General features: G+C 59.9%; 108 protein-coding genes, 1 tRNA gene and 1 pseudogene (1 of these 110 only partly in view). 54 read left to right on the top strand and 56 right to left on the bottom strand.

What is annotated here, in order from left to right; translation table 11 throughout:
• The 5 genes from PH256_RS02205 to PH256_RS02185 form a co-directional block, all read right to left on the bottom strand.
• Positions 1–384 carry the beginning of an NAD(P)/FAD-dependent oxidoreductase gene (locus PH256_RS02205; RefSeq protein WP_270912806.1) on the bottom strand. Its footprint begins 468 nt before the window's first position, so only the first 384 of its 852 coding nucleotides appear in the window; the start codon lies at positions 382–384; the stop codon falls past the left edge of the window.
• Between the two features lie 135 nt (positions 385–519).
• Positions 520–771, bottom strand: coding sequence for a sporulation transcriptional regulator SpoIIID (locus PH256_RS02200; protein WP_087183317.1), 252 nt, complete (start codon positions 769–771; stop codon positions 520–522).
• A gap of 117 nt (positions 772–888) precedes the next feature.
• Positions 889–2,760, bottom strand: a complete 1,872-nt coding sequence (locus tag PH256_RS02195; protein WP_270912805.1) for a heavy metal translocating P-type ATPase — start codon at positions 2,758–2,760, stop codon at positions 889–891.
• Positions 2,761–2,815: 55 nt separating this feature from the next.
• Positions 2,816–3,031 carry a cation transporter gene (locus PH256_RS02190; RefSeq protein ID WP_087183319.1) on the bottom strand — a complete coding sequence of 72 codons (216 nt, stop codon included), beginning with the start codon at positions 3,029–3,031 and terminating at the stop codon, positions 2,816–2,818.
• Between the two features lie 50 nt (positions 3,032–3,081).
• Positions 3,082–3,462 carry an ArsR/SmtB family transcription factor gene (locus tag PH256_RS02185; RefSeq protein WP_270912804.1) on the bottom strand — a complete coding sequence of 127 codons (381 nt, stop codon included), beginning with the start codon at positions 3,460–3,462 and terminating at the stop codon, positions 3,082–3,084.
• A gap of 403 nt (positions 3,463–3,865) precedes the next feature.
• Between PH256_RS02185 and PH256_RS02180 the strand changes: the two genes are divergently transcribed.
• From PH256_RS02180 to phnX, 6 genes and pseudogenes are all read left to right on the top strand, one after another.
• Positions 3,866–4,750 (top strand): MurR/RpiR family transcriptional regulator, encoded by an 885-nt coding sequence (locus tag PH256_RS02180; protein WP_270912803.1) that lies wholly within the window; start codon positions 3,866–3,868, stop codon positions 4,748–4,750.
• 194 nt (positions 4,751–4,944) lie between these two features.
• A pseudogene (locus tag PH256_RS02175) lies at positions 4,945–5,717 on the top strand (ABC transporter ATP-binding protein).
• Between the two features lie 3 nt (positions 5,718–5,720).
• Complete coding sequence (locus tag PH256_RS02170) at positions 5,721–7,382, top strand: ABC transporter permease subunit (RefSeq protein WP_333766218.1); 1,662 nt, start codon at positions 5,721–5,723, stop codon at positions 7,380–7,382.
• Positions 7,379–8,374 (top strand): extracellular solute-binding protein, encoded by a 996-nt coding sequence (locus tag PH256_RS02165; RefSeq protein ID WP_270912801.1) that lies wholly within the window; start codon positions 7,379–7,381, stop codon positions 8,372–8,374. The genes PH256_RS02170 and PH256_RS02165 overlap by 4 nt, the downstream gene beginning before the upstream one ends.
• 19 nt (positions 8,375–8,393) lie before the next feature.
• The gene (locus PH256_RS02160; RefSeq protein ID WP_270912800.1) at positions 8,394–9,500 is read left to right on the top strand and encodes a 2-aminoethylphosphonate--pyruvate transaminase; all 1,107 of its coding nucleotides are present in this window, start codon (positions 8,394–8,396) and stop codon (positions 9,498–9,500) included.
• On the top strand, positions 9,497–10,273 hold the full coding sequence (phnX, locus tag PH256_RS02155) for a phosphonoacetaldehyde hydrolase (protein ID WP_270912799.1): 777 nt from the start codon (positions 9,497–9,499) through the stop codon (positions 10,271–10,273). Before PH256_RS02160 ends, phnX begins: the two co-directional genes overlap by 4 nt.
• A 79-nt stretch (positions 10,274–10,352) precedes the next feature.
• Here phnX and PH256_RS02150 read toward each other — a convergent pair whose 3' ends face one another.
• The 9 genes from PH256_RS02150 to PH256_RS02110 all read right to left on the bottom strand — a co-directional run bounded on the left by PH256_RS02150 (position 10,353) and on the right by PH256_RS02110 (position 18,750).
• The gene (locus PH256_RS02150; protein ID WP_270912798.1) at positions 10,353–10,775 is read right to left on the bottom strand and encodes an arsenate reductase ArsC; all 423 of its coding nucleotides are present in this window, start codon (positions 10,773–10,775) and stop codon (positions 10,353–10,355) included.
• Positions 10,776–10,778: 3 nt separating this feature from the next.
• Positions 10,779–11,117: a thioredoxin family protein gene (locus PH256_RS02145; protein ID WP_270912797.1), complete on the bottom strand. Its 339-nt coding sequence runs from the start codon at positions 11,115–11,117 to the stop codon at positions 10,779–10,781.
• 18 nt (positions 11,118–11,135) lie between these two features.
• Positions 11,136–12,134 (bottom strand): permease, encoded by a 999-nt coding sequence (locus PH256_RS02140; protein WP_442866643.1) that lies wholly within the window; start codon positions 12,132–12,134, stop codon positions 11,136–11,138.
• A complete protein-coding gene (locus PH256_RS02135) occupies positions 12,131–12,430 on the bottom strand; it encodes an ArsR/SmtB family transcription factor (protein WP_087183327.1) in 300 nt (99 codons plus the stop codon). The genes PH256_RS02140 and PH256_RS02135 overlap by 4 nt, the downstream gene beginning before the upstream one ends.
• A gap of 424 nt (positions 12,431–12,854) precedes the next feature.
• Positions 12,855–14,660, bottom strand: a complete 1,806-nt coding sequence (lepA, locus tag PH256_RS02130; RefSeq protein WP_087183328.1) for a translation elongation factor 4 — start codon at positions 14,658–14,660, stop codon at positions 12,855–12,857.
• Positions 14,661–14,679: 19 nt separating this feature from the next.
• Complete coding sequence (locus PH256_RS02125; RefSeq protein ID WP_270912795.1) at positions 14,680–16,224, bottom strand: hypothetical protein; 1,545 nt, start codon at positions 16,222–16,224, stop codon at positions 14,680–14,682.
• Complete coding sequence (locus PH256_RS02120) at positions 16,221–16,772, bottom strand: cysteine hydrolase family protein (protein ID WP_087183330.1); 552 nt, start codon at positions 16,770–16,772, stop codon at positions 16,221–16,223. The genes PH256_RS02125 and PH256_RS02120 overlap by 4 nt, the downstream gene beginning before the upstream one ends.
• 25 nt (positions 16,773–16,797) lie before the next feature.
• The gene (alr, locus tag PH256_RS02115) at positions 16,798–17,976 is read right to left on the bottom strand and encodes an alanine racemase (protein WP_270912794.1); all 1,179 of its coding nucleotides are present in this window, start codon (positions 17,974–17,976) and stop codon (positions 16,798–16,800) included.
• 45 nt (positions 17,977–18,021) lie between these two features.
• Positions 18,022–18,750: a tRNA 2-thiocytidine biosynthesis TtcA family protein gene (locus PH256_RS02110; protein WP_087183332.1), complete on the bottom strand. Its 729-nt coding sequence runs from the start codon at positions 18,748–18,750 to the stop codon at positions 18,022–18,024.
• 452 nt (positions 18,751–19,202) lie between these two features.
• Here PH256_RS02110 and rplM point away from each other — a divergent pair, with 452 nt between their 5' ends.
• Together rplM and rpsI are read left to right on the top strand one after the other, a co-directional pair.
• On the top strand, positions 19,203–19,631 hold the full coding sequence (gene rplM, locus PH256_RS02105; protein ID WP_058967082.1) for a 50S ribosomal protein L13: 429 nt from the start codon (positions 19,203–19,205) through the stop codon (positions 19,629–19,631).
• Between the two features lie 16 nt (positions 19,632–19,647).
• Positions 19,648–20,046, top strand: a complete 399-nt coding sequence (gene rpsI, locus PH256_RS02100) for a 30S ribosomal protein S9 (RefSeq protein WP_058967081.1) — start codon at positions 19,648–19,650, stop codon at positions 20,044–20,046.
• A gap of 455 nt (positions 20,047–20,501) precedes the next feature.
• Here rpsI and PH256_RS02095 read toward each other — a convergent pair whose 3' ends face one another.
• Positions 20,502–20,918, bottom strand: coding sequence for a Crp/Fnr family transcriptional regulator (locus PH256_RS02095; RefSeq protein ID WP_270912793.1), 417 nt, complete (start codon positions 20,916–20,918; stop codon positions 20,502–20,504).
• Positions 20,915–21,142 carry a hypothetical protein gene (locus PH256_RS02090; protein ID WP_270912792.1) on the bottom strand — a complete coding sequence of 76 codons (228 nt, stop codon included), beginning with the start codon at positions 21,140–21,142 and terminating at the stop codon, positions 20,915–20,917. Before PH256_RS02090 ends, PH256_RS02095 begins: the two co-directional genes overlap by 4 nt.
• A 560-nt stretch (positions 21,143–21,702) precedes the next feature.
• Here PH256_RS02090 and PH256_RS02085 point away from each other — a divergent pair.
• The 4 genes from PH256_RS02085 to PH256_RS02070 are packed head-to-tail and all read left to right on the top strand — an operon-like array spanning position 21,703 to position 27,108.
• Positions 21,703–22,293: a TetR/AcrR family transcriptional regulator gene (locus PH256_RS02085; protein WP_270912791.1), complete on the top strand. Its 591-nt coding sequence runs from the start codon at positions 21,703–21,705 to the stop codon at positions 22,291–22,293.
• 17 nt (positions 22,294–22,310) lie between these two features.
• Positions 22,311–23,867: a phytoene desaturase family protein gene (locus PH256_RS02080; RefSeq protein WP_270912790.1), complete on the top strand. Its 1,557-nt coding sequence runs from the start codon at positions 22,311–22,313 to the stop codon at positions 23,865–23,867.
• Entirely contained in the window at positions 23,864–25,030 is a 1,167-nt protein-coding gene (locus tag PH256_RS02075) for an iron-sulfur cluster-binding domain-containing protein (protein WP_270912789.1), read from the top strand. The genes PH256_RS02080 and PH256_RS02075 overlap by 4 nt, the downstream gene beginning before the upstream one ends.
• A 26-nt stretch (positions 25,031–25,056) precedes the next feature.
• On the top strand, positions 25,057–27,108 hold the full coding sequence (locus PH256_RS02070; protein WP_270912788.1) for an oxidoreductase: 2,052 nt from the start codon (positions 25,057–25,059) through the stop codon (positions 27,106–27,108).
• Between the two features lie 85 nt (positions 27,109–27,193).
• Here PH256_RS02070 and PH256_RS02065 read toward each other — a convergent pair whose 3' ends face one another.
• From PH256_RS02065 to PH256_RS02045, 5 genes are read right to left on the bottom strand one after another with little or no spacing between them, the layout of a single operon-like run.
• The gene (locus tag PH256_RS02065; protein ID WP_087183339.1) at positions 27,194–27,886 is read right to left on the bottom strand and encodes a PHP domain-containing protein; all 693 of its coding nucleotides are present in this window, start codon (positions 27,884–27,886) and stop codon (positions 27,194–27,196) included.
• Positions 27,887–27,919: 33 nt separating this feature from the next.
• Positions 27,920–28,249, bottom strand: a complete 330-nt coding sequence (locus tag PH256_RS02060) for a hypothetical protein (RefSeq protein WP_270912787.1) — start codon at positions 28,247–28,249, stop codon at positions 27,920–27,922.
• Complete coding sequence (locus PH256_RS02055) at positions 28,236–29,522, bottom strand: [Fe-Fe] hydrogenase large subunit C-terminal domain-containing protein (RefSeq protein WP_270912786.1); 1,287 nt, start codon at positions 29,520–29,522, stop codon at positions 28,236–28,238. Before PH256_RS02055 ends, PH256_RS02060 begins: the two co-directional genes overlap by 14 nt.
• Before the next feature lie 15 nt (positions 29,523–29,537).
• Positions 29,538–29,960, bottom strand: coding sequence for an ATP-binding protein (locus tag PH256_RS02050; RefSeq protein WP_087183342.1), 423 nt, complete (start codon positions 29,958–29,960; stop codon positions 29,538–29,540).
• Positions 29,953–30,306, bottom strand: a complete 354-nt coding sequence (locus PH256_RS02045) for a DRTGG domain-containing protein (protein ID WP_270912911.1) — start codon at positions 30,304–30,306, stop codon at positions 29,953–29,955. Before PH256_RS02045 ends, PH256_RS02050 begins: the two co-directional genes overlap by 8 nt.
• A 273-nt stretch (positions 30,307–30,579) precedes the next feature.
• Between PH256_RS02045 and PH256_RS02040 the strand changes: the two genes are divergently transcribed.
• From PH256_RS02040 to PH256_RS01990, 11 genes are all read left to right on the top strand, one after another.
• Positions 30,580–31,077 carry an NADH-quinone oxidoreductase subunit NuoE family protein gene (locus PH256_RS02040; RefSeq protein WP_087183344.1) on the top strand — a complete coding sequence of 166 codons (498 nt, stop codon included), beginning with the start codon at positions 30,580–30,582 and terminating at the stop codon, positions 31,075–31,077.
• Between the two features lie 6 nt (positions 31,078–31,083).
• Positions 31,084–31,632, top strand: a complete 549-nt coding sequence (locus PH256_RS02035; RefSeq protein WP_270912784.1) for an ATP-binding protein — start codon at positions 31,084–31,086, stop codon at positions 31,630–31,632.
• A 9-nt stretch (positions 31,633–31,641) separates the two neighbouring features.
• Entirely contained in the window at positions 31,642–32,013 is a 372-nt protein-coding gene (locus PH256_RS02030; protein ID WP_270912783.1) for a (2Fe-2S) ferredoxin domain-containing protein, read from the top strand.
• Between the two features lie 16 nt (positions 32,014–32,029).
• On the top strand, positions 32,030–33,820 hold the full coding sequence (locus tag PH256_RS02025; RefSeq protein ID WP_087295745.1) for an NADH-quinone oxidoreductase subunit NuoF: 1,791 nt from the start codon (positions 32,030–32,032) through the stop codon (positions 33,818–33,820).
• Between the two features lie 18 nt (positions 33,821–33,838).
• Complete coding sequence (locus tag PH256_RS02020; protein WP_087183348.1) at positions 33,839–35,593, top strand: NADH-dependent [FeFe] hydrogenase, group A6; 1,755 nt, start codon at positions 33,839–33,841, stop codon at positions 35,591–35,593.
• A gap of 224 nt (positions 35,594–35,817) precedes the next feature.
• Entirely contained in the window at positions 35,818–36,477 is a 660-nt protein-coding gene (gene rbr, locus PH256_RS02015) for a rubrerythrin (RefSeq protein WP_270912782.1), read from the top strand.
• Between the two features lie 413 nt (positions 36,478–36,890).
• Positions 36,891–40,010: an isoleucine--tRNA ligase gene (gene ileS, locus PH256_RS02010; RefSeq protein ID WP_270912781.1), complete on the top strand. Its 3,120-nt coding sequence runs from the start codon at positions 36,891–36,893 to the stop codon at positions 40,008–40,010.
• A gap of 170 nt (positions 40,011–40,180) precedes the next feature.
• Complete coding sequence (locus tag PH256_RS02005) at positions 40,181–41,299, top strand: anaerobic sulfatase maturase (RefSeq protein WP_270912780.1); 1,119 nt, start codon at positions 40,181–40,183, stop codon at positions 41,297–41,299.
• A gap of 337 nt (positions 41,300–41,636) precedes the next feature.
• A complete protein-coding gene (locus PH256_RS02000; protein ID WP_270912779.1) occupies positions 41,637–47,258 on the top strand; it encodes a fibronectin type III domain-containing protein in 5,622 nt (1,873 codons plus the stop codon).
• A gap of 46 nt (positions 47,259–47,304) precedes the next feature.
• Entirely contained in the window at positions 47,305–48,411 is a 1,107-nt protein-coding gene (locus PH256_RS01995; protein ID WP_270912778.1) for a hypothetical protein, read from the top strand.
• 182 nt (positions 48,412–48,593) lie between these two features.
• Positions 48,594–49,580 carry a nucleoid-associated protein gene (locus PH256_RS01990; protein ID WP_270912777.1) on the top strand — a complete coding sequence of 329 codons (987 nt, stop codon included), beginning with the start codon at positions 48,594–48,596 and terminating at the stop codon, positions 49,578–49,580.
• 65 nt (positions 49,581–49,645) lie between these two features.
• Here PH256_RS01990 and PH256_RS01985 read toward each other — a convergent pair whose 3' ends face one another.
• Both PH256_RS01985 and PH256_RS01980 read right to left on the bottom strand, forming a co-directional pair.
• Entirely contained in the window at positions 49,646–50,260 is a 615-nt protein-coding gene (locus tag PH256_RS01985; protein ID WP_087183354.1) for a thymidine kinase, read from the bottom strand.
• A gap of 111 nt (positions 50,261–50,371) precedes the next feature.
• Positions 50,372–51,010 (bottom strand): redox-sensing transcriptional repressor Rex, encoded by a 639-nt coding sequence (locus tag PH256_RS01980; protein ID WP_087183355.1) that lies wholly within the window; start codon positions 51,008–51,010, stop codon positions 50,372–50,374.
• A gap of 285 nt (positions 51,011–51,295) precedes the next feature.
• On the opposite strand from PH256_RS01980, the gene PH256_RS01975 reads away from it, so the two are divergent.
• From PH256_RS01975 to PH256_RS01955, 5 genes are all read left to right on the top strand, one after another.
• Positions 51,296–52,045 carry a ClpP family protease gene (locus tag PH256_RS01975; RefSeq protein WP_270912776.1) on the top strand — a complete coding sequence of 250 codons (750 nt, stop codon included), beginning with the start codon at positions 51,296–51,298 and terminating at the stop codon, positions 52,043–52,045.
• Between the two features lie 133 nt (positions 52,046–52,178).
• Complete coding sequence (locus PH256_RS01970) at positions 52,179–54,866, top strand: DNA translocase FtsK (protein WP_270912775.1); 2,688 nt, start codon at positions 52,179–52,181, stop codon at positions 54,864–54,866.
• A gap of 163 nt (positions 54,867–55,029) precedes the next feature.
• The gene (locus PH256_RS01965; RefSeq protein ID WP_270912774.1) at positions 55,030–56,985 is read left to right on the top strand and encodes a YgiQ family radical SAM protein; all 1,956 of its coding nucleotides are present in this window, start codon (positions 55,030–55,032) and stop codon (positions 56,983–56,985) included.
• 3 nt (positions 56,986–56,988) lie between these two features.
• Positions 56,989–57,999: a ComEC/Rec2 family competence protein gene (locus PH256_RS01960; RefSeq protein WP_270912773.1), complete on the top strand. Its 1,011-nt coding sequence runs from the start codon at positions 56,989–56,991 to the stop codon at positions 57,997–57,999.
• A gap of 15 nt (positions 58,000–58,014) precedes the next feature.
• Positions 58,015–58,257, top strand: coding sequence for a DUF3006 domain-containing protein (locus PH256_RS01955; RefSeq protein WP_270912772.1), 243 nt, complete (start codon positions 58,015–58,017; stop codon positions 58,255–58,257).
• Between the two features lie 141 nt (positions 58,258–58,398).
• Here the strand turns inward: PH256_RS01955 and pyk are convergent, their stop codons facing one another.
• Entirely contained in the window at positions 58,399–60,141 is a 1,743-nt protein-coding gene (gene pyk / locus PH256_RS01950) for a pyruvate kinase (RefSeq protein ID WP_087183361.1), read from the bottom strand.
• 296 nt (positions 60,142–60,437) lie between these two features.
• Between pyk and PH256_RS01945 the strand changes: the two genes are divergently transcribed.
• The 5 genes from PH256_RS01945 to PH256_RS01925 all read left to right on the top strand — a co-directional run bounded on the left by PH256_RS01945 (position 60,438) and on the right by PH256_RS01925 (position 66,349).
• A complete protein-coding gene (locus PH256_RS01945; RefSeq protein WP_270912771.1) occupies positions 60,438–61,613 on the top strand; it encodes a phosphopentomutase in 1,176 nt (391 codons plus the stop codon).
• Positions 61,614–61,773: 160 nt separating this feature from the next.
• A complete protein-coding gene (locus PH256_RS01940; RefSeq protein ID WP_270912770.1) occupies positions 61,774–62,568 on the top strand; it encodes a YdcF family protein in 795 nt (264 codons plus the stop codon).
• Between the two features lie 38 nt (positions 62,569–62,606).
• Positions 62,607–63,401 carry an ABC transporter ATP-binding protein gene (locus PH256_RS01935; RefSeq protein ID WP_270912769.1) on the top strand — a complete coding sequence of 265 codons (795 nt, stop codon included), beginning with the start codon at positions 62,607–62,609 and terminating at the stop codon, positions 63,399–63,401.
• A gap of 13 nt (positions 63,402–63,414) precedes the next feature.
• Entirely contained in the window at positions 63,415–64,890 is a 1,476-nt protein-coding gene (locus PH256_RS01930) for a COG1361 S-layer family protein (protein ID WP_270912768.1), read from the top strand.
• Positions 64,877–66,349 (top strand): ABC transporter permease, encoded by a 1,473-nt coding sequence (locus tag PH256_RS01925; RefSeq protein ID WP_270912767.1) that lies wholly within the window; start codon positions 64,877–64,879, stop codon positions 66,347–66,349. Before PH256_RS01930 ends, PH256_RS01925 begins: the two co-directional genes overlap by 14 nt.
• 87 nt (positions 66,350–66,436) lie before the next feature.
• Here PH256_RS01925 and PH256_RS01920 read toward each other — a convergent pair whose 3' ends face one another.
• The 3 genes from PH256_RS01920 to tsaA form a co-directional block, all read right to left on the bottom strand.
• Positions 66,437–68,035, bottom strand: a complete 1,599-nt coding sequence (locus PH256_RS01920) for a potassium/proton antiporter (protein ID WP_333766210.1) — start codon at positions 68,033–68,035, stop codon at positions 66,437–66,439.
• Between the two features lie 144 nt (positions 68,036–68,179).
• The gene (locus PH256_RS01915) at positions 68,180–68,737 is read right to left on the bottom strand and encodes a DJ-1 family glyoxalase III (protein WP_270912765.1); all 558 of its coding nucleotides are present in this window, start codon (positions 68,735–68,737) and stop codon (positions 68,180–68,182) included.
• A 56-nt stretch (positions 68,738–68,793) separates the two neighbouring features.
• A complete protein-coding gene (gene tsaA / locus PH256_RS01910) occupies positions 68,794–69,507 on the bottom strand; it encodes a tRNA (N6-threonylcarbamoyladenosine(37)-N6)-methyltransferase TrmO (protein ID WP_270912764.1) in 714 nt (237 codons plus the stop codon).
• A 375-nt stretch (positions 69,508–69,882) separates the two neighbouring features.
• Here tsaA and PH256_RS01905 point away from each other — a divergent pair, with 375 nt between their 5' ends.
• Both PH256_RS01905 and PH256_RS01900 read left to right on the top strand, forming a co-directional pair.
• Positions 69,883–70,176 carry a zinc ribbon domain-containing protein gene (locus PH256_RS01905; protein WP_270912763.1) on the top strand — a complete coding sequence of 98 codons (294 nt, stop codon included), beginning with the start codon at positions 69,883–69,885 and terminating at the stop codon, positions 70,174–70,176.
• A complete protein-coding gene (locus tag PH256_RS01900; RefSeq protein ID WP_270912762.1) occupies positions 70,173–70,541 on the top strand; it encodes a DUF2085 domain-containing protein in 369 nt (122 codons plus the stop codon). The genes PH256_RS01905 and PH256_RS01900 overlap by 4 nt, the downstream gene beginning before the upstream one ends.
• A 626-nt stretch (positions 70,542–71,167) precedes the next feature.
• On the opposite strand, the gene rlmD is transcribed toward PH256_RS01900, so the two are convergent.
• From rlmD to PH256_RS01885, 3 genes are read right to left on the bottom strand one after another with little or no spacing between them, the layout of a single operon-like run.
• Positions 71,168–72,319 carry a 23S rRNA (uracil(1939)-C(5))-methyltransferase RlmD gene (gene rlmD, locus PH256_RS01895; RefSeq protein ID WP_270912761.1) on the bottom strand — a complete coding sequence of 384 codons (1,152 nt, stop codon included), beginning with the start codon at positions 72,317–72,319 and terminating at the stop codon, positions 71,168–71,170.
• Between the two features lie 5 nt (positions 72,320–72,324).
• Positions 72,325–72,798, bottom strand: a complete 474-nt coding sequence (locus PH256_RS01890) for an LURP-one-related/scramblase family protein (RefSeq protein WP_270912760.1) — start codon at positions 72,796–72,798, stop codon at positions 72,325–72,327.
• Positions 72,799–72,828: 30 nt separating this feature from the next.
• Positions 72,829–74,163: a sodium-dependent transporter gene (locus PH256_RS01885; protein WP_270912759.1), complete on the bottom strand. Its 1,335-nt coding sequence runs from the start codon at positions 74,161–74,163 to the stop codon at positions 72,829–72,831.
• A gap of 257 nt (positions 74,164–74,420) precedes the next feature.
• On the opposite strand from PH256_RS01885, the gene PH256_RS01880 reads away from it, so the two are divergent.
• Positions 74,421–74,876: a MarR family winged helix-turn-helix transcriptional regulator gene (locus PH256_RS01880; protein ID WP_087185026.1), complete on the top strand. Its 456-nt coding sequence runs from the start codon at positions 74,421–74,423 to the stop codon at positions 74,874–74,876.
• A 6-nt stretch (positions 74,877–74,882) separates the two neighbouring features.
• The gene (locus PH256_RS01875; protein WP_270912758.1) at positions 74,883–76,268 is read left to right on the top strand and encodes an MATE family efflux transporter; all 1,386 of its coding nucleotides are present in this window, start codon (positions 74,883–74,885) and stop codon (positions 76,266–76,268) included.
• 84 nt (positions 76,269–76,352) lie between these two features.
• On the opposite strand, the gene PH256_RS01870 is transcribed toward PH256_RS01875, so the two are convergent.
• The 4 genes from PH256_RS01870 to PH256_RS01855 form a co-directional block, all read right to left on the bottom strand.
• Complete coding sequence (locus tag PH256_RS01870; protein WP_270912757.1) at positions 76,353–77,885, bottom strand: ATP-binding protein; 1,533 nt, start codon at positions 77,883–77,885, stop codon at positions 76,353–76,355.
• Between the two features lie 4 nt (positions 77,886–77,889).
• Positions 77,890–79,224, bottom strand: a complete 1,335-nt coding sequence (locus PH256_RS01865; RefSeq protein WP_270912756.1) for a vWA domain-containing protein — start codon at positions 79,222–79,224, stop codon at positions 77,890–77,892.
• Positions 79,225–79,232: 8 nt separating this feature from the next.
• Positions 79,233–80,213 carry a leucine-rich repeat protein gene (locus PH256_RS01860; RefSeq protein WP_270912755.1) on the bottom strand — a complete coding sequence of 327 codons (981 nt, stop codon included), beginning with the start codon at positions 80,211–80,213 and terminating at the stop codon, positions 79,233–79,235.
• A gap of 145 nt (positions 80,214–80,358) precedes the next feature.
• Complete coding sequence (locus tag PH256_RS01855) at positions 80,359–81,369, bottom strand: acyltransferase family protein (RefSeq protein WP_270912754.1); 1,011 nt, start codon at positions 81,367–81,369, stop codon at positions 80,359–80,361.
• A 192-nt stretch (positions 81,370–81,561) separates the two neighbouring features.
• On the opposite strand from PH256_RS01855, the gene PH256_RS01850 reads away from it, so the two are divergent.
• Together PH256_RS01850 and PH256_RS01845 are read left to right on the top strand one after the other, a co-directional pair.
• Positions 81,562–81,882, top strand: a complete 321-nt coding sequence (locus tag PH256_RS01850; RefSeq protein ID WP_087185032.1) for a heavy metal-binding domain-containing protein — start codon at positions 81,562–81,564, stop codon at positions 81,880–81,882.
• 211 nt (positions 81,883–82,093) lie between these two features.
• Complete coding sequence (locus tag PH256_RS01845; RefSeq protein ID WP_270912753.1) at positions 82,094–82,300, top strand: hypothetical protein; 207 nt, start codon at positions 82,094–82,096, stop codon at positions 82,298–82,300.
• A 67-nt stretch (positions 82,301–82,367) separates the two neighbouring features.
• Here PH256_RS01845 and PH256_RS01840 read toward each other — a convergent pair whose 3' ends face one another.
• Positions 82,368–83,141 (bottom strand): type III pantothenate kinase, encoded by a 774-nt coding sequence (locus PH256_RS01840; protein WP_087185033.1) that lies wholly within the window; start codon positions 83,139–83,141, stop codon positions 82,368–82,370.
• A gap of 36 nt (positions 83,142–83,177) precedes the next feature.
• Positions 83,178–83,825, bottom strand: coding sequence for an ECF transporter S component (locus PH256_RS01835; protein ID WP_087185034.1), 648 nt, complete (start codon positions 83,823–83,825; stop codon positions 83,178–83,180).
• 231 nt (positions 83,826–84,056) lie between these two features.
• Here PH256_RS01835 and coaBC point away from each other — a divergent pair, with 231 nt between their 5' ends.
• Positions 84,057–85,256 (top strand): bifunctional phosphopantothenoylcysteine decarboxylase/phosphopantothenate--cysteine ligase CoaBC, encoded by a 1,200-nt coding sequence (gene coaBC / locus PH256_RS01830; protein ID WP_270912752.1) that lies wholly within the window; start codon positions 84,057–84,059, stop codon positions 85,254–85,256.
• A gap of 138 nt (positions 85,257–85,394) precedes the next feature.
• Here the strand turns inward: coaBC and PH256_RS01825 are convergent, their stop codons facing one another.
• On the bottom strand, positions 85,395–86,105 hold the full coding sequence (locus PH256_RS01825) for a FadR/GntR family transcriptional regulator (protein ID WP_270912751.1): 711 nt from the start codon (positions 86,103–86,105) through the stop codon (positions 85,395–85,397).
• 232 nt (positions 86,106–86,337) lie between these two features.
• On the opposite strand from PH256_RS01825, the gene hypB reads away from it, so the two are divergent.
• The 10 genes from hypB (at position 86,338) to PH256_RS01775 (ending at position 97,773) form a co-directional block, all read left to right on the top strand.
• Entirely contained in the window at positions 86,338–87,018 is a 681-nt protein-coding gene (gene hypB / locus PH256_RS01820) for a hydrogenase nickel incorporation protein HypB (RefSeq protein ID WP_270912750.1), read from the top strand.
• A 25-nt stretch (positions 87,019–87,043) separates the two neighbouring features.
• The gene (locus PH256_RS01815; RefSeq protein ID WP_270912749.1) at positions 87,044–89,812 is read left to right on the top strand and encodes an FAD-dependent oxidoreductase; all 2,769 of its coding nucleotides are present in this window, start codon (positions 87,044–87,046) and stop codon (positions 89,810–89,812) included.
• A 3-nt stretch (positions 89,813–89,815) separates the two neighbouring features.
• Positions 89,816–90,229: a hydrogenase maturation nickel metallochaperone HypA gene (locus PH256_RS01810; protein WP_087185039.1), complete on the top strand. Its 414-nt coding sequence runs from the start codon at positions 89,816–89,818 to the stop codon at positions 90,227–90,229.
• 57 nt (positions 90,230–90,286) lie between these two features.
• The gene (locus PH256_RS01805; RefSeq protein WP_087185040.1) at positions 90,287–91,333 is read left to right on the top strand and encodes a DUF5692 family protein; all 1,047 of its coding nucleotides are present in this window, start codon (positions 90,287–90,289) and stop codon (positions 91,331–91,333) included.
• A gap of 313 nt (positions 91,334–91,646) precedes the next feature.
• Positions 91,647–92,771 (top strand): ABC transporter ATP-binding protein, encoded by a 1,125-nt coding sequence (locus PH256_RS01800; protein WP_087185041.1) that lies wholly within the window; start codon positions 91,647–91,649, stop codon positions 92,769–92,771.
• Positions 92,768–93,637 (top strand): carbohydrate ABC transporter permease, encoded by an 870-nt coding sequence (locus PH256_RS01795; protein ID WP_270912748.1) that lies wholly within the window; start codon positions 92,768–92,770, stop codon positions 93,635–93,637. Before PH256_RS01800 ends, PH256_RS01795 begins: the two co-directional genes overlap by 4 nt.
• A 171-nt stretch (positions 93,638–93,808) precedes the next feature.
• On the top strand, positions 93,809–94,570 hold the full coding sequence (locus tag PH256_RS01790; protein WP_442866646.1) for a carbohydrate ABC transporter permease: 762 nt from the start codon (positions 93,809–93,811) through the stop codon (positions 94,568–94,570).
• 90 nt (positions 94,571–94,660) lie between these two features.
• Positions 94,661–96,079: an ABC transporter substrate-binding protein gene (locus PH256_RS01785; RefSeq protein ID WP_087185043.1), complete on the top strand. Its 1,419-nt coding sequence runs from the start codon at positions 94,661–94,663 to the stop codon at positions 96,077–96,079.
• Positions 96,080–96,167: 88 nt separating this feature from the next.
• The gene (locus PH256_RS01780) at positions 96,168–96,911 is read left to right on the top strand and encodes a glycerophosphodiester phosphodiesterase (RefSeq protein ID WP_270912747.1); all 744 of its coding nucleotides are present in this window, start codon (positions 96,168–96,170) and stop codon (positions 96,909–96,911) included.
• Between the two features lie 7 nt (positions 96,912–96,918).
• The gene (locus PH256_RS01775) at positions 96,919–97,773 is read left to right on the top strand and encodes an HAD-IIA family hydrolase (RefSeq protein ID WP_270912746.1); all 855 of its coding nucleotides are present in this window, start codon (positions 96,919–96,921) and stop codon (positions 97,771–97,773) included.
• Between the two features lie 69 nt (positions 97,774–97,842).
• Here the strand turns inward: PH256_RS01775 and PH256_RS01770 are convergent, their stop codons facing one another.
• The 4 genes from PH256_RS01770 to PH256_RS01755 form a co-directional block, all read right to left on the bottom strand.
• Positions 97,843–99,108 carry an MFS transporter gene (locus tag PH256_RS01770; protein ID WP_270912745.1) on the bottom strand — a complete coding sequence of 422 codons (1,266 nt, stop codon included), beginning with the start codon at positions 99,106–99,108 and terminating at the stop codon, positions 97,843–97,845.
• 143 nt (positions 99,109–99,251) lie between these two features.
• On the bottom strand, positions 99,252–101,522 hold the full coding sequence (locus PH256_RS01765) for a hydratase (RefSeq protein ID WP_270912744.1): 2,271 nt from the start codon (positions 101,520–101,522) through the stop codon (positions 99,252–99,254).
• Positions 101,523–101,763: 241 nt separating this feature from the next.
• Positions 101,764–102,288 carry a GNAT family N-acetyltransferase gene (locus tag PH256_RS01760; RefSeq protein ID WP_087185047.1) on the bottom strand — a complete coding sequence of 175 codons (525 nt, stop codon included), beginning with the start codon at positions 102,286–102,288 and terminating at the stop codon, positions 101,764–101,766.
• Positions 102,289–102,301: 13 nt separating this feature from the next.
• Positions 102,302–103,675, bottom strand: a complete 1,374-nt coding sequence (locus tag PH256_RS01755; RefSeq protein ID WP_270912743.1) for a CapA family protein — start codon at positions 103,673–103,675, stop codon at positions 102,302–102,304.
• Positions 103,676–103,822: 147 nt separating this feature from the next.
• Between PH256_RS01755 and PH256_RS01750 the strand changes: the two genes are divergently transcribed.
• Positions 103,823–103,896: transfer RNA gene (locus PH256_RS01750), tRNA-Gly, on the top strand.
• A gap of 630 nt (positions 103,897–104,526) precedes the next feature.
• Here the strand turns inward: PH256_RS01750 and PH256_RS01745 are convergent.
• The 15 genes from PH256_RS01745 to PH256_RS01675 all read right to left on the bottom strand — a co-directional run bounded on the left by PH256_RS01745 (position 104,527) and on the right by PH256_RS01675 (position 110,802).
• Entirely contained in the window at positions 104,527–105,114 is a 588-nt protein-coding gene (locus tag PH256_RS01745) for a hypothetical protein (RefSeq protein WP_270912742.1), read from the bottom strand.
• A gap of 152 nt (positions 105,115–105,266) precedes the next feature.
• On the bottom strand, positions 105,267–106,208 hold the full coding sequence (locus tag PH256_RS01740; RefSeq protein ID WP_270912741.1) for a sigma-70 family RNA polymerase sigma factor: 942 nt from the start codon (positions 106,206–106,208) through the stop codon (positions 105,267–105,269).
• A 70-nt stretch (positions 106,209–106,278) separates the two neighbouring features.
• Positions 106,279–106,713, bottom strand: a complete 435-nt coding sequence (locus PH256_RS01735) for a hypothetical protein (protein WP_270912740.1) — start codon at positions 106,711–106,713, stop codon at positions 106,279–106,281.
• 63 nt (positions 106,714–106,776) lie between these two features.
• Entirely contained in the window at positions 106,777–106,929 is a 153-nt protein-coding gene (locus PH256_RS01730) for a hypothetical protein (RefSeq protein WP_270912739.1), read from the bottom strand.
• A gap of 14 nt (positions 106,930–106,943) precedes the next feature.
• Positions 106,944–107,246: a hypothetical protein gene (locus tag PH256_RS01725; RefSeq protein ID WP_270912738.1), complete on the bottom strand. Its 303-nt coding sequence runs from the start codon at positions 107,244–107,246 to the stop codon at positions 106,944–106,946.
• On the bottom strand, positions 107,243–107,470 hold the full coding sequence (locus PH256_RS01720) for a hypothetical protein (protein ID WP_270912736.1): 228 nt from the start codon (positions 107,468–107,470) through the stop codon (positions 107,243–107,245). Before PH256_RS01720 ends, PH256_RS01725 begins: the two co-directional genes overlap by 4 nt.
• On the bottom strand, positions 107,467–107,769 hold the full coding sequence (locus PH256_RS01715) for a hypothetical protein (RefSeq protein ID WP_270912735.1): 303 nt from the start codon (positions 107,767–107,769) through the stop codon (positions 107,467–107,469). The genes PH256_RS01720 and PH256_RS01715 overlap by 4 nt, the downstream gene beginning before the upstream one ends.
• Positions 107,770–107,860: 91 nt before the next feature.
• Positions 107,861–108,088: a helix-turn-helix domain-containing protein gene (locus tag PH256_RS01710; RefSeq protein ID WP_270912734.1), complete on the bottom strand. Its 228-nt coding sequence runs from the start codon at positions 108,086–108,088 to the stop codon at positions 107,861–107,863.
• A gap of 3 nt (positions 108,089–108,091) precedes the next feature.
• Entirely contained in the window at positions 108,092–108,421 is a 330-nt protein-coding gene (locus tag PH256_RS01705) for a hypothetical protein (RefSeq protein ID WP_270912733.1), read from the bottom strand.
• Complete coding sequence (locus PH256_RS01700; protein WP_270912732.1) at positions 108,418–108,639, bottom strand: hypothetical protein; 222 nt, start codon at positions 108,637–108,639, stop codon at positions 108,418–108,420. Before PH256_RS01700 ends, PH256_RS01705 begins: the two co-directional genes overlap by 4 nt.
• A complete protein-coding gene (locus PH256_RS01695; RefSeq protein ID WP_270912731.1) occupies positions 108,636–108,878 on the bottom strand; it encodes a hypothetical protein in 243 nt (80 codons plus the stop codon). The genes PH256_RS01700 and PH256_RS01695 overlap by 4 nt, the downstream gene beginning before the upstream one ends.
• A 152-nt stretch (positions 108,879–109,030) precedes the next feature.
• Positions 109,031–109,819 (bottom strand): ATP-binding protein, encoded by a 789-nt coding sequence (locus tag PH256_RS01690; RefSeq protein ID WP_270912909.1) that lies wholly within the window; start codon positions 109,817–109,819, stop codon positions 109,031–109,033.
• Positions 109,770–110,411 (bottom strand): DUF6291 domain-containing protein, encoded by a 642-nt coding sequence (locus PH256_RS01685; RefSeq protein WP_270912730.1) that lies wholly within the window; start codon positions 110,409–110,411, stop codon positions 109,770–109,772. Before PH256_RS01685 ends, PH256_RS01690 begins: the two co-directional genes overlap by 50 nt.
• Positions 110,412–110,422: 11 nt before the next feature.
• Positions 110,423–110,605, bottom strand: coding sequence for a hypothetical protein (locus tag PH256_RS01680; RefSeq protein ID WP_270912729.1), 183 nt, complete (start codon positions 110,603–110,605; stop codon positions 110,423–110,425).
• The gene (locus PH256_RS01675; RefSeq protein ID WP_270912728.1) at positions 110,602–110,802 is read right to left on the bottom strand and encodes a helix-turn-helix domain-containing protein; all 201 of its coding nucleotides are present in this window, start codon (positions 110,800–110,802) and stop codon (positions 110,602–110,604) included. The genes PH256_RS01680 and PH256_RS01675 overlap by 4 nt, the downstream gene beginning before the upstream one ends.
• Positions 110,803–110,945: 143 nt before the next feature.
• Here PH256_RS01675 and PH256_RS01670 point away from each other — a divergent pair, with 143 nt between their 5' ends.
• From PH256_RS01670 to PH256_RS01660, 3 genes are all read left to right on the top strand, one after another.
• Positions 110,946–111,527 carry a helix-turn-helix domain-containing protein gene (locus PH256_RS01670; RefSeq protein ID WP_270912726.1) on the top strand — a complete coding sequence of 194 codons (582 nt, stop codon included), beginning with the start codon at positions 110,946–110,948 and terminating at the stop codon, positions 111,525–111,527.
• 940 nt (positions 111,528–112,467) lie between these two features.
• Positions 112,468–113,025, top strand: coding sequence for a zeta toxin family protein (locus PH256_RS01665; protein ID WP_270912725.1), 558 nt, complete (start codon positions 112,468–112,470; stop codon positions 113,023–113,025).
• Between the two features lie 190 nt (positions 113,026–113,215).
• The gene (locus PH256_RS01660; protein WP_270912724.1) at positions 113,216–114,295 is read left to right on the top strand and encodes a site-specific integrase; all 1,080 of its coding nucleotides are present in this window, start codon (positions 113,216–113,218) and stop codon (positions 114,293–114,295) included.
• The last annotated feature ends 206 nt before the right edge of the window (positions 114,296–114,501 follow it).

Raw genomic sequence — 114,501 nt, 5'->3', positions numbered from 1 at the left:
GTAAGAGACACCACGGCCCAGGAACTCCGCCTCGCCGGGCACCGGCTTGGCTCGGGCAATGCCACAGGCCAGAATGACGGTGCGGCTTTCCAGAATCTCGCCGTTGAAGTTGATCATAAAGCCGCCCCCCATGGGCAGAATGTTGGCCACCCGGCCGGGCAGCGCCTGAATGCCCATCGCCGCCGCGTGAGCGGAGAACTGGCGCAGCATCTCCTCGCCGGTTACGCCGGGCATGCCCAGATAGTTGTCCACCTGCTCGGCCTTGGCCAGAAAACCGGGCGCTGCGCCCAGAACCTGAACGGTCTTGCCGCGCTGATGCAGATTAATGGCCGCCGAAAGCCCGGCGGGGCCGCCGCCGATCACGGCGCAGTCGAATCGATCCATGAAGATCCTCCCTTGTGTGGAAACCGCAGCGCCCGGCCAGGCCGAAAGCGGCAATGCACTGGGCATGCGGTGGTTGTTTTTTTTATTATACCCGATTTCACACAAAGGGAAAAGGAATCTAGTCACAGACGGTACTCAGGGTGGATGCGCATATTTTTTACGGGTGGCGGCTCCGCCCCGCAGATGGCGCTCGGCCTTGTTCCGTTCCAGCACCGTCTGCGCCCGGCGGAACAGCTCCGGGTCCAGATGACGCAAACGAGAAGTGATGTCCTTATGGACGGTACTTTTGGAGATACCGAAGCGGTCGGCCGCGGCGCGCACCGTGGCGCCGGTGCGGGCAATGTATTCGCCCAGCAGCACAGCTCGCTCCTCCGGGTTGCCTTTCATAACTGCGCATCCCCCCACACATAAGTTTTATTTCATGTGTATGCGGGCGTGAAACGCGCTATGCGGACAAAGAAATCCCCCGGAAGAAGCTTCCTTCCGGGGGAGAGAAAAACGGTTTTATTCCGGCTTTACCGGCCGCAGCATGCGTGTGGCATTCAGCACAGCCAGCACCATCACGCCCACGTCCGCGAACACCGCCCACCACATGTTGGCAATGCCTACCGCGCCCAGGATCAGGCACAGGAACTTTACCGCCAGGGCGAACGCGATGTTCTGATACACGATGCGGCGGCACTTACGGGCGATGCGCAAAGCCAGCGGCAGCTTGGCGGGGTCGTCATCCATCAGCACCACGTCCGCTGCTTCGATTGCCGCGTCGGACCCGAGACTTCCCATGGCGATGCCCACGTCTGCCCGGCGCAGTACCGGCGCGTCGTTGATGCCGTCGCCCACAAAAGCCAGGGTGGAATTGGGGGCTTTGGCGTTCAGCAGCTGTTCCAGCTTTTCCACTTTATCGCCGGGCAGCAGCTGGGCGTGGTAATCGTCCAGGCCAAGGCGCCGGGCTACCTGATGGGCAGCAGCCTCAGCGTCGCCGGTGAGCATTACGGTGCGGATGCCCTGCCGCTTCAGGCTCTGAATGGCCTGGGCGGAGGTGGGCTTTTCCACGTCACTGATCTGCAAAAAGCCTGCGTAGGTACCGTTGATGGCCAGATACACCACGGTGGCTCCCTCGGCGGGCTTGCTGCTCTTGGGAATCTGCACACCTTGCTGAGCCATCAGGCGGGCATTGCCGGCGGCCACCGGTACGCCGTCCACCTGAGCGGTCAGGCCGTGGCCGGCCTCCTCGTGTACCTGCCGTGTGCGGCTGGAATCCAGCGGCTTGCCCCAGGCGGCCCGCAGGCTCTGGGCAATGGGATGATTGGACCAGCTTTCGGCCAGGGCAGCGGTTTCCAGGAGGGTATCCTCGGTGAAGCCCTCGGCAGGGAACACGCCGGTCACCTGGAACACGCCCTGGGTCAGGGTGCCGGTCTTGTCGAACACGATGGTCTTCACCTGGGCCAGGGCTTCCAGATAGTTGCCGCCCTTGATCAGGATACCGCTGCGGGAAGCGCCGCCGATGCCGCCGAAGAAGGTGAGGGGAATGCTGATGACCAGCGCACAGGGGCAGCTGATGACCAGGAAGGTGAGCGCGCGGCTCACCCAGACGCCCCACTGGCCGGTGAACAGGCTGGGCAGGATGGCCAGCGCCGCAGCACCGATGCAGACGGCGGGGGTGTAGTAACGAGCGAACTTGGTGATGAAGTTTTCTGCCTTGGCTTTTTTCAAACTGGAGTTCTCCACCAGCTCCAGGATACGAGCCACGGTGGACTGGCCGAAGGGCTTGGATACCTTCACCCGCAGCACCTCGTCCTGGTTCACGCAGCCGGAGATCACATCGTCGCCGGGGCTTACCCGGCGGGGACGGCTCTCGCCGGTGAGGGCGCTGGTGTTGATGGTGCCGCTGCCCTCCAGCACAACGCCGTCCAGAGGGATTTTCTCGCCGGGGCGGATCAGAATTACGTCGCCCACAGCCACGGTGTCCGGGTCCACCTGCTGCACGCCATCACCGGTCTCCAGGTTGGCGTAATCCGGGCGGATGTCCATGAGAGCGGCGATGTTTTTCCGGCTCTTACCCACCGCGTAGCTCTGGAACAGCTCGCCGATCTGGTAGAACAGCATAACGGCGGCGGCTTCCCGGTACTCCTGCAGGGCCAGCGCGCCCACGGTGGCAATGGCCATGAGGAAGTTTTCGTCGAAGATCTCGCCCTGTACCACGCCCAGGAAGGCTTTGCGCAGCACGTCGTAGCCGATGATCAGGTAGGGGATAAGATACAGCGCCAGCTGTGCGTACCAGGGCAGGGGCACAAAGGCGCAGAGCACCCAAACCACAGCCAGCGTCGCAACGGAAATCAGGATGCGGCGCAGCATGCGGGTCTGTTTTCTTGTCATAGGTAACACCTCAAGCAGGGCCGAAGGCCCATTTTACCGGAGACTTAGCCCCGGGTCAGAAATCGATGGCGAAATCCGGGTCGATGCGGCGGCCTACCTTGGCCACTTCCTTCAGGATGCGGGCAAACTCCGCCTCCTCCGCGTCGATGACCAGCTTCTGGGCCATAAAGCTGACGGCGGCGCTGTTCACGCCGGGGATCTGGGCCACGGCGGCTTCCACCTTGGCGGCGCAGTTGGCACAATCCACTTCGATGCTGAATTTCTTTTGCATGATTTAAAACTCCTTTGTGATGTGTATTATTTCATAATAAGGAAGAAGGGTCATTCCTCCACATGCTCGGCGCCCATGGAAAGTATGGACCGTACGTGATCGTCATCCAGCGAGTAATAAACGGCCTTGCCCTCCCGGCGGAACTTGACCAGCTTGGACTGCTTCAGAATCCGCAGCTGATGGCTTACCGCCGACTGGGAAAGCCCCAGTACCTGGGCGATGTCGCCCACGCACAGCTCGCTTTCAAACAGGGCGAACAGCACCTTGATGCGGGTGGAGTCACCAAAGACCTTGAACAGCTCGGCCAGATCGTAGAGAAACTCGTCGTCCGGCAGGTTGGCGCGCACGTTTTCCACCGCGTCCGGGTGAAGGGGCGCGGATTCCACGGCAGGATTTGCCTTGTGCTCCGCCGGATGCTCGTGGGGAGTCATATAAAATCACCTCACATATGAATAAGTGTTCATGTGTTGACTTTATTATAGCGCGCAGTACGATATCCGTCAATAGAAAATCCAAGAATCCTTGAGGGAAGAGATGGAAATTTGGAAGCAAAGAAACAGCCGGGCCGGGCGTTTTACAAAGTGTTTACACGGCAAAGCTTGGAGATTTTATATCCGCTTGGTACAATTATGAGTCAAACGCGGCAGAGGCCGTTCCGGCAAGGGGAAACCGGGCCGGTTTGGAGGGGAAAACAGGCAGCTGCCCGGCGTGATCAGGGAAAGAAGAGAAAAATTTACGGGCTTTGTTACAAACGGCAGTGTGAAATTCTGTAAGAAAACGTGTGCTGCGCATCCTGGCGCTGTAGTTTTGTTACAAGGCGGAGGGGGAATTTTAATGCGACATGAAATACAGGTTTTGGACCGGGTGAAGAGCGTTTACGCATCTCTGCGGCCCTCGGAGCAGCGGGTGGCGGACCATGTGCTGAATCATCCGGAGGAATGTACCCGCTGCACCATTTCGGAATTGGCCGAGCAGGTGGGGGTGAGCCAGCCCACAGTGGTGCGCTTTGTGCAGGCCATGGGATTTGATGGATACCGAAGCTTCAAATATTGCCTTTTGCGGGATCGCAGCGGCAGCGCGCCCCGGCAGCCCTACTTCAATCATCTGGGAGATTTTGACCTCAAGCCCTGGGACCGGCTGGAGGAGCTTCCCCTCAAGGAAACGCGAATTGCCGGGGGACTGCTGGAAAACGCATTGAAAGCCCTTTCGGTGGAGGATCTGAGCCGGGCGGTGCGGATGCTGGCAACCGCGCGGACCATTGATATCTACGGGGTGGAAAACTCGTTCACGCCCGCCGGGGACCTGCTCACCAAGCTGACCTATCTGGGGCTGAACTGCCGCATGCACACCGACGCTTACCTGCAGCAGATCTCCGCAGCGCATCTGGGTGTGGCGGATGTGGCGGTGGCGGTGTCCCATTCCGGCTGCTCGGCCGATACGGTGAAGGCTCTCCGGCAAGCCCGCAAGGCAGGTGCGGGGACCATTGCCATCACCGGACCCCGGGATTCACTGATTGCAAAGTATGCGGATGTGTGCCTGAGCACCGGGGAGCAGGAGCTGTCGATCTATGGCACCGCAATTTTTTCCCGCATTCCGGATCTGGCTGTGGTGGATCTTTTGTATATGGGAATCATCCAAAGCGATTACGAGCGGTTTTCCCGCAATCTGGACAAAAGCGGCGCGGTCATCGCGGACCGCACCTATCCGGTAAAACCCTAAAGAGGCTGCGCGCCCTTGTAAGAAAATTACAAGGGCGCGCGGCTTTTTTGATGGATTTTAACGTTGCACTTACGGAAACTTAAACTTGCTGTGATTGTGGCTATTCCGGAAAATCTGGTAGGATGACACCGTCGGCAAAAAGAGCACGACAACACTCCGAACCAATCATTTTTCCTGAGAGAGGAGCTTCAATTATGCTGGAACTGGAACATATCCAGAAATCATTTGACGGTGTGCCGGTGCTGAAGGACATCTCTCTGCAGGTGGAGGACGGCGAGATCGTTTCCATCCTGGGGCCCCTTCCGGATGCGGCAAGACCACCCTGCTGAATCTGATCCTGGGCATTGTGGATGTGGATGGAGGTACCATCCGGTACGACGGTCAGGACCTGACCGGAACCCCCATGGAAAAGCGCGGATTCAACATCGTGTTTCAGGACTACGCCCTGTTTCCGAACCTGAATGTCTACCAGAACATCACCTACGGCCTGCGCAACAAGCCGGATATCTCCACCAAAGAGGAGGTAGAGGACCTGATCGACCTGCTGGGTCTGCGGGACCATCTGGCAAAGCGCATTGATCAGCTTTCCGGCGGTCAGAAGCAGCGGGTGGCGCTGGCCCGCACCATGGTGATGAAGCCCCGTATCCTGCTGCTGGATGAGCCTCTGTCGGCACTGGACGGCGTGATCAAGGAGTCCATCAAGGATCGGATCAAGACTATTGCCCGGGAGTACCGGCTTACCACCATCATCGTGACCCACGACCCGGAAGAGGCGCTGACCCTGTCCGACCGGGTGCTGATCATGGAGAGCGGCGTGATTTCCCAGTACGCAAAGCCCGAGGAGATTGTGCATCAGCCCCGGAACGACTTTGTGCGCCGGTTCATCCTGAACCAGCTGGAAATCAAGCGAAACAACATTTACGCGCTGTTCGGCGACCGCCCTACGCCGGCGGTACAGGCGGGGTAAAGGATGCGTATGACACGAAAGAACCGTGAATTAAAGCTCATTTTCGGGCTGATTGTCGTGCTGTTTGCCGCCTTCCTGGCAGGGCCGATCCTGCTTCTGCTGGGCAAATCTGTGTGGAACGGCGGGCTGACCGGGGAGTTTTATGGCTCGGTGCTGGCGCAGGATGGCTTCCTCGCCGCACTGGGCAACAGCTTCGCGGTGGCGGCGGCTTCCGCGCTGGCGGCCACGGTGCTGGCATTCCTGCTGGCCTACGGGGTGCATTACACCCGCCTGCCGGGCCGCTTCAAGGGCTTTTTGCGGGCGGCGGCCACGCTGCCCATGTTTCTGCCCACCATCACCTACGGCTTTGCCATCATCTACTCCTTCGGCAAGCAGGGTCTGATCACCCGTCTGCTGGGGCGGCAGCTGTTCGACATCTACGGCTTCTGGGGGCTGATGGTCGGCTATGTGATCTACACCATTCCGGTGGCGTTCCTGCTCATCCACAACACCATGGGGTTTGTGGACAAAAAGACGCTCACCGTCTCCAAGGTGATGGGTGACGGGCCGTTGGCCACCTTCTGGATTGCGGTGCTGCGCCCGCTGCTGGGCACGCTGGCCGGTGCGTTCATCCAGGCCTTTTTCCTCTGCTTCACCGATTTCGGCATTCCGGCCTCGGTGGGCGGCGGTTACAAGGTTATCGCCACACTGCTGTATAACCAGATGCTGGGTGGCATTCCGGATTTCAACCGGGGCGCAGTGATCGCCATGCTTATGCTGGTGCCCTCCATCGGGAGCATCTGCATCCTGCAGCTTCTGGAGCGCTTCAACATCCGCTACAACCGCATCTCGGATGCGGAGCTGCGGCGCAACCGCCTGCGGGACGCCGGATGGGGAATCTCCGGTGCGGCTGCTTCCCTGGGGATTCTGTCCATCTTTGCGGTCATCTTTGTGGTGCCGATGGTGGAGGAATGGCCTTACAAAACCGGCTTCTCCCTGGAGCATGTGCAGGCCGTATTTTCTGACGGAAGCCTGCTGGCGGCCTATGCACACTCTCTGATCATGGCGCTGCTCACTGCGGCGCTGGGTACGCTGGTGGCCTATGGAGCGGCACTGATCACGGCGCGCAGCACGCTGGCTTCCGGATACAAGCGGGTGATCGAAAGCATTGCTCTGGTGACCAATGCAATCCCCGGTATGGTGCTGGGCGTGGCGTACCTGTTCCTGTTCTCCGGCACCAGCCTGCAGAACACCCTGCTGCTGATGATTCTGTGCAACGTTGTGCACTATTTTTCCACCCCGTATCTGATGATGAAAAACTCGCTGTCCAAAATGAACGCGGGGTGGGAGACCACTGCGATGCTCATGGGCGACAGCTGGCTCAAAACGATTCTGCGGGTGGTCACCCCGAACGCGCGTTTCAGCCTGATCGAGGTATTCAGTTACTACTTCATCAATTCCATGGTCACCATCAGCGCGCTCATCTTTATTGCGGGCGCACGCACCATGGTATTGACCACCATGATCAAGCAACTGCAGTACGTCAACCGCTTCAACGAGGTATTTGTGCTTTCGCTGCTGATCCTCGCGACCAACCTGGCCGCCAAGGCATTGTTTGCCTGGCTGGCCGGCCGCGGGAACAGCCGGATTTTCAATAAGAGAAAAAGGGAAGGAATCAAACAATGAATGGGAAAAAAGTAATTGCTCTGGGCCTGTCGGCCGCTCTGTGTCTGTCTACGTTGGCTGCCTGCGGTGCGGGCAGCGGAGCCAGCGGCAGCGAGCAGGTGGTCATCTACTCCAACGCGGACGAGGAAGCGGTTGCCGCCATACAGAACGCACTGGACAACAACGGCTATAAAGGTCAGTACATCTTCCAGACCTATGGCACCTCGGAGCTGGGTGGCAAGCTGATGGCCGAGGGTACCAACCTGGAGGCCGATCTGGTGACCATGAGCACCTTCTATCTGCAGAGCGCTCAGGACCAGAACCAGATGTTCCTGCCGCTGACCTTTGAGGTCAACACGCTGACCGAGGTTCCGGATTACACCGCGCCCATCACCTCCCAGGAGGGGGCGATCATCCTGAACACCGAGCTGATGCAGTCCGAGGGTCTGCCCACGCCCACCAGTCTGAAGGACCTGACCGATCCGGTCTATGCCGGTCAGGTGGCGGTCACCGATATTCAGTCCTCCTCCACTGCCTGGCTGCTGATTCAGGCGCTGGTGAACGCCTACGGGGAGGACGGCGCGCAGGAGGTCCTCTCCGGTATCTACGACAACTGCGGCGCCCACATCGAGACCTCCGGCTCCGGCCCTCTGAAGCTGTGCCGCGCCGGTGAGGTAGCCATCGGCTTCGGCCTGCGCCATCAGGCGGTCGCCGACAAGGCGGAGGGAATGCCCATCGACTATGTGGACCCCGAGGAGGGCAACTTCTCGCTCACCGAGTCCATCGCTGTGCTGGACAAGGGCGACAAGACCAACCCCCTGGCTATGGAGATGGCCCAGTGCATCATCGAGAACGGGCGGGAAGAGCTGCTCAAGACCTACCCCAACCCGCTCTATGAAGGCGAGACCGCAGACCCGGCCAACCAGTCGGCCCATCCCTCTGTGTTCAGCGAGCCCCTGACCCTCGATCTGTTCCAGGCCCACCAGCAGCTTTCCGAAGCGGCAAAGGGCTGAGCGAAAGGAGAAAATGATTATGAATCCGTATAAACTGTTGACCCCCGGCCCCCTCACCACCACCGATACCGTGAAGCAGGAAATGCTGGTGGACCGCTGCACCTGGGATGACGACCACAAGGTCGTTACCCAGAAGATCCGCCGCCAGCTGCTGGAGCTGGCTCATGCTTCGGAGGATGATTACACCGCCGTGCTGATGCAGGGCAGCGGCACCTTCGGCGTGGAGAGTGTGTTCTCCAGCGTGGTGGGCGCAAACGATAAGGTGCTCATCTGCTCCAACGGCGCCTACGGTGAGCGGATGGTGGACATCTGCACCCATGCACAGATCCCCTATCTACATTACGCCCAGAGCTATGACCAGGTACCGGACGCGGCACAGGTGGCGCAGCTGCTGGCTGAGGACCCCGCCATCACCCATGTGGCCATGGTCCACAGCGAAACCACCACCGGTATCCTGAACGACATCCAGTCGGTGGGCAAGGTGGTCCGCGACGCAGGCAGGAGCTTTATTGTGGACGCCATGTCCTCCTTCGGCGGGGTGGACATCCCCGTGGCCGAGTGGGGAATCGACTTCCTGGTGTCCAGTGCCAACAAGTGCATCCAGGGCGTGCCCGGCTTCTCCTTCATCATCTGCCGCCGCGACAAGCTGCTGGCCAGCGAGGGCAAGGCCCGCTCGCTGTCGCTGGATCTGCTGGACCAGTGGAAGGGCATGGAGAAGGACGGCAAATGGCGCTTCACCTCTCCCACACATGTGGTGCTGGCGTTCTCCAAGGCGCTGGATGAGCTGATGGAGGAGGGCGGCATCCCTGCCCGCAGCCGCCGCTACCAGGAGAACAACCGCATGCTGATTGAGAAGATGAAGGCCATGGGCTTCGCACCTTACATTGAAGGCAGTCATCAGGGACCGATCATCACCACCTTCTTCTACCCGGCGGGCGTGTCCTTCCAGTTCTCCCAGTTCTACAACTACATCAAGGAGCGGGGCTATGCCATCTATCCGGGTAAGCTGACCGAGATGGACACCTTTCGTATCGGCAACATCGGCGAGATCTATCCCGAGGATATTGAGAAGCTGACCGGTATTATTGCAGCGTTTTTGAAGGAGCGAAAGGAGCAGGCGGCATGATTGAAGCGGTTATTTTTGACTGGGCGGGCACCACGGTGGACTACGGCTGCTTCGCCCCGGTGCAGGTCTTTGTGGAGGCCTTTGCCCACCACGGAGTTGCGGTGACCATGGAGGAGACCCGCAAGCCGATGGGAATGCTCAAGCGGGACCACATCCGTACCATGCTGGGCATGGAGCGCATCGCCAAGGAATGGGAGCGAGTCCACGGCCGCAAGCCCTGCGATACGGATGTGGATGCGGTGTATGCGCAGTTTGAGCCCAAGCTGTTCAGCATTCTGGACCAGTACGCCACGCCCAAGCCCTTTGCGGTGGAGACCGCGGCCCGGCTTCGCGAGATGGGGCTGAAGATCGGCTCCACCACCGGCTACACCGACGCCATGATGAACATCGTGGTGCCGCAGGCGGAAAAGCAGGGCTACGCACCCGATTTCTGGATCAGCCCCGATGGGGTGGACGGAAAGGGCCGCCCGTATCCGTACATGATCTTTGCCAACATGAAAGCGCTGGGCGTAAGCTCGGTAAAGAATGTGGTGAAGGTGGGCGACACCATTTCGGACATCAAGGAAGGCGTCAATGCAGGCGTCTGGACGGTGGGCGTTGTGGAAGGCAGTTCCGAGCTGGGGCTCAGTCAGAGCGAGTATGAGGCACTGACCGAGGCCGAGCAGGAGGAAGTCTGCCGCCAGGTGAGCGAGCGTTTCCGTGCGGCAGGTGCTCAGTTTGTGATCCGCGATCTGAAGGAGCTGCCCGCATTGATCCGTGCGCTCGGCGAGTGATGACAAAAGACTGAAAAAACGCAACAAAAAGCCGGAGGTCTTCCAGCGGTGTAACGCTGGAAGACCTCCGGCTTTTCATTTAAAAAGTACCGGGAATGGAGCGATTCTGAATCCGGCTGCGCAGGTCCAGCACCTTTTGCTCGATGGCCCGGATGGTGGCCTCAAAGGCTTCGTCCGGCTGGCCTGTGGGGTCCTCCAGGCCCCAGTCCTCCCGGTGGCGGCAGGGCAGGGTGGGGCAGCTCACGTTGCAGCCCATGGTCACCACAATGTCCACCGGGGGCAGCTCGGCCAGAAGCTTGCTGCGCTGGGTCTGTTCCATATCGATGCCATGCAGCTGCTTCATCAGGCGCACGGCATCCTGGTTGATGCGGGGCTTGGTTTCGGTGCCCGCGGAATAGCTCTCGAAGGTGTCGGCGGCAAGGGCTTTGCCCAGAGCCTCGGCGATCTGGCTGCGGCAGGAGTTGTGCACGCAGACGAAGGCCACGCGAATCATCTGGTCCATGGTTTATTCCATTCCTTTCCGGATCAAGTCCTTGACTTCATCCTTGCCGGGCACCCGGCCGTAGCACACCACCTTGCCGTTGACCACCAGGGCGGGGGTGGTTATCACGCCGTAGGCGGCAATCTGGGAAAAATCGGTGATGTGGTCCACCTCGGGGGTGAGGCCCAGCTCGGTCATGGCAGCCTTGGCAGCTTCCTCCAGCTGGTTGCACTTGGCGCAGCCGCCGCCCAGTACCTTGACCATCCGGCCGGTGTCACCGCTTTCCACCGGAACAGCACAGCCGGTGCCACAGCCGCAGGAAGCCTGCGGTGCGTCATTTTTCTTCTTAAAAAACAAACCCATTGTAATAACCTCCTGCAATTAAACAAAAAGGAATTGAATTGCGTTGAAAAAGTAGCCCACCAGAATGATACCGATGGTGCAGATGGCCACGAACATAGCCAGCAGGCGGGGCTTGATGGCCTTGCGCAGCATGATCATGGAGGGCAGCGACAGGGTGGTCACCGCCATCATGAAGCTGAGAATGGTACCCAGCTGCGCGCCCTTGGAGAGCAGGGCCTCGGCCACCGGGATGGTGCCGAAGATGTCTGCGTACATGGGAACACCCACCAGAACCGCCAGGACTACGCCAAAGGGATTGCTGCTGCCCAGAATAGTTTCCACCCAGGCTTCGGGAATCCAGTTGTGAATGATGGCTCCGATGCCCACGCCCACCAGAATGTAGGGAAAGACCTTTTGGAAGGTGCCAACCATCTGCTCTTTGGCATAGGTCAGGCGGTCCCTGCGGGTCAGGGTGGGGGCCTGAATGTCCACGCTGCCCGCGTTGAGGATGAAGTCCTCCACATGGCGCTCCATGTGCAGCGCCTCGATCAGGCTGCCGCCCGCCACCGCGATGACCAGCCCCACGATCACATAGGTCACGGCCACCTTGGCACCGAAGATGCTGGCAAGGAGAATCAGGCTGCCCAGGTCCACCATGGGGGAGGAGATGAGGAAGGAGAAGGTGACACCCAAAGGCAGGCCCGCACTGGTGAAGCCCATGAACAGGGGGATGGAGGAGCAGGAGCAGAAGGGGGTGACGGTGCCCAGCAGAGCGGCGATGCAGTTGGCCCCCAGGCCGTGAAACCGGCCGATGATCTTTTTGCTGTGTTCGGGCGGGAAGTAACTTTGAATGTAGGAGATGAGGAAGATCAGCGCACACAGCAGGATGGTGATCTTGATCACGTCGTACACAAAGAACTGCAGGCTGCCACCCAACCGGGATGTGATATCCAATCCAAGAGCGCTGAGCAGGGAGCCGATGGCGCTGTTCAGCCATTTCATGCCCAGGACCTGGTCCTGGAGAAAGGTCCAGATCATTGGCAGCACCCCGCTTTGCATTCACAGTTTTTGCCCAGACCGGCCAGAAAGGCCTGAAGGGCCTCCAGGGTTTCCCGGTTCAGGGAATAGTGAGACCATTTGCCCTCCTTGCGGGCGTTGACCAGACCGCACTCACACAGGATCTTCATGTGATGGGAGAGGGTGGGCTGGGTAAACTGGAACTGTTCCAGCAGCTTGCAGCCGCATTTTTCCCCATCGGAAAGCATCTGAACGATCTGCAGGCGGTTGGTATCGCCAAGGGCCTTGCAGAGCAGAGCAACGTCGGCAGCGACCATGTAAATCACCTCACATAGAACTTTGTCTATGTGAGAGTATACCGCATAGATAGATGAATGTCAATATGAGAAATGCAAAAGGAGCATAAAAAAGCCCGGCGGCAGGGGAAGCCTGCCACCGGGGGGATTTGAGTGAATAGTGAAGAGTGAATAGTGAAGAAGTAAGGTGTGCCGCAAAGCGGCACGGATTTTAAGGGACCGGGTATACCGGCTTGTGTATCGCGTCCCGATGTCCGGTCGAGTCCGCCAAAAAGGCAGCTAGAGGTTCTTGCTGAGGAAAACCCGGTGCGTACCGGCTTACATATCGCGCTCCAATGGCCGGTCGAGTCCGATAAAAAAGGCAGCTGGCGGATCTTGCTGAGGAAAACCCGGTGCGTACCGGCTTGCGTACCGCGCCCCAATGGTTGGTCGAGTCCGCTAAAAATCAATCTTCGTCCAGCTTGAGGACGGCGGTGAAGGCCTCGCTGGGCAGTTCTACGCTGCCGAGCTGACGCATCTTCTTTTTGCCTTCCTTCTGCTTCTCCAGCAGCTTTTTCTTACGGGTGATGTCGCCGCCGTAGCACTTGGCCAGCACGTCCTTGCGCATGGCCTTCACGGTTTCGCGGGCGATGACCTTGCCGCCAATGGCCGCCTGAATGGGAATCTCGAACATCTGGCGGGGAATGTTCTCTTTCAGACGCTCTGCCAGACGGCGGCCCTTGGCGTAGGCCTTGTCCGCATGTACGATCATGGACAGGGCGTCCACCATGTCGCCATTGAGCAGCATGTCCAGCTTTACCAGCTTGGATTCTTTAAAGCCCTTCATCTCGTAATCGTAGCTGGCGTAACCGCGGCTGCGGCTCTTGATGGCGTCGAAGAAATCGTATACGATCTCGCCCAGGGGCAGCTCGTAGTGCAGGTCCACGCGGGTTGCGTCCAGATACTTCATGTCGATCATGGTACCGCGCCGGTCCTGGCACAGATCCATCAGGCTGCCCACATACTCGCTGGGAGTGTAGATGTGCGCGTCCACAACGGGCTCCTCCTGCTTGGCGATCCGGCCCGGATCAGGGTAGTCGGAGGGGTTCTCGATCACCTTCACCTCGCCGTCGGTCATGGTGATGCGGTATTCTACGCTGGGGGCCGTGGTGATCAGGTCCAGATCAAACTCGCGCTCCAGACGCTGGGTGATGATGTCCAGATGCAGAAGACCCAGGAAGCCGCAGCGGAAACCAAAGCCCAGCGCCACACTGGTCTCCGGCTCAAAGCTCAGGGAAGCGTCGTTCAGCTGCAGCTTCTCCAGCGCGTCCTTCAGGTCCGGGTACTGGGAACCGTCCACCGGGTAGATGCCGCAGAATACCATGGGGGTCACCTTGCGGTAGCCGGGCAGCGGTTCCGGGGTGGGATTGGATACCAGGGTCACGGTATCGCCCACGCGGGTGTCCTGCACGGTCTTGATGCTGGCGGTCAGGTAACCTACCTCGCCCGCCTGCAGCTTGTCGCAGGGGGTCAGGCTGGTGGCGCCCATCCGGCCCACCTCCACCAGGGTGAACTCCGCGCCGGTGGCCATCATGCGCACGGTGTCGCCCGCCTTCACGGTGCCTTCGAATACGCGGATATACACAATAACACCCTTGTAGCTGTCGTAAACGCTGTCAAAGATCAAAGCCTTCAGCGGGGCGTTCTCATCGCCGGTGGGGGCGGGAATGTCCTTGATCACCTGCTCCAGAGTGTCCTCAATGCCGATGCCCATCTTGGCCGATACCCGGGGCGCGTCCAGACAGGGCAGACCGATCACATCCTCCACTTCCTGAGCCACCCGGTCCGGCTCGGCGCTGGGCAGGTCGATCTTGTTCAGAATCGGTACCAGCTCCAGGTCATGCTCCAGAGCCATGTAGGTGTTGGCCAGGGTCTGAGCCTCTACGCCCTGGCTGGAGTCCACCACCAGAATTGCGCCCTCGCAGGCCGCCAGGCTGCGGCTCACCTCGTAGCCGAAGTCCACGTGGCCCGGGGTGTCGATCAGGTTGAACTCATAATCCTTGCCGTCGCGGGCTTTGTAATTCAGGGTCACCGCGCGGGCCTTGATGGTGATGCCGCGCTCCCGCTCCAGGTCCATGTTGTCCAGCAGCTGGTCCTCCATCTGGCGCTCGTCCACGCTGTGGGTCTTTTCCAGAATGCGGTCGGCCAGGGTGCTCTTGCCGTGGTCGATGTGGGCAATGATGCAGAAATTGCGGATGTTATCTCTTGCCAAAAACGTCTCCTCCTATATTTTAAACTCTATGCGATGTGCCTTGCGCTTCGCTGCGGGGCGCGGCCAGCAGGGCGGCCCCGAATAGCAGCAGGCAGCAGGAATAACAAAACGGATAACGGGCGTTGGCCTCCCACAGGGTGAGAAACGCCAGGTTGCCCAGCAGACAGATTGTGCAGAAGAACAGGCCATGATCGCCGGTACGGCGGCGGTTCAGAATCCCGCGTGCTGCGGCCGCAAAGGCTCCGGCCCAGAGCAGCCAGTAGACTGCCTGGCCGAAATCCGCGGTCAGGCCCGCATGTGTGCCGTCCACACAGAACCATTCGTGCAGCCAGGTGCGCTGCACCGGCGCCAGGTTCACCATCTGGGGTGCGGTATACAGCCCGTCCGCCCAGTCGGTTTCCGCCTTGGTGAAGAACAGCCAGGCCAGGCTCTGCGGGCTGGAAAGCAGATGCTCCAGATTGGTCCGGATGCGGGCCAGGTTCGCGGCTTTCTTCTCCTCAATGGTGGGGTAGCGGCCGGTGTAGGTGAAGCTTTCGTTGTTGAAGGCTCCGTCATTTTCCAGCCCCATCATGATCCAGTGGGTGGCAGGGGTGTGCATGGACTCATACAGGGACAGGTCCAGCAGCCCGCAGTTCCACTTGTAGGCGTTGAAACCGGAAATCACCGCCGCACTGCCCAGGCAGAACAGCAGCAGCGCGGCCAGCGCACAGCTTAAGGCGCGGCGCAGACCGGCCCAGAATCCCGGACGCAGCGCAAGATATACCGCAAAGGCGGGGTAGAGCAGCAGGGCGTTGCCCTTCATCAGAAAAGCAGCTCCCACAAGAATGCCCAGACCGGCGCAGCCCAGCAGGCGGGTCCTTCGGGAAAGATGGCACCACCGGGCCTCCAGCGCCAGAAAGGCCCACAGGCTGCCCGCCACCAGAGGGGCGGCCATGGTGTCGGTATAAACAAAGGCGGTGAAGATGTAGTAAGGCAGGAACACCAGGCAGAGCACCAGCGCCGCGGCCTTGCCCCGGCGGCCCCACAAAAGACCTGCCGCACCGCATACGCACACTGCCGCGGTGAACAGACACAGAACGTTCAGCCCCATGGCCCAGGCAGGGCCGGTGGCTCCGGTGAGCAGATACACCGGCCGGTACATCCAGTACAGCACGAACATACAGAAGACGTTGGTGTCCACACTGGCGAAATAGTCGTTGTACAGCGCGGGCACGGTGCCCTGCGCCAGTTCGGTGGCAGTGCGCAGCACCGCCTCGGTGTCAAAGGGGGAGGTGGTCAGGTCCTGCAACAGCAGAAAACCGCTGCCCAGCTGCAACACCAGCAAAAGCGCCAGACCGCCGCCGAATACCGCCCGCCAGCGGCCGGGGCTGAGCCGGTCCACCAGAGGCAGAAAGCGGCGCAGTGCGAACGCGCCTGCCGCCAGCAGCGCACAGAACGTCAGCCTGCGAACACTCAGGTCCAGATGGCCGCGCAGCCCGATTACCAGAAAAATGCAGGCGAAGGCAGCCAGAAACAGCAGCCATACCGCCCGGCGCAGCCCGGCCTGCACGTTCGGCCCGGTCACCGGCTGCCCTCCGCGATACGGTAGCCCATGCCCTTCAGAAGGCGCAGGGCGTTTTCGTGATCCGCCGGGTCACCGGCAGCACACAGATCCGAGCGCACCGTGATGTCCGCGTTCAAAAAGGCCGAGTGCAGCACAATGGCGTTGCTCACCACGCAGATGTTGGTGACCACGCCGCAGACCTCGATCTCCTCCGGCTCGCCGCCGCACAGCGCCCGCACCGCGGCGGGCAGGCCCTCGGCACCGAAGGTGGGCTTGTCCAGAAAGGCCACGCCCGGCAGAACGGCCTGCTCGTATTCTGCAAGCTGACCGTACAGATGCCAGCCTTCGCTTCCTTTCAGACAGTGGGGCAGGGGCAGAAAGCGCCCCTCCCGGCTGGTCAGATAATCCGCACCGTGGGTGTCGCGGGTGAACAGTACCTGCCAGCCCTCGGTCAGGGCCTGCTTCACCCGATCCGCCAGGGGAGCTTCCAGGGCGCGGGCCGCTTCAAAGCCCAGCGCGCCGGAAACAAAATCCACCTGATAGTCCACAACACACAAAAGCTTGCTCATAACGGGCACATCCTTTCGTTTTTATTTACATCTGTTTCAGGTAATCCGCAACGGCCACGCAGCGGCCCTCCCGCAGATATACCCGGGGAACGCGCAGCGCCAGGCCACACATAATCTCGTAGGGGATGCTGCCGACCTTGTTTGCCACGTCGTTCAGGCTGTCGGCGCCGGGACCGCCGAAGACCACGGCCTCATCGCCCTCCTTCACGTCGTCCAGACCGGTCACATCCACCATCATCTGGTCCATGCAGACACGGCCCAGCACCGGCGCAGCGTATCCGCCGATGGAACAGACGCCCTTGCCGGAAAGCAGACGGGGATAGCCGTCCGCATAGCCCACGCAGAGAGTTGCCACCTTGCGGGGAGCGTCGGCGGTGAACTGCAGCCCATAGCTGAGTGCCTGGCCGGGCAGCAGCTCCTTCACCTGGCTTACCACGGTCTTTAAGGTGAGCACCGGGCGCAGCCCGTCCAGATGGACCTCGTCGCTGGGGTCACAGCCGTAGAGCACGATGCCCGGCCGCACCAGATCCATACCCCATTCCGGGTGCTCCACCAGAGCGGCGGAGTTGCAGCAGTGCACGGTGCGCAGCTTGTGGCCCCGGGCCTCCAGGCCTTCTTTCACCTGCACAAACAGGCTGTGCTGGCGGTTGGTGTATTCCACATCCGCCGCCGCATGGCTGTCTGCTACCGCAAAATGCTGGAACATGCCGGTGATCTCCAGCCCCTCCAGACCAAAACAGGCCTCCAGCTGGTCCAGACAGGCGGGGATGTCCTCCTCACAGCGGGCGATGAAGCCCAGCCGGCCCATGCCGGTGTCGATCTTCAGATGGCAGCGCACCCGGGCACCTGCCTCCACAGCCGCGCTGCTCAGGGCCTGGGCGTATTCCGGGCTGAACACCGCCTGGGTCAGCCGGTGACAGGCCAGAGTGGCCGCGCAGGCCGGGTCGGTGTGGCCCAGAATCAAAATCTCGCCGGTCACGCCGCCGCTGCGCAGATGCAGCGCTTCAGCCAGGCAGCTCACCGCGAACCATTTGGCACCCGCGTCCGCTAAAGTACGGCAGACAATGCCGTCGCCGTGACCATAAGCCCCGGCCTTGACCACCGCGCACACGGCGGCAGACCCGGCGTGCTGCTGCAGCAGCCGGAAATTATGGGCCAATGCGTCCAAATCCACCTCGGCCCAGCAATGCTTTTCGAAATTCAAACCAAAACACCTCGATGTTATTGTGTTGAAAGGGGCTGTACGCTGTCAGCCCTTTGCCACAGGAGCCCAGCCGTCCAGGTTCGCGCCCTGCATGGCCCCCAGCATCTTCTGGCGGAAGGCCTTGTCCTTGCGGCACATGGCAGCCACGTAGTCCTTCATCTCCTGGCGGCGGGTGGCGCCGTCCGCCGGGCAGGCGCTTTTTACAATCGGAAGCTCCTCGTGTTTCACTGCGCGGCGCACGTCGCTTTCAGTGGCAAGGATCATGGGCCGGATCATGGTCAGGTCCTTGCGGGAAAGATAGGTCACCGGAGAGAAGCAGCCCAGCCGTCCCTCGCCCCAAAGATTCATATAAAAGGTTTCAATGGCGTCGTCCAGATGATGGCCCAGCGCCACCTTGTTGCAGCCCAGCTCCTTGGCGGTGTCGTGAAGCAGCCCCCGGCGCATCTTGGCGCAGAGGGCACAGGGGTTGGGTTCCTTGCGCACATCAAACACGATGGCTCCGATGTTGGACCGCCGAATCTCGAAGGGCACCTCCAGCTTGGCGAAGAGCTCCTCCAGGGGGGCATAATCGGTGGCCTTGCCGCCGAACTGGGGGTCCAGACTCACCGCCACCACCTCGAAAGGAATTCGCAGGTAGCGGCGCAGATGGGCCAGCCCCACGGTGAGGGCCACACTGTCCTTGCCGCCGGAAACACCCACGCAGATCCGGTCACCGGGCTCGATCATTTTGTATTCTTGAATGGCTTTGCGCATCAGGCCTTCCAGCCGCTGCATGGCAGTACCACCTTTCGCTTTATATATAGTATTATAAAAGGCGGGCTATACCGCCAAATGCTGAGGGCGGCAAGAAGCCTACCCTATATTATAGCATGCCTTGCCGGGTTACGGACAAAAATCCTGCTTTTTGCCGGGCAAAAAAGCGGAAATCCCCGGGCGGGCCCGGGGGCGCTGTGGCCGGCTGCGGCCATTATACCACGCGGCAGGCAGCTTGCACAAACTTTTGCAAAACTTTTTGAAAAAATTAAATTTGAGAAAACGGGAGAAAATGAGAGCAAGAAAGAGAATAAAGGAGTTTGACCAGATTAAATTAAAAATATCGAAAAAAGTGCTTGACGCGGCGGGCAAAGTAAGATATAATCACTCTTGCGTCAAAGTGCGCTTTCAATGGAATGTTTCCCGCGCCCACCGGCGCGACTGTTCAAAACAAATTCAGGAGGAAAATCGACATGAGCACTACTCTCGCTAAACCCGCCCAGATCGAGCGCAAGTGGTATGTGATCGACGCCGCGGGCAAGCCCCTCGGCCGCGTTGCTGCCCAGGCTGCTGTTCTGCTGCGTGGCAAGAACAAGGTTACCTTTACTCCCAACGTGGACTGCGGCGATCACGTGATCGTGATCAACTGCGACCAGGCTGTTCTGACCGGCAAGAAGCTGGAGAAGAAGTACTACCGTACTCACTCTGGCTGGATCGGCGGCCTGAAGGAGATCCAGTACAAGACCCTGATGGCGGAGAACTCCGACAAGGCTATGTACGTTGCCATTAAGGGCATGATCCCCTCCAACACCCTGGGTGCCAAGGCCATGACCCGTCTGCGCTGCTACAAGGGCGCTCAGCACGAGCAGGCTGCCCAGAAGCCCGAAGTTTACGAGTTTTAATAGGAGGCAATAGAGTATGTACGAGACTAAACCTTACTTCTACGGCACCGGTCGTCGTAAGAATTCCGTTGCCCGTGTTCGCGTTTACAACGGTACCGGCAAGATCACCATCAACGGCCGCGATATCGATGATTACTTCGGCCTGGAGACCCTGAAGCTGATCGTTCGTCAGCCTCTGGCTGTGGCTGAGGTTGAAGGCAAGTTCGACCTGGTCGTTCGCGTTGGCGGCGGCGGTGTTTCCGGTCAGGCTGGTGCTATCCGTCACGGCCTGGCTCGCGCCCTGCTGCAGTACGACGAGAACCTGCGCCCCGCTCTGAAGAAGGCTGGCTTCCTGACCCGCGATCCTCGTATGAAGGAACGTAAGAAGTACGGTCTGAAGGCTGCCCGTCGCGCTCCCCAGTTCAGCAAGCGCTAATCGTTATCAGAAACCTTCAAAAGCCCTGGAAATCCTCGGATTTCCGGGGTTTTTCTGTTTGATGAGCTTTGATGAGGTTCGACACAATAAGACCCATTTTCACCCAATTTCTAGTGGTTACCAAGTGGATAACCGGCAAAAAAAGAGCACCAAGTGGTTACCAAATAGGATAACTCCTTGCCTGTAAATGTCGGGTAGATGCGCATAATAGCAAAGCGGAAAGTTCATGCGGAAGGCAGAACGAAATCTCATGGCAAGGGATTGTTACAACCGTCCGGCCCGGGTGGGATAGCTGGAGAATATCCAGGCAAATGATTCCGGCGCTTTATTGTGATGGTTTGAAGATACATCCTTTCTAAGACTGACGAGATGAAAGCAGAAAATAAACCGGCCTTCCGTTATTGGGAGGCCGGTTTTGGTATGTCAAAGTTTTTTGTGCAGAAAACTGCGCACATTCAAAAATCAGATTTTATGTCGGGAAAGCAGAAAAGATCCAAAAGATCCGAAGTGGAGCATGAAGCTGAAGTAGCATTAATAAGCTTGCTGAGTGTAACTGGAGTCATATTCAAAAATGACGCCACATATTTGTGACTGATCTGATCCAGAACATTGGGATAGTAGCGTAAAAACCACCGGTAGCGCTCGGCCGCGCTGTACTGGTACATCATAACCTTGAGCTGGTGATGATATCCCCAGGAATAGAGCATCATTTTTTGATAAAGCGATTGTATGGCAGCGTGTCGCTGTGCAAGCAAGAGAAAATCAGAAATGGGTAAGGTGAAGACCAGAGAATTTGTCAATGCCTCAATGGTAAGGCTGGAGCTGACGTTCAGGTTGGAATCTGGCATAAGGGGATAGCCGGGGGTGATCACCAGACAATCTGTGATTTCGTTTCCGTCTGCATCCAGGAAAAAGCCCCGAAATACCCCCGAAATACCCCGTTTACCAACAGACAGATCGGGGTGGGATTTTCGCCGGTATCAAACAGCTTGTATCCTTTGGGAACATTCTTTATCTTACAAACAGTAAGCGCTTCGGCCAGTAAATCCTCCTGCTGGAGCCCCAGAACATTGCGCAAAAAATCCAGTTCAGACACGATACATTCCCCCCACGTATTTTTGTTCAGTATATCATAGAAAAGGTTAAAATTTCAAACGATGTTATAGTGCTGACAAGTAAAATATGAGGGCTATTTAGATGAAGAATCTATAAATAGCAAAATATATAATGTGTGGTTTAGCAGGATTGCCTTGAGATATGGCTGAAAAATCAAAGCAGGAGTAATATACCTGAAACATGTTGATAAGATCCATCCAGAATCTGTGTACTATCCAAATTTCCGGGAACTTTTGTGATTCCTTGTTTTTTGAAATATAGCGTGACGGAAAATGAATGTTTTATGCGGCTGTATCTGCTCTGATGGGATATGTATACAAATGATTGAATTTTGGATCGCATCGACGAGGAAAGAAAGCAAAATTCCAGAAAAGCCTTTTGTCTGCTCCGCATAAAAGGAGAAATGCTTTTTTGTGCAAGCAGCCAAAGAGAAGAAGGATATGTTAATAAATTCGCAAAGCAGCTTGTTTTTGCAGGGACGCTGTAGTAGGATAAGTATAAATAACACATGTTATTTAACCTGGAAGGGAGGGAGCAGAGGTGCCGCCGCAAAAACGCATTTTCCAACAGGATATTCTGGAGGCCGCCGCCAATCTGGTGGCCCAGCAGGGGCCACAGGCGCTTTCGGTGCGCAGTCTGGCCCGGGCCATGGGCTGCTCCACCCAGCCCATCTATTCCGCCTTCGAGAGCATGGATGCCCTGCACACGGCCCTCATCGACTATGTGCGGGAGCATTATCTGCGGGCGCAGGCCAGCAGCTACAAGCAGGTGGCGCTGTCCTTTTTAAACTTCGCCCGCAGCCAGAAGAACCTGTTCCGGTTGGTCTATCTGCGCCAGCGTCCGGCAGGGGAGACCTTGTTCGAGGACCCCAACGCGGAGGAGACCATCCGCCAGCTGCAGGCCAGCCTGGAGCTGGGCCGGGAAAAGGCCACCGAGCTGCACCGGCGCATGGTCTATTACTGCTATTCCATGGCGGTTATGATGGCCACCGGTTATCTGGAATTCTCGGAGGAGGAGATCGACCGGGAGCTGACCGAGGATTACCGTATCGTATTGAGTTACTACAAGCAGGTGAAAAGCGAAGAGGAGCTGCAGCACTGGCTGTACCGGTCGCGGAACCTGTTGGGATAAACCAAAGGAGGAACACTATGGCAACAAATGCAAACAAGGCCTATGACGTGGTGGTCATCGGCGCGGGCAACGGCGGCCTGGTGGCAGCCATTCGGGTGCTGCAGGCGGGCTATTCCTGCCTGCTGCTGGAGAAGCATAACCTGCCCGGCGGCTTTGCCACCAGCTTCAAGCGGGGCCGCTTCGAGTTCGAGGCCAGCCTGCACGAGCTGAACGACTTCGGCTCCGCCGAGGAACCCGGTGACATCCGCACCCTCTTCCGCAGCCTGGGCGTGGAGGACAAGATCGACTGGGTACGCATCCCCGAGGCCTACCACCTGATCACCACCGACAAAAAATACGACTGTGTAATGCCCTTCGGCATCCAGGCCTTCATCGACAAGATGGAGGAATACTGCCCCGGCAGCCGCAAGTCCATGACCGAGTTCTTCGAGCTGTGCAACGAGGTACGGGATGCCCAGACCTACTCCAACTCGGTGAACGGCAACACCGACTCCGAGTACATGAAGAAGAACTTCCCCAACTTCATCAAGGCGGGCAGCTACTCGGTGAACCAGGTGCTGGACGCGCTGAAAATGCCCGAAAAGGCCAAGGACATCCTGAACGCCTATTGGTGTTACCTGGGCGTGGACTGCGACCGCATGAGCTTTTTGCATTACGGCTCCATGGTCATCCGCTACATCACCCGGGATGCCTGGATGCCCAAGATGCGCTCCCACGAGATCAGTCTGGCAATGGATGCCCGCATCCGGGAGCTGGGCGGCGACATCTGGTACCAGTCCGAGGCTGAGACCATTCTGGCGGACGACGTTGGTCACATCCGCGGCGTGAAGCTGACCGACGGCAAGGTGATCGAAACCCGCCACGTGATCGCCAACTGCTCGCCCCACCTGGTCTTCGGCAAGATGCTGGAGAAGAAGGCGGTTACCGAGCAGATGGTGCGCGCTACCAACAGCCGTACCTTCGCGGGCCGCGGCTTCACCCTGTTCCTGGGCCTGAACCGCTCGGCCGAGGAGCTGGGCATCACCAGCCACAACTATTTCATCTACGACACTGCCGACACCGTGAAGCAGTACGATATGATGCGCAAGGTGAGCACCAACCACGTGCAGGCCACCGTGTGTCTGAACAACGCCTACCCGGAATGCTCCCCCGAGGGCACCTGCATGATGTACTTCACCACCATGTTCATGTCCGACGACTGGGGCAACGTGACCGAGGAGGACTACTTCAAGGCCAAGGACCGGGTTGCCGACGATATGATCCGGGTATTCGAGCGGGAGACCGGCTGCAAGATCCGGGATGCTATCGAGGAGATCTGCGTGGCATCGCCCACCACCTATGCCCGCTACTGCGGCCATCCCGAGGGCGTGATCTACGGCTATGAGACCGCCGAGTGGGACAGCCTGATGCCCCGCATGATGATGATGAAGGAGGACGCGCTGATGAGCCCCGGCCTGCGGTTTGCGGGCGGCTACGCTATGCGCTCCAGCGGCTACTCCAGCGCGTATGTGTCGGGTGATCTGTCCGGCCGTCAGACGGTGGGCGATTTGAAGAAGGAGGCGAAGGCGGTATGAATTTCAAGAAACAGCCTTTTGGTTTTATGGATATGCTGCGGTTTAAAAAGCTGGTGCCCAACCGCCGCAAGATGCTGGCGGAAGGCCCCAACACTCCGCTGCCTCAGGAATACCGCACCAACACCCTGGCGAAGAAGCTGCACCCCGGCTACATGCGGGTGGAGCTGACCGCCGCCCGCCCCCTGACCGACACCATCCGGGAGCTGACCTTCCGCCGGGTGGACGGCGAGGCCTTTCCCTTCTTCCGGGCAGGCCAGTACGCCTCCATTCAGGTGAAAATCGGCGACAGCCTGGTCAGCCGCCCCTATTCCATCGTATCCAGCCCCCGGCAGGCCCTGGCGGGCGAGCTGGTACTGGCGGTGGAGAACGCGGGCTTTGTGTCCGGTTATCTGACCCAGAAGGCCCAGGTGGGCGACCGCTTTGTGATGACCGAGCCCTCCGGCGAGTTCCACTACGAGACCCTGCGGGACAGCCGCAGCATTGTGTGCATCGCAGGCGGCAGCGGCATCACCCCCTTCATGTCCATGGCCGCCAGCCTGGCCGACGGGGACGAGGACTACCAGATGACCCTGTTCTACGGCGCGCGCACCGCGGACCAGCTGGCCTACCGAGCCGAGCTGGACCAGCTGACCGCCCGTTGCAAGGGTCTGAAGGTGGTCTACGTGCTCAGCGACGAGGAGTGCCCCGGCTGCGAAAAGGGCTTTGTGACCGCCAAGCTGGTGGAACAGTATGCGGACATTGCCGCCAGCACCTTCTTTCTGTGCGGTCCGCAGGCCATGTACGACTTCGTGGAAAAGGAGCTGGCCCCCTACGCTCTGCCGAAAAAGGCGGTTCACCGGGACGCGGGCTGCTGCGGCGACCTGCCGGTGGAGAATCCCGCCAGGTTCACCCTGACCGTGCACATGCGGGACGAGGTGTACACCATCCCCGCCATGCAGAACGAGACCCTGCTCACCGCCATGGAGCGGGCGGGCCTGAACGCCCCCAACAAGTGCCGGGCGGGCGGCTGCGGCTTCTGCCACAGCAAGTGGCTGGCCGGTGAGTACCATGTGGCCGAGGGCCGGGACGGCCGCCGGGAAGCGGACCGGAAGTTCGGCTTCATCCATCCCTGCGTGACCTACCCGCTGAGCGATATGGAGATTGACGTGCCGGTGGCATACTGAGCAACAAAAGAGGAGGAATCATCCCAATGGATCAGCGTTATGAACCCTTGTTCACCCCCTGGAAAATCGGCAATGTGGAGATGAAAAACCGCATCGTGATGTGCCCCATGGGCGGCACCTCACTGTTCGGCTGGATGGAACCCAACCACTTCGACAAGGTGGCGGCGGAGTTCTTTTTGAACATCGCCCACAACAACGTGGGCCTGATCATCCCCGGCATCGCCCCTTTGCGGGACCCCATCGGCGGCCGGTGGCTGTATCAGAACCCGGGCATGTTCAAGGAGCTGAAGGCCTACATGGAGCAGATCCATGCCACCGGCGCCAAGCTGTTCGTGCAGCTCACCGCTGGTTTTGGCCGCAGCTTTGCCATCACCGACCAGCTGAGCATTCTGCTGCGCAACAAGGCGCTGGGCACCCTGGCCAAGCCCATCGTGGACGCCTCGTTCCTGTGCGCTTCTCCCAGTGAGCTGCCCTCCCGCTGGGCCGAGGACGTGATGTGCCGGCCCATCACCAAAGAGGAGATCCACCAGCTGGTGGAGGCCTTCGCCAAGACCGCCAAGCTGTGTAAGGCGGCGGGCGTGGACGGCGTGGAGGTGCACGCGGTGCATGAGGGCTATCTGATGGACCAGTTCACCCTGCCCTACACCAACCAGCGCACCGACGAATACGGCGGCAGCTTTGAAAACCGCTATCGGTTCGCGGTGGAAACGGTGCATGCCATCAAAAAGGCCTGTGGTAAGGACTACCCGGTTTCTCTGCGGTATTCGGTGCTGAGCAAGACCAAGGGCTTGTGCAAGGGCGCGGTGCCCGGCGAGGAGTACACCGAGGTGGGCCGCGACATGGCCGAGAGCGAGCGGGCAGCCCGGTACCTGCAGGAGGCCGGCTACGACATGCTCAACGCGGACAACGGCACCTACGATGCCTGGTACTGGGCCCATCCGCCCCAGTACATGCCCCAGAACTGCAATCTGGAGGACGTGGCCCACATCCGCAAGTTTTTGGACATCCCGGTGGTCTGCGCCGGACGCATGACCCCGGAGGCAGGCGCGCAGGCCATCGCCGCGGGCCAGATCGACGGCATGGGCGTGGCCCGGCAGTTCCTGGTGGACGGCGCCTGGGTCACCAAGCTGAAGGAGGGCAGGGAAGAGGACATCCAGCCCTGCATCTGCTGCCACAACGGCTGCTTCGCCCTGGCCCACTACAAGGGCGTGGCCAATGACGAGGACTTTAACGACGTGCTGCACATGGCCCGCTGTGCGCTGAACCCCACCACCATGCAGGGCCATAAATACGACATCCTGCCCGCCAGGAAGCCCAAGACCATAGCGGTGATCGGCGGCGGCATCGGCGGCATGGAGGCCGCCCGCATTGCCACCCTGCGGGGCCATAAGGTGACCATCTACGAGAAGACCGACCGCCTGGGCGGTGTGTTCATCGCCGCCGCCGCGCCGGACTTCAAGGAGAAGGACAAGGAGCTGATCCAGTGGTACCGCCGCCAGATCGAGCAGCTGAAGATTCCGGTGAAGTTCAACACTAACGTGACCGATCTTGCCCAGCTCAAGGCGGATGAGGTCATCGTGGCCACCGGCGCGGCGGCCCGCAAGCTGCCCATCCCCGGTGCGGACCGGGCTATGGACGCGGTGGATTATCTGGAGGGCAAGCCGGTGGGCCAGCGCGTGGTCATCATCGGCGGCGGCCTGAGCGGCTGCGAGATCGCCTATGACCTGTACCGCAAGGGCAAGACCCCTGTCATCGTGGAAGCCAAGAACGACCTGATGGCGGTGCGTGGCCTGTGCCTGGCCAACTCCTCCTACCTGCGGGACTTCTTCGAGGCCAACCGGGTGGAGGTGCACCTGGAAAGCAGCGTGGAGAAGATCGACGCCAACGGCGTGACCGTGAAGGGCAAGAACGGCGCAAGCCAGACCCTGGCAACGGACGATGTGATCCTGGCCGTGGGCTACACCCCGGCCCCGGCCTTCGCCAAGGGCCGCCACGTGCATGTGATCGGCGACGCCTGCAAGGTGGGCAACCTGCGCACCGTCGTCTGGCAGGCCTGGAAGGTGGCCGAGCGGCTGTAACCAAACCGCATTAGGTTAAAATAAAACGATCCCCTCGGGAATCCGGCAAATGTCCGGCTCCGGGGGGATCGTTTTTTGTTGCTTCTTATTTTTTCAGAAGCGCGCGCAGCGGGCAGTCCGGTGCAAGCAGCGGGAACTCGGTGCGCAGAGCCTCCAGACAGTGGGCGTCGCTGCCGGTGAGAAAGGGCAGCGACGGGGGAACCAGCCCGGCGGCAGTCAGTGCCGCCGCCCGGTCCGGGTCGGCCAACTCCGCCAGCGAAAACTCCGGCTCTTCGGGCCAGAGCCCCAGCACACTGAGCAGGGAATAGCTGTCCCGGTCGATGTGAGCGGGCACCGGAACACCGCCCAGCTCCCGGCAGAGGCGGGAGGTCTCTTCCAGCGTCAGCCCGGCGGCTGTGGTAAGCAGCTTTTTGGGCTGGTCGATGATCTCGTCGTCCTCGTTCATCACCCATTGCGGACCCCAGATGGCCGGGTCCCAGTCGAATTCCGGCAGGCTCTCGTAAAGGGCATCGCCCAGGGCCAGTGCCGCCTCCACCGTGGGAAGATAGCACAAAAGATGGATCTCCTCGGCGGTGTTGGCCTCCAGCGCGGGCAGCAGCTGTACCCCGTAGGCCTTACAGCATTTTTCAGCGGCGGGCAGGTTCCGGGCGCTGTTGTGGTCCGCGATGGCGATCACATCGGCCCCGTTCAGAGCACACAGCCCCGCAATGGTGGCGGGGGTCATCTCCCGGTCTGCGCAGGGGGAAAGGCAGGAGTGGATGTGCAGGTCGTACCGCATGCCCGGTCACCTCCCGTTGGTTTTGATGAATGCTTACAGCTGACCCAGCTTGCGGGCCAGCACCAGAGCAGCCTCATAGGCGGGCAGGTCGGTGGTGAACAGGGCCACCCCCTGCTGTGCGGCCCGCTCCAGCGCGTCCGGCATCCAGGCGGCCTCCTGGCACAGCACCACCGCCGCCGCGTCGGCCAGGCTGGCCACCGCTACCGTGTTGATGTTGCCCATCACGGTGAACCAGACCCTGCCCTCGGTGCAGCGGCTCATGGCCCAGCTGAGCAGGTCGCAGCAGAAGCCGCCGGTCACCTCATGCTCAGGCACCGGCCCGGCGGGAACAAAGCCCAGATTTTCCAGTTCAAGATTGGTCATCGTCCCGGCTCCTTTCCTGTAAAAGCTCTTCCAGACGGCGGCGCATCAGCACGGTACAGTCCTCCGGCTTTGCCCGGCCGCGCACCACATCCTCGGCCAGGGCCTCGCAGCTGGGCGCGCCGCAGCCGCCGCAGTCCAGCCCCGGCAGCTGGGACAGAATGGTCCGCAGCCGGCTGTATTTTTCCATCTGCTCGGCCCGGGTGCCCTCCAGCTCCATCACCGGGGCATAGGCGGGAGGTGTGTCCCACCGCATGAAGTCCGGCACCTGACGGCTGCTCAGATGGGAGCGAGCCTCCGGCAGGCCACGGCGCAGCTGCTTCATTTTGGCTTTGGCGATGAAGGGGTTTTCCACCTGCAGTACGCCGCCCACGCAGCCGCCCGCGCAGGCGTTCAGCTCCACAAAGTGCAGGCCGGGCAGCTTTTCGTCCTCCAGGTCCTCCAGTACACGAATGACATTTTCGATGCCGTCCGCCGCCAGGTAGTCGTCCACTCCGCGCAGGCTGATGCTCTCGCCGGTGCTTTCGCCCCAGCGCACGCCCGCGCGGCCGATCTGGCTTTTGCCCTCGCTGGGGGTTTGCTTCATGGCCCACAGCATGCGGGGATAGATCTCCTTGATGCTCACCGCCGCGTCCAGAGCGCTGTGCTCCACCCCCAAGGGGCTGCGCACATAGCTGATTTTGGCCGGGCAGGGGGAGAGAAAAATGCAGCCGATTTTCTCCGGTGCAAGGCCGGTGCGGCGGGCAGCGTCCCGCTTGGCAATGCGGGCGGCCACCTCCACCGGCGGAGCCAGCGGCAGCAGATGAGGCAGCAGGTCCGGGTAGCGCACCCGAATCAGCCGCACCACGGCCGGGCAGGCGCTGCTGATCAGGGGCAGCGGCTGGCCTCCGGCGGTGATCAGGCGGCGGGTGGCGTCGCTCACCAGCTCGGCGGCCCGCCCCACCTCAAACACCTCGTCAAAGCCCAGAGCGAGCAGCCCGTCCACCACCAGGTCCGGCCCGGGCAACCGGTTGAACTGACCCAGAAAGCTGGGCGGCGGCAGGGCAATGGTATAGTCGAACCGCTCCGTCACCGAGAGAGGGTCCGCGGCGGCGGTCTTGGCGTGATGGGGGCAGATGCGAATGCACTCGGCGCAGTCGATGCAGCGGGCCGGGTCGATGATGGCCTTGCCGCCCCGCACCCGGATGGCCTGGGTGGGGCAGCGCTTGATGCAGTTGATGCACCCCTTGCACAGCGCCCGGTTCAGGGTCACGGAATGGATGAATTCCTGTTTCATGGCGGCCGCCTTTCCTCACAGAAGCACATTCATGCGGATGGTGGTGCCCTGCCCGGGCTGGGATTCGATGAAAAATTCGTCGCTGTAGCGCTTCATGTTGGGCAGGCCCATGCCTGCCCCGAAGCCCAGGCTGCGCACCTGCTCCGAGGCGGTGCTGTAGCCCTCCTGCATGGCGAGGGCGATGTCCGGGATGCCGGGGCCCTGGTCCTCCAGCCGCATCTGAATGGCCTCGGGAGTCAGCTCCACAAAGATCTGCCCGCCGCCCGCGTGAATCACCAGATTGATCTCGCCCTCATACAGCGCGATGGAGGCCTTGCGGATGGCCTCAGGGGGAAAGCCCATTCGCTTTAAGGTGTGCTTCAGGTCCGCCGAGGCCTCCCCGGCGCGGGTGAAATCGTCGCCGGGCACGATGTATTCCAGCCGGATGGGCTCAGTCATGGCCGCCACCTCCCCGCAGGCCTGCCTGGTACAGAATACCGCAGGCGGAGAACATGGTACGCTGGGTGGTCAGCACTGCGATGCCTCGCTGCTCGGCCAGCTCCAGCACCTCCGGCGAGGGGCGCTTGCCCCGCACGAACACGATGCACACCATGTCCATCATGTCGGCGGTGCGCACCACCTGAGGATTGTTCAGCCCGGTGAGCAGCACGGCCTGATTTTTCACAAAGGCCAGCACATCGCTCATCATGTCGCTGCCGCAGGCATTGTGGACCTGGGTGTCCAGCCGGGCGCCGGGTGTGAGCAGCTCTGCGGGAAGAAGCTGCAGAATGTCCTGAATGGTCATGGCGGTTTCGCCCCTTTCCATGGGTTTTCTTCTTTCAGTATACGGCAAAAAGGGCAAAGCGGGCAATGGCCTTTGAAAAATCTGTCTGTGGCAGGTTGCATAAAATTTGCCCAATTGTTTTTCTTTTGCGAAGATTAAAACTATGCAAAATTTATAGGAAAACGGGCAATTTTGTGTTACAATGATACCACTGAGTAAACGATACAGGCGGTCGCCCGGACTCAAAATTATCCCGGGCCCCGCGAAAAAACAGAAAACGGAGGGATACCCAACATGAGGCGTTTTTCCACCCTGCCCTTCGCAGGGACCCCCGAACAGGAGCAGCAGCTCACGGAATGGCTGGACCAGCACAAGGATATGCCCGGCGTGACCATGCCTGCTCTGCAGAAGGCCCAGGAGATCTACGGCTACCTGCCCATTGAGGTGCAGCGCATGGTGGCGGATGCATTGGGCATCCCGCTGGCCGAGGTCTACGGCGTGGCCACCTTCTATTCCCAGTTCCGGTTGGTGCCCCAGGGGCGCTACCGGGTGAGCGTCTGCCTGGGCACTGCCTGTTATGTAAAGGGCAGCGGCAAGCTGTATGAGAAGCTGCAGGAGAAGCTGGGCATTGGCGACGGAGAATGCACACCGGACGGCAAGTTCAGTCTGGACAGCTGCCGCTGCGTGGGCGCCTGCGGTCTGGCCCCGGTGATGATGGTGAACGACGACGTGTACGGCCGTCTCACCGGCGAGGACGCCGAGCTGGACGCCATTCTGGCCAAGTACGAGTAAGCGGCCATGCAGGAGCTGAGCATGCATGTGATGGACATCGCCCAGAACGCGGTGGCCGCCGGGGCGGCAAATACCCGCATCCTTTTAAGGATGGACACCGCCGCCGACCGGCTGGAGCTGACCGTGGAGGACGACGGCCGGGGCATGACTGAGGAGCAGGCCCGGGCGGCGCTGGACCCCTTCTATACCAGCCGCACCACCCGCAAGGTGGGCCTTGGCCTGCCGCTGCTGCGGCTGACCGCCCAGCTTACCGGAGGCGACGTGGCCATCGAGAGCGCGCCGGGCAAGGGAACACGGGTCACCGCCTGGTTCGGCCTTTCCCACATCGACCGCCCCCCGCTGGGTGATATGGCGGGCACCATCTCCGCCCTGATGCAGGCAAACCCTGAGCGGGACTTTTGCTACGAGCTGCATGTGAACGACCAAAGCTTCGCGGTAAACAGCCGCGAGATCAAACAGATTCTGGGCGGTGTGTCTCTGGCACAGCCCGAAGTGGCACTGTTCCTCCGGGAATACATCGAGGAAAACAGCGCCCCCCTGCTGGAAAAGGAGTGAAACGAACCCATGAAAAGTCTGAAAGAGCTGGAGGCCATCCGGGACCGGATGCGCCAGACCGTGAATACCCGCGAGAGCGACAGCAATACCATTCGTGTGGTGGTGGGCATGGCCACCTGCGGCATCTCCGCCGGTGCAAGGCCGGTGCTGAACGCCATTGTGGAGGAGCTGGCCCGGGAGAACGTGGCCGGTGTGCAGGTCACCCAGACCGGCTGCATCGGTATCTGCCAGTATGAGCCGGTGGTGGAGGTATATGAGCCGGGCAAGGAAAAGGTGACCTATGTGAAGATGACCCCGGAAAAGGCCATCCGCATGGTGCATCACCATCTGATGGACGGCGAGCCGGTGGAGGAATACACCATCGGTTCGCTGACCAAGTGAAAGGGGGCGCGGCACAGTGTACAGAAATCATGTGATGATCTGCGGCGGCACCGGATGCACCTCGTCCGGCAGCGACCGAATCGCCGCGGCCTTTGAACGGGAGCTGGAGCGCCACGGTCTGGACAGCGAGGTCAAGGTGGTACGCACTGGCTGCTTCGGCCTGTGCGCCCTGGGCCCCATTGTGGTGATCTACCCGGAGGGCAGCTTCTACAGCCGGGTGAAGGAAGAGCACGTGGAGTGGATCGTGACCGAGCACCTGCTCAAGGGCCGTCCGGTGCGCAGCCTGCTGTTCGACGAAACGGTGGACGGCGAGCGGATCAAAAGCCTGGACCAGACCGGCTTTTACAAAAAGCAGAAGCGGGTGGCGCTGCGCAACTGCGGCGTGATCAACCCGGAAAACATCGAGGAATACATCGCCTTTGACGGTTATGCGGCGCTGGGGAAGGCACTCACTGAAATGACGCCGGACGATGTGATCCAGACGGTGCTGGATTCCGGCCTGCGGGGCCGGGGAGGCGGCGGTTTCCCCACCGGACGCAAATGGCAGCTGGCCTGCGCCGACCGGGGCAAGGTGAAAAAATTCGTCTGCTGCAACGCGGACGAGGGCGACCCGGGCGCATTCATGGACCGCAGTGTGCTGGAGGGCGATCCCCATGCGGTGATCGAGGCCATGGCCATTGCTGGCTATGCCATCGGAGCCGACAAAGGCTATGTGTATGTGCGCGCGGAATATCCCATCGCGGTAAAACGGCTGCAGATCGCCATCAACCAGGCCCGGGACTACGGCCTGCTGGGCGAGGACATCTTCGGCAGCGGCTTTAACTTTGACATCGAGATCAAGCTGGGCGCGGGCGCCTTCGTCTGCGGCGAGGAGACTGCCCTGATGACCAGCATCGAGGGCAACCGGGGCGAGCCGAGGCCCCGTCCGCCCTTCCCGGCCAAGAAGGGGCTGTTCGGCCGGCCCACCATCCTGAACAACGTGGAGACCTACGCCAACATTCCCCAGATCATCCTGAACGGAGCCGAGTGGTTCCGCAGCATGGGCACCGAAAACAGCCCCGGCACCAAGGTGTTCGCCCTGGGCGGCAAGATCCACAATACCGGCCTGGTGGAGGTTCCCATGGGCACCACCCTGCGGGAGATCGTGGAGGAGATCGGCGGCGGCATCCCGGACGGCAAGAAGTTCAAGGCGGCCCAGACCGGCGGCCCCTCCGGCGGCTGCATCCCCGCCGAGCTGATCGACACTCCCATCGACTACGATTCTCTGAGCAAGATCGGCAGCATGATGGGCTCCGGCGGTCTGATCGTCATGGACGAGGACACCTGCATGGTGGACATCGCCAAGTTCTTTTTGGAATTTACCGTGGACGAAAGCTGCGGCAAGTGCACCCCCTGCCGGGTGGGCACCAAACGGCTGCTGGAGCTGCTGGAGAAGATCACCAGCGGCAACGGCACCATGCGGGACCTGGAACGCATTGAGGAGCTGGCCGAGTTCGTGAAGAACAACAGCCTGTGCGGCCTGGGCCAGACCGCACCCAATCCGGTGCTGTCCACCCTGAAGTATTTCCGGGAGGAATACCTGGCCCATATCCAGGACAAACGCTGCCCGGCGGGCGTCTGCAAGGCGCTGCTGGTGTACAAGATCGACCCGGACAAGTGCCGCGGCTGCACCCTGTGCGCCCGTAACTGCCCGGCGGACGCGATCATGGGCAGTGTGCGCAACCCCCACAGCATCGACACCAACAAGTGCGTGAAGTGCGGCGCCTGCATGGATACCTGCCGCTTTGGCGCCATCAGCAAAGGCTAAGGAGGGCACACGGCAATTATGAATATGGTAAATTTGAAGATCAACAATGTGCCCTGCCAGGCGCCGGAGGGCTCCACCATTCTGGAGGCGGCCCACGAAGTGGGCATCACCATCCCCACCCTTTGTTACTTAAAGGAGATCAAGCGGGTGAACGGCGCCTGCCGGGTCTGCGTGGTGGAGGTAAAGGGCGCAAAGAACCTGCTGCCCGCCTGTGTCTACCCGGTGAGCGAGGGCATGGAGGTATTCACCAACACCAAGCGGGTGCAGAACGCCCGCAAGATGAATCTGGAGCTGATTCTCTCTATCCACAACCAGGACTGCATGAGCTGCGTGCGCAACGGCGACTGTGAGCTGCTGCGGCTGTGCAAGCAGTACGGCGTGGACAAATCCAATGCCTTTGAGGGCGTTCTGCCCGAGCGGCAGGACGACGACAGCGCCCCGCACCTGGTGAAGGATAGCTCCAAGTGCATCATCTGCCGCCGCTGCATTTCCACCTGCGCCGAGAACCAGGGCGTGGGCGTGATCAATGTGGTGGAGCGCGGCTTCAATACCCACATCGCCTGCGCCTTCGAGGGCAAGCTGGCGGACTCCACCTGCATCGGCTGCGGCCAGTGCATCACGGTTTGCCCCACCGCCGCCCTGGTGGAGCGGGACGACACCGAAAAGGTATGGGCTGCGCTGGACGATCCCACCCGCCATGTGGTGGTACAGACCGCGCCCAGTGTGCGCGCGGCTCTGGGCGAGGAGTTCGGCCTGCCCATCGGTACCAATGTGCAGGGCAAGATGGTGGCGGCGCTGCGCCGCCTGGGCTTTGACGGCGTGTTCGACACCGACTTTGCCGCCGACATGACCATCATGGAGGAGGCTCACGAGTTCCTGGAGCGGGTGAAGAACGGAGGCAAGCTGCCGCTCATCACCAGCTGCAGCCCCGGCTGGGTCAAATACTGCGAGACCTTCCACCCGGATTTCATTCCCAACCTGTCCAGCTGCAAGAGCCCGCAGCAGATGTTCGGCGCGCTGAGCAAAACCTACTACGCGGAAAAGATGGGGCTGGACCCCAGAAACATCTACTGCGTGTCGGTGATGCCCTGCACCGCCAAGAAGTTCGAGATCGGCCGCCCGGACCAGAGCGCCGCGGGCGACGGTATCCCGGATGTGGATGTGGCCATCACCACCCGCGAGCTGGCCCGGATGATACACCGCAGCGGCCTGCGCTTTTTGGATCTGCCGGATGAGGACTTCGACCCGGCCATGGGTCAGGCCACCGGCGCGGGCCACATCTTCGGCGCCACCGGCGGCGTGATGGAGGCAGCCCTGCGCACCGCGGTGGAGACCCTCACCGGCGAAAAGGTGGAGCCGGTGGAATTCACCCAGGTGCGCGGCACCGATGCCATCAAGGAGGCGGAATACCAGGTGGCCGGACTCACCCTACGGGTCTGCGTGGTCAGCGGCACCGCCAACGCGGGCAAGGTGCTGGAGATGGTGCGCCGTGGGGAAAAGCAGTACGACATGATCGAGGTTATGGCCTGCCCCGGCGGCTGCGTCAACGGCGGCGGTCAGCCCATCCAGCCCGCCCCGGTGCGCAACTTCACCGACATCCGCGCCCTGCGTGCCAAGGCCCTGTATGACCAGGACGAGGCCAGTGTGCTGCGCCGCAGCCACGAGAACCCGCTGGTCCAGCAGGTCTATGCGGAATTTCTGGGCGAGCCGGGCAGCGAAAAGGCGCACCATATTCTGCACACCAGCTATGCACCACGCCCCCGTTTGTTCTGATTCCTTTTGCCCCTGCAGCTTTGCTGCGGGGGCTTTTTTGTTCCCGAAAAAATAAATGATAACACTTCCTATTTATGGGTTGACAAGATAAATAGGAAGTGTTATCATTAAACCACGGAAACGAAGCCGCACCAACAAAACAATGAAAGAATCAAGCGGCAGCACCGCATGAGCCGTCAGGCGATGCTTGCCAGAAACATGAAACGAATATGGAGGAAATAACAATGGAAAAATGGCGTTGCACTGTATGTGGTTATATTCATGAAGGCCCTCTGCCCGAGGACTTTACCTGCCCCCGCTGCCGCAAGCCCGCTTCGGTGTTTGAGAAGATCGAGGAGCCCAAGTCCGGCAGCCGCTATGCCGGTACCAAGACTGAGCAGAATCTGCGCGAGGCCTTTGCCGGTGAGAGCCAGGCCCGCGGCAAGTACACCTACTTTGCTCAGGTAGCCCAGCGCGAGGGCTACGAGCAGCTGGCCGAGGTCTTCCGCAAGACCGCTCGCAACGAGCAGGAGCACGCCCGCCTGTGGTTCGAGGCCCTGGGCGGCCTAGGCTCCACTGCCGACAACCTGCTGGCCGCTGCCGAGGGTGAGAACTACGAGTGGACCGACATGTACGACCGCTTCGCCAAAGACGCCGAAGAGGAAGGCTTCCCCGAGCTGGCCGAGAAGTTCCGCAAGGTGGCCGCCATCGAGAAGAGCCACGAAGAGCGCTACCGCCGTCTGCTGAAAAATGTGGAGATGCAGCAGGTATTCGAGAAGGGCGAGCTGACCATGTGGGAGTGCCGTGTGTGCGGCCATCTGGTCATGGGCAAGAAGGCTCCCGAGGTGTGCCCGGTCTGCGGCTACGCTCAGAGCTTCTTCGAAATGCGCTGCGAGAATTACTAATCAAACCGAAAAAGGCCGGGGCAATCATTGCTCCGGCCTTGACTTTTGCCGCCGCATATGATATAAGTGTAACTGTTAACAAAGACACAGAGAACAGCTGTGATGGAGACAGTAAGCCCGGTGTGAACGACCAAGCGAGCGGGGGAGGGTGTGAGCCCCGCGCCAGTAGCACCCCGCCGAAGATCACTCCGGAGCTGCGGGCTGAACTCACAGTAGGCGCCGCCGGCATCCCTCCGTTATGGGGAGCGTGTATGATGGTACACAGCAATAGGTGGTACAACGAAAGCGCAAAGCCTTCGCCCTGTTTGCAGGGGCGAAGGCTTTTTCTGTTGTTTTTGTATGGGCTTTCTGAAATAGGAAATGCACCGCTTTCCGACCCGAAGGGCGGAAAAACAAGGAGGACGAGATTTAAGATGTACGAGAAAGTAAACCCGAATCTCAATTTCGTTGACCGCGAGAAGGACGTGCTCAAGTTCTGGAAGGAACGTCACATCTTTGAGAAGAGCATCGATTCCCGCAAGGAAGGGCCGACCTACATGTTCTACGACGGCCCCCCCACGGCCAACGGCAAGCCCCACATCGGCCATGTGGAGACCCGCGTTATTAAGGATATGATCCCCCGTTACCGTGCCATGAAGGGCTATCAGGTGCCCCGCAAGGCCGGCTGGGATACCCACGGCCTGCCCGTTGAACTGGAAGTGGAGAAGCTGCTGGGCCTGGACGGCAAGGAGCAGATCGAGCAGTACGGCCTGGAGCCCTTCATCGAGAAGTGCAAGGAGAGCGTCTGGAAATACAAGGGCATGTGGGAGGATTTCTCCGGCACCGTCGGCTTCTGGGCCGATATGGATGACCCCTACGTGACCTACGACAACACCTTCATCGAGTCCGAGTGGTGGGCGCTGAAGCAGATCTGGGAAAAGGGCCTGCTGTACAAGGGCTTCAAGATCGTGCCCTACTGCCCCCGCTGCGGAACCCCCCTGTCCAGCCACGAGGTTGCCCAGGGCTATAAGGACGTGAAGGAGCGCAGCGCCATTGCCAAGTTCAAGGCCAAGGGCGAGGACGCCTACATCCTGGCCTGGACCACCACCCCCTGGACCCTGCCCTCCAACGTGGCTCTGTGTGTGAACCCGGTGGAGACCTATGTGAAGGTCAAGATGAACGAGGACGGCACCGTGTACTACATCGCCCAGGCTCTGGCCGATACCGTGCTGGGCGAGGGCAGCTACACCGTGCTGGAGAGCTACCAGGGCAAGGATCTGGAGTACAAGGAGTACGAGCCCCTGTTCGACTTCGTTTCTCCCAAGGAGAAGTGCTGGTATGTGACTTGCGACAGCTACGTCACCCTGACCGACGGTACCGGCATTGTTCACATCGCTCCCGCCTTCGGTGAGGACGACTCCAACGTGGGCCGCAAGTACGGCCTGCCCTTCGTGCAGCTGGTGGACGCCAAGGGCTGCATGACCAAGGAGACCAAGTGGGCCGGCATGTTCTGCAAAAAGGCCGACAAGGAAGTGCTGATCGACCTGGAGACCCGCGGCCTGCTGTTCAGCGCCCCTGTCTTCGAGCACAGCTACCCCCATTGCTGGCGCTGCGATACCCCGCTGATCTACTACGCAAGAGACTCCTGGTTCATCAAGATGACCGCGGTGAAGGACGACCTGATCCGCAACAACAACACCGTAAACTGGGTACCCGCCTCTCTGGGCAAGGGCCGCTTCGGCGACTGGCTGGAGAACGTGCAGGATTGGGGCATCAGCCGCAATCGCTACTGGGGCACCCCGCTGAACATCTGGGAATGTGAGTGCGGCTGCCGTCACTCCATCGGCAGCATCGAGGAGCTCAAGAAGATGTCTCCCAACTGCCCGGACGACATCGAGCTGCACCGCCCCTACATCGATGCGGTGACCATCACCTGCCCGGACTGCGGCAAGCAGATGAAGCGTGTGCCGGAAGTAATCGACTGCTGGTTCGATTCCGGTTCCATGCCCTTTGCTCAGTACCACTATCCGTTTGAAAACAAGGAAGTGTTCGAGAGCCGCTTCCCGGCCGACTTCATTTCCGAGGCCGTGGACCAGACCCGTGGCTGGTTCTACTCTCTGATGGCCATCTCCACCCTGCTGTTCAACAAGGCTCCCTTCAAGAACGTTGTGGTTATGGGCCACGTGCAGGACGAGAACGGCCAGAAGATGTCCAAGTCCAAGGGCAACGCGGTCGATCCCTTCGACGCTCTGGCCACCTACGGCGCCGACGCCATCCGCTGGTACTTCTACACCGCGGGCGCACCCTGGCTGCCCAAGCGCTTCTCCGGCAAGGCCGTGCAGGAGGGTCAGCGCAAGTTCATGGGCACCCTGTGGAACACCTACGCCTTCTTTATCCTGTACGCCAACATCGACAACTTCGATCCCACCAAGTACACCCTGGAGAAGGACAAGCTGTCCGTCATGGACCGCTGGATTCTGTCCAAGATGAACACCATGGTCAAGACCGTGGACACCGAGCTGGACCAATACGCCATCCCCGAGGCCGCCCGCGCCCTGCAGGAGTTTGTGGACGATCTGTCCAACTGGTATGTGCGCCGCAGCCGTGAGCGTTTTTGGGCCAAGGGCATGGAGCAGGATAAGATCAACGCCTACATGACCCTGTACACCGCTCTGGAGACCGTTTGCAAGGCGGCCGCTCCCATGATCCCCTTCATGGCCGAGAGCATCTACCAGAACCTGGTGCGTAGCGTGAACGAGTCCGCTCCCGAAAGCGTGCATCTGTGCGACTTCCCCGTGGTGGACGAGAGCTTTGTGGACGCCGATCTGGAGCGCGACATGGACCTGGTGCTGGACATCGTTGTGCTGGGCCGCTCCGCCCGTAACGGTGCAAACCGCAAGAACCGTCAGCCCCTGGCCGAGATGTTCGTAAAGGCCGACGAGAAGCTGAGTGAGTACTATGTGGAGATCATCGAGGACGAGCTGAACGTGAAGAAGGTCACCTTCACCGATGATATGTCCATGTTCACCAACTACACCTTCAAGCCTCAGCTGAAGACTCTGGGACCCAAGTACGGCAAGCAGCTGGGCGAGATCCGCAACCTGCTGGCCAACCTGAACGGCCCCGCCGCCAAGAAGGAGCTGGATGAGACCGGCACCCTGACCCTGACCCTCTCCACCGGCGAGATCAAGCTGGGCGAGGAGGATCTGCTCATCGAGATGACCCGCAGCGAGCGGTACTTCTCAGTGGAGGATGCCAAGGTCACCGTTGCTCTGGACACCGAGCTCACCCCCGAGCTGGTGGAGGAAGGCTTCGTGCGCGAGCTGGTGAGCAAGCTGCAGACCATGCGTAAGGAAGCGGGCTTCAATGTGGAGGACCACATCACCGCTTACGCCATGGGCAACGACAAGATCACCGCTCTGATGGAAGCCAACAAGGACTCCATCGCCTCCGACGTTCTGGCCGACGCTGTGGTTACCGGCAGCACCGACGGTTACGTGAAGGAGTGGGATGTAAACGGCGAGACCGTCACCCTGGGTGTAAAGAAGGTTTAAGTCGTTTGCGCATCCTCCTTATATAAATAAGTAAAAGCCCGCCGCTTGGGATGGATTCTCAAGCGGCGGGCTTTTTGCCAGGCAAAAGCATTTACGGCCCCGGCGGCTTGCGCGGGATTTTGCCGGTGGAGTATAATAGAAAGCAATGAATGGAAAGCGAGGAACCTCCCATGCCCCCGATCACTGTGATGCTGAAGCCCGCCTCCGGTTTGTGCAACATGCGCTGCCGCTACTGTTTTTACGCGGACGAAATGGTCCGTCGAACTACTGAGAGCTACGGTATTATGCAGCCGGATACCCTGGAAGCCATCGTGAAGCGGGTGCTGGCCTTTGCCCAGGGCAGCTGCAGCTTTGTGTATCAGGGCGGCGAACCCACCTTGGCCGGGCTTTCCTTTTTTGAGCAGGCTCTGGAATTTCAGAAAAAGTGGAATGTGAACCGGGTGACCATCGAAAACAGTCTGCAGACCAACGGCTATGCCATCGACGAGGCCTGGGCGGAATTCTTTGCCCGCAATCATTTTCTGGTGGGCATCTCGCTGGATGGGCCCAAGGAGATCCACGACGCCAACCGGGTGGACGCGCAGGGGAAGGGAACCTACAACCGGGTGATGCACGCCATCCAGCTGCTGCAGAAGCACAAGGTGGAGTTTAACATCCTGACGGTGGTTACCCGCCAGGCAGCCCGCAGCACCGGCAAGATCTATGGATTTTTCCAGCGCAACGGCTTTGCCTACCAGCAGTACATTCCCTGCCTGGACCCCTGGGAGGAGGGGGCACAGACGCCCTACTCCCTCACGGCAAAGGACTTTGAGCAGCACCTGAAGCTGCTGTTTGACCAGTGGTACCAGCAGGCGATGCGGGGCAACCTGCAATACAACCGCTACTTCTTCAACCTGTTGGCCATTCTGAACGGCCAGATGCCCGAGGCCTGTGAGATGCGCGGGGTATGCGGGCGGCAGTTTGTGGTGGAGGCGGACGGCAGTGTCTACCCCTGTGACTTTTATATGATGGATGAATACCGTCTGGGCAATTTTGTGACCGACGACTTCGAGACCATCGAGCGCCGCCGCCAGGAGCTGGCCTTTGTGGAGACCTCCGCCCGTATCAAGGAGAGCTGCAAGGGCTGCAAATGGTTCGCCCTGTGCCGGGGCGGATGCCGCCGCAACTGGGAGCCGGTCACGGGACCCGAGCCCCGCAATGGGTTCTGCTCCGCCTACCAGGGCTTTCTGGAATATGCGCTGCCCCGCCTGCAGCAGCTGAGCCGTATGCTGCAGGAAAGAAGAATCTAATGAAACGGACCGTCTTTTCGTTTTTTCGAAAAGACGGTCCGCTTTTTGTTTGAAGATACAAGAGCGGTTGTTTTTGTGACTTTTTTGGCGAGGGCTTTCTGATTTAAATTCTACCGGATTTGTGGAAATTATGCCGGATATACGCCTGGAAATTCAAGGTTTTGTTGCAAAAAGCTGAAAAAATGATTTGGTAACGATTTTGAAAGTAAAAATATTGAAAAAGCTTTTTGTGACTGATATAATAGTGCCTGCTGAGAGAACCAGGCTCCTTCGGGAGCTGGGGATGAGCATAGATAATCTATGGAGAAATTCCAACGAAAGGATGAGCAAGCGAACCATGAAATCGATCATTGCCTATCTGCTGGCGTTCACTATGATGGCCACCATTGCGACCCAGGCATTTCTGCCTGCTGTGGCGGCTGCGGACGCTCAGAACAGCGTATCGGTGGTGCAGGTGACCGGCTCTGAAGAGGAAACCGGCGAGCCTGCCAGCCAGCAGCCGGACGAGACCGATCCCGAGACCGTTGTGACCGAAGAGGCCACCTCCCAGGAGAGTACTTCCGAAGAGGCAGCTCCTGAGGAAGTTGTTGCTGAGGAGAGCACCTCCGGCGAAGCTTCCTCTGAAGTGAGCACTTCCGAAGAGGCCTCTTCTGAGGAGCTCGTTTCCGACGAGAATGCTTCCGGCGGGGCTGCTTCCAGCGAGGCTGCTTCAGAAGAGGCATCCTCCAGCGAAGCCGCTTCTCAGGAAGAAGCTGAGCTGCTGGATGAGGAACTTCTGGCGGAAGAAGAGGAGCAGGAAACTCTGGATGAAGTGGAGGAGCCCACCGAAGTGGTTCCCAACGGCGGCGTGAATGCCGTGATCAGTGCGGCAATGACGCTGAATCGGGACGTGAGCTTCACCATGACCCTCTACCGGAACGGCGAGAACGTGGCCCAGACCAGCGGCACTTTGAAGCAGAACGGTGAGGGCGGCGCTTCCCAGGTGAAGCTCAGCGGCACCGGTCTGGAGGCTGGCAGCTACGAGGTAGTGATCTCCGCTCCCGGCTTCGCCAGCTACAGCCAGTCCCTGGAAGTGAGCCAGAACATGTACAGCGAGCTGACCCTGTACACCGGCGAGCTGTCCGGCTATGGCAGTGCGGCTCATCCCGGCGTGCTGCGCGTGGGCGATGCCGACGGCGACGGCGTGCTGAGCGAGACCGACGCCGACACCATTGTGAATGCCATCCAGCACGGCGTTCAGGGCGGCCTGGCCGACCTGGACGGCAGTGGTGAGGTGGATCTGGCGGACCTGCAGCTGCTGGCCGCCAACCTGACCAAGGATCAGACCCAGGTGGGGGATGTGTACTCCACCGTGCAGACCCGTGTGGCCGATAATCTGGCCAAGCCCCAGGTGAGTGATACCGTTACTGTGACCAGCGGCAGCCTGGAGGATCTGGTGAACGACAACGGCGGCGTCAAGCTGGAAACCACCGGCGAGATCAGCGAGCAGAACCCCATCGCGGTGGATTTCAACTTCGCTGGCGATGATGAGACTGTGACTGCGGATCAGCTGCCCAAGATGGACGGTATGACCATCCAGGCTCCCGCCGAGAGCGAGGGCGCGGTGACCGCCGGTACCGTTGATGTTACTTATGTGGACGAGAACGGCGAAGAGCAGACCATGCAGGTGCAGATCGAGGAGCAGAAGGCCCGCGGCATCTCCCTGTTCAGCCTGTTCACCACCTCCGCCACCGCCACCCGTAAGGCGGATGGTACCCTGGAGATCAACTTCGGCAAGCAGGTCGCGGTGAAGAAGATCACCCTGACCATTACCGCCACCCAGAGCAACAGCCTGGCTGAGATTTCCAAGGTTGAGTTCCTGAACGGCATGGAGAACCGTATCCCCGAACCTGAGCTGGACATTCCCACCGGCCTGAGCGGTACCGGTTCCGACAAGGCCTTCCTGCTGACCTGGAAGCCCGCTGTGAACGTGACCGCCTATGAGGTCAAGATCACCGGTCCGGTCAAGGATTCCAGCGGCAACGTGACCGCAACCATCCGCACCACCTCCAACCAGCTGCTGGTGGACAGCCTGAACGGCAGCAAGCTGGTCAACGGCAAGGATTACACCGTGCAGGTTCAGTCTCTGAACGGCGAGTGGTCCAGTGGTTACTGCGAGCCCATCACCGTGAAGCCGGTGGTGGAGAAAATGCCCGCGGCTCCCGATAATCTGGAAGCCACCGGCGGGTACCGTTCCATCAGCCTGCACTGGAAGGACATGGACGACACCGACAGCTACACCGTACTGTACCGCAAGAAGAGCGATGCAGATGCAGAATACACTGTGGCAGCAAAGAACATTGCCGCCAACAGCTACAAGATCGACAATCTGGAAGAGAACGCGGAGTATGAGGTCACCGTATACGGTACCAACGAGCTGGGCGACGGCCCCAACGCCATTCCGGCGCTGGCCAAGACCCTGAGCCTGCAGCCTGCCTGGATGCCCTCCTACAAGCTGATCAACACCTCCAACGGTGCCGGCCAGCTCACCGCTCACATCCAGAGCGTGACCACCATGCGCGGCACCAACATGATGGTGAACAGCCCGCTGGATGCGGCTGGCAGCAACAGCGGGCTGGGCGTGGTGGACGGCGATCAGTCCTCCTACTACTATGTGGGCGACTGGGACGACGGCGTTTCCTACGGCAACACCAGCAACCGCGGCCTGCGCGTCACCTTTGACGGCAGCTACGAGTTTGGTGCCATGGCTCTTGCCGAGCCGGAGAACGGCGCCATCAACAGCATTCGCGTGTGGTATCGTGACCAGGAGACCGGCTCCCTGAAGGAGATCACCGGCCTGCGCACCAATGCCCGCACCGATGAGAACGGCCGCCGTCACATTTACATTGACTTCGGTACCAAGATCACCACCGATCAGATCCAGATCTGCACCAACACCGGCTGGATCCGTGCCATGAAGATCGGCGAGCTGCGTTTCTACGGTTACGACAGCATCTACGAAGACATCATGGCCCTGTATGCGGACGATTACCACACCACCCTGCGGGAGGATGTGGATCAGAGCGTGATCGACGCGCTGTATGCCCGCCTGAACACCCCCGATGCGGCAAGCAATGAGCTGCATCCCAACTACACCCAGCTCAAGCGTGAGCTGGACACCGCGGCCGACCTGCTGGCCAACAGCAGCAGCCTGCGTCCCGTACAGCACGTCAAGGCCATGGGCGCCAACGTGAGCGGCTATGCGGACAACAGCCTGGGCTTCACCGGCCTGAACCCCTGGCAGCCCCTGGGCGTGACCGCCGCTGCCGGTGAGGAGATCACCATCTACGTGGGCAACCCGGATCTGCAGACCGGCACCAACACCGATCTGTACCTGGTGGCCACCCAGTACAACGCCGAGTCCGGCAACTTCATGAAGCAGATCGGCCGGCTGAAGGTGGGCGAGAACACCTTCACCATCCCTGCCATCGTGAGCAAGGACTTCGAGCGCGGCGGTTCCCTGTATGTGTACTACGCCGCCAGCAACAAGACCAGCAAGTACGGCGTGCGCGTGGCGGGCGGTACCACCATCCCCATGCTGGATCTGTACGGCATTGAGGACGAGGCCCAGCGCCTGGCTCTGACCGAGGCTTACGTGGAAGAGCTGGAGACCTATGTGGCCGGTCTGGAAGAGCTGCACGAGCAGGAGCATGCCGGCAGCAGCAACGCCAACGTAAACTACGAGTACAACGAAGAGGAGTGCATCCTGGGCGCAACCGAGCTGATGGGCGACCATATGCTGTTCTCCCTGTCTGCCCAGCAGGTGCTGGCGGGTCTGGGCAGCGGCACCACCGCCGAGAAGGCCCAGCGCCTGAACGACTCCATGCTGGCCATGGATCAGACCATGGAGCTGTTCTATCAGCACAAGGGTCTGACCGAAAATGCGGCTGAGGCCATCAACCGTGTGCCCAGCCAGCATCTGAACATCCGTTACATGCGCATGTTCGCCGGTGCGTTCATGTACGCGGCGGGCAACCACATCGGCATCGGCTGGGGCTCTGTGCCCGGCGTGGTGCAGGGCAAGACCCTGCAGGCTGACGAGAACGGTGCTTACCTGTCCGGCGATCTGTTCGGCTGGGGCATCGGTCACGAGATCGGCCACGACATCAACCAGTTCAGCTACGCCATTGCCGAGGTAACCAACAACTACTTCGCTCAGCTGGCGACCTACGGCACGAGCGGTGTGCGCTTTGGCTACAGCGCCGTGTACGACAAGGTGACCAGCGGCACCATCGGCCGCGCCAGCGACGTGTTCCTGCAGCTGGCCATGTACTGGCAGCTGCGTCTGGCCTACGACAACTACTACCCCTACAAGACCTTCGATACCGAGCAGGAAGTCTTCAACAATCTGTTCTTTGCCCGGGTGGATACCTACTCCCGCACTCCCTCCAAGGCACCCGCTCCCAATGGCGTTGCCCTGAAGCTGGATGGTGGCTCCGAGCAGAACATCATCCGGCTGGCCAGTGCGGCCGCCCAGAAGGACCTGAGCGAGTTCTTCCTGCGCTGGGGTCTGGTAGCCAACGATGAGACCACCCAGTATGTGAGCCAGTTCGAGCCCGAGACCCGTGCCATCTACTACGTGAACGACTCGGCCCAGAGCTACCGCATCCAGAATCCCGATGGCCAGAGCCTGAAGGATCAGAGCGTGATCAGCGCCGCAAATGTGACCCTGACCCAGGGCAACGGCGCCAACGGTCTGGCCCAGAATCAGGTCAGCCTGACCATCAACCCGGAGAATGCCTCCGCCAGCCTGCTGGGCTATGAGATCAATCGTATCTCCATCTCCGGCGGCAAGGAGACCAATGAGACCGTCGGCTTCGTGCTGGCGGACGAGAACGGCGCGGCCAGCTTCACTGATACGGTGACCACCATCAACAACCGTGCCTTCACCTACCAGATCGTTCCCGTGGACCAGTACCTGGATTACGCCCAGGCGGTTTCTCTGGAGGCGATCAAGATCAGCCACGACGGCAGCCAGGACAAGAGCGCCTGGACCGTTACCACCAACATGACCTCGGAGCAGGACACCGAGGTGGATCACGACGAGCAGGACCCGGATGCCGGCTTTGACCCCGGCGCCCATGACCACGCCACCGTGAAGTCCGCCATCGGCCTGGCCTTCGACGACAGCCTGAGCACCACCTACACCGGCACCGCTGAGGGCAGCGACCCGATGATCGAGGTAGAGTTCGGCAAGGAGCTGGATGTGACCGGCTTCAAGTTCACCCTGATGAGCGGCGCGGGCGAGATTCCCGCAGGCACTCTGGCACTGCAGCTGGAGGAGAACGGCCAGTGGGTGGATGTGCCTGTGAGCGTGGAGAGCCTGCAGACCACCGGCTCCACCACCGTGTACGCGGTGAACGACGAAGGCTGGATTCGCACCAGCGGAGCCACCGCTCTGCGCCTGATTTTCCAGGGCGCTCAGACCGTGAGCATCACTGAGCTGGATGTGCTGGGCCCCACCGGCGACAACGTGGAGATGCTGCAGGACGGCATCGGCATCCTGGCTGAGGACTACATCTACGACCAGGGCCTCTACGAAAAGAGCGAGCATACCGACGGCTTTATCCCGGCCGGTTCCGTGATCTTCGTGGGCGAGTACAAGGGCAACCCGGCCTACAACGCCGTGATCGTCTACGATCAGGACGGCAAGATCGTGGGCTACGGCGACAACGGCGAAGGCAGCGCCGAGCAGATCATCCTGGCTCCGGTTCCGGACAAGGGCGATCTGGGCAACACCTCCGACGGCCGCTGGGTCTACTGGATCAGCCCCGACGCGGTTCTGCCTGAGAAGGTCCGCGTGGAGCTCTACCGTGTGGACGACGCCCTCACCAATCAGAGCCAGCGTCTGGTCAGTGATTCCCTGTGGGTGCAGGTACCCGAGAGCCTGCCCTCCATCACCATTTCCGGGGATAAGTAAGAATTGGCACAGCCCCGCTTCGGGGCCAAGCATAAAGGAGTAAGACATGAACAAAAAAATCATAGGCCTGATCGGGGCTGCGGTTTTGGTCATGGCGCTGCCCCTGCAGGGGTTGGCGGCCGCGGATGCGGCCGCCAGCCTGGAGGCTGCTGACGGAAAAGGGGCCCAGGTGTCCCTGAAGCTGCAGGACGGTGCAGGCGAGGGCGTAAATGCCCTGCAGATGAGCTTCACGCTGAGCCCCGTGGCCGGCTCTCTGGAGAAGGCCGATGTGAGCTTTGCCTTCAGTGAGGATCTGGCCGGTACCGTGAAGCGTTACCGTTACGATCAGGAGCAGAACATTCTCACCATCTATGTGGCCGGTGCAAACGGCAACCTGTTCCACAATGACGAGGCCGACCTGGGCACCATTCAGGTGGAGGCAGCAGAAGGGGAATATCTGGAGCTGTCCATTACCACCGGTCTGTCCAGCGGGGGCGAGAATCCCAGTGAAGAGCTGGCAACCGGCCTGACTCTGCTGCGAAATGGTTCCTCCAAGCAGGATCTGACTCTGCAGGCAGAGACGGTGGCGGTGAACGTGGGCGAAATGTCCCCCGATCCTGAACCTACCGAGCAGCCGGAAGCAACCCAGAAGCCGGAAGCAACCGAAAAGCCTGAGGCGACCCAGAAGCCCGAGGCGACCCAGAAGCCTGAGGCAACTCAGAAACCTGAGGTGACCGAAAAGCCGGAAGCAACCCAGAAGCCCGAGGCAACCGAAAAGCCCGAGGCAACGCAGCAGCCTTCCAACGGCAACAACAGCAGCAATGGCAGCACGGGCGGCAGCCAGAATGGTTCCAACCAGACCGGCTCCACCCAGAACAGCACTGCAGCCGGGGCAACTGCTCAGCCTGGTACCACTGCAACCAGCAAGACTCCCACCGCATCTGCTTCCCAGAGCGCAGTGAGCGAGGATACCTCTGAGGAGAGCCAGTCTCAGAGCGAGGCTGCCTCCAGCGAGGCTGAGAGCCAGGCCAGCGAGAGCCAGGTCCAGAGCCAGAGCACTGCTTCTCAGACCGAGAAGTCCAAGGTGAGCGTGCTGCCTGTGGTGATCGGCGTGGCCGTGGTGGCCGCCGCTGCTGTGGCCGGCGTCGTGATCTGGCGCCGAGGCCGCGATTGATTCCTTCCTTTACGTTTCCTTCTCAATTTTTTCCATAAAGCAAGCAGCAAAAACCGCCCGGATTGAATTCCGGGCGGTTTTTGCGTGCCGGAGAAGGGCGAAAGAGAGGGGCGCGCCCCTACCCAAACGGCGGCTTTTCCGCTATAATAAACAGGAACCTCAAGCGAAAGGAACGGATCTTCATGGAACTACAGATCTTCAAGGCCATTGTGCATGTGCTGGATTCCAGCGGCGGCGCGCCGGTATTTTCCGACCGCCTGCTGGAGCTGGACGGCGACACCGCCGACTATCTGGCGGCTCATCTGGAAAAGGCCTATTACAACGATGCGGTGAAAAACTGCAGCTTTCTGCCGGAATCCACCTTCCCCTCTCTGCTGCTGGACAATCAGGATTTCGTGCAGTGCTCCAAGCAGGTGGCGGATGAATTCTTTCAGGTGATGCGCACCAGTCCGGCCATTCCCAACGCGGACCTGATTGTGGTCTACTGCTCCATCAATGGGCACGAGAGCATCGCCATCCTGAAGATGAACTACAAGGCGGCCTACGCCCACTATTACCAGCAGGTGGAGGGTCAGCATTACAATGCTCTCATCAAGCAGCGCACTCTGCTGCCCGCCGCCGGCTCCAAGCCGGATGAGTCGGTGATCGTGGATATGACCGATGGCTCCATCAAGCTGGTGGAGAAAAAGTACGAGGTGGATGGGGCGAAGATTTTCTATCTGTCCGAGCGCATCCTGCGCAGTACCCAGGCCCAGCCCGAGCGTGCCAAGCTGCAGACGGTGCAGACCGCCGCAGCGCAGGCAGTGCGCCAGAGCTATGAGGACAACCAGAAAAGCGACAGCGAGATTGCGGCGATCCTCTGTGAGGAGGCGGTGGCCGGTGACGGCAGCCTGGAGGTGCAGCGGGTGAAGGAGCGGCTGGAGGAGCAGTTTCCTCTGGCAGTGGAGTCCTTTACCCAGGAGCTGGAGGAGGCAAATCTGCCCCTGGAGGAAACGGTGTCGGTGCCTCCCGCCCGTATCAAGCGGATGGAATACCAGTCCATCAAGACCGAGAGCGGCATCGAGATGAAGATCCCCACCAGCCTGCTGCGGGGTGATAACGATTATGTGGAGTTCGTCAACGAGCCGGACGGCACCATTTCGCTGCTGGTCAAGGGCGTTGTGCTGTAAATTGCGGTAAAAAGAAAAACTCCCGAAAGCCATACCGGTTTTCGGGAGTTTTTTTTCTTATGAGATTAAACAGTGATGCGGGGATGGCGGCGGTAAAAATCGTCCCGTGCCTTGAAATAGCACTGGGCACACAGGCTCACGTATTCCACATCGCCGCCCTGGTCAATGACCACCTGGTCGCCCTCGAAGACGAATTCGCCATTTACCTTGCGGCCGTTGCAGGTGGCTTTGCGGCCACAGAAGCAGATGGTTTTCATCTCTTCCACCGCATGGGCCAGCTCCAGTAAGCGGGTGGAGCCGGGGAAGCCCTTCAGGGAAAAATCCGTGCGCAGGCCGTAGGCGATCACCGGGATGTTCAGCTCCACAGTGATGCGCAGCAGCTGCTCCACCTGCTCCGGAGTGAAGAACTGGCTCTCGTCGGTGAGGATGCAGGCCGGGGCGGGCGCGCGGGTCAACAGATCCCGCACCAGCTCAAGAATATCCAGCTTGGGGGTTACGGCGATATCCACCAGCCGGGTCACTCCCAGGCGGCTGACCAGCTTGTCGCCGCCCTTGGTGTCCACGCTGGGCTTCATCACCAGCACCCGCATGCCGCGTTCCTCGTAATTATAGGCCACCTGCATCAGGGCGGTGCTTTTGCCGCTGTTCATGGCGCCGTAGCGAAAATACAATTTTGCCATAGTGTTGCACAAACCTCTTCATACAGCGAAGGAGCGAAGGGCCGCCCGTTCGCCAAAAGTCAGCCCGGCTGCGTAAGCACGCAGCCGGGCTGCTGTTTTGTTTTATGGGATTCAGTCGTTCCGCAGCCGGTAGCCCAGGCTCATCAGGCTGTCGCCCAGATGGGCATTCTCCACCGTCACGTTGGGATAGGGAATGGACAGATCGTAGTGGCTGAAGTTCCAGAAGCCGCGGATACCCAGATCCACCAGCCGGCCGGAAATCTCCTTCGCACCCTCACGGGGCAGGCAAAGCACCGCCACCTGGGGCTTGTGAGCCGCACAGAAGGACTCCAGCTCATCAATGTGGTGGATGGGGATACCGTCCAGATCCTGGCCCACCAGCTCCTGCTGCACATCAAACACAGCCAGCAGGTGGTAGCCGTTGGTATCGGTAGTCAGAAAGCGGGAAACCGCCCGGCCAAGACGGCCTGCACCCACCAGAATGGTGGGCAGCTTTTCGCCCTCGCCGAACAGCAACCGGCCGATCTCGTGCAGCAGCACATCCACATTATAGCCGATTCCCTGCTGGCCGAAACCGCCGAAGCAGTTGAAATCCTGACGCACCTGGCTGGCAGTGGTGCCCATCATGCGGGCCAACTCGCTGGAAGAGACCTTTACCACGCCGTTCTGCTGCATCTGGCTGATATAGCGGTAATATTTGGGCAGCCGCTTGATCACCGGCAGAGAGACCTTTCCCTGAGAATGATTCATGTTATCATCACCGTCTTTTGAATTGATTTGAGGCAACGGGCGGGCCACAGGCCTGCCCCGTGCCGCAGAGGAGCAAAAGGCGCGACTGGGCCCTTTGCGGAAATATCCATACTTTATAATACTGGATTCAGAAAGCCTTGTCAAACCAATTGGAGGCTCGAGGCCATCTGTGCGGGCATAAAGACAAAAAATTCGTGCAAACTGATAGAAAAAACAAAAGGCAACCCCGCACAATTCAGCAGCGAATGCCCCGGACGGTGTTGCAGAAAAGGAGCGAAGCGATCAATGCCGAACAACGATACCCCGAAACCCACCGACGCCCAGGTGGAACAGGAAAAGCTGGAACAGGATTTTATGATGGACACCGGCTCAGTGATCCGCACCAAGGGCCGCCATGCTATCCACTGCCTCACAGTAATCGGCTTGATTGAGGGCCATGTGAGCGCCGGGCAGGAGCAGAAGGTGACCCGCTACGAGCATGTGATCCCCCAGCTGGTGGCCATTGAAGAGGACCCGGAGATCGAGGGCCTGTTGGTGATTTTGAATACGGTGGGCGGCGATGTGGAGGCAGGCCTTGCCCTGGCCGAGCTGATCAGCGGGGTGACCAAGCCCAGTGCGGCGCTGGTGCTGGGCGGCGGACATTCCATCGGCATTCCGCTGGCGGTCAGTGCAAAACGGAGCTTTATCGTGCCCACTGCCACCATGACCATTCACCCGGTGCGCCATTCCGGGCTGGTGCTGGGCGTACCCCAGACCATGCGCTACTTTGAACAAATGCAGGAGCGCATCACCGGCTTTGTGAAGAACCATTCCCACATCAGCGAAGCGCGCTTTCTGGAGCTGATGATGCACACCGGCGAACTGGTGATGGATGTGGGCACCGTGCTGGGCGGCGAGCAGGCGGTGGCCGAGGGCTTGATCGACGAGCTGGGCGGCCTGGGCGACGCACTGAACTACCTGTACCGCCAGATCGAACAAAACCGAACCGGCGCGAAGAACGGCGCAAGTCAGGAGAGGGGAGAAAGTGTCCGATAAATTGGGTTTTAAAACCTATGGTTTTATGTTACAATAGATAAGTTCCGAAAATTTTCCCGCGCCAGGTGCGCGGCGCCCCTGGTTTGAATGGAAACCGGGGGCCGGAAATACATAAACGAGGGAAAGAAAGCGTATGGCACAAAAGAAGAAACCCGCCGCGAGAAGCGGCGCGAAAACCACCCGCTCCCGCTCGCGGCGCAGCCAGCCGGATGTGGCCCAGAGCTGGAGTATTTTGCTGTTCTGCCTGGGCGTTGTGCTTATCGCCATGGCTTTGGTGGCCGGTCAGTCGGTCTGGGCCATGCTGCGGGGCGTTTTGTTCGGCGTGTTCGGCGTGTGTACCTATCTGCTGGGGCCGGTATTGCTTTATATTGCGGTGCTGGTGGCGCTGGGGCGGCCCATCTGGGCCCGCTGCGCCAAGTCCCTGCTTCTGATGATGCTCATCTGCGGCACGGCGGTGGTATTCTCCAAAATCGACCTGGTGGGCCTGGGCTTCGGCGAGGCAACCGCAGCGCTGTATGCCAACGGCCAGGGTATGCTGGGCGGCGGCCTTTTGGGCGGCATCATCGGCGGCACTCTGCTGGCGCTGTGTGGGCATCCGGCGGCAAACATCCTGCTGGTCATTATGCTCATTGCCATGGTCATGTGGTACATGGGCGTGACTCCGGGCGATCTGTGGCAGATTGCAGAGGACTACCTGGGTGACTGGCGGGCTGACCGGGATGCTGCTCGCGAGCAGCGTGAAGCCTGGGAGGAAGAGCAGCTGCGCCGGGAGCCCGAGCGCCGCGCCGCCGCCCAGGAGCGAGCTGCCGCCCGCCAGCAGAAACAGGAGGCCTTTGCCCAACGGTTCCGGCGCAAGCCCCAGGTGGACATTGATCTGGGGCCGGACCCGGTGGTTACCACCGAGACCGATCCCCAGCCGGAGGAGCCTCTGGTGGGTCCCGGCGGCACCTTTGGCATGTTTCCTCCCCTGGACCGGTCCGAGCCGGAGGAGCACAGCGAATTCGAAACCGAAATTCCCATGGACGAGCCCCAGCAGGACCCAGATGTGGGCTTCGAGCCCTATCCCAGCAGCAGCCCGGACTATGCCTGGGAGATGCGGTTTGACGAAGCACCGGAGCCCTCCGATGCGGACGAGCCGCCCTTCCAGCTGGATCAGCCGATTCCGCTGGAGCCGGAGCAGCCTGCTGCAAGCGTCACCGAGTTGGACAGCCTGATTCACAAGGCCATGGAGCCCAGCCAGACCATGGGCAACTCCTATGGCGAGCCGCTGCGCCCGCTGAATCCGGCGGCCGCCCCGGCGGAAACCGCTCTGGCACAGCCTGCGGAGCAGCCCGCTGCCTACCGCTACCCGCCGCTGGACCTGTTCCAGGTGATGGAGTCGGCGGAGGACCCGGGCGTGGAGGCGGAGCTGAAAAAGAACGCCGAGCTGCTGGTGAGTACGCTGGAAAGCTTCGGCGTGAAGACCCGCGTGCTGGACATCTGCCGCGGCCCCTCGGTTACCCGGTACGAGCTGCAGCCCCTGGCAGGCGTGAAGATCAGCCGGATCACCGGTCTGGCCGACGATATCGCCCTGAACCTGGCGGCAGCCGGTGTACGCATTGAAGCCCCCATCCCCGGCAAGCCTGCCGTGGGCGTGGAGGTGCCCAACCGGAAATCCAGCCCGGTGGGCATCCGTGGAATCTTTGAATCTCAGGCCTACACCCGCAGCGCCTCGCCCCTGACCCTTGCTCTGGGCAAGGATATTGCGGGCAACGCCCAGGTGGCCGACCTGTGCAAGATGCCCCACCTGCTGATCGCCGGTTCCACCGGCAGCGGTAAGTCAGTGTGTGTGAACAGCATTATCATCAGCTTTTTGTACCGCTCCAGCCCCGAGGACGTGAAGCTCATCCTCATCGACCCTAAGGTGGTGGAGCTGGCGGAGTACAACGGCATTCCCCACCTGCTGATGCCGGTGGTCATCGAGCCCCGCAAGGCGGCAGGCGCGCTGGGCAGCGCCGTGGCCGAGATGGAGCGCCGCTACCATCTGTTCGCCGAGAACAACGTGCGTGACATCAAGAGCTTTAACCGGCTGGCGGCTGAGACCGAGGGCCTGGAAAAGCTGCCCTACATCGCCATTATCATCGACGAGCTGGCCGACCTGATGATGGTGGCCGGCAAAGAGGTGGAGGATTACATCTGCCGCATTGCCCAGAAGGCACGTGCCGCGGGCATGCACCTGATTGTGGCCACCCAGCGTCCCAGCGTGGATGTCATCACCGGCCTGATCAAGGCCAACATCCCCAGCCGGATTGCCTTCGCGGTGTCCAGCCAGGTGGACAGCCGCACCATCCTGGACGCGGGCGGCGCAGAGAAGCTGCTGGGCATGGGCGATATGCTGTTCATGCCGGTGGGCGCTTCCAAACCCCTGCGCATCCAGGGCACCTACGTGAAGGACGAGGAGATCAGCGCCGTGCTGGACTTCATCAAGAAGGACAACACCTCCCAGTACGACGAGAAGATGATCGAGGAGATGGAGAAGCACGCGGTACCGGAGAAGGCCTCCGGCGGCGACGGCGACGACGAGGATGACGGCCACGATCCCATGCTGGAACAGGCGGTGGAGGTGGTCATCGACGCCGGTCAGGCTTCCACCAGTCTGCTGCAGCGCAAGTGCAAGCTGGGCTACGCCCGTGCGGCCCGCATCATGGACGATATGGAGCAGCTGGGCGTGATCGGTCCCTACCAGGGCGCCAAGCCCCGTGAGGTGCTCATCACCCGGCAGCAGTGGATCGAGCGGTCCATGCGGGCGGACAACACCTCCGTGCCGGACGAGATCCCCTGAACCCTGTGCCGCGCTCTTGTGCGCGGCGGGCAGGATTTGTTACAATAGAATCGAGCCAAACGTTCGTGCCCCCGGCAGACCAACGGCCTGCCGGGGGCGCGTGTGATATTGCATGGATAGACGCGGCCGCAAGGGTCCGCGCAACAAAGAAAGGAGACCCTTTATGCAGCAGGGCACACAGTTTTTGCCCATCAGCAAAGAGGATATGCGCCAGCGCGGCTGGGACGAGCTGGACTTCGTTCTGGTTATGGGCGACGCTTATGTGGACCATCCCAGCTTCGGCCCGGCCATCATCGGCCGGATTCTGGAGGCCGAGGGCTACCGGGTGGGCGTGATCAGCCAGCCGGACTACACCACCTGCGAAAGCTTCAAGGTGCTGGGCAAGCCCCGCTATGGCTTTTTCATCGGCGGCGGCAATGTGGACAGCATGGTGGCCCATTACTCGGTGGCCAAGGTGCGCCGCAAGGTGGATGAATACACCCCCGGCGGCGTGGCGGGCAAGCGCCCGGACCGGAGCGCCACCGTTTACACCCAGCTGGCCAAGCAGGCCTACCCGGACCTGCCGGTGATCCTGGGCGGCCTGGAGGCCAGCCTGCGCCGCTTCGCCCATTACGACTACTGGCTGGACACCGTGCTGCCCAGCATCGCCGAGACCTCCGGAGCGGATATCATCAGCTTCGGCATGGGCGAACACCAGACGGTGGAGATCGCCCGCCGTCTGGCGGCAGGGGAGAAGGCCAGCGAGATCCGGGATGTGGCAGGTACCTGCTACATGACCGACTTTGCCCATCTGCCCGCCAAATATCTGGAGTGTGCGGGCTTCAACAAGGTGAGCACCGATAAGGTGGCCTACGCCAAGGCCTGCCGCATCCAGATGGACAACCAGGATTCTGTCACCGGTCAGATCATTGTGCAGAAGCAGGAGCATGGCTATCTGGTGCAGAATCCGCCGGCAAAGCCCCTCACCCGACGGGAGCTGGACCGGGTGGCGGCGCTGCCCTACACCCGCACCTGGCACCCCAGTTATGATGCACTGGGCGGCGTGCCCGCCATCGAGGAGGTGGAATTCTCCATCATCCACAACCGAGGCTGCTACGGCGGCTGCAATTTCTGCGCCATCACCCTGCACCAGGGGCGGCGGGTCACCAGCCGCAGTGTGGACAGCGTGGTGGAGGAGGGCGAGCTGCTCACCAAACAGCCCGGCTTCAAGGGTTACATCCACGATGTGGGCGGTCCCACCGCCAACTTCCGTCTGCCCAGCTGCGCCAAGCAGATGACCGAGGGCATGTGTCAGGGCGGCAAAAAGTGCCTGGCTCCCGGCCCCTGCCCCCATCTGATCATCGACCACACCGAATATCTGAACATGCTGCGCCGCCTGCGGGCTCTGCCCGGGGTGAAAAAGGTGTTCATCCGCAGCGGCATCCGCTACGACTACCTCACCTGGGACAAGGACGAGACCTTCTTCAAGGAGCTGGTGGAGCACCATGTCTCCGGCCAGCTGAAGGTGGCCCCCGAGCACTGTGCTCCCAACACCCTCAAATACATGGGCAAGCCCCCGGTGGAGGTGTTCAACAAGTTCTCCAAGCGGTTCTATGAGCTGACCAAGAAGGCGGGCAAGAAGCAGTATCTGGTGCCCTATCTGATGAGCAGCCATCCGGGCAGCACTCTGGAGGATGCGGTCTATCTGGCTGAGTATCTGTACAAGCACAACATCCGCCCCGAGCAGGTGCAGGACTTCTACCCCACGCCGGGCACGGTGTCCACCTGCATGTTCTACACCGGCCTGGACCCCTACACCCTGAAGCCGGTGTTTGTGGAAAAATCCCCCGAGGGTAAGGCGCTGCAGCGGGCGCTGCTGCAGTATTACGAGCCCCGCAACGCAGAAAAGGTGGTCAAGGCACTGCATAAGACCCACCGGGAGGACCTGATCCCCCTGCTGGTGCCTGGCTACAAGCCGAAGGTGAGCGCCCAGGCACGTCCGGTCACCGGCCGAAAATCCGCCCAGAATGCCAAGGCGGCAGGCCGTCCGGTGCAGGGCCGGTTCGTTCCCAACCACGGCAAGGGCAGCGGAAAAAATTCCGGCCGTCCCACCTTCGCCCCCAAGACCAAGCGGAAGTAAGCCATGGCAAAACGACGGAAACGGCGCACACGGCGCAAAAAATATCCCATTCGCATCACGCCCTCGCAGGGGCTGGTCTTTCTGCTCACTGCCTTTTGCCTGGTCATCGGCCTCCGGCTGGGGCTGGGAGGCCAGAGTGGTGAAGGCGGGTTTACCTGGCGCGATTTTTACGACGCGCTGCAGGTGAATGCGATGCCTCAGGGGCTGGAGGAGGTCCCGGCGGATGGCCAGGCGGTGCACTTCATCGATGTGGGCCAGGCGGATGCCACCCTGCTGCAGAGTGGGCAGGAATACTGCCTGGTGGATGCGGGCGAGGCCTCCAGTGAGGAAGCCCTGCTGTCTTACCTGGATGCAATGGGCATCACCCGCCTGAAGCTTCTGGTAATGACCCATCCCCATGCGGATCACATTGGCAGCATGCAGGCGGTGCTGGAGCATGTGCAGGTGGAGCAGGTTCTGCTGCCGGACTTCGACAAGGCACCCTATCCCACCACCCGCACCTTCGAGCGGGTGATGGATACCATTGAACAGCAGAATATCCCCACCGTGACGGCCGAGCCGGGGCAGGAGTTCACCATCGGTGAAGCGACCCTTTCAGTGCTGGCAAACGGTGTGGAGACCGACAATTACAACAACCTCTCCCAGGTGCTCTTCTTCCGGGCTCCGGGACTGCGGGTCATGCTCACCGGCGACGGCGAAACCGAGGTGGAAGAGGATGCACTGGCCCACTGTGAGCTGCCCCAGGCAGACGTGTTCAAGGCGGCTCATCACGGCTCCAGCACCTCCAATACCCTGTCCTTCCTGCAGGCAATCCGGCCTCAGTATGTGGTGGTCAGCTGCGGAAAGGACAACAGCTACGGCCATCCCCATCAGGAGGCGCTGCAGTACTACGCTCTGGTGGGTGCCCAGGTGCTGCGCACCGATGAGGATGGCAGTGTGGTCATTGCGGCCACCGAGGACGGACTGCAGTGCTACACGGCTTCCGGTGGCCAGCAGGCAGACAGCGCAGCCTGAGAAAGGAGAAGAGCGATGCAGGAGCTTTGTATCCTGGACCGGTGGGAAGGGGACACGGCGGTGATCGAGGTCACCGACGAGGCGGACCTTACCCACTGGCAGCGGGCAAACCGCAGCGAGCTGCCCGCAGAGGCCCGGGAGGGCGATGTGCTCACTCGGAGCGGGCAGGGCTGGCAGGTGGACCAGGCGGCCACCGCCGCCCGGCGGGAAAAGATGGCAAGGCGGCTGGCCCGGCTGAAAAACCGGGGAAATCCCTGAATCCAATAAAAAAGAAAGCGGCGGCGCATACGGAAAGCTTTTCCGTGTGCGCCGCCGCTTTTTGTGTGCAGATAAATGGGCCTGAAACAAAAACTCCCCTGTGCGGGATGCACAGGGGAGTGAAAAAGCGATTCAGAAGAATCAGACAGGCATGGTCTGGATGGTGCCGCGTACGCAGTCCACAGAAACCATGGTCTCGTCCTTCAGCAGACGGGTGGCGTTGGCAACACCAACGATCACAGCCTTGCCCAGAGCCAGACCGGCGATGGCGGCGTGGCTGTTCATGCCAGCCTCCTCAACGATCACGGCATTGGCCTCACGCATGTAGGGCAGCATGTCGTTGTTGGTGTAGGGAACCACCAGCACGCAGCCGGGCTTGCACTTGCTGGCAACCTCTTCGGTGTTGCGGCAGATGCACAGGGCGCCCTTGGCGTTCTGGTTGCCGATGCCCACGCCGCTGGCCAGGAACTCGCCGACCATGTGGACCTTGATCATGTTGGTGGTACCGGAAACACCCACGGGAACACCGGCGGTCACAACCACCAGGTCGCCGCTCTGCAGCAGGCCGTGCTCCACAGAGGTCTTAACAGACAGCTCAACCAGCTCGTCGGTGCTGTTGGCGTAGGGCATCAGGATGGGATGCACGCCCCAGCTCAGAGCCAGGTGACGCTGGGTCTGCTCGTCCAGCACGCAGGCGATGATGGGGGTCTCGGGACGGCCCTTGCTCAGCAGGCGGGCAGTCTCACCGCTCTTGGAAACGGTGATGATAGCGGTAGCCTTGATGTCGGCTGCGGTGGTGCAGGCGGCATGAGCGGTAGCAGCAGCAATGCTCAGGCGGGTATCCAGGGGGCTCTTGCGCATATGCTCGATGTAGCTGGAGTCGCTCTCGGTGCGCTCGGCGATGGCGGCCATGGTGCGAACGGCCTCCACGGGGTACTTACCGGCAGCGGTCTCACCGCTCAGCATGATGGCGCTGGTGCCGTCGTAGATGGCGTTGGCAACGTCGGTGATCTCGGCACGGGTGGGACGGGGATTCTCCTGCATGCTCTCCAGCATCTGGGTAGCGGTGATAACGGGCTTGCCGGCGGAGAAGCTGTGGTAGATGATGTCCTTCTGGATCATGGGGATCTCGGTGAAGTCGATCTCAACGCCCATGTCGCCGCGGGCAACCATGACGCCGTCGGCAGCAGCCAGGATCTCGTCGATGTTGTCGATACCCTCGCGGTTCTCGATCTTGGCGATGATGCGGATGTTGGACTTGTGCTCGTTCAGCAGGCGGCGGATATCCTGGATGTCCTGCGCGCTGCGGGTGAAGCTGGCGGCGATGAAGTCGTAGCCGTTCTCGATACCGAACAGGATGTCCTCCTTGTCCTTCTGGCTCAGGTAGGGCATGGACAGGGAAACGCCGGGCACGTTAACGCCCTTGTTGTTGCTGATGGGGCCGCTGTTGTTCACCAGGCACTCGATGTCGGTGTTGGTCACAGCGGTAACGGTCATGCTGATCAGGCCGTCGGCCAGCAGCACGGTGCTGCCAACGGAAACGTCGCTGGGCAGATCCTGATAGGTGATGGAGCAGATGTCCTTGTTGCCCTCCACGTCACGGGTGGTCAGGGTGAACTTCTGGCCGGCTTCCAGCTTGGTCTTGCCGCCGGCGAACTGCTTCAGACGGATCTCGGGGCCCTTGGTGTCCAGCAGAGCAGCCACGGGGCGGCCCAGCTCCTCACGCAGAGCCTTCAACTTGTCCAGACGGCCCTTGTGCTCCTCGTAGTCGCCGTGGGAAAAGTTGAAACGGGCAATGTTCATGCCGGCCAGGATCAATTCGCGCATTACGCCCTCTTTGTCGGTAGAGGGGCCTAAGGTGCAGATGATTTTCGTCTTACGCATTCGTAAAATCCTCCTAAATACTCTCTTCTCAAATATCTATCCACAACGTCTCCGAAGCGGAGACGGGGTCGCTGTTTCGCTCGCCGCCCCTATTATATAATAAAAAAACATTTCGTGAAAGGGGTACGGGCAAGCTTTCGGAAAAGTATATGCAATCGTACCAATTAAATAAAAATTTAACAGAATATTTTATTGCATTTTTTCAACAAAGCTGATGGGATATACTTAACTTTTTAAGGCAAATACGATATAATGAAACAACACCCTACAGCCAACGAAAAGGAGGCAGAAACAATATGGCAAAACGAGTGTTTTTAGTAGTACTGGACAGCTTCGGCGTAGGCGCCGAGCCGGATGCGGATAAATTTGGTGATGTGGGCGCCAACACCCTGGCGTCCATCGCCGCCAGCAAGGCGTTCGATACCCCTAATATGAAGAAGATGGGCTTGTTCAATCTGGACGGCGTGACCTGCGGTGAGCCCGCGGCACAGGTGCTGGGCACCTGTGCCCGCCTGCAGGAGGCCAGCAACGGCAAGGACACCACCATCGGCCACTGGGAGATTGCGGGTGTGGAGAGCGAGCGTGCTCTGCCCACCTATCCCAACGGCTTTCCTGCGGAAGTCATCGAGGAGTTTGAAAAGCGTACCGGCCGCAAGGTGATCTGCAACGCCACCTACTCCGGCACCGAGGTGCTCAAGGACTACGGCGAGGAGCATATGCGCACCGGCGCGCTGATTGTGTATACCTCGGCCGACAGCGTGTTCCAGGTGGCCGCGCACGAGGAGATTGTGCCGGTGGCTCAGCTGTATGAGTACTGCCAGATCGCCCGGGATATGCTCAAGGGCGAGCACGGCGTGGGCCGCGTGATTGCCCGGCCCTTCGTGGGCACCTGCGCGGCAGACTTCCAGCGCACCCCCCGCCGCCATGACTATTCCCTCAAGCCCCCCAAGAAGACCATGCTGGACGCGCTCAGCGCCGCGGGCAAGGCTGTGATCGGCGTGGGCAAGATCTACGACATCTTCGACGGCGAAGGCGTCACCGAGACCATCCGCACATCCGGAAATACCGAGGGCATCAAGGTGATGCTGGATCTGGCCGACCGGGATTTTGAGGGCCTGGCCTTCATCAACCTGGTGGATTTTGACATGGTCTACGGCCACCGCCGCAACATCGACGGCTATGCCGCCGCAGCCACCGAGTTTGACCAGGGCCTGGGCGAGATGCTCAAAAAGCTGCGCCCGGACGATCTGCTCATTATCACCGCGGACCACGGCTGTGATCCCGGCTTCACCAAAACCACCGACCACACCCGGGAATATGTTCCCATGCTGGCGGCGGGCAGCTGCGTGAAGGAAAACAACAATCTGGGCACCGTGCTGGGCTTCGGGGCCATCGGCAAGACCATCTGCTCTTATCTGGGTGTGGAGGCCGAGCTAGCGGGCCAGGACCTGAGCGAGCGGATGTTCCAATAAGCCAAACGTGCGGAAAAGCATGATTTTTTCAATCATTTTTAATTTTTTTGAAAAAAGTGCAATATAAACGCACGCAATATCGTCTTTTATATGGCGGCCGCGGAGCGTTGCTCCGCGGCCTGTTTGTTAGCAAAAAAAGAAGGGCTACGGAACGAATTCTGTGAATATCAAGATGGTTGTTGTGTGGGTGCTGGCGGTGTATTTTTTGCTGGACAGCATTGTCCGCTCGCTGCGCTCCAATTTCAATTTCGGCATGCTCATCATGTATGCCATCACGGCCGGGCTGTGGATCTACGGGCTGTTTCACCGGCAGATCGACGCCTTCTGCGCCGCCGGTGTGGGCCGGGTGCTGCGCATCGGCTTTTTCTGTGGTGTGGGCGTGTTCTGTGCGCTGCTGGCTTTTGTGGCTCTCAGCGGCTATAGCGACCAGCCCCAGGGCGATGAAAAGGCGGTGATCGTGCTGGGCGCCGGGCTGCGCAAGGATGTGCCCAGCAAGCTGCTGGTCCGGCGGCTGGAAAAGGCGCTGGAGTACCACGAAGAAAACCCGGACGCAGTGATCGTGGTCACCGGCGGTCAGGGACAGGGCGAGACCATCCCGGAGGGAGTGGCCATGGCCAGGTGGCTGATCGAGCGGGGCGTGCCCGAGGAACAGATCATTGTGGAGGATAAGAGCACCTCCACCGAGGAGAATCTGCTGTTTGCCCGCCGCCTGATGGAGGAGCGGGGCATTGCGGCCAGTGAGCCCATCGTGGTGGTGACCAATGCCTTCCACTGCTACCGGGGCGGGGAATATGCCCGCATGGTTGGCTTTACCGATGTGGACACGCTGCCTGCGTCCATCGGGCTCAATTCCATTATGCCCTGCTATTTCCGCGAGGTATTCGCGGTGCTTTATTACTGGGTCTTCAAAAGCAGCCGAACCGGCTGGATGCTGCAGTTCGTGGGCATCTTCTGACGGTTGGCTGGAATCCGATATAATGAAGAGGTGAAATCATGGCGCCAATTATCCGTGTGGAGCATCTGCGTAAGGTTTACCGGGTGGGCCACGAAAAGGTCATTGCGCTGAACGATGTGAACCTGGCCATCGAGCCGGGAGAGGTCTGCTGCATCGTGGGCCCCTCCGGCAGCGGCAAATCCACCCTGCTCAATCAGCTGGCAGGGCTGGAAAAGCCCACCAAGGGACATGTGTTCATCGGTAAGCACGACATCAGCGAGATGACCGAAAACGAGCTGGCAAAATTCCGTCAGGAGCATCTGGGCTTTATCTTCCAAAGCTACAATCTGCTGCCAAATCTGACGGCGGCGGAAAATGTGGCCCTGCCGCTGATGTTCAAGGGTGTGGGGCGCAAGGAGCGGCTCAAGCTCGCCACCCAGGAGCTGAAAAAGATGGGCCTGGGCAAGCGGGCAGGCCACAAACCCACCGAGATGAGCGGCGGCCAGCAGCAGCGGGTGGGCATTGCCCGCGCCTTTGTGGCCAAGCCCAAGGTTATTTTTGCGGACGAACCCACCGGCAACCTGGACAGTCAGACCACCAAGCAGGTGCTGTACCGGATGCTGAACATGGCGAAGGAGAACAACATCACCTTTGTCATGGTCACTCACGAGCGGGACCTGGCGGCAGTGGCGGACCGGGTGGTCACCATCAAGGACGGCAAGGTGGAGAGAGACGTGGTAATGGACGCCGAGGCCAAAGCGGCGGCCATGGCCGAAATGTTCAGCGATATTATGGAACAGGAGGCTCCGGCGGAACCCAACACCACGGTGCCTATGAATAGCGAAAAACAGTGAGGAGAAGAAAACCATGAAACAGAGAATCAAACGGATCAGCGCCGTTCTGGCCATGGCCATGGCACTGAGCGCATTCAGCGCCTTCGGCGTATTTGCCGAGGGCGAGAGCACTGCCCCGGCCAGCGCGTCCCAGAGCACCAGCGTGGCCGCACAGACGGAAAGCGGGAGCACATCGGGGTCCTCGTCATCCTCGACATCGGAACCTACGCCCACTCCGGAACCCACCCCGAAGCCGGCGGCCTATATTTCTAACTATACTGTAGAGGGCTACCCGGGAAATCATTATAGCCGGGGCGAGAAAGCTACCATTAAGGTATGGGTAGTAGATGAAGGGGCTGCATCCAGCGAAAATAAAAAAGTTACTGCTCGAATCAATACACCCGCATTTTCTCAGAAGAGTGCAGAAGGTAGTTTAAGCGGGAATGAGTACACATTCACCTTTACCGATGTGGAATATGTGGGTGGTGGTACGGACTTTTCCTTTGAACTGATCTATGAGAATGGAAGTCCTATCACAGTTCTAACCCAGAACTTCTCAATGTGCGACGATAGTCCTGACCCTACGCCCGAACCTACTCCTGCGCCCACTGAGGTTCCTGCTCCCACCGAGAAGCCGGAATATGATTACCCGAAGATCCTGGTGAAGGATTTCTCCTTCGGCGGCAACAGTGTGGAGGCCGGCAAGGAGTTCACCCTGGAGCTGACCCTCTTCACCACCAGCGGCAATGCCAACCTGCAGGACGTGATGGTTGGCCTGAACTTCGGTGAGCTGAAGGGCGTTTCCCTGGCCAGCGGCAGCATGAATACTTATGTGGGCGAGATGGCTCCCAACACCACCAAGACCATCAGCTATAAGATGATGACCGATGCCACCATTGAGCCGGGCGCCATCAGCATCAATGTGAACCTGAGCAGCAAGAACGGCGAGGCTGCCACCTCTCCCATCTCCATTCCGGTGACCCAGCCCGAGCGGTTCGACATCACCAATATGGAGGCCCCCGAGACCATCATGATGGGCGAAGAGGGCTATCTGTCCGTTACCTTCGTGAACAAGGGCAAGAGTGCCATCAACAACCTCTCCGCCGAGATCCAGGGCGAGAACCTGGCCAACCCCGGCCAGAGCCAGTTCCTGGGCAACATCGCTGCCGGTACCGAGAATTCGGTGGATTTCAGTGTCATGGCTGCAGCCGAGGGCACCATCAACGGCAAGGTCATCCTGAGCTATGAGGATGCCAAGGGCGAAGTGAAAACCCAGGAGAAGGAGTTCTCCTGCACCGTAGAGCCCATGATGGATATGGGCATTGACCCCATGGACCCGGGCATGATGGACCCCACCATGACCGAAACCAATCCCGGTATGCCCATCTGGGGCTGGGCGCTCATCGTTGTGGGCGTTGTGGCTGTGGTTGTTGTGGTCGTGGTTGTGGTCAAGAAGAAGCAGAAAGCAAAGAAACTGGCTCAGTTGGAGGATGAAGATGAAGATATCTGATCTGCTGCGTCTCAGCACGGATAATCTTCGCCGCCGCAAAGGCCGCACCGCACTGACGGTAATCGGCGTGGTGGTGGGCACCTTTTCCATCATCGTAATGATCAGCCTGGGCATTGCCAGCAATGCCCAGAACGAAGCCATGCTGCAAAGCTGGGGCGATCTGACCCAGATCACCATCAACAACTACCAGTGGGGCGCGGCCAGCAGCGAAGTGCCGGTGCTGGACGACAAGATGCTGGAGCAGCTGCGCGGCTACGAGCATGTGGTGGCGGTGACCCCCATGTATCAGGACAATAACCTGAACGCTCAGATTTACGCGGGCAAGAACGACCGCTACGAAGCCTATGCCTGGAACATGTACGGCGTGGATATGGACGCCCTGCAGGCCATGGATTACCAGCTGATCAGCGGCAGCTTTGTCTCCAGCGACACCAACCTGGGCAAAAAGAAGATCCCGGTGCTGATCGGCGAACATTTTGCCTACGAATTTCAGGATACCCGCAAGAGCCCCAACAGCGGTAAGCGCCAGCGTTACTGGGGCGAGACAGATTCCCTGGGCAATCCGGTGGAGCCCTTTTTTGATATCCAGAAAGAGAAGCTCACCCTTCGCCTGACAGCCTACGACAACAACGGCAACGAAAAGACCGAGGATTATCAGCTGGTGGTTATGGGCGTGTTCCAGCAGGACGACGCCAAGCAGTATTTCACCAACTCCGGCATTGCCATGCGTGTGACGGATATGCAGATGCTCAGCAAAGCGTATCAGAAGCTTTCCGGCAACAAGCAGAGCAGCGGCGGCAGCTATATGATCACCAGCAACGGTCAGCAGCTCAAGCAGCAGGACAATGGCTACGAGAACGTCTACGTGAAGGTGGACGACGTGGACAACGTGAGCGATGTGGAGCAGAAAATCAAGGACCTGGGCTACGAGACCTATTCCATGACCCAGATCCGTGAGGAGATGCAGGCCAGCGTGGCCAAGAGCCAGATGATTCTGGGCGGTACTGCCGCCGTGGCTCTGCTGGTGGCGGCGCTGAACATTGCCAACACCATGATGATGTCCATCTACGAGCGCACCAAGGAAATCGGTGTGATGAAGGTGTTGGGCTGCGAGGTGCGCAAGATCCGCAATATGTTCCTGGTGGAGGCCGGTGCCATCGGTCTGCTGGGCGGCGTGATCGGCGTGATACTCAGCTATATAGCCAGTGCAATCCTGAACAACCTGACCATGATCGCAGCGCTGTTCGGCGGCACGGTGGACCTGAGCGGCCTGATGAGCAGCTTCGGTGGCGGATACTATTACGGTATGGACGGCGGCAGTGCTGCCATCTCCATGATTCCGCCCTGGCTGGTGCTGCTGGGTCTGGGCTTCTCCACCCTGGTGGGTGTGCTCAGCGGCCTGTGGCCTGCCATCCGTGCCACCAAGATCAGCGCGCTGGAGGCCATCCGGCACGAGTGATTTTCCCAAAAGAGCAGAATACAAAACAAAAAGCTTCGGAGTGCCATGCACCCCGAAGCTTTTTTATGTTCCGAGAGAAAATGTGGCTCAATAGCGGGCCACCACCAGGGTGTCGCCCGCCTGTACGCCGGTGTCACCGGTGGGGATGATGGTCTGGCCATCCCGCTGCACCATTACCACAAGCGTACCGGGGGCAGGAGGTGCGTCCCGCAATTGCTTGCCGCACAGCTTGTGAGAGGCGTCGATGCTTACCTCCTGCAGAGTCAGGTTTGCCCGGTTCTCAAATTCCCGGGCGGCAATGACCAGAAGATCCCCCGCCAGCATCCGGGAGGAGCCGCTGGGCACCAGAACGCCCTCACCCCGGCGGATGATCAGGCTGACCAAAAAGTCCGGCGGGGTCACGATCTCCCGCAGAAGCTTACCCGCCCAGGGGTGGCCTTCGTCCAGATGGAGCTTGATGAAGCAGATGTCGCTTTCCTCTTGGTAGTCGTTGAAGGTACGCCGCACGTCCGCGTTGTCGTCAATCATGGCAACGTGGTGGGCCATGTGGGGCAGCAGGGTGCCCTGAATACCCATGGAAAGCAGTACGATGCAGAAGACCAGATCAAACAGGTCGTAGGTGAGCGGTGTGTTGTGCAGCACCGCGTAGATGGCGAACACGATGGAGGCTGCACCGCGCAGACCCGCCCAGGAGACCAGCGCAATCTGCCCGGCTTTGGGCCGGAAGGGGGCCAGCAGTGCCGCCACTGCCACCGGCCGCCCCACCAGGGTGAGAAAGGCCAGGATGCACAGCGCAGGCACAAAGACCCGGGGCAGCTGGGCCGGGGTGACCAGAAGACCCAGCAGAAAGAAGATCATCATCTGGGTGATGCCGGTGACCGCGTCAAAAAAGCGCACCAGATCCCGCTTCTGGGCAATGGGCGCGTTGCCCATCAGAATGCCGCACAGATACACGCTCAGGTAACCGTTGCCGCCCAGCATGGAGGGCAGTGCATAAGCGATGAGGGCAGCGGCAAACACGAAGATGGTATCGCCCTGAGCCATGGCGGCATGGGAACGCCGCAGCAAAAAGGAAGCGGCAATACCAATGCACACGCCGAACAAAATGCCGAATACCAGCTGTTTGGCCAGAACCAGCGGCACCGAAATATCGCCGCCGGTCATCAGGGTCACCAGTACCACCGTGAGCATATAGGACATGGGGTCGTTGGAGCCGGATTCCAGCTCCAGCAGGCTGGCCGTGTTGAACTTCAGGTTCAGGCTGCGGGAACGCAGAATGTTGAATACCGAGGCCGCGTCGGTGGAGGCGATCACCGAACCGATGAGCAGGCTCTCCAGCCAGGAAAGCCGCAGCACCAGGTGGATGAACAAGCCGGTGAGCCCGGCGGTGAGCAGTACACCCAGGGTGGAGAGCAGCATCGATTGCGCCGCAACCGGCCGGGCAGCCTTCCAGTTGGTGCCAAAGCCACCGTAGTACATGATAAAAATCAGACACACCGAGCATACGGTCTCGGCCAGGGAATAGTCATTGAACCGGATACGAAACAATCCGTTTTCTCCGAACAGCATGCCCAGGCCGATGAACACCAGCAGGGTGGGGATGGGCAGCTTTTCGGTGAAGTGATGTGCCAGAATGCAGGCCAGGATCACCACGCCGACCAGCAGAAGAATTCCGTTCAAGGGCATACCTCCTTTGCAGATGCAGGAATAGCGCCTGCGCTATAAAATACTGTATGCGCAGGCGGGCGGATAAAGCCACAGTAAACCGGGCACAGAGAAGAAAAAGCGTGGGCCGTGTGACTGGCCCGCGCAGAAAGCCGTATATTTTGATTAGAAGCTGTAGGGGTAACCAATGGCCTGACGTACCGTTTCGGCAGCGTCTACACCGCAGAGCCGCCGCACCAGTGCCAGAGAGAAGGGAATGGAAGCGCCCAGCCCCCAGCCGGTGATGATGTCGCCGTCCTCCACCACAGGTTCCTTGACCACGGTGGCACCGGCCAGCTGGTCGGTGAAGGAGGGATAGGCAGTGGCCTTTTTGCCCTCCAGCAGGCCGAAGGCGGCCAGTGCGCTGGGAGCGGCGCAGATGGCGGCCACCAGCTTGCCAGCAGCGGCTGCCTGCTGGCAGACAGCCTTCACAAAGTCGTTTTCCTTCAGGTTGAGGGTGCCGGGCATGCCGCCGGGCAGCATGACCAGATCAAAATCGGCAGCCTGGATATCCGCCGCGACTGCGTCGGTGTCCATGCGCACGTTGTGGCTGGAAAGAATCTCCGGCTTCGGGTTCACCGATGCGGTAACTACCTCCACCCCGGCACGGCGAAGGATATCCACCGTGAGCAGAGCCTCACATTCCTCGGTTCCATTTGCCATAAATACACAGGCACGTTTCATCGTTAAAACCTCGCTTTCCCGGGCCCGTAATCCGGGCCTGATGTTTTTTTGTATGGTCAGCGGCCGGTGGGCTGCCCGTCCCTGGCCGGGGCGACCCGGCAGACGGTAAGCACGCCGCCGCTTACGGTAAATTTGACTTCCAGCCCGGCAAAGGTCAGGCCGTAGAGCCGGTCCGGGTCATCCTGGTAGGAGGGGCGGGGGTCCTGCGCCAGCACGCCCTGCAGGGCACTGCGCTTGGCCTCGGGCACCCGGTCCAGCCATTGCTGAGGGAAGACCACCTCCAGGTGATAATCCCGCACCGGGCCGGCAAAGCCGCTCAGTGCCTCGGGGTGACAGTCCGCCGCGGGCAGATAGGGCTTGATGTCGAAGATGGGGGTGCCGTCCAGCAGGTCCGCACCCAGCACATGGATTACCGGACCCAGCTCCGGGTGAAGCTCCACCTGGTCCAGCTTCACGCAGGAAAGACCGATGGCGTTGGGGCGGAAGGGGGAGCGGGTGGCGAATACGCCCATCCGGGTGTTGCCGCCCAGCCGGGGCGGGCGTACCGTGGGTGACCAGTTCTGCCGCACCGCTTGGGAGAATTGCCAGATGAGCCATAGGTGGGAAAAATCCTCCAGTCCGCGCAGGGCGTTGGGGTCCCGGTATTCCGGCTCAAACACGATTACGGCCTGCAGGCTTTCCACCAGGCCGCTCTGGCGGGGAATGCCGAATTTGCTGGTAAAATCACTGTGGATGCGGGCAATTATCCGCATGGGAATGGTATCACTCATAAAAGGTCCTTTCAGGGGATCAGTTGCCGTTCAGTTGAGATAAGACCTCGTCCGGGTTCAGTACCTGGGCGTATCGATTGGCCCAGATCTTTTCCTCATAATAGCGGGTCAGGTCGCGGGCACAGGCGAAGTTATTGTCATCTGCACTATCTTATTATAGCACAAAAAAGGCTGGAGGCACCAGCGCCGCAAAAGAGAAGATTTGGGACATCTGGATTTCTGAAAAGGATGTGGAACAACAAGAAAATGAAGCGAAACTGTTAATTTTATAATTAAATTGTGAAAAAATTATTGCGCATTATGACGAAACATGGTATGCTTTACTCAAACAAAGTCCGCGGGCGAAGATCTGTGGATACAAAGGAGGAATTGGCTATGGCATATTGTAAAAATTGCGGAAAAGAAATCGATGATAAGGCTGTAGTATGCCCGGCATGCGGCGTGCCTCAGCAGGATAAGCCCGCTGTGGTGGACAGCGGCAACATCGGTTGGGCCGTTTTGGGCTGCTGCATTCCTCTGGTTGGCTTGATTCTGTTCCTGGTCTGGAAGGACCAGAAGCCCAATACGGCGAAGAAGGCCGGTATCGGCGCACTGGTTGGTGTGATCTGCATCGTAATTTACTATGTGGTCGTGGTTGCTGCCGGTGTGGGCATGGCTATGATGGGATGATTTCCTGGCTTTATGTCTGGCTGCCTCGTTTCTGCGGCTGCCATTGCCGGGATGACCGGTCGTTTCATTATCATGGGCGGCGGTTCCCGGTTTGTGCCCGCTGCACCGGCGAGCTGGTGGGAATTCTGGCTGCAGCACTGTGCTACCCGGTATTTCATCTGAGCGTAGCCTGGGCGGCCGTTTCCATGATCCCCATGGTTCTGGACGGTGGCATTCAGGCGCTGAGCAGTTATGAAAGCACAAATGGCCGCCGGTTCATTACCGGCCTGCTGTTTGGCTGCGGATTGCTGTCCCTGTTTTTCACCAGCACGGCGTTTGCGTTCCGCTGGGGCGTGCAGCTGGGAATGGGATTGTCCATCCCCTGAAAAAGAATATCTGAAATAAAAAAGCCCGAATCCGTTTGGCCTGGCATGGCACAAATGGATTCGGGCTTTTTGTATGGATTCGGGTGGGAAGAGGCACCGCCGAGATACTGGCCGTTTTGTAAAAGGAAAAATGAATGAAAAAGATGCCCCTGCCGGATGAAGTGATTTCCCATATCAACAGGAAATCATTCTTTGTTCTTTTCAACGAAAAAAATGAGCTTTTGGGGCAAGAGAGCCCGTTTTGTTGATCTATGTTAACGACACGATGAGGAAGTTGCATTTGTTACGCAGTAGGACGGCAATTTTGAGGGTTTAGGGATAAAGCCCTTACCGCGTGAGAAACGCGCCCGCAAAGCCGCTTGTATCAAGGCTTTTTCTGCCCCTACTGCGTAACATAAGGGCATAAAAAAGTCGCAGACTGTTTCAAAATCTGCGGTTTCGCCTAAAAGAAAAGGACACCGCTTGCACGATGTCCTTTTCAGTCAACTATTTAGTTTTTTGTGTTCCCACACTCCATATCAATAACTACCGAAACCGTGATATAGTCCTCAATACGCTTATTGCGGAATTTATCACCCTCTGCGTCAAAACCACATGACGGGAAAAGTGCCTAAATCTAAGGATTTCTACAAGGTTTCTCTTTGTAGCAACACTATTGTCTCGACGTGCTCCGTGTGGGGAAACAGGTCCACCGGTTGGATAAAGCTTGCCTTCCAGCTCCGGGCGGTCAGATATTCCAGGTCCCGGCGCTGAGTCTCGGGGTTGCAAGAGATGTACACCACCCGATCGGGAGCCAGCTGGCAGACCGCCTGCAGAAACTCCGGGGTGCTGCCTGCGCGGGGCGGGTCCAGGAAGACCACGTCCATCCGCTCGCCCTGCTGGGCCATGCGCTGGATGGCGCTGGTGGCGTCCGCACAAAGGAAGCGGGCGTTGGTGATGCCGTTGGCCTTGGCGTTCTGGATTGCGCAGTTCACCGCGCTGCGGTTCAGCTCTACACCCAGAACCGATTTTGCCTTGACGGCACTGGCAAGGCCGATGGTACCCACGCCGCAGTAGGCGTCCAGCACGGTCTGGCTGCCGTCCAGTCCGGCGGCCTCGATGGCCGTTTGATACAGCCGCTCGGTCTGCACCGGGTTTACCTGGTAAAAGCTGGCGGCGGAAAGCCGGAACTTTACCCCGCACAGGGTATCTTCGATGTACCCCTTGCCGTACAGCAGCTTTTCGGCGCTGCCCAGCACCGCGCTGGAATGGCGGGGATTGATGTTCTGCACCACGGTGCTTACCGACGGGCACAGCTGGCGCAGCTTTGTCACAAAGGCCTTGGAGCCGGGCAGCGCCGCCTGGGCGGTCACCAGGCAGACAAGCACCTGGCCGGTGGCCCGGCTGTGGCGCACCAGCACGTGGCGGATCAGACCGGTGCGCCGGTCTTCATTGAAGGGCTCGTAACGGCAGGCGGCCGCGGCCGTACGCACCGCCGCGATGGCTTCATCCAGAGCGGGGGTGTGCAGCAGGCATTCCTCCACCGGGATCACCCGGTGGGTACCCTGGGCGTAGATGCCGCTCTGCAGGCTGCGGCCCGGCCCGGCGCAGAAGGTGGACACTGCCTTGTTCCGGTAGTGCCAGGGGTCCTCCATGCCCAGAATGGGCTGTACCGGCCCGAACTTACCCAGCAGATTTTCCACATCCTTCTGCTTCTTTGCCAGCTGCTCAGGGTAGGGCAGGGCAAGCAGTGGGCAGCCGCCGCAGCCTTTTTTTCGGCAGGAACAGGTGTTTTTCATGGCGTTCAATCCCCTCCGGAGCACTTGGCCGCGTCGATGGCCAGCACAATCATCAAGCAGAGCAGGGAGTCCTCGTCCCGCGCAATGTCCATTACATAGGTATCGGTCCAGTGGAACAGCTCTTTGCTGGCGGTCATAACGGTGCGGCCCTGGCCGTCGGTCACCTGATAATCCCATTCCAGCCAGTTGCCGCTTATCTGCCAGTCCCGGCAGTCCAGCGTGAAGCTGGGCTTGAAGAAGGTGAATTCTTTCTTGATCTGACCGATGTATTCCTCACCCAGATACAGTGCGAACCGGGGCAGGAAGGTGAGCACCTCCTCTTTTACGGTGCCCAGATGACGGCCGGCAGGGTCCAGAATTTCCAGCTTGTGCCCCCAGGCCAGTTTGCCCTCCACAGTGAAGGCGGTCTCGCCGTATTCATTGTAAATATCGTAGCTGTCCAGCCAGGAGAACAGACGCTGTTTGAAAAGCAGTTTCATGATGGACGGTCCCCTTTCGCTTGGTTTACATCAGCCGATGCCGCCGTATACAAAGCCCAGCAGCAGCACCAGCACGGTGAGCGGAACATATACATATTTTGCCACCCGGCCGAAAAGCTCGGGCAGCGGTTTGCCGCGGCCGGTCTCAAGCTCCTGACGGATGCGGGGCCAGCCCAGCACGTAATAGATGGAGATGGCACCCAGCACCGCGCCGATGGGCACGATCACGATGGTCACAAAGTCCAGCCAGCTGCCCACCACAGGCTCGGCCTCCAGGAAAACGCCGACCCCGAAGGTGAGGCCGCCGCACAGGGCCACCGCAATGCGGCGGTCCAGCTTGAAGCGGTTCTGCCAGCTTTCGATCACAGCTTCAAACATATTGATCAGCGAGGTGATGCCGGCGAAGGCCACCGACACGAAGAAGAACACTGCAAACACCCGGCCCAGCGGCATGCGCTGGAATACGGTGGGCAGAGCAATGAACATAAGCGAGGGGCCGCGGGTCACATCTACCCCGAAGGCAAACACGGCGGGCATGATGGCAAGGCCGCTGAGCAGAGCGGCCAGAGTGTCGAAGAAGGCGGTGCGCAGAGAAGCCTGGGGAATATCGGCCTCCTTGCCCAGGTATGCGCCATATACGATCATACCGGACCCGGTGATGGACAGCGAGAAGAAGGCCTGGCCCATGGCCATGACCCAGGTGTCCACGTTCAGAAGGGCCTCCCATTTGGGTACAAACAGGAAACGGTAGCCCTCGGCCGCGCCGGGCAGGAAGGCCACCCAAACAGCCAGCGCCAGAAAGAGCACGAAGAACAAAGGCATGAGCACCTTGCTCACCTTTTCGATGCCGTGGGCCACGCCCAGCAGCATCACTGCCGAGACCAGAATCACGATGGCGGCATGCCAGCCCACGCTGCCGAAGCTGCCGGTGGCCTGGTGGAAGAAGGTCTCCGGGTCGGAGCTGAGCAGCGTGCCGGTGACCGAGCCTGCCAGGCTGCGCAGCACCCAGCCCAGAATGACCGCATAGCCGATGGCGATGCCCAGCGAACCCAGCAGGGGAATCCAGCTGAGAACGGAGCCGACCATTTTTTTGCCCCGGGAGCCGAAGCAGTATTCGTAAGCGCCGATGGTGCCGGTGCGGGCCAGACGGCCCACGCCGAACTCAGCGGAAAGGCCTACCCAGCCGAACAGGAAGGTGAACAGCAGATAGGGAATCAGAAAGGCGGCGCCGCCATACTGGCCCACCCGATAGGGGAACATCCAGATGTTGCCCAGGCCTACCGCAGAGCCCACGCAGGCGATCACAAAGCCGATGGAAGAACTGAAGCCCCCGTTCTTGTGGCGGGGGGAGTTGTTTTGACGCATGATTGACCTCACTTTCCGGCCGAAAGGCCGGGGATACTGGGCTTTATTGTATCATATCGCCGCGCCAGAATCCAGCGCGGCAGCGGGTTTTGTGAAAACGATGTGCGCAAAAATAACGAAAAATATGCGATCTCCGTGGGGAAAAAACGGGCAAAGAAGCGGAATCCGCAAGAGTAAGGATAAAATCCTTGCGCACGCAAAGAACTTGCCATATAATATTATTTGAGAAAATCAGATAAAAGGAGCGAAAAAGCGCCATGAAGCTCATCAAATGGATCTCGGTCACCGACCGGTACAACAAGATCCATCTGGACCGGATGCTCGCCCCCTTTGGGCTGAACAGCAGCCAGCACATGTATGTGCTGCGCATCTGCGAGGTGCCGGGCATCACCCAGGACCAGTTCAACAATCTGTTCTACATCAATCCCAGCAATATCACCCGTTCGGTGGCAGCGCTGGAGAAGATGGGTTACCTGGAGCGGCGGCCCAACGAAAAGGACAAGCGCACCTGCTGCTTGTATCCCACCGAGAAGGCGAAGGCGGCCTATCAGCCTCTGCGTCAGATCTGTGAGGACTGGAATCGGCGCATTACCGGCGGCCTCACCGAGGAGGAGCGGGCCCAGTTCATGCGCCTGCTGGAAAAGGTGGGCGAAGCTGCGGTGGAGCAGAACCGGCTGGAGCTGGAAGAGCTGAACAGTGCAAAGGAGGACTAAATTTATATGGCATTGAAACCGGAACAGGGGGCCAATCCCCTGGGCTATGAACCGCTGCCCAAGCTGCTGCGGGGGTACGCGATCCCCAGCGTGATCGCCATGCTGGTGAGCTCGCTTTATAATATTGTGGACCAGATCTTCATTGGTCAGGGCGTGGGTTATCTGGGCAACGCGGCCACCAACGTGGCCTACCCGCTCACCACCATCTGTTTGTCCATTGCGCTGCTGATCGGCATCGGCAGTGCCTCCCGCTTCTCACTGGAGCTGGGGGCCGGGCATAAGGAAAACGCGGAAAAGGCGGTGGGTACCGCCATTACCATGATGTTCACCCTGGGCATTGTGTATGTGGTGGTCATCCAGCTGTTCCTGCATCCGCTGCTGCGGGCCTTCGGCGCCACCGCAGAGGTTATGCCCTATGCAGAAAGCTACACCCGCATTACTGCGCTTGGTATGCCGCTGCTGATCGTGACCAACGCCATGAGCAATCTGGCCCGGGCGGACGGCAGCCCCAAATATTCCATGACCTGTATGCTGGTGGGCGCCATCACCAACACCATTCTGGACCCCATCTTTATCTTCGTGTTCCAGATGGGCGTGGCAGGCGCGGCCTGGGCTACGGTGATCGGCCAGCTGCTTTCCTTCCTGATGGCTATCAACTATGCCCGGTGCTTCCGCCACATTCATCTGCAGCCCCATCACTTCGGCTACCGGCTGCGGGAGTGGGCCCAGATCGCCAGCCTGGGGATGAGCAACAGCCTGAACCAGGTGGCCATTACCTTTGTGCAGATCGTGCTGAACAACTCGCTCACCTTCTACGGTGCGCAGTCGGAATACGGCAGCTCCATCCCACTGGCAGCCTGCGGCATCGTAATCAAGACCAACGCAATTCTGCTGTCCATCATCATCGGCATTTCGCAGGGGTCTCAGCCCATTGTTGGCTTCAACTACGGCGCGAAGCAGTACGCCCGGGTGCGGGGCATTTACAAGCTGGCCATCAGCTGCAACCTGGTGGTGTCTGCCATCGGATTTATCCTGTTCCAGGTATTCCCGCGGCAGATCATCTCCATCTTCGGTACCGGTGACGTGCTGTACTTTGAGTTTGCGGTACGCTTTATGCGCATCTTCCTGTTCATGGTACTGGTAAACGGTGTGCAGCTGATCTCCTCCAACTTCTTTGCGGCCATCGGTAAGCCCATCAAGGGCGTGATTCTGTCGCTGACCCGTCAGGTGTTCTTCCTGGTACCGCTGCTGCTGCTCCTGCCCCTGTTCATGGGCATCGACGGCATTTTGTTTGCGGGGCCCATCGCAGACGGCGTTGCTTTTGTGACCACCACCATCTTGATTCGCCGGGAGATGAACCACATCCGCAAGCTGGAGCAGCAGGCGGCGTAATGCAATTCCCGGTTTCTGCATCAGAAAAAGGCCGCTGCCTTTCCTCCGGAAAAGAGGAAGGGCAGTGGCCTTTTTGGTTGGTTTTTACAGTTCCAGCGCTTCGCCGGCCGTGCCGTTCTGTGCGGCCCGGGCGGCGGCAATTTCGCCCAGCAGGGCGTTCTCGGTATCCGCGAAGAGCAGGTCCTTGTTGTGGGCGAAGTAGGCCTCGCAGCCAAAGGTTTCAATGTACCAGGAGGTGTAGAAGCCTGCGGTCAGCTCGGTGGCGAAGATCACCAGCTCCTGGCTGCCGGGCAGGCTCTCATCGAGAAAAGCAAAGGCATTGGCCAGATAGCTCCCGGTCTCATCGGCGGCAGCGGCCCGCTGGTCCAGCGTTTCGGCAAACAGCTCCTTCAGCCGGTCGAAGGGCTCGGCGGGGGCCTCCAGCTCCAGCGTGTGCAGGTAGCCCTCCAGGGTGCGAGCTGCCTGATTCAGCAGCTGCATGCCCTGACGGTCGGCGCTGCCTGCTTCCTTTTTGGCGGCGATCTGCCGGTCCAGCCCTGCCAGCTCGGCGGTCAGGATCTGGGCAGCGGGAGTCTGGCCCAGCGCGGCCTTCACCCGCAGCAGACTTTCGTGCAAAAGGCCTGCCAGCTGGTCCAGCTGCCAGGCGGCGCGGGCGCTCTCGTTCAGGCGGGAGAGCACCAGCCCCAGCACGCTGAGCTTTTCGTCAAAGGGGGCAGCGGCCAGCTCCCGGGCCCGCAGGGGCTCCCAGCTGCCGTTCAGAATCTCCTCCACCCGGTAGACCCGGCGGTACTTGGCATACAGCTCCAGGTAGTTGGCAAAGTCTTTGGCGATGGCGGGCATCTGCAGATACTGCCCCACCACCTCCCGGTCAGCGGTAAGGCCCAGGGCCTCGTAGGTGCGCAGAATCTCGGAAAGATCCTCCCAGCCGCGGGCGGTGACGAACTGCATGCCCTCCGGCCCGGCCTCCACCTTGTAGAAGTGGTCCTTGCGGATGTCCAGATAGGAGAGGATGGCTCCGTGGATGCCCCGGCGCAGGGCGTATTCCTTCCAGGCGGCATAATCCTCCTTCACGTCAATGCGCTTGACCCGGTCCAGCGTCACCACGTCGAACTCCCGCACCGACTTGTTGTACTCCGGCGGGTTGCCTGCGGCGGCAATGATCCAGCCCTCCGGCAGCCGCTGGTTGCCAAAGGTCTTGCATTGCAGAAACTGCAGCATCATGGGGGCCAGCGTCTCCGAGATGCAGTTCACCTCGTCCAGGAAGAGAATACCCTCCTTGCGGCCGCTGCGCTCCATGGCCTGCCAGACCGCCGCCAGAATCTCGCTCATGGTGTATTCGGTCACGGCGTATTCCCTGCCGCCGAAGCTGCGGTGCTCGATGAAGGGCAGACCCAGTGCGCTCTGGCGGGTGTGGTGGGTGATGGTGTAGGCCACCAGGTCGATGTCCAGTTCATTGGCGATCTGCTCCATGATCTGGGTCTTGCCGATGCCCGGAGGGCCCATCAGCAGAATGGGCCGCTGGCGTACGGCCGGAATGCGGTAGGCGCCGAATTCGTCCTTGGCCAGGTAGGCGCGCACGGTGTTGATGATCTCTTGTTTGGCTCGTTTGATGTTCATGACGTTATGCTCCTTGTATGGGCTGGGGTGTGGACTCAATCAGTTCGTCCTCGTCGATCAGCAGGCGGATGCCCCAGGGCGGCACCCGTTCCGGGTTGCCCTGGCCCGCCAGCATCACAAACACCGCGTCGTAAGGCGGGCGTTTGGCGGGATAAACGCCCAGACCATCGGTGAAATACAAAATTCCCTTCAGGTGGCGAAAAGCGCCCTCCTCCCGCAGCTTATTCACATGCTCAAACACCGGGCGAAAGTCGGTGGCACTCTGACCGATCAGTTCAAAATGCTCCATGTAATCCGCCAGTTCTTCAGCGCTGGTGATGGTTTTGTCCGCCCGCAGCTGGTCGTCGCATTGCAGGATGCGCAGTTGAAAGCGGCGGAAAAAGCTCTCGGTGTTCTTTAAAATGGCGTAAGTATAGGAAAGAAAGCTGCGCACCAGCGCGCCGGAGGTGGACATGGAGGTATCGATGGCGATGACCAGGTCCTCGATGCGCCGGGCCTCACGGGTCTCCAGCGGCTCGATCAGCGGCATGTTGCCGTAGCGGCGCAGGCCGTAGGTGTAGTAGCCGTAGTCGAAGGAATCCACGTCCACGCTCATCTCCTCGCCCAGCACCGCGAACCGGTGCAGGAAGGCCTTATAGTTGGCGGTGGGGCGATTTTCCACCCGCAGCCGTTCCAGTACCGCATCGCCGCCTGCACCCGCCTCGGTGTACATGGTTTCCAGCTGGGTCTGGATGCGCTCGGCGATGTTCTGCCACTGGCTGGAGGCGTTTTGCTCCTGCTCATCGTTCTGGGCCCGCTCCCACAGCCGGTGATCGTCCTCCAGAAATTCCCGCGCCAGGGTGGCCTTGTCCATCTCATCCAGCGGATGGCGGCGGAAGTACCGGTAGACGGCCTCGGCGGTGATCACCTTCATCTCCGCCTGCAGAAGGCCGTACCAGTGGGCCCGGCGGGGTCGGGGTACGGCAGGAACCAGGCAGCGCTGGGGGAGAGCATCCAGAATGGACTCCACCGCGATGTCGCAGGCCAGGTCCCACAGTTCGCCGTCCCGCCCGGCCTTTTTGGGCGGGTGGCGCAGCATGCAGTGCAGAAGACTGTGCAGGTAGGCCCGGCAGACCAGACTGCGGGCCCGCTCATACCGCTGGGCCAGCCAGGCTCCATTGTAATAAAGTGTGGTGCCGTCGGTGGCAAGGCTCTGGGTGGGTTCGCGGGTGCTCAGCGGCAGGCTGCACAGCGCCGCATCCAGAAAGGGCAGGTTCAGATATAGCTCGCTGCGGGCAGCGGTCAGAATTTTTTGCCCCAGCTCCGGCCAGGGATCGTGTCGTTGTTCTTGTTGCATCATAGGGTGCCTCACAGGTCAAAGGATCGGGCCCGGGGCGCGCCGAAGCGCCGGTTCTGGTATTCCAGCAACAGGCCCAAAGCCTCGGTGCGGCGGGCGGCGCGGGCCAGCTCGCAGCCCTCGGCCAGCGCCTGCCGGTCCAGCAGGTCCAGCCCCAGCACAAAGGCCAAGGGAGCGGTGCTTGCCTCGGCCAGAACCAGCTCCAGCAGCTGGGCCGTATGCTCGGAAAGACAAGTCAGATACGCTGTGCGGGCGGCCTCGCTCAGCTGCACCGGGAAGCGCAGCCGGTCCAGTGCCATGCGCGCCGCCAGCGAAAACTCGTGGGTGCGCAGCAAAAGATCCAGCGAGGCGTCGTACTGGTCGTAGCGGAATCGGTGGCCGTCAAAGCTCTGGCGGCACAGGTACCCCACGCCCCGGATGTTGTAATGGAAGATATGCGGCGCGGCCATCTCTTCATAGTCCTCGTCGTAGGCGGGGAAGAAGAGGCGGCACTCCGGCCCGGTGGAGGGCGCAAAACGCAGCTCCAGTTCGCCGGAATATTCCTGCAGCAGGCTGCGCAGGCAGCGGCATTCCTCTGCCGGAGCAGCCAGGGTCATCCGCCGCAGGGAAAAGCAGTTCATAAAGGCGTCGGTGCCAACGCTCTGCAGACTGCCGCCAATTTCCAGCGCCTCCAGTCCGGTGCAGCCGTAAAAGGCGTAATTGCCCAGCGAAAGGGCTCTTTGGGGCAGGCGCACCAACCGAAGGGCTGCCGCGTCGTGGGCGGGGATTTGCCCGCCTCCACTGGTCAGCAGAAGCTGAAACGTGCCCTCAGGCAGCTGCCTGGGCTCCCGGGCACTGAAGGCGTAATCCCCCAGGCGAATAATGGGCAGGCCGTCCAGCTCGTCGGGCAAAAGCAACTGGGGAGCACTGGTCTGGCAGCGCAGCAGGGCAATGCCGTTTTCCTCCTGGATGCAGGTGAGCAGCGCGTCGCAGTCGGCGGGAAGGGAACGCATGGGCTTGTGACTCCTTTGCTTGCGGAATGTTCCCGGGCAAACTGCCCGGGAAATGACTGGTTATATTATACCACATTGGTGGAGAAAGACAACGGCTTTCGGGCGCAAAAAAGCCCCGCATCCGGCGGATGCGAGGGAGAGATATTCAGTGGGCAGGATGGCCTGTCCGGCTTTTTTGCAGATTCGGCACAGGGCGGTTCAGACGCGGCGCGCAGAAGGTGGGCTGCAGCAGGGCGGCGGTGAATCGGTTGCCCAGTACAGCGCAGAGCATCAGTGCCACCAGAGCAGCCAGTCCGATGCCTGCCAGCGGCGGCAGGTCGGGACGCAGCAGCCGCAGGCTGCGCACAAAAAAGCCGTGCAAAAGGAACACCGGCAAAGTGTACTGCCCCAGAGCTGCCGCAAAAGGCAGAGGGTGTTTGGGTATGATGAGCAAAAGCAGGGCGATCCAGGCGGCGCTGGTGGCCAGCAGCAGAGCGCGCAGCTCCGGATCATAGTGCGCGCCTTCATAGGAGCGGCTGGCGTAGAACCACACGCTGCGCACCGCGCTGCGCCGCAGCCAGAGCAGTGTGCCGGAAAGGGCGATCCAGCCGGAGAGAACGGCAATCAGCCCTCGCCGGGGAAGCTGGGGCAACAGGCCGCGCAGCCCGCCGCCCGCGGCCAGATGCCCGGCGGCAAAGAAGGGCAGCAGCACCAACGTGCGGGAAAGGCTCATGTTGTAGCCGATGGTAGGGTCAAAGCCGGAGGCCAGCGCAGCGGCCAGGCAGGCCAGCAGGGCGGCCTTCGGGCTTTTTGCCCCGTCGATCAGGGGCAAAAGCAGGGTCCAGAGCATCATCGAGAACAGGTACCACAGCAGCCAGTAGGGGGTGGTGTATTGCAGTGGGGCCTTGCCGTGCAGCACCAGACGGTCAAACAGAAGGTACAGCGTCTGATACAAAAGGTAGGGGTAAAGCAGCCGCCGGAAAAAGCGCGCCGCGTCGAACCGGGCAAACCAGCCGGAGCAGAACACGAATGCAGGCATGTGGAAGGAATAGATCAGCCGGTACAGCCAGGCGGCGGCAGGGCCGCCCACCAGCTCCAGCAGGTGGCCGAACACCACCAGAAAGATCAGGATGCCCTTTAAATTGTCAAACCGGGCGTCCCGCCGGGAAGTTTCCATGAAAAACGCCTTCTTTGATGGTAAGTTATCATGTGGTCCACACCGGGTCCGGGCGAAACCGCATTCGATTGTAGCACATTCTGCCCTGCAATGCAAAGCGCTTTTTGCTGCTGCCGTTGCCTTTTGAAAGGGTGGATGCTACAATGGGAAAAAACGGGCGTTGGCCCGTGCCAGAAAAAGGAGATGTTGTTGATGATTATCACCACTACCCCTTCGGTAGAAGGGCATTCCATTCGGGAATACAAAGGCATCGTGTTCGGCGAGGTCATCTCCGGTGTGGATATCTTCCAGGATATCGGCGCCGGGCTGCGGAACATCTTCGGTGGGCGCAGCTCCGGGTACGAAGAGGAACTGAAAAACGCTCGCATTCAGGCCTTGGAAGAGATGGGCACCCGCGCGGCCCATCTGGGCGCAAATGCGGTGGTCGGCGTGCGTGTGGATTATGAAGTGCTGGGCAGCAACAATGGCATGCTGATGGTGAATGTATCCGGCACTGCGGTGGTACTGGACTGACCCGCATAAAAGAACATAGAAAGAGGGCCCACCCTGGGGGATTTTCCCGGAGCGGGCCCTTTTGTACGCCGTAAAAACACAATATCACAGCATCTTCATAAAGTGAACCGATCTTTCACAGCCGTCACACGGTTTATTCGGCGTCAGTTAAAAATTGGCCGGTACAATACAAAGCGTAAGGTTCACTGCTCTCAACCTGGGGCAACACCGCATGATTCCAGGTGGTGGAGCGCGCCGGAAAATTTTTTGTGATATGAACCAAAAAGCGCAGGCAATCCTTGGTGGATTGGCGAGCATTTTTGGAAAACAGCACGGAAAATTTTGGCGTGATACGCCGCCTGAGCCGACAGGCGTGAATTGTGCGGTGCTGTCCCGACAAAAGGGCAGACAAAAAACAATCCGCTGCCGGTCCGAATGAGCAGGCGGGCGGCGGTTTATATAGATAAAACGCCCGAGAGCCCCGGGCGTTTTCCGTTTTGCAAAAATTATTTCTGCTGGTTTTTCTGGTAGATGAGCAGCAGGCCCTTCAAGAGCAGCGCGTCGTCGATGATGATTTTGTGGCGGCAGTGGGGCACGATTACATTGGCCAGACCACCGGTGGCAACCACGGTCACAGGCTCGCCCAGCTCCTCCTGGATGCGGTCGATCAGACCGTCCAGGCAGGCGGCGTTGCCATGAATGATGCCGCTCTTCATGCACTCGATGGTGTTCTTGCCGATCAGGCGGCGGGGAGAATCCAGGCTGATTTTGGGCAGCTGAGAGGTGTGGCGCACCAGTGCCTCCAGCGAGGCGTTCACGCCCGGCAGGATCATGCCGCCGATGTAGCTCTTCTCCGCGTCCAGCACCTCCACGGTGGTGGCGGTGCCCAGATCCACGATCACCAGGGGCACCGGGTAATCCCGGATGCCTGCCACGGCGCACACCACGCGGTCGCTGCCCAGCTGGGCGGGGTTGTCCATCTTGATGTGCAGCCCGTTTTTCACACCGGGGCCCACCACCATGGCCTCGTGGCCGGTGACGGTGCGCACCGCCTGGCAGATCAGGTTGGTGATGGGCGGTACCACCGACGAGATGATTACGCCCTCCAGCGTGTTCATGTCCACGTTATAAAGCTCCAGCACGTTTTTGATGCTGATGGCATATTCCAGCGAGGTTTTGCCCAGATCAGTGGAGAGCCGTTCCACAAACACAATGTTCTCCTCGGATTCCAGGTAGCCGATCACGATGTTGGTGTTGCCGATGTCCAGTGCAAGGATCATATGTCAAAACTCCTCGTTACTCGATGTATGTGTGATTCAAACCTTGCTGCTGGCAAAGCGCAGCAGGGGGCGGCCCACCAGGGCCACGATGATGGTGGCCACAATTGCCTCCGGTACGCCCTGCAGCCCGATGATGGACAGGATGAAGGGATACACTGCATCCGCCGCCACACCCTTGGCCGCGCCATAGCTTTCGCCGAAGAACACGAAAATCAGGTTCATCACCAGCAGGGTATTGGTCATGGAGCCCACGAACCCGGCAGCACCCAGGCTCACGGTGAGCTTGCCGGGGGCAGAGCCCAGCAGCCGCTTCAGACCTTTAAATACAAAATACGGAAGCACACCCACCAGAATGCGGGGCACCAGAACGATCACCAGGCTGGCCCAGCTGCCGTGCACGTCGCCCAGGCTGTAGAAGGGGGTGAACACGAACGAGGTCACATTGGGGGATACCGTGTTGTTCACCAGGCTGGTGAGACCGAACACGCCGCCCAGCACCGCGCCCTTGCGGGGGCCGAGAAGCACCGAGCCCAGAATTACCGGGATGTGGATAATCGTCGCCCGCATGAAGCCAAGCGGGATGTAGCCCAGAAAGGGTACCATGGCCATTGCTATGATGATGGCCGAAAAAAGGGCGAGCTGCACCAGCCCGCGCGAGTTGTGCGCAGTTCCGTTTTTGTACATATTCAATTGTCCTCCTTGTTATTATTCCCGAAATCGGGATACAATACGCTGTTCAGTATAGCACTAAACCCGGCACGAAACAAGAAAAGAAAGGGAATTTTTACTGGCCTGGCCCATTTTTCGCGGTTACTTTCGGGTGCTGCGCCGACCTTGGGCCGGATGCGTTTTTGTGTTATAATAAAAGGCAGAGAAAACCGGCCCCGTGGCCGGGCAAAAAGGAGAAACGGCAACATGCTCAAGGGAAAACATGTGGTGCTGGCGGTCACCGGCGGCATCGCGGCATATAAAATGGCCACCATGGCCAGCCTTCTGGTCAAGCAGCACGCGGACGTTCAGGTGCTGATGACCCAAAATGCCACCAACTTTATCAACCCCATCACTTTTGAGACCCTCACCGGCCACAAATGCCTGGTGGATACCTTTGACCGGAACTTTGAGTTCAATGTGGAGCATGTGTCGGTGGCCAAGCAGGCGGACATCGCCCTGGTGGCCCCCGCCACCGCCAACGTGATCGGTAAGCTGGCCAATGGTCTGGCCGACGATATGCTCACCACCACTCTGCTGGCCTGCAAGTGCAAAAAGCTGGTGGCTCCGGCCATGAACACCCAGATGTACGAAAACCCCATCGTGCAGGACAATCTGAAAAAGCTGGAGCACTACGGCATGGAGCTGATCCAGCCGGTGAGCGGCCATCTGGCCTGCGGCGACAGCGGTATGGGCAAGATGGTGGAGCCGGAGGTGATGCTCCAGTACATCCTGCGGGACCTGGCCCTGGAAAAGGATATGAAGGGCTTGAAGGTGCTGGTCACCGCCGGGCCCACCCAGGAGGCCATCGACCCGGTGCGCTACATCACCAACCATTCCACCGGCACCATGGGCTATCAGCTGGCTCGCAACTGCATGCTGCGGGGCGCTCAGGTCACCCTGGTCACCGGCCGCACCGCCCTGACCCCGCCCCCCTTCGTGGAGGTGGTGCCGGTGGTGAGCGCTCAGGAGATGTATGAAGCCGTGACCAGCTGCGCTGCCGGGCAGGACATCATCATCAAGGCTGCTGCTGTGGCGGATTACCGCCCGGCCACCGTGGCGAGCGAGAAGATCAAGAAGGCGGAGGGCGGCTGGGCGATCCCGCTGGAGCGCACCCGGGACATTCTGCGCAGCCTGGGCGAAGAAAAGCCCGCCGGGCAGTTTTTGTGCGGCTTTGCCATGGAGACCCAGAACCTGGAGAAAAACGCCCGCAAAAAGCTGGAGGCCAAGAATCTGGACCTGGTGGTGGGCAACAATGTGAAGGTGGCAGGCGCGGGCTTCGGCGCAGGCACCAATGTGATCACCTTCATCACCAAGGAGGGGGTCGAGCCTCAGCCCCAGATGGACAAAGCCCAGGTGGCCGGCTGTATCGTGGATAAGATTATGGCCATGCGGGCCGCAAAGTGAGTTTGGTCGCTTCGGCTGATTTCGCTTTCTAAAAATATCATTTACGACGAATAAAAAGAGTGCGTCGCCCTGAACGGAGGGCGGCGCACTCTTTTTTGTGTGTTTCGGTTATGGGGAAGGGGGCGGGAAAACAACCGCTTAGCGCTCGCTGTAGATCTGCTGGCTGCCCCGGATGGCCTGGCCCAGGTACCGGTCGATCCATTCTGCCGCGGCCTGTTCGTCCCGTGCGCGGATGCAATCGTACAGGCGCTCGGTGTTGCGCAGCAGCGCTTCAATGCCGTACAGCCGGCAAAAGCGCATCCAGAGGGTGATGACCGGGGCTTTAAAGGAATAGTAAATCAGCGGCACGATGCTGTTGTCGCCCACCAGAGCCAGTTCATGCTGAAACTGGAACGCCGCTTCAGCAGCCTGGGCGATATCCTCTGCCTGGGCGATGCGGGCCAGATGGTCGCCCAAGCTGTCCAGCGCCTGGTCCGACGCATGACGGATGGCGGAGTTCACCGCCAGATGCTCCAGCGCCTGGCGCACCTCCAGCAGCGAGCGGATCTCGTCCTTGCCCAGCACGCCGTCCCGGTATTCCATGATGGCGATCAGAGTGGAGAGGTTGCCCTTGCGGCGGTAATCCGCCACGCAGGTGCCCTGGCGGGGACGCACCTCCAGAAACCCCTGTTGAGCCAGCTCAGCCAGGCCGCCGTTCACCACCGCCCGGCTCACCTGCATCTGACGGGCCAGCTCCCGTTCGGGGGGAAGCTGAGTGCCCATGGGCAGTTCGCCGGAAAGAATCATGCCTTGGAGCTGGCGCACGAACAATTGTTTCAGACTGGGGGAATTCAGTTTTTCAAAGGGCATGAAAATCACCTCGACTTTTGTTGTGGCTATACCACATACCACAGCCTTATTTTACCATGCAATTCGCTTAAGGAAAAGCCATTCTTTTGGGCTGTTCTCTGAAAAATTGGGATTTGATTGACGGCTTACAATGGGAATGTTAAGCTATTAACAGCTAAATGGCGGGGGAAAGCGGAAAAAAACGGCCCTGGTTGGGCCACAAGACCCGCCCGGAAAACAAGGAGGGGGACCCATGGCGGATACCACCAGCAAGGTAAAAGTGATCGAGATCAAGCAGAGTGTGTTTGCATCCAACGACGAACAGGCCCGCAATCTGCGCGGGGAACTGAAGGAAAAGGGCGTATTTCTTCTGAACCTGATGTCCTCGCCCGGCGCGGGCAAAACCACCACTCTGAAACAGACCGTAAAGGCGCTGGAAGGCCAGCTGCGCATCGGCGTGATGGAGGCGGACATTGACTCGGACGTGGACGCCAAAGCCATGGCCGACACCGGCGTGAAGGCCATTCAGCTGCACACCGGCGGTATGTGCCATCTGGACGCGGACATGACCCGCCAGGGTCTGGAGGCGCTGGGCACCGAAGACGTGGACCTGGCCATTCTGGAAAACGTGGGCAATCTGGTCTGCCCGGCGGAGTTCGACACCGGCGCGGTGAAGAACGCCATGATTCTGTCGGTGCCGGAAGGCCACGACAAGCCCCTGAAATACCCGCTGATGTTCTCGGTGTGCGACGTGGTGCTCATCAACAAGATGGACGTAATGCCCTATTTCGACTTTGACCTGGAAAAGTGCAGGGAGTACATCCGTATGCGCAACCCGAACGCGGTGGTCATTCCCATCTGCGCCAAAACCGGCGAAGGCATCGGGGCCTGGGCCGACTGGCTGCGCACCCAGGTAAAGGACTGGAAGAGCTGAGAAACGAAGGAAAGGACAAAAGGATATGAGTCAGACCCATTTTCCTCTGGATGAAGAAAAGCTGCCCTTTTCCATCCCGAAGGACGAAAAGCCGAGGGAGAAGATTTTAAAGCTGGGCCAGAAGATCACCGACCGGGTACCCGCTAAGCTGCGCCCGCTTACTGCCGAGGACCCGGAATACTGGGGCCTTGCGGGCATCGTCACTGACGAGATGGCGGATGTGGCCCTGAAAATGAAGGTGCGCAAGCCCATGACCCTGCCCCAGCTGGTCAAGGTTACCGGCAAGCCTGCCCAGGAGCTGGAGCCTCTGCTGCAGGAAATGAGCAACGTGGGCCTGCTGGAATACAACTGGGAAAACGAGCGACGGGAAAAGCAGTATGTGCTGCCCATGTTCGTGCCCGGCAGCGCCGAGTTCTTCAACATGAAGCAGCAGCAGATCGACGAGCACCCGGAGGTCACCGCCTTTTTCGAGCGCATGACCTTCCTGCCGCTGGAGCACATCACGGCGATGGTGCCTCCCGGCGGCGCGGGCATCGGTATGCATGTGATCCCGGTGGAGCAGGCCATCCAGACCGAGAACCGCTCGGTGGACATCGAACACATCTCTCACTGGTTGGATAAGTACGACGGCAAATACGCTGCCAGCCCCTGCTCCTGCCGTATGTCCCGCGCCAAGCTGGGCGAGGGCTGCGGCGATGACCCGGAGGATTGGTGCATCGGCGTGGGTGATATGGCGGACTATCTGGTGGAGACCAACAAGGGCCACTATGTGGACCGGGACGGGGTGCTGCGCATCTTAAAGCGCGCCGAGGACAATGGCTTTGTGCACCAGATTACCAACATTGACGGCGAGAACAAGATCTTTGCCATCTGCAACTGCAACGTGAACATCTGCAACGCTTTGCGTACCAGCCAGTTGTTCAATACTCCCAACATGAGCCGCTCGGCCTATGTGGCCAGCGTGACCACCGAAAACTGCGTGGCCTGCGGCCGTTGCGTGGAATACTGCCCGGCGGGCGCGGTGCGTCTGGGCCAGAAGCTCTGCACCAAGGACGGCCCGGTGGAATACCCCCGTCAGGAGCTGCCGGACCGGGTGAAATGGGGCCCGGAAAAGTGGGACATCAACTACCGGGATACCAACCGCACCAACTGTCACGACACCGGCACCGCCCCCTGCAAGACCGCCTGCCCGGCACACATCGCGGTGCAGGGCTACCTGAAAATGGCAGCCCAGGGCCGCTACACCGAGGCGCTGGCCCTGATCAAGCAGGAGAACCCCTTCCCGGCGGTGTGCGGCCGGGTGTGCAACCGCCGCTGTGAGGACGCCTGCACCCGCGGCAAGATCGACCAGGCGGTGGCCATCGACGAAGTGAAAAAGTTCATCGCCCAGAAGGATCTGGACGCGGCCACCCGCTATGTGCCGCCCATCCAGCCTCCCTCCAACCGGGGCGGCTTCGATGATAAGATCGCCATTGTGGGCGCCGGCCCGGCGGGTCTGTCCTGTGCCTTCTTCCTGGCCAAGAAGGGCTACAAGCCCACTGTGTTTGAGAAAAACGCCCGCCCCGGCGGCATGCTGGTCTATGGCATCCCCTCCTACAAGCTGGAGAAGGATGTTGTGGACGCGGAGATCGAGGTACTGCGCCAGATGGGCGTGGAGATCCGCTGCAATGTGGAAGTGGGCCGTGATGTGACCCTGGATGAGCTGCGTGCCCAGGGCTACAAGGCCTTCTATCTGGCCATCGGCTGCCAGGGCGGCCGGACGGCAGGCATCCCCGGCGAAAACGCCGAGGGCGTGACTACCGCGGTGGAGTTCCTCCATCGGGTCAGCGAGGACGAGACCACCCCGGTCAAGGGTCGGGCGGTGGTGATCGGCGGCGGCAACGTGGCCATCGACGTAGCCCGCTCCTGTCTGCGCTGCGGCGCGGAGGAGGTGGCCATGTACTGCCTGGAGCAGGAAAACCAGATGCCCGCCTCTCCCGAGGAGATCGCCGAGGCCCGTCAGGAGGGTGCGGCCATTCATTGTGGATGGGGTCCCAGCCGTATCCTGGAGGAAAACGGCAAGGTCACCGGTGTGGAGTTCAAGCGCTGCGTGTCGGTCACCGACGCAAACGGCCGTTTCGCTCCGGTCTACGACGAGAAGGATACCATGACCGTGCCCTGTGACCGGGTGTTCATGAGCATCGGCCAGAGCATCCAGTGGGGCGGGCTGCTCATCGGCAGCACCGTGCAGCTGGGTGGCGGCGGCCGGGCCCAGGCAGACCCGCTGACCTACCAGACCGCCCAGCCGGACGTGTTTGTGGGCGGCGACGTGTACACCGGCCCCAGCTTCGCCATCGACGCCATTGCCGCGGGCAAGCAGGGTGCAGTGTCCATTCACCGGTTCGTACAGCCCAACACCAGCATGACCATCGGCCGGGACCGCCGCCAGTTCATTGAGCTGGACAAGGACAACGCGGTTCTCACCGGCTACGACACTGCTGCCCGCCAGTACCCGGCTATGGACGGCCGCATCGATCACACCCGCTCCTTCCGGGATGCCCATGGCACCTTCACCGAGGAGCAGGTAAAGACCGAGACCGCCCGCTGCCTTGGCTGCGGCGCTTCGGTGGTGGACCCCAACAAGTGCATCGGCTGCGGCATCTGCACCACCAAGTGCGAGTTCGACGCCATCCACCTTTCCCGCGAGCTGCCCGATTGCAGCAACATGGTGCGCAGTGAAGACAAGTTCAAGGCGATCCTGCCCTATATGCTCAAGCGGGAGATGAAGATCCGCTTCGGCAAGAAGGAGAAATGAGCCATGCATGAACTGGGCATCGTGTTCCACATCATCCGCGGCGTGGAAGAGGTGGGCCGTAAAAACCGGGTGCCCCGGGTCAGCGCGGTGACGCTCCAGCTGGGCGAGGTGTCCGGTGTGGTGGAGCGCTATCTGCAGGATTGCTGGCGCTGGGCGGCAGACCGCTCGGAATTGCTCAAGGGCGCACAGCTGCGGGTGGAGACCATCCCCGCCCAGACTCTGTGCGAGAGCTGCGGTGAGATTTATCCCACCGTGGCCCACGGCAAGACCTGCCCGGCCTGCGGCTCTGAGCACACCCACCTTTTGCAGGGCAGTGAGATGCTCATTAAGGAGATCGAGGTGCCCGAAGAAAATGATATTCCCCCCGAACCGGAAGGGGAGGGGGAGAGACAGTGCCCGGTTTGCGGCCGGGCCTGATCAAGCCAATTGGAAAAAGCCGACACAAAAACGTGCCGGCAAAGGAGGAAATTTATCATGTTGTTCCAGATTTATGGAGAAAACGCCGGCTTCCAGCTGTTGGGCTGGCTGCTGGTCTTTGCGGGCCTGGTGGTGCTGAACGAGCTTGCTCGCCGCACCAAACAGGGAGGGGTGTTTTTCTTTTTGATTCTGCCTGCGGCACTCACCGTGTATTTCGTGTCCATCTATGTGGGCGCGGCCATGGGCGCCGAGTGGGCGTTGAATAATCCTACTTACGTTCACATGAACAGCTGGTTCCATTACGCCAAGCTGTATGCGGCCACCGCCGGATGCATCGGCTTTATGATGATCAAGTATAAGTGGGGCATCGGCAAGCAGCCCTGGTTCCGGGTATTTCCCTTCGCCATCGTGGCCATCAACATTCTGATCGCCGTGTGCAGCGATTTCGAGTCCGGCATCCGGGGCGCCATGGCCCTGGCTGCCACCGGTGACCGCTGGTGGCTGTCCAGCGAGAACGTGTGGCTGTACGGCGGCTGGTGGAACTGGGTCAACGGCATCGCGGGCATTTTGAACATCCTGTGCATGACCGGCTGGTGGGGTATCTACTCCTCCAAAAAGCATGACGACATGCTTTGGCCGGATATGACCATCTACTTCATCATCGCCTACGACCTGTGGAACTTCGAGTACACCTACAACAACCTGCCCACCCATGCCTGGTACTGCGGTCTGGCTCTGCTGCTGGCCCCCACCTTCGCAAACGCGCTGTGGAACAAGGGCGGCTGGATTCAGAACCGCGCCAACACCCTGGCTCTGTGGTGCATGTTTGCCCAGGTGTTCCCGGCCTTCCAGGATTACAGTGTGTTCAGCACCCTGCCGGTGCTCTATTCCGACGGTGTGATGGATGCCTCCGTGCGGCCCGCCACTGCCAATCCCACCATGCAGGGCGTGATCGCCATTCTGGCGCTGGCGGCCAACGTGATTGTGCTGGCCATCATCATCAAGCGGTCGGTGGAGCAGAAGAAGAATCCCTATAAGAACGAGATCTTCACCGATCACCGGGATTACCGTCAGGCCATGGCCCGGGCGGAAGTTACCCGATAAACCTGAGCAAAATCTTGCAAACACTTAACAGAATTTAACAAAACCGATCCATTCTCCTCTTTCCTTGCCCCGGCGGCGCAGATTTCCCCCTCTGCGTTGCCGGGGCCTTGTTTTTGCGGCATTTGGCTGGCAGAATTTCCGGTAAGTTTTGGAAGATTTTGGGCGAATTTGCTTTTCTTGCTTTTTACAAACGATTTACCGGAAAGCGGCGGAAGGGGACGGAAAAATCCGTTATCATACCCAGTGTACCGGGCAGTGTGGACCCCGAAAGTGCGGGCGCCCGGCGAAAGACAAGGGGGAAGAGAAAAGCTTTATGGCAGAAATCGTTTTGAAGAATATCAGCAAAATATACGACAAGGGCCAGCGGGCGGTGAGCGATTTCTCGCTGCACATCCACGATGGCGAGTTCATCGTATTTGTGGGCCCTTCCGGCTGTGGCAAGTCCACCACCCTGCGCATGATTGCCGGGCTGGAGGAGATCAGCGAAGGCGAACTGTGGATCGGCGACGAGCTGTGCAATTACGCCGAGCCCGGTGAGCGGGATCTGTCCATGGTGTTCCAGAATTACGCACTGTATCCGCAGATGAGCGTGTACGACAACATGGCCTTTTCGCTGTCGGTGCGCAAGGTGCCCAAGGACCAGATTGCCCGGCGGGTGGACAAGGCCGCCGAAATGCTGGACATCAAGCACCTTTTGGACCGCCGTCCGGGCCAGCTGTCCGGCGGGCAGAAGCAGCGGGTGGCCATCGGCAGCGCCATCATGCGTGAGCCCCGGGCTTTTTTGATGGACGAGCCGCTGTCCAACCTGGATGCGAAGCTGCGGGCCCACATGCGGGTGGAGCTGGCGGCGCTGCATCAGAAGCTGGGCGCCACCATGATTTATGTAACCCATGACCAGACCGAGGCCATGACTCTGGCGGATCGCATTGTGGTGATGAAGGAGGGACGCATCCAGCAGGTGGCAAGCCCGGCGGAGTTATACAGCCGCCCCACCAACCTGTTTGTGGCGGGCTTCATCGGCTCTCCGGCCATGAACTTTGTCCGCGGCACCGTGGAGGAAGGGGAGCAGAGTATTGTGTTCCGCAGCCGGAACGGTCTGTGCCTGCCGCTGACCTTTGATCAGGCGGCGGGCCTGTGGCCCCGCTGCAAAGGCCGCGAGGTGGTGCTGGGTGTCCGCCCCGAGGACATTCTGCCCACGCAGGCAGCAAACCGGGTGCTGGGCCGGATGGACGGCCGCCTCACCGCCTGTGAGGGCCTGGGTCACGAGACCATCCTGCATCTGGAAACCGCCGACGGTGAGTTTGCCGCCCGGGTAAAGGAACGCACCGACGCACGCGCGGGCGATGCGGCCTCCCTGTGGGTGGATATGGAAAAGGCTCACTTTTTCGATGGTGAGACCGAACAAAATCTTTTTTATCAGTGGAGCGATTGCGAATGAACCAGTTACGTCAACGGCTCACCGGGGTGAGCCCCTATTGTTACCTGATCCCCTGCTTTGCAGTGTTCGGCATGTTCCTGTTTTACCCCTTTTTCAAGACCATTTATCTGAGCCTGTTCCTCACCGATAAGCTGGGCAAGGCCAAGATCTTTGTGGGGATGAAAAACTACACCGACCTGCTCACCTCCGAAAGCTTCTACAACAGCATCCTGGTCACCCTGATCTTTGTGGTGATCGTGGTGTTCGGCAGCATGCTGCTGGGCCTTGCCACCGCCGTACTGTGCAGCAAGACCTTCCCGGGCATCCGGGCCTTCAGCACCGCCTATGCGCTGCCCATGGCCATTGCCTCCAGCGGCGCGGCGATGATCTTCAAGGTGATCCTGAACCCCACCATCGGCGTGTTCAACAAGCTCACCGGTCTGGACATCAACTGGATCAGCGACCCCCGCTACGCCCTTATCTGCGTGGCGGTGCTCACTGCCTGGCTGAACAGCGGCATCAACTTCCTGTACTTCTCCGCGGGCCTGGGCAACATCGACGAATCCATCTATGAGCGCGCCTCTGTGGACGGCGCCAGCGGCGTTCAGAAGTTCTTCCGGCTCACCCTGCCGGGCCTGAGCCCCATCATCTTCTATACCTTGGTGGTCAACATCATCCAGGCCTTCCAGTCCTTTGGCCAGGTGAAGATCCTGACCCAGGGCGGCCCCGGCGAGTCCACCAACCTGATTGTTTACTCCATCTACCGCGACGCCTTCTTCAACTACAAGTTCGGCAGCGCGGCTGCCCAGTCCGTCATTTTGTTCCTCATCATCATGGCGCTGACCCTGGTTATGTTCAAGGTGGAAAAGAAGGGAGTCAAGTATTAAATGGATATGCCTGTGAATCAAAAGGCCCCGCTGAACGGCGTGCTGCGCCGGGGCCAGTATACCGAAGAGCAGCTGGCGGCTCTGCATCGCCGCATGAGTGCTGCCGCTCTGCGCCGCCGCCGCATTAAGACCGGCGTGCTGGTTGCGCTGAATGTGGTGGTAGCCCTGTTCATGCTGTTCCCGCTGCTGTATGCGGTTAGTGTTTCCCTGATGACCGGCAGCGAGCTGTTCACCATGGATATGAATTTAATCCCCAGCGCTCCCACGCTGGAAAACTATCTGCGCGCCTGGGCGCAGGTGCCCCTGCTGCGCTTTATCTTGAACTCCTTCCTGGTGGCCGGGTGCATCACCCTGGGCCAGATTCTCACCTGCTCGCTGGCGGCCTTTGCCTTCTCGTTTTTGAACTTCAAGGGCAAGAATGTGCTGTTCATGCTGGTGATGGCCACCATGATGGTGCCCGGCGAGGCCACCATCATCTCCAATTACCTGACCGTGAGCCAGCTGGGCATTCTGGACACCTACCTGGTGCTGATTCTGCCCTCGCTCACCTCCGCTATGGGGATTTTCCTGTTCCGTCAGTTCTATATGACCTTCCCCATCTCGCTGTATGAGTCCGCCAAGCTGGACGGCTGCGGCAACCTGCGCTTCATCGTGCGCATTCTGCTGCCGCTCACCAAGTCTGCCATCGGCGCCATGTCGGTTTACACCTTCATCAACGCCTGGAACATGTACATGTGGCCCCTGCTGGTCACCGGCTCCCAGGAGATGCGCACCGTGCAGATCGGTATCAGTATGCTGGACAACACCGATGCCCAGTCCATTACCCTGATGATGGCCGGTGTGGTGTCGGTGATCATCCCCAGCATGATCATCTTCGTGGTGGGCCAGAAGCAGCTGATCCGGGGGATGTTCTCCGGCGCGGTGAAGGGTTAAATAAACGCTGCAACCGGCGAAAATACGCCGTTTGTAAATAGAAAAAGGATAAACAACGAAGTATAATAAGTATTTGAGGAGAGAAAAGAAATGCAGAAAAAGAAGATCCTGGCGGGCGTTCTGGCCGCCGCAATGGCAATGACCACCCTGGCCGGCTGCGGCGCGGGCGCGTCCGGCAGCTCTGCCGCAGCGGGCGGCACCGCTGAGAACACCGCCGTGCAGACCGAGGCTCAGAGCTCCGGCCTGATCAGCGAGAACTTTGCCAATGTGGACACCAATGGAACCAAGATCACCTTCTGGCATTCCATGGGCGGCGTGAACGGCGAGGCCATGACCTATCTGGTGGATAAGTTCAACGCCGAAAATGAGTACGGCATCACCGTGGAGGCCGTGTACCAAGGCAGCTACGACGACGCCATCAACAAGCTCAAGAGCGCCCAGATCGGCAACATGGGCGCGGATCTGGTTCAGATCTACGACATCGGCACTCGATTCATGATCGACTCCGGCTGGGTCATTCCCATGCAGGAAATGGTCGATGCCTCCGGCTATGATATCTCCCAGATTGAGCCCAACATCGCCGCCTACTACACCACCGGCGACGGCCTGTACTCCATGCCCTTCAACTCCTCCACCCCTCTGCTGTACTACAACAAGGACATGTTCGAGGCCGCGGGCATTGAGCAGGTTCCCACCAGCTTCTCCGAGATCGCCGAGGCCGGCGAAAAGCTGAAGGCCGCCGGCTGCACCGAGCCCATTGCCATCAGTGTGTACGGCTGGTGGTTTGAGCAGTTCATGAGCAAGCAGGGCCTGGACCTGGTGGACAACGGCAACGGCCGTGACGCGGCTGCCACCAGCGTGGTGTTCGATTCCAACGGCGGCGCGCTGAACATCCTGAACGGTTGGAAGCAGCTGTACGATGCGGGCGTTGCTCCCAACGTGGGCCGTTCCGGCAGCGACACTGCCACCACCGACTTCACCTCCGGCAAGGCTGCCATGATGTTCGGCAGCACCGCTTCCCTGAAGCAGGTCCTGCAGGACAGCGGCGATTCCTTTGAGGTGGGCACCGCCTACTTCCCCAAGGTAAATGACAGCGACGAGGGCGGCGTGTCCATCGGCGGCGGCTCTCTGTGGGCGCTGAACAACAACGATGAAACCAAGGCTGCTGCCACCTGGCGCTTCATCGAGTTTTTGATCTCTCCCGAGTCCCAGGCTTACTGGAATGCTCAGACCGGCTACTTCCCGGTGACCACCGCTGCCGCCGAGCAGGATACCTACAAGCAGAACATGGAGCAGTACCCCCAGTTCCAGACCGCCATCGACCAGCTGCATGATTCCGCTCCCCAGTACGCGGGCGCTCTGCTGAGCGTATTCCCCGAGTCCCGCCAGATTGTGGAGACCGAGATCGAGGAGATGCTCAGCGGCGGCCAGACCCCCGAGGAGGCGGTGCAGTCCATTGCCGACCAGATGAACGAGACCATCGAAACCTATAACCTGATCAACGGCTGATCTTCCCATCGCCGGAAGCACGACCGGGAAAAGACTCATCTTTTCCCGGTCTTTCGGTTTGATTGCAGACAACAAAGGAGAAAAAACCATGAAACAGAGCAAAGTATTCGCCCACCGGGGCGCAAGCCAGTACGCCCCCGAAAATACGCTGGAGGCCTTCCGTCTGGCCATGGAGCAGGGGGCCGAGGGCATCGAGCTGGATGTACACCTGAGCGCGGACGGTGAGCTGGTGGTCATCCACGACGAGACTCTGGGGCGCACCACAAACGGCACAGGCCTGGTGAAGGAGCATACCCTGGCCCAGCTGCAGGCTCTGCGGGCAGACAATCACATGGAAGGCTTTGAGGCGGCCCGCATTCCCACCCTGCGCCAGGTGCTGGAGCTGGTGCGCCCCGGCGATATGCAGGTGAACATCGAGCTGAAGACCGGCATTTTGTGGTACGAGGGCATCGAGAAAAAGACTCTGGAGCTGGTGAAGGAGCTGGGCATGCAGGACCGGGTGGTCTACTCCTCCTTCAACCATTACAGCATCGAGGAGGTCCGCCGCCTGGACCCCACCGCCGAGACCGCGTATCTTTTCAGTGATGTGATCTTCGAGGTGGAAAAATACGCCGCCCGCCGGGGTGTGAAGGGCCTGCATCCGGCTCTGTGGCACGTGAAGATGGCAGATTTCCTCACCGATTACCTGCAGAGCGGCCTGGCTGTGCGGGTGTGGACTGTGAACCGCCCGGAGGATATGCGCCTGCTGATGGAGCGCGGAGTGGATGCGGTGATCACCAACGATCCCGCCCTGGCGCTGCAGGTGCGGGCGGAACTGGAAGAAAAGGAGTAAGCCGACGGTGGAACAGCTGCGTCAGAAAAAACTCTTTTTGCTGGACATCGACGGCACCATCTGCAAGGGCGAGGGCCTGATCGACGGTGCCAAAGCCTTTCTGGAGACCATTCGTCAAAGTGGCGGGCAATTCATCTTCATCACCAACAACGCCACCCGCGGTACCCGGGATTACATCCGCTTTTTCCGGCGGCTGGGGGTAGAGACCGGCCCGGACCAGTACATTACCGCCGCTTATGCCACCATTCAGTACCTGAAAAAACACTGCTCGGATAAGCTGATCTACGGTCTCGCCACCGATTCTTTTTTGCAGGAATGCCGCGAAAACGGCCTGCGCATCACCACGAGCCTGCAGAGTGGCATTGACTGCGTGCTGGTGTCCTACGACAACCAGCTCAATTACGAGAAGATCAAGGATGTGTGCCGTCTGCTCACCGAGGGCGAGCCGGAATACATCGCCACCAACCCGGATTTGGTCTGCCCGGTGGAGTTTGGTTACCTGCCGGACTGCGGGGCCATCTGCAACATGATCGAGACCGCCACCGGCAAGCGCCCCCGCTTCATCGGCAAGCCGGAGCCTGCCATGGTGGAGTACGCCCTGGCGCTCACCGGCTGCACCCCGGAGCAGACGCTTGTGGTGGGCGACCGGCTGTATACCGACATTCTGTGCGGCGTGCATGCCGGGGTGGATACCGCCCTGGTGCTGAGCGGCGAGGCTACCCTGCAGGATGCAGCGGCCTTTGCCCATTCGCCCCGGTATCTGTTCCCCTCGGTGAAGGAGCTGGCCGCAGCCATTGCTCCGGCCCGGGCAGCGGCACCTGCCGCGCCGCAGGCCGTTTCGGCACAGGTGCAAGCAGTCTGAAAACAGAAAAAGCAAACAAAAAAGCTGTTCCCGGATGAAAAGGGAACAGCTTTTTTGCTTTTAAAAATCTTATTCGGTCTGCCCGTCGGGGCCGGGCTCCCGCACCCGGCTCACCACCAGCGCAGCCACAGCGAACAGCACCAGGCTGAACGCGAAGGGCAGGCGGCGGTCCAGGCTGGAAAGCCAGCCTGCAAAATAGCCGAAGGGGCAGGAGAGCGCTACCGTGGAGGCGATGATCAGCGCATTCATCCGGGCCCGTTCCTGAGCGTCCAGATTCAGCTGGAGCAGGGCATCCTTGCGGGGGTTCACCAGAGCGGCGCCCACCGCACAGAGCAGCACATAGGCCAGCACCGCGCCCAGCCCGTTCAGCGGTGCCAGAATCAGCACCAGCGTGCCCGCTCCGTAGAGCGCCAGCCCCAGCCACAGGGATAGCCGGAACTGGGAAAAGCGCAGTCGGTGCTGCACGCCCACCATGAACACCAGCATGACCACTGCATTCAGGATGGGGAACACTGCCAGAAAATTCTCCGAAAGGCCCAGCCGCTGGGTCACATACAGGCTGAAAAAGGTGTTGTTCACCATGTTGGTGATGTAAAAGATGACAGACACCGCCACCGCCTTCAAAAGACCGGGGCTGCGCAGCAGGCGGGGAATCAGCTGGCGGTATTCCGCCAGCATCCGCAGCGGCGAAACGCCCTTGGTCTGCTGGCGCCGGATGCGACCCTGACCGGTCTCGTGGCAGAACCGGAAGGTAATGAGGGTTTTGGCGGTCATGGTGAGGGCGAACAGGAAATACAGCACCCGCACCACCGGTACCATGGAATAGGCGTTCACGAAGAGACCGGAAAGGGGAGCGAAAAATACTGCCACCAGCCCGCCGATGGTCACCCAAGTGTAGATCTCTACCAGATCGGCCGGGTCGGCGTCCTCGATCAGCAGGCAAAACCAGGCCGTCTGGTTCACCTGTTCAAAGCAGTTGAGCACCGCCGCAATAAGGAACATCCAGAAATTCTGCGACACTGCCCACACCAGGCAGGCAATGGCCCAGCCGAAAAAGTCGCCCAGCATGGTGGTGAACTTGCGGCCCAGCTTGTCGGTGAGGATGCCGCCCCAGAAGGCAATGACCACCTGTACCGCCATGGTGACCGAAAGGATCAGACCGATCTGCACGTCGGTCACGCCCAGGGTGTACATGTAAAGGGTGGCAAAGGGGGCGATCAGGTTGTAGGGGATGCCCCACAGCGGTTCGATGAAGATCAGGGTGCGGGGATTTCCGCGGTTGTTTGCCAGCACCCGAATCAGGGCGTGCTGCTTCCATTTTGCATTCTGTTTCATGTTTTTCTTCCGCCTGTCGTTTGTTACTCCGCCACATTTTATCACAGAACGCAGCAAAGGGGAAGAGGTTTTTTCAGTCCGTAAAGACAAAATAAAAAAGCACAGCCAAGAGGCCCTGGCTGTGCTTTCGATAAAGTTCGGGATTAGCCGTGCTTGTAGTAGTTGATCAGGCAGCCGTCCAGCAGGATCTGACGCTCGTCCGCGGTCAGCGGGGCCAGACTCATATGGAACTCCAGCGGACCCTCCAGGCTCAGCACGTAGGCCTTCACGCAGGAGAGATCACCGGCCAGTGCCTCGCGCACATTGGGCACAAGGACGTAATCGCCCAGACCGAAGGGAGTGGGCCCGGCCAGCTGGAAGGGCAGCATGCCCCAGTTGATCAGGTTGGAGCGGTAGCGCTTGGTGGCGTATTCCACTGCAATATTGGCACCAGCACCCAGCACACGCTGGCAGCTGGCGGCCTGCTCACGGGCGGAGCCGTCGCCGGGCTTCACCGCGTAGATGCTGGAGGCAATGCCCAGCTGCTCCCAGGTCAGCTGGCCGCAGCCGGGAACCAGATGGATGCGGTCCAGCAGGTTGGCACTGCCTTTGCCTGCGGCACGCTCGGCCTCCTCGGCCTGAATGGCCTTTGCCCGGCCCACGTACTCCGGGTCCTTGCGGCTGAGGGTGAACTCCGCCAGGCCCAGGGGGTTGGAGCGGTAGGAGCTGGTCTCACCGCTGGGAATCAGCTCGTCGGTGGTGGTCACCGGGTCGGTGATGTAGCTGCTGATCTTCAGCAGCAGGTTTTCGGGCAGAGGCTGAATGGCAGGCCAGTCCTTGATGTTGGGGCCAAGGCGCAGCAGCTCGTCGTAGTTGCCCTTGCCGTAGCCGGAGTAAACACGGCTGCGATAGCTGGAATCATCGAATTCGTAGGCCGGAATGGTGGGATCGTAGTCGATGTCGGTGGCAGGGGTCAGGATGCCGCCGTTGCGGGTGGTGGCCGCAATGGAGCGGGCGTCCATCAGAGCCACGCCGGCGATCTGGCCGTTGCCCGGCTTGGAGCCTTCCCGGCTGGGGAAGTTGCGGGTGGTGTGGCGGATGCTCAGCGAGCCGTTGGCGGGTACGTCGCCCGCGCCGAAGCAGGGACCGCAGAAGGCGGTGCGGATGGTGGCGCCGCCGGCCATCAGCTCGCCCAGCGCGCCGTTCTTCATCAGTGCCATCATGGTGGGCTGGCTGGAGGGGTAAACGCTGAGGGCGTATTCCCCGTTGCCGCCGGTGTGGCCCTTCAGAATGGTGGCTGCCTCGCAGATGTTGGAGTACATGCCGCCCGCGCAGCCCGCGATCACGCCCTGGTCCACACGCAGCTTGCCGTTCTCAATCTTGCTTACCAGATCCAGGCGGGCCTTGCCGCCCATCAGGGCCGCGCAGTCCTCTTCGGTCTTGTGCAGAATGTCTTCCAGGTTGGCGTTCAGTTCCTCAATGCTGTATACGTTGGAGGGGTGCATGGGCAAAGCGATCATGGGCCGCACCTTGGACAGGTCCACCTCCACCAGACCGTCGTAGTAGGCCAGGTCCGCCGGAGCCAGGGGCTTGTAGTCGCCGCCGCGGCTGTGCAGGGTCAGATAATCATGGGTAACTTCGTCGGTGCACCAGATGCTGGACAGGCAGGTGGTCTCGGTGGTCATTACGTCAATGCCGCTGCGGTACTCCAGAGGCAGCTCGGCGATGCCGGGGCCCACGAACTCCATCACTTTATTCTTCACATAGCCGTTCTTGAACACCGCGCCGATGATGGCCAGGGCCACGTCCTGGGGGCCGACGCCCACCACGGGCTTGCCGGTCAGGTATACCGCCACTACGCCGGGGCGGGCCACATCATAAGTACGGCCCAGCAGCTGCTTTGCCAGTTCGCCGCCGCCCTCGCCGATGGCCATGGTGCCCAGCGCGCCGTAACGGGTGTGGCTGTCCGACCCGAGAATCATCTTGCCGCAGCCCGCATACATCTCGCGCATGTACTGGTGGATGACCGCCAGGTGAGGGGGCACGAAGATGCCGCCGTACTTCTTGGCAGCGGACAGGCCGAACAGGTGGTCGTCCTCATTGATGGTGCCGCCCACCGCGCACAGGCTGTTGTGGCAGTTGGTGAGCACATAGGGCATGGGGAATTTCTCCAGGCCGGAGGCACGGGCGGTCTGCACGATGCCCACGAAGGTGATGTCGTGGCTGGCCATGGCGTCGAACTTCAGCTGCAGGGCTTCGGTGTCGCCGCTGTGATTGTGGGCCTGCAAAATGCCGTAGGCGATGGTGCCGGTGTGGGCATTGTTCACCGCATTTTCGTCAAAGCCCAGGGCAGCCAGTTTGGCGGGGGCTTCGCCGTCCGCCTGAACCCACTGGCCGCGGGCGTAATACATGCCGGTTTTGCTGCAAGTTACCATTGAATAAACCTCCTTGAAACAGGGTTTCGGGGTCTGCGCGGCGGCCGGTGCTCTGCTTCCCACCCGATTTGTCTCGGTTCGGCCCGCAGCGCGCACACTTCACCGGGCAAAAGCCCGTATGAATCGATTATAGCACAAAGGACCCGGCAGCGCCAACCGCCCGCCGGGTCCTTTGAAATGATTTTTTCGCTTTTTCGAGCTTTTTGTCTATCTGAACAGCCCACAGCGCTGCGGCACGGGCTCACAGATAAAGATTCATCAGAATGAAATCAACCCATTTTCCATCGATCTTGAAAAAACCGGGGAAACGGCCGATCTCCTCAAAGCCGTATTTGCGGTAGAGCGCCTGGGCGCGGGTGTTGTCCGCCCGCACCTCCAGCGAGATGATCTCCACCCCTGCGTTGTTTTTCGCAAAGTCGATGGCAGCTTCCATCAACCGGCTGCCCACGCCCTTTCCCCAGCACTCCTGCAGCACCGAAATACCGATCTCGGCCCGGTGGCTGGCTCGGGCCAGGGTCATGGCCCGGAAGCTGAGCGAGCCCACCATGCGCCCGTCCAGCCGGGCCACAAAAAAGGCGCTGGTGGGGTTTTCGGCCATGGCGCGCAGATATTCCTGCTCCTGTTCTACTGTGGTAGCCGGGCCCTCGGCCCCGAAGGTGAGGTTGTCGGTCTCCGAGCCCACCTGCCGCAGCAGAGCAATCAGCTCCTCCGCGTCCTCCGGGCGGCCCTGCTGGATGCAAAGCCGCTCCCCGTATGCTTCTTTCATGGTTGATCCCTCCTTACGCTGTCTGCTTACAAAGGATACCGTTTTCATCAAAATAGCCGCTTTCCATCACGGCGTTCAGGCTGTCCAGCACCCGCTGCTTGTCCGCATCCTCCTCCAGCAGGCTTACCCGGCCGCCGGTCTGGATACAGGGCAGCAGCTGCACCGTAGCCCCTGCCGCGCCCGGTTCGGTCACGGTCACCTTCAACAGGGCCGAGTCCAGAGTCTCCATATTGAACCAGAAGTTGCCCAGGCTGTAGAGCACCGGGGTATCCTGCCGCCAGCCTGCACCCTGCAGGATGTGGGGATGTGCCCCCACGATCAGGTCCGCCCCGGCGTCGGTGAAGCGGGTGGCCAGGTCGGTCTGGGCCTGCTCCAGTACGGTGGAGCCCTCGGTGCCCCAGTGGACGTATACCACCAGGTAGTCGCACTGCTCGCTGGCCGCCTGGATGGCCTGCACCGCCAGCTCCGGGTCGTAGCAGCGCAGCACACCGGGGCTGTCCTGCCCGGCCTCCGGGGTGAGGATGTACTTTTCCGCCCGGGTGCAGGCAATGTAGCCGATCTTCATGCCGCCCGCCAAAAAGAACTGGGGCTGCATGGCTTCGTCCAGGTTCTTGCCTGCGCCCACATAGGGGATGACTGCACTTTGCAGGGTGGACAAAGTGTCCAGAAAAGCGTCCTCGCCGTAGTCAAAGCAGTGGTTGTTGGCGAGGCCCACGATGTCTGCCCCCAGCTCCTGCCACATGCTCACATTGGCAGTTTTTGCCCGGAAGGTGAACTGCTTACCGGGCATGGGGCTGCCTCGGTCGGAAAAGGCGAATTCATTGTTGCATAACAGCACGTCCGCCGCGCGCATCTCGGCCAGCAGGCTTTCGCCGAAGCAGTCTTCGATGCCCGCGGTTTTTGCATAGTGGAGCATGTTGTACCAGTCGTCGGCAAAGTTCACATCGCCGGTGAAGGCCAGTACAGCCGGGCCGTCGGTCACACCGGTGTCGTGCACATTTTCCGCCATGGGCTGGGCATAAAGCGCCTGATAATACAGATAGCTCTTGCCGCTTACCTGCCAGAACAGGTCCTGACTGTAGCCGCCGGCTTCGGCAGCGCCGGTCAGAGCCTCGCAGATGCCGGGGGACTGCTCCTCACAAAATTGCAGGAAACCGGCAGTCAGTTCCTCCGGCGCACCGGCGGTGCGCAGAGCGGTCAGGGTGTCTTCGGCCTTCTGCTGCGGGTTGGGGGTGGCGGCGGGAGCAGAGGAAGCGGAAACGGCGCTCTGAGGTGGCTGCACCACCCGGACGCCGGTGTTCATTAAGTAATAGGGAACGCCCCAGCTGATCACAAGCAGCGCGGCGGCGCACAGCAGCACGGCCAGAACGCGGGCAGGGGTTTTCATGGATTCAGCCCTCCTTGACTGGATGATGAATGGTGCTTTTAGTATACGTGTTTTCGGCCCGCCCGGCAAGCTTCGACCGAAAAAACCGATTGACTTTTGAAATGGCATGCTGTATACTGAATCTTGTTCCATAAAAGAAAATCATGCGCAGATGTAGTTTAGTGGTAGAACTCCAGCTTCCCAAGCTGGCTGTGTGGGTTCGATTCCCATCATCTGCTCCAAAGAACCCCCGCAAGGCGCAAGGCTTTGCGGGGCTTTTGTTTTGCGGGATAACACACTTTTGAACACACTTCCATTAAAGACGACAGTCTGAGGATCTGAAGCGCAGGCAATCGCTGCAGATGAAAGCTGGAATTAGGCCGAGCTGCTGGGCCGGATCTCTGGCAAGAGGGATGCCGAACAGTTCGGCAACGTGCCGACAGGGAGTTGTCCAACCGACGAATAACCTGCTGTACAGTCCGATTTTACGGACAGTAAATCCAGCGTCCTATGGTGTGCTTCTGTACCATAGCGCGGCGGGCCGTTAAATCCGCAAGCCTTGCGGATTTAAATAGTCCACGTTTGCCGATTTAACCCGCCGGGCTTTTGCCGCTTGTGTCGATGGAAGCGGCGGAAAGCGTGCCCGCTTGTGGGCACATCCTTTCCCAGCTCGTTGGGGAACTCTTGCAGCCAACTGCAAAGAGCTGATTCTTTGTGCAAAATGTCAGAGCCCGCCCAGACTACCGGCTCCGATCCGGCGTGATTGGGCGCTCCTGGTTCAACAAAATGCACAAGACAGCCCCGGCGGCTGGATGATTTAAGGCATACAGAAGGCCCGCCAGGACAAACCCGGCGGGCCTTGTGCGTGTATCTTAGATACCGAAGGCAGTCCTCAGCTGCTCAGTGTAGAACTGGCTGTAATCCTCTGCGTTCAAATACTGGATAAAGGGTTTGTCCAGCTCCACGCCCTCCAGCTCGCAGAACTTTTCAAGTTTCTGGCCGAAGGCGACAGTCTGGTTCAAATTGGTGCCGGGCTGGATCTTGAAGTCGAGGGCCGAGGACTCCAGGTCATTGCACTGGTCCTCGGCGTTGAAGATGTACTTTTCCATCTCCTTGGTGTACATCCCCTTGCTGTCAAACAGGGCCTTGAGGGAGCGCAGGGCGTTGTTGTCGCCAATGAACTGCTTCCACATCCGATCACGCGCGGAAGTGTCCAGCTTTTCCCCTGCTGCGCTGGTCAGAGTAATGGCCGCCTGAAGCTCCGGGGAGATAACGAAACTCTCCTCCATGGCCATGGTTGCCTTGCGGATCGTCGCCAGGCTCAGCGAAATGCTGGTGCTCAGCTCACCGGCTCGTTTGACCAGATACGCCTTGGCCTCGTTTGTTTTGGCGGCGATACCCTCCTCAGTCAGGTACTCTTCCTTCGCGATTTCCCGGGCCTTCTTCTGAAAGTCCGTCACTGCGTTGGAAAAGAGCGCAAGCTCCGAAAAAAATGCTCTGTGCGCTGTCCTTGATGGTCTTCTGATTGTTGTTCATGATTCAAACCTCCATAAGTAAAATATATCGCAAGGGGCCGTGTGCCCCCTGTTTCGTGGTTGTGGTTGCCCGGCGGTTATTGCTGCACATCATCGAAAAAGCCGTACAGCTCCTTTGCATCCAGGCCCAGCAGCTCGGCCAGGTGCTTTGTACTGGATGCAGCAAGGCGGCGTTCCCGTTCCTCTTGTCTCTCCACAATGCGCTCCTGCACGCTGCCGCCGCTCTTCCAAGCTCCGAAACCGGTTCCCCGGTAGGCCCGGGAAAGAAGATCCTCGCCGTAGAACCGGCGCAGCTCCTGGTTTTGGCGCAGTGCCCGCAGCGCCTTGTCCTCCATCTGTCGGATTCGCTCCTGGGTTACTCCGTCAAGCTCGGCGGCCTGCCGGAGGGTCAATCCCTCATAGAATCGCCGGGCGATCACATCCCGTTGCCGATCGGGCAGCAGGGACAGCGCCTTGTCCAGCACCGCCCGCAGCTCCTGCCGGTAGCTGTTCTGCTCTGCATCCTCGAAGGCCTGGGCAGCCGCCGGGTCTGGGGTTACATCGGCCCGGGTGACTTCTCCGGCATCGTCCCACGGAACAGGCTCGTCCAGGCTCTGGGCGCTGTCCAACGGTTCCGCCGAGACTCTCACCCGGCGGCCGTCCTCTGTGACCACATACCGCCCCCGGCCCTGCAAGATGGCCTTCTGGATTCGATGCTGCACAAAATATTGCAGCGCCGTCAGAAAAGCGCCTTTCTTCGGGTTGTGGTATTCTGCTGCCTCTTTCACGGCAAAATAGCCTTCCTGGTCGAAGTCCTCCAGGGTAACCCCGGCGGATTCGGCCACGCCCTGATTCCGGCTGTACCAGCGCCAGAACATTGTGTGAATTACAGGTCGGTTGATTTCCCACAGCTGAGCCAGGGCCGCACTGTTGCCCTGACGGGCCAGCTGGGCGAGCATGTTGTTCAGCTCCTGGCGCTGATCGAGCGGCGGTGCGGCCTGCTGTGCGCCCGTTCCGTCGGGGGTTCTGGTTTCTTCCATTGTGCTGCCCTCCCGTTCGTGCTATACTGGTGATAAGGGTTGTGGGCCGTCCGGGAGGGCGGCTCTTTTTTTATTTCTCAGGTTCCGGCCAGCTGGCGGCCAGATGGGAAAGGGCGTTACTATGGAATCGCAGGCAAGCGTGTATCCCGTCCTCCCGGGTGTTCCCCATCAGCACCGCCGAGATATCCTTCCACGTTGTATGCCGGATACTGTTCTTGCCGGTCCGTGGATCTTTGGAGGGTTCCAGATACCGCAGCCGCAGCACCGCCCGTTCCAGCTGATCAGGCAGGGCAGCCACAGCGGCCTCAATCTCTGCCATTTCCCGGCGGTTCGCTTGCACGATGGGAGCAATCTCCCGGGCGTACTCCTCCGACCGGCTGCCGCATGGGGAAGGCCGCTCCCGGTCCATCTGCTGAAGCGTGGCCAACCGCTCCAGCCGGATGCGCACTTCCAGCCGAAGCCCGGTGTATCGTTCCAACCGGGTTTTGGCCTCGTCTCTTGTCATGTTTTCACCAACCTTTTCCGACATTTTGGCCGGGGAAGCCTCGCAGCCACCCCGGCGGGTCTATCAAGTGTTCAGCTCAGCCAGCAGCTGGGCGGTCTTTTCTTCGGGGATAGTGAGCGCCTGGGTAACCAGGGCCGACCGATCGGGCGAAAGGGCACCGCCCAAAAGATGCTGCAGGAATGTCAGCACCACCTGTACTTGTGCGAAAGTCGCCATTGTGATTCCTCCTCTCATTCATGCCTGATTGTTTCCTGGTCACTGTCCGCCCTTGCCGCAGTCGCAGCCGCAAGCGCCTCGTTCCGGACCATCTCTTCGGTGATTTCGGCTTCTGTGGGCTGGCGGTGAAGCGCCCGCAAAAGGTCGCGTTCCGCCAGTTCGTGGCGGTGCAGGTTCCAACCTTCCAGCGTGTTGATACTCGGTCTTCCGCTTGTGGGTTCCTTCGGTGCATACACCGGCAAAGACTGGCCACGAAAGCGGTTAAATTCGCCGGTGAAGGTCATTCCCGGGATCTCTTCAATTTGAGGAGCATTCACAGCGCCTCACCTCCTTCCAGAACCGGCCCGGCGGCCAGGTAGCAGCCGGCGGCGCCGAGGCTCCACAGGATGCACAGCATGAGGCCGGGCACGATGCCCACAAGTCCCTCCACGATGGCCCCCAGCTGGCCCACGGTCAGCAGGGCATAGAACACAGTGGCGATGAGAAAAGCCGTCTGGCGAGCCTTTCCGGCGGCCCACTGCTTGCGGTATGTACGGTTCATTCCGCTGTGCCTCCTTCCCGCTGCTCGGCGATCTGGGCGGCGGTGCGCTGCCACAGCTCGGACAAGTCCACATCTGCGCCCAGGCTCTCGCCCTTGCGCACAGTGGTAACGGTGTAGCCCTGGACGGCGAACTGCTGGGAGATCCAGCCCGCCGGGCGGATTCCAAGGCGGTCGAGTGCGCTGATCCGGCCGCCGTCCAGCACCACGGCTTCACGCTTTACGGTGCGGGGCTTCGGCTCCCGCTGGTCGATGTACTCCACCTCGTAGGCGGTCAGATTGATGGTCTTGAAAAATTTCATTGCTCATTCCTCCGTTTTCTGATAAACTGGGAGGGAAACAGGGCTTGTCGATTCTGTTTCCCATCTTTGCCGGTTGAGAAGTTGGCGCTTCTCAGCCGGCTTTTTTGTTGCCTGGGGCGCGGTCGAAAAAGTAACGGTGCCACTCCTCCGGCGGGATCTGCAGCACATCGGCAATGGCTTCGATCTGCCAGGCCGTGAAAGGGTGACGGCCCTGCATCCGGCTGCTCAGGGTGCTTTCTGCCATCCCGGCCCGCCGGGCCACCTCTGCCTGAAGGATCTCCTTCTCCACCATTCTTACGCGCAGTGCTTTGAATAACATCGTTCATTCCTCCTGTCCGGCTTCGATCATGGCCAGTGCCCGGCGGTCGATGCAGAGCACCGGCCCATGGTCGGGGTGCGTTCTGCAAAATTCCATCATGCGGGCCGTGACCTGCTCCGGGGTGTCGCCGGTCATGGCCGCGATCTGTTCGGCGCTGAAATACTCCTCTTCTCCGAACTCATTGCCCAGGGTGAGCCGCAGCCAGGCAAGCGCCCCGCTGTGGGGCAGGCCCCGGGCTTCGGCGCTGGCCAACAGATCCAGCAGCTTGTCCAGGGTCACGCCGTACTTGCGGTACCGCCGGGCGATAAGTTCCAGTTCACTGTGTGCTTTCATTTCTTGTTCTCCTCTCTCAGGCTGCGGGCGATGCTGAGCAGGGCGCAGCTCTTTGCTTCGTAGTCGTACCAGGCGCAATTGCTTTCAAGACAAGGGATGTCTTTAGCTTCGTTCTTCACAATCGCAGCCAATACACAATGTTTCGGCTGCTCCGCGCGGCTATCCGGGCAAGCCGGGTCACAGGGCAGCCCATCAATGGGGCAAATGGTCTCACTCATGGCTGTACCTCCCCATATTCGATGCCGCTGAAATCGTCAAAAGCTCCGGCGGGGGAGAGGTACCCGCATTCATCGTGCACCATAGCGGAGACGTTCGTTGTTCCGTCCCGCCCTTCAATAAGAGCCAGGCACACAACGCGTTCACGGGTGCGGTAGGCGTGGCCGTCTGGGTCGTTCCCTTCAAGGATGGCCCACATATCAGCAGGTGCGGGGATGATCTGTAAAATTTTATCGTGCATGGTTTGCTCCTTTCGTTTTGGTGGCCGCTCTGATGGGCCTAGAAACGTTTTTAGTGGCCAGGGGTAAAGTTTGTCACCGAAGGGGCGAAAGCTGTTTTTGCCGTGGCTCCTGCTTGCGGAAACAGTCTGAAAACGTGCGCTCGCCCTACGGCCTACACTTCCACCCCTTTTCGGGTTCGGTAATCTCTATCGGGGTCCGGGGCAATAATCAGCATGTGCGCCCCGGCGGCTTCAACAATCCGGCCAGATAAAGAGCTATCGAATTTCGCTATTTCTGAAGGCGTTAGGTTGCTGGTGATAATTGTCGGGTTGCGGTCATTGTCGTAGCGAGCGTTGATGATCTCGAAGGCCAGCTTCAGATCTCCGGTAGTGGGCTGCTTCTTGACTGCGTGCAGGAAGTCATCTAAGTACAGGATCTGGCAGCCCTTCAGCTCGTCCATAAGCCGCACATAGTCGGGAGTGTTCTGTGCCGCCTTCAGCTCGGCCATCAGATCCGGCCAGCTTCGGCCCTTTCCACGGGCCCCGCCCTTCAGGATGTAATTGAACGCCCCGGCGGCCAGGTGCGTTTTACCGGCCCCCGGCTGGCCGCAGATGAAAAGGAATCCTTTCGGGTGCCGTGCATAATCGCAGGTGGATTTCAAAAGCGCGGTCTGCCATGCCTGATCGGCCCTGAAGTCGTTCAGGTTGAATTTGGCAAGCGATTTGCTCAACCCGGCGTTTTCCGTGTGTTTTCTGGTCTGGATACGGCTTTGACAAGAGCAGGGGACCCACTCTCCCTCGCCCCAGTCCTTCCAGACCCAGCCGCTGCCGTTACAGTGAGGGCACTGATTCTGCGGGAAACGTTTGCTGTCCCACAGGTTCATCCGCCGGGTTTTGTCCTGGTTCCATTCCTCATACGATGAGCCCGACGTGGGCATATGGGTCATAGGGTGCGTTGTCATCTCCAATCGGCGTTTCCTCCTTCCTCTCGAATCCGCTGCTGTTGTTCCTCTCCCAGGTGCGAACAGCGGCCCGCCAGTCTTTCATTTTGTTTTTGCCGATCATCCAGCCGCGAGCGTCGTAGTAGTCCACAAAGTACTGGGAATCTATGCCGTTTCCGCGCTCCAGACAATAGGCCCTGACCTCTTCCACAGAAGGAGGAACGAAAGCGCGTGTTTTGGGCGGCTTGTCCGCCGGGGTTCCCCCTGGAACCCCCTCTATATTCTCCTTTGTCTTTTCCTTTTCCTTTGCCTTCTCCTTTGTCTTTTCCTTTTCTTTGGGGGGCGTTCGCTTGCGTTCGGTAGCGTTCGCTTTGCCGCCTTTTGCTCCGTTGATTCGGTTTCTCTCACACTTTGCCTGGTATTTTTTCAGGTCCCGGTCTATCTGGTCCCTCATGGTTGGGAACGCAAAACGTTCGTTTCCTGTCAGCTCAGGCGCATCACCTGTGTGGCTATAAATCAGCAGAGCGGTAAACAGTCGGCCTCGCTCTTCATCGTCCAACGGCTCAATGGCAGCCAGATAGCTGTGGTATGCGCAGAAATATTCTCTTGCCATGTTGCTGTCTCTCACTGAGCTGAAATGCCAGGGCCATGCACAGGCCCGCTGGGTTTCTGCTGAATCTCGTTGTAAATCTCAGCCTTCAGCGCCATAAGCGCTTGGAATTCATCCGGATCACGCTGCTCCCAAGGGGTGCATATATAACGCTCGGCCCGATCCAGATACTCCAAGATCTTCTTGTCAGTATTCATTGCTTCACCTCCTCTATGATCTCGGCCACGTCCACGCCCAGAGCGCGGGCGATTTTGCCAACGGTTTTCACGGTCAGTTCTTCGCCATGAACAGCGCGAGAAATTGTAGCAGGAGACAGCCCTTCCCTTCTTAAATCGCGGGCACTCATGCAAGCCCTAGCCATTGCGATCTCTAGTTTGATTTTTTGAAGTTTCATTTGTTCACCTCCTAGTAATTGTTCCGGAATCGTTCCGACGAACAAATAATAGCACCGAAATAGAACCGTATCAATATTTTTATAAAAAATAATGTTCCGTATTCGTTCCGAATGTGGTATATTTAAGAAAAAGGAGTGGTTCAATGTCTGCAGTAGGAGAAAAAATCAAATTTTACAGAAAGTTTGTAGGATGGACTCAAGAACAGCTTGCACAGAAAACAGACTTGTCCGTAATGTCCATCAGAAGATATGAATCCGGCGACAGAATGCCCAATCAGGATACTGTAATCAAAATTGCCAAAGCATTAGGGATTGCTCCATTTATCCTGTTAAGCGAAATGTATGATGATTTTGGCGAAAGAATATTTCCCGAAGAAATGCCTGCCGCAGTACGCGAACGAATTATTGAAAATGATGAGTTTCAAAAATTGTTCAAAGAATTCAAAGTCATGAGCGAAAAACATGGAATCATCCCGGCGGCCGGAAAATATGTAGAAGCTCTTAGCCGATTGGGCTATCTTCCAAATGAAGATGAAGATTTTGGAATTGATGCACAAAATGTTCCCCAAAAACTCCTTAAAGCAATGAAGAAGTTAAATGATGAAGGAAAGGCTATTGCCATACAACGTGTAGAAGAACTTGCAGAGATCCCTCGCTACCAAGCTAAGCCTGCCACAGAAGCCACAAAATCCTCCCCAGAGGGGAAAGGTACCCCCGAAGAGTAAAACCCGCCACAGGACCAGCCAGGGGCCGCAGAGAGCGCGGGAAGATGCTCACCATCTGGGCAACTGGCCATATTGCCGAAATTATCGGCAATATACAGAGCCTGTCGCACCGGTGCGAAAACCTTAAAAAACCTTAAATCCCGGAGCCTCTTCCGGGAGCTCTGGCGCCGCCGGGCCTGCGCGGATATCCACGCGCTATGCTTGCAACTGAATCAGTCTCGCCCCCGGCGGAGCAGCATTTTGTAACACGATACGCGCGGGAGTTGTCCCAAGTTGGGACAACTCGAAGCAGCTGCAGCACGTCCAAAATTTGGACAACTCTCAGCCGATCGGCCGCCCCGCTGGCCACCTGATGGACAGCGGCTCCATTGTCGCAAATTGCGAACACGGCACCAGTGCGACAAATTGTCGCATCGGTGGGGTAGCTTAAAGCGACCCCATCCCAGGGCAAAAGGGGGTAGCGAAACGTGACCCCCTTTGCGGGCATCGCGAATTGCGAAGGGCAGAATAGGGGCGGTAAACCGCCGACCCCTTGCCGCATCGATGGCAGCAAGGAGGTTGCGACAAAATGTCGCAACCATGCAGCCAGATCAGGGCAGAGATAAGCCAGGCTTATACCAGCCGCCGGGCCGGAGCTGATCGGCAAGTAATGCTTTCTTGGCCAAGTCCTGCGAAACCGGCGCTTGCTGGGAATCTCCCAGACCTTTGCATCGTCACATTGTGATGGCAGCGCATTTCTCCGAAACGCTATGGATGATAGGCCCGGAGGGGCCCCGGCCTTTGCAGCTGGGGACGGCTCATTCCTGGAAAGGCAGCGAAAGCCGGTGGTTTTCCCGCTGAGTTCTACTTTTCGCCGCCCAGAACTGCAACTCGCTGGATTTCCGGCCAGGTAAAAAAGAAAAGCCCCCGGCGGCTGCCGGAGGCGGGAAAGGAAAAAGCTATGAAGATCTTCACCATAATCGGCGGCGTGAACGGCTGCGGAAAATCCAGCCTTACCGGCTCCCTGAAGGCCGAGCGCACCGATCTGGGCATTATCGTAGACCCGGACAAGCTCACCGCTGAGCTGGGCGGGGATGAATACGAGGGCGGCAAGCTGGCCGTGGATAAGCTGGAGAAGGCCCTGGCCGATGGGGTCAGCTTTACCCAGGAAACCACCCTTTCCGGCGGCTACACCCGCAAGCTGGCCCGCCGGGCTAAAGAGGCCGGATATTACATCCGCCTTTATTACATCGGGCTGGACACCGTGCAGGAGAGCCTCCAGCGCATCGAGAACCGCGTCCGCAAGGGCGGGCATGATATTCCTCGGAAGGATGTGGAAAGCCGTTTTGCCCGCCGTTTTGCCGATGTGGCGAAGGTGCTGCCCTACTGCGACGAGGCCCGCTTCTTCGACAATGACAACGGCTTTGTGCTGGTGGCCGAGTACCGGAACGGCGAGATCCTGCCCATTGGCAGCCGCCGACCGGAATGGCTGGTGCGGCTGATGGCAGGAATGGAATAACCCGAAACAACGAAAAAAAGCCGCCCTCTGCGCCAACAGAGAACGGCCTTTTGATAGACAGCTTACCCCAAAGGGATAATGCAGCCCGAACACCTGTATTATAACCTCTTTGCGGTGGGCTTGTCAAAGTGTACCTAAAAGTCGCCTTCTTTCTGGGAGGGTGCGAGTAGAAACAAGGAGGTTTATTTTTATGGAAAAACGCACAAACACCGCGTCTTGGGACGAGAAGAACCGCCGCTGGCGGATCAGTGTGCAGCGAGACGGCCAGCGCCGCAGCTTCTACAGCTCCACGCCTGGGCGCACCGGTCAGAGGGAGGCCAACGCCAAGGCAGACCGATGGCTGGAATCCGGGGTGAATGCTGCTGGCGCCACTGTGGCCAGCGTCTACCCGGAATGGATCAAGCGGCTGCAAACCACCACCAGCGCATCCAACTGGCGGCCCATCGACAGCCGGTGGCGGAAGTGGATCGATCCGGCCATCGGGGGCAAAAAGCTGGATCGGATCACGGAGCAAAACCTGCAGGATATTGTGGACGCTGCCTTCGCCGCGGGTCTTTCCAAGAAGACGCTCACTTCCATGTGTTGCGATCTGCGGGCCTTCTTCAAATTCTGCCGCCGATCCAAGCTGACCACCTTCAGTCCCGAAGATCTCACCATCCCCGCCGGGGCCAGAAACAAGGGCAAAGAGATCCTTCAGCCCGCCGACCTGGTGAAGCTTTTCAACATCGACACCACCACCCGCTGGGGCAAGCGTGTGCCGGAGGAATATATCCACGCATACCGGGTGCAGGTCCTTACCGGCCTTCGTCCCGGGGAGCTGCTGGGGCTGGAATGGGCAGATCTGAAGGGACACACACTCCATGTGCAGAGATCCATCAACTGCCGGGGCGAGGTGACCAAAGGCAAGAACGAAAATGCTGTGCGCAGTGTGCAGCTGCCTGACCTGGCCTTTGCCGAGCTTCAGGCGCAGCGGGCCATGACTGGCCACAGCAAGCAGATCTTCGGGATCAGCAACCAGCAGAACTACGCCAAACGCTGGGCCGTGTACTGCGCGGCCAACGGCCTCACCCCGGTTTCCCCGTATGAGCTGCGCCACACCTTCGTTTCCATCGCCCAGGTTCTGCCGGAGGGACAGGTAAAACGCCTGGTTGGCCACAGTCGAAGCATGGACACTTTCGGCATTTACGGCCATAGCGTGAATGGCCAGGATGAGCAGGCCGCCGACACTCTGGGTAGCGTCTTTTCTTCGCTGCTGAGCCGTCAGGCATAACACACCCGGTAACACACTCTTGCTTTTTCATCTGTGAAGAGAATCTCCCGGCGGCCTTGATTCTTCGTGAAAAGCGGGCTAAGACGTGGCTTGCCACACCTCTATTTTCCCTGATAAAAGGCCGCTTTCTGGTTCGATTCCCATCATCTGCTCCACGTCGGAATGGACTGTGCTCCATTCAAAAAGCCCGGCTGTTCAGCCGGGCA

This window comes from Allofournierella sp. CML151 (assembly GCF_027853465.1).
Classification (GTDB): Bacteria; Bacillota; Clostridia; order Oscillospirales; family Ruminococcaceae; genus Allofournierella.
The sequence above is the reverse complement of the archived record's forward strand: the minus strand, read 5'-3'. Positions and strand labels throughout refer to the sequence as shown.

Coding starts and splice junctions, on each gene's coding strand:
- PH256_RS02020 (WP_087183348.1), top strand. CDS start 33,839: ATGAATATGGTAAATTTGAAGATCAACAATGTGCCCTGCCAGGCGCCG.
- PH256_RS02080 (WP_270912790.1), top strand. CDS start 22,311: ATGGCAACAAATGCAAACAAGGCCTATGACGTGGTGGTCATCGGCGCG.
- PH256_RS01915 (WP_270912765.1), bottom strand. CDS start 68,737: ATGAAACGTGCCTGTGTATTTATGGCAAATGGAACCGAGGAATGTGAG.
- PH256_RS01945 (WP_270912771.1), top strand. CDS start 60,438: ATGGCAAAACGAGTGTTTTTAGTAGTACTGGACAGCTTCGGCGTAGGC.
- PH256_RS01980 (WP_087183355.1), bottom strand. CDS start 51,010: ATGAATCATTCTCAGGGAAAGGTCTCTCTGCCGGTGATCAAGCGGCTG.
- pyk (WP_087183361.1), bottom strand. CDS start 60,141: ATGCGTAAGACGAAAATCATCTGCACCTTAGGCCCCTCTACCGACAAA.
- PH256_RS01855 (WP_270912754.1), bottom strand. CDS start 81,369: ATGGAAACTTCCCGGCGGGACGCCCGGTTTGACAATTTAAAGGGCATC.
- PH256_RS01850 (WP_087185032.1), top strand. CDS start 81,562: ATGATTATCACCACTACCCCTTCGGTAGAAGGGCATTCCATTCGGGAA.
- PH256_RS01845 (WP_270912753.1), top strand. CDS start 82,094: ATGATTCCAGGTGGTGGAGCGCGCCGGAAAATTTTTTGTGATATGAAC.
- PH256_RS01880 (WP_087185026.1), top strand. CDS start 74,421: ATGAAGCTCATCAAATGGATCTCGGTCACCGACCGGTACAACAAGATC.
- PH256_RS02195 (WP_270912805.1), bottom strand. CDS start 2,760: ATGACAAGAAAACAGACCCGCATGCTGCGCCGCATCCTGATTTCCGTT.
- PH256_RS01685 (WP_270912730.1), bottom strand. CDS start 110,411: ATGGCAAGAGAATATTTCTGCGCATACCACAGCTATCTGGCTGCCATT.
- PH256_RS01930 (WP_270912768.1), top strand. CDS start 63,415: ATGAAACAGAGAATCAAACGGATCAGCGCCGTTCTGGCCATGGCCATG.
- PH256_RS01975 (WP_270912776.1), top strand. CDS start 51,296: ATGCCGAACAACGATACCCCGAAACCCACCGACGCCCAGGTGGAACAG.
- PH256_RS01885 (WP_270912759.1), bottom strand. CDS start 74,163: ATGCGTCAAAACAACTCCCCCCGCCACAAGAACGGGGGCTTCAGTTCT.
- PH256_RS01870 (WP_270912757.1), bottom strand. CDS start 77,885: ATGAACATCAAACGAGCCAAACAAGAGATCATCAACACCGTGCGCGCC.
- PH256_RS02040 (WP_087183344.1), top strand. CDS start 30,580: ATGAGGCGTTTTTCCACCCTGCCCTTCGCAGGGACCCCCGAACAGGAG.
- ileS (WP_270912781.1), top strand. CDS start 36,891: ATGTACGAGAAAGTAAACCCGAATCTCAATTTCGTTGACCGCGAGAAG.
- PH256_RS01920 (WP_333766210.1), bottom strand. CDS start 68,035: ATGCCCTTGAACGGAATTCTTCTGCTGGTCGGCGTGGTGATCCTGGCC.
- PH256_RS02050 (WP_087183342.1), bottom strand. CDS start 29,960: ATGACTGAGCCCATCCGGCTGGAATACATCGTGCCCGGCGACGATTTC.
- PH256_RS01795 (WP_270912748.1), top strand. CDS start 92,768: ATGAACCAGTTACGTCAACGGCTCACCGGGGTGAGCCCCTATTGTTAC.
- PH256_RS02045 (WP_270912911.1), bottom strand. CDS start 30,306: ATGACCATTCAGGACATTCTGCAGCTTCTTCCCGCAGAGCTGCTCACA.
- PH256_RS01800 (WP_087185041.1), top strand. CDS start 91,647: ATGGCAGAAATCGTTTTGAAGAATATCAGCAAAATATACGACAAGGGC.
- PH256_RS01780 (WP_270912747.1), top strand. CDS start 96,168: ATGAAACAGAGCAAAGTATTCGCCCACCGGGGCGCAAGCCAGTACGCC.
- PH256_RS02000 (WP_270912779.1), top strand. CDS start 41,637: ATGAAATCGATCATTGCCTATCTGCTGGCGTTCACTATGATGGCCACC.
- PH256_RS01755 (WP_270912743.1), bottom strand. CDS start 103,675: ATGAAAACCCCTGCCCGCGTTCTGGCCGTGCTGCTGTGCGCCGCCGCG.
- PH256_RS01705 (WP_270912733.1), bottom strand. CDS start 108,421: ATGAAAGCACACAGTGAACTGGAACTTATCGCCCGGCGGTACCGCAAG.
- PH256_RS01815 (WP_270912749.1), top strand. CDS start 87,044: ATGAGTCAGACCCATTTTCCTCTGGATGAAGAAAAGCTGCCCTTTTCC.
- PH256_RS01710 (WP_270912734.1), bottom strand. CDS start 108,088: ATGTTATTCAAAGCACTGCGCGTAAGAATGGTGGAGAAGGAGATCCTT.
- PH256_RS02185 (WP_270912804.1), bottom strand. CDS start 3,462: ATGACTCCCCACGAGCATCCGGCGGAGCACAAGGCAAATCCTGCCGTG.
- PH256_RS01990 (WP_270912777.1), top strand. CDS start 48,594: ATGGAACTACAGATCTTCAAGGCCATTGTGCATGTGCTGGATTCCAGC.
- rlmD (WP_270912761.1), bottom strand. CDS start 72,319: ATGAAAAACACCTGTTCCTGCCGAAAAAAAGGCTGCGGCGGCTGCCCA.
- PH256_RS02060 (WP_270912787.1), bottom strand. CDS start 28,249: ATGACCAATCTTGAACTGGAAAATCTGGGCTTTGTTCCCGCCGGGCCG.
- PH256_RS01965 (WP_270912774.1), top strand. CDS start 55,030: ATGCAGCAGGGCACACAGTTTTTGCCCATCAGCAAAGAGGATATGCGC.
- PH256_RS01690 (WP_270912909.1), bottom strand. CDS start 109,819: ATGACAACGCACCCTATGACCCATATGCCCACGTCGGGCTCATCGTAT.
- PH256_RS02200 (WP_087183317.1), bottom strand. CDS start 771: ATGAAAGGCAACCCGGAGGAGCGAGCTGTGCTGCTGGGCGAATACATT.
- PH256_RS02030 (WP_270912783.1), top strand. CDS start 31,642: ATGAAAAGTCTGAAAGAGCTGGAGGCCATCCGGGACCGGATGCGCCAG.
- PH256_RS01825 (WP_270912751.1), bottom strand. CDS start 86,105: ATGCCCTTTGAAAAACTGAATTCCCCCAGTCTGAAACAATTGTTCGTG.
- PH256_RS01960 (WP_270912773.1), top strand. CDS start 56,989: ATGGCAAAACGACGGAAACGGCGCACACGGCGCAAAAAATATCCCATT.
- PH256_RS02160 (WP_270912800.1), top strand. CDS start 8,394: ATGAATCCGTATAAACTGTTGACCCCCGGCCCCCTCACCACCACCGAT.
- phnX (WP_270912799.1), top strand. CDS start 9,497: ATGATTGAAGCGGTTATTTTTGACTGGGCGGGCACCACGGTGGACTAC.
- PH256_RS01680 (WP_270912729.1), bottom strand. CDS start 110,605: ATGAATACTGACAAGAAGATCTTGGAGTATCTGGATCGGGCCGAGCGT.
- PH256_RS01905 (WP_270912763.1), top strand. CDS start 69,883: ATGGCATATTGTAAAAATTGCGGAAAAGAAATCGATGATAAGGCTGTA.
- PH256_RS01730 (WP_270912739.1), bottom strand. CDS start 106,929: ATGGCGACTTTCGCACAAGTACAGGTGGTGCTGACATTCCTGCAGCAT.
- PH256_RS01765 (WP_270912744.1), bottom strand. CDS start 101,522: ATGGTAACTTGCAGCAAAACCGGCATGTATTACGCCCGCGGCCAGTGG.
- PH256_RS01670 (WP_270912726.1), top strand. CDS start 110,946: ATGTCTGCAGTAGGAGAAAAAATCAAATTTTACAGAAAGTTTGTAGGA.
- PH256_RS01835 (WP_087185034.1), bottom strand. CDS start 83,825: ATGTACAAAAACGGAACTGCGCACAACTCGCGCGGGCTGGTGCAGCTC.
- PH256_RS01660 (WP_270912724.1), top strand. CDS start 113,216: ATGGAAAAACGCACAAACACCGCGTCTTGGGACGAGAAGAACCGCCGC.
- PH256_RS01925 (WP_270912767.1), top strand. CDS start 64,877: ATGAAGATATCTGATCTGCTGCGTCTCAGCACGGATAATCTTCGCCGC.
- PH256_RS01760 (WP_087185047.1), bottom strand. CDS start 102,288: ATGAAAGAAGCATACGGGGAGCGGCTTTGCATCCAGCAGGGCCGCCCG.
- PH256_RS01985 (WP_087183354.1), bottom strand. CDS start 50,260: ATGGCAAAATTGTATTTTCGCTACGGCGCCATGAACAGCGGCAAAAGC.
- PH256_RS01890 (WP_270912760.1), bottom strand. CDS start 72,798: ATGAAACTGCTTTTCAAACAGCGTCTGTTCTCCTGGCTGGACAGCTAC.
- PH256_RS02190 (WP_087183319.1), bottom strand. CDS start 3,031: ATGCAAAAGAAATTCAGCATCGAAGTGGATTGTGCCAACTGCGCCGCC.
- PH256_RS01785 (WP_087185043.1), top strand. CDS start 94,661: ATGCAGAAAAAGAAGATCCTGGCGGGCGTTCTGGCCGCCGCAATGGCA.
- PH256_RS01715 (WP_270912735.1), bottom strand. CDS start 107,769: ATGAAATTTTTCAAGACCATCAATCTGACCGCCTACGAGGTGGAGTAC.
- PH256_RS01900 (WP_270912762.1), top strand. CDS start 70,173: ATGATTTCCTGGCTTTATGTCTGGCTGCCTCGTTTCTGCGGCTGCCAT.
- PH256_RS02075 (WP_270912789.1), top strand. CDS start 23,864: ATGAATTTCAAGAAACAGCCTTTTGGTTTTATGGATATGCTGCGGTTT.
- tsaA (WP_270912764.1), bottom strand. CDS start 69,507: ATGAGTGATACCATTCCCATGCGGATAATTGCCCGCATCCACAGTGAT.
- PH256_RS02065 (WP_087183339.1), bottom strand. CDS start 27,886: ATGCGGTACGACCTGCACATCCACTCCTGCCTTTCCCCCTGCGCAGAC.
- PH256_RS02165 (WP_270912801.1), top strand. CDS start 7,379: ATGAATGGGAAAAAAGTAATTGCTCTGGGCCTGTCGGCCGCTCTGTGT.
- PH256_RS02135 (WP_087183327.1), bottom strand. CDS start 12,430: ATGGTCGCTGCCGACGTTGCTCTGCTCTGCAAGGCCCTTGGCGATACC.
- PH256_RS01935 (WP_270912769.1), top strand. CDS start 62,607: ATGGCGCCAATTATCCGTGTGGAGCATCTGCGTAAGGTTTACCGGGTG.
- PH256_RS01700 (WP_270912732.1), bottom strand. CDS start 108,639: ATGAGTGAGACCATTTGCCCCATTGATGGGCTGCCCTGTGACCCGGCT.
- PH256_RS01840 (WP_087185033.1), bottom strand. CDS start 83,141: ATGATCCTTGCACTGGACATCGGCAACACCAACATCGTGATCGGCTAC.
- PH256_RS02150 (WP_270912798.1), bottom strand. CDS start 10,775: ATGGACCAGATGATTCGCGTGGCCTTCGTCTGCGTGCACAACTCCTGC.
- PH256_RS01810 (WP_087185039.1), top strand. CDS start 89,816: ATGCATGAACTGGGCATCGTGTTCCACATCATCCGCGGCGTGGAAGAG.
- rpsI (WP_058967081.1), top strand. CDS start 19,648: ATGTACGAGACTAAACCTTACTTCTACGGCACCGGTCGTCGTAAGAAT.
- hypB (WP_270912750.1), top strand. CDS start 86,338: ATGGCGGATACCACCAGCAAGGTAAAAGTGATCGAGATCAAGCAGAGT.
- PH256_RS01675 (WP_270912728.1), bottom strand. CDS start 110,802: ATGAAACTTCAAAAAATCAAACTAGAGATCGCAATGGCTAGGGCTTGC.
- PH256_RS02110 (WP_087183332.1), bottom strand. CDS start 18,750: ATGCAGCGGCTGGAAGGCCTGATGCGCAAAGCCATTCAAGAATACAAA.
- PH256_RS01995 (WP_270912778.1), top strand. CDS start 47,305: ATGAACAAAAAAATCATAGGCCTGATCGGGGCTGCGGTTTTGGTCATG.
- PH256_RS01860 (WP_270912755.1), bottom strand. CDS start 80,213: ATGCGTTCCCTTCCCGCCGACTGCGACGCGCTGCTCACCTGCATCCAG.
- PH256_RS01865 (WP_270912756.1), bottom strand. CDS start 79,224: ATGATGCAACAAGAACAACGACACGATCCCTGGCCGGAGCTGGGGCAA.
- PH256_RS01790 (WP_442866646.1), top strand. CDS start 93,809: ATGCTGTTCCCGCTGCTGTATGCGGTTAGTGTTTCCCTGATGACCGGC.
- PH256_RS02005 (WP_270912780.1), top strand. CDS start 40,181: ATGCCCCCGATCACTGTGATGCTGAAGCCCGCCTCCGGTTTGTGCAAC.
- PH256_RS02070 (WP_270912788.1), top strand. CDS start 25,057: ATGGATCAGCGTTATGAACCCTTGTTCACCCCCTGGAAAATCGGCAAT.
- coaBC (WP_270912752.1), top strand. CDS start 84,057: ATGCTCAAGGGAAAACATGTGGTGCTGGCGGTCACCGGCGGCATCGCG.
- PH256_RS02140 (WP_442866643.1), bottom strand. CDS start 12,134: ATGATCTGGACCTTTCTCCAGGACCAGGTCCTGGGCATGAAATGGCTG.
- PH256_RS01740 (WP_270912741.1), bottom strand. CDS start 106,208: ATGGAAGAAACCAGAACCCCCGACGGAACGGGCGCACAGCAGGCCGCA.
- PH256_RS01720 (WP_270912736.1), bottom strand. CDS start 107,470: ATGAACCGTACATACCGCAAGCAGTGGGCCGCCGGAAAGGCTCGCCAG.
- PH256_RS01735 (WP_270912740.1), bottom strand. CDS start 106,713: ATGACAAGAGACGAGGCCAAAACCCGGTTGGAACGATACACCGGGCTT.
- PH256_RS02170 (WP_333766218.1), top strand. CDS start 5,721: ATGCGTATGACACGAAAGAACCGTGAATTAAAGCTCATTTTCGGGCTG.
- PH256_RS02180 (WP_270912803.1), top strand. CDS start 3,866: ATGCGACATGAAATACAGGTTTTGGACCGGGTGAAGAGCGTTTACGCA.
- PH256_RS02120 (WP_087183330.1), bottom strand. CDS start 16,772: ATGAGCAAGCTTTTGTGTGTTGTGGACTATCAGGTGGATTTTGTTTCC.
- PH256_RS01875 (WP_270912758.1), top strand. CDS start 74,883: ATGGCATTGAAACCGGAACAGGGGGCCAATCCCCTGGGCTATGAACCG.
- PH256_RS01970 (WP_270912775.1), top strand. CDS start 52,179: ATGGCACAAAAGAAGAAACCCGCCGCGAGAAGCGGCGCGAAAACCACC.
- PH256_RS02035 (WP_270912784.1), top strand. CDS start 31,084: ATGCAGGAGCTGAGCATGCATGTGATGGACATCGCCCAGAACGCGGTG.
- rbr (WP_270912782.1), top strand. CDS start 35,818: ATGGAAAAATGGCGTTGCACTGTATGTGGTTATATTCATGAAGGCCCT.
- rplM (WP_058967082.1), top strand. CDS start 19,203: ATGAGCACTACTCTCGCTAAACCCGCCCAGATCGAGCGCAAGTGGTAT.
- PH256_RS01770 (WP_270912745.1), bottom strand. CDS start 99,108: ATGAAACAGAATGCAAAATGGAAGCAGCACGCCCTGATTCGGGTGCTG.
- PH256_RS02055 (WP_270912786.1), bottom strand. CDS start 29,522: ATGAAACAGGAATTCATCCATTCCGTGACCCTGAACCGGGCGCTGTGC.
- PH256_RS02145 (WP_270912797.1), bottom strand. CDS start 11,117: ATGGGTTTGTTTTTTAAGAAGAAAAATGACGCACCGCAGGCTTCCTGC.
- PH256_RS01665 (WP_270912725.1), top strand. CDS start 112,468: ATGAAGATCTTCACCATAATCGGCGGCGTGAACGGCTGCGGAAAATCC.
- PH256_RS01955 (WP_270912772.1), top strand. CDS start 58,015: ATGCAGGAGCTTTGTATCCTGGACCGGTGGGAAGGGGACACGGCGGTG.
- PH256_RS01805 (WP_087185040.1), top strand. CDS start 90,287: ATGTTGTTCCAGATTTATGGAGAAAACGCCGGCTTCCAGCTGTTGGGC.
- PH256_RS01695 (WP_270912731.1), bottom strand. CDS start 108,878: ATGCACGATAAAATTTTACAGATCATCCCCGCACCTGCTGATATGTGG.